This window comes from Kitasatospora sp. NBC_01560, assembly GCF_045208415.1.
Classification (GTDB): Bacteria; Actinomycetota; Actinomycetes; order Streptomycetales; family Streptomycetaceae; genus Kitasatospora.
In genome coordinates this window covers 7,985,980-8,098,668 of record NZ_CP109364.1, presented here as the reverse complement: position 1 = coordinate 8,098,668, position 112,689 = coordinate 7,985,980, and the positions used below count along the sequence as shown (strand labels likewise).

The window sequence follows — 112,689 nt, the reverse complement described above, 5'->3', positions numbered from 1 at the left end:
TCCGGCGCGCGCAGGACACGCGGGCGACACGCCGTGCCGCCCAGGTCACCCCGGTCGCAATGGCCTAGACCATTGACGCAGGCCCGGGGGGAGGTTTAGATGGCCGGACCGCCAGTGCAACAGGGGGCCGTACCGTCCGAATCCGGTACGACGCACTGGAGCAACAGAAGGCCTTCTGCCGGTCACTCTCCGCGAGCGACCGGAGGAGCCCCCGAAAGGCGGTGCCATCCGTGGACGCTGTGACTTCCGACCCGAGCCGCGCGCGAGGCCGTACCCCCCTCGCCACGCCACCGGACCGGGCCTGGCGGGCCGCCCCCCTGTGGATCGTCGAGATCCCCATGGCGGACGGCAGCGAAAACGGGCGCGAGCGCGGCCGGCAGATCTGCGCGGTCCGCGCCCCGTCGGAGCGGGAGGCCCTGCACGAGGCGCTGCGCCGGACCGGCGACCCCACCTCCGTCGCCCGCCGCCGCGGCGCCACCCTGGACCCGGTCCGGGCCACGGTGACCGCCTGGGACTGGCAGCAGACCCTGCTCTGAGCAGCCGCTCCGCCCCTCCCCGCACCCCCTCCCCCACGCGCCGCCGCCCGCAGAATCCACCCGGACGTGGTGTTCGCCCGCAATCCGGTTTGGGTACGTACCGCGGCGCGCCCGGGCAGTGACCCCGGGCGGCATCCCGGGAGGAGACCGAACACCCCATGAACCACCACCGCATTCCGGCCACCGTACGACAGACCTACGGTGCAGGTGATCCGGCCACGGCCGCCGGCTCGGCCGGCGGCTTCAGCAACTTCGGCGACTGGCACGGCATCGACGCCGCCCCGCCGAGCCCCGAGGACCGCATCCGCAGCCAGGAGCAGCTGTACCGGCGGGTGTTGGGCACCCTCCCGGGGCCGGCCGAGCGGCTGCGGCTGGCCGAGGTGGGCTGCGGGCTCGGCTCCGGCGCGGCGCTGGCGCTGCGGGAGTTCCGGTTCGCCGCGGTCACCGGGGTGGACATCCATCCGGACCAGGTCGAGCGCGCCCGGGCGGTCAACTCCCGGGCGCTGGCGACGTTCCCGGACCGGCTGGCCTACACCCTCGGCGCCGCCGACGAACTCCCCTTCCCGGACGGATCGTTGGACGGCGTGTTCTCGGTGGAGGCGGCCCAGCAGTTCCGCGGGCTGACGGGCTTCGCCCACGAGGCGGCCCGGGTCCTGAAGCCCGGCGGCCGGCTGGCGGTCGCCACCTTCCTCTCCGCGCCCGGCGCCGAGGTCGCCGAGCGGCTGAGCATCCTGCTCGCCGGCTTCGCCGACGGCCTGGACGTCGCCCACCCGCTCGACGCCTTCACCGCCGACCTCGCGGAGGCCGGCTTCGTCGACGTGGCCGCCGAGTCGATCGGCGCCGACGTCTGGCCCGGCCTGGACGGCTACCTGGCCGACACCCTCCCGCCCGGCCACTGGCGGCGCAACTTCCACGCCGCCTGGACGAGCGGCCTGCTCGACTACCACCTCGTCACCGCCGACCGCCCCTGACGGCCGGCCCCCGGCGGCGGACGGACCGGGCGGCGGACGGGCTCCGGCCGGGCCGCCCGCCCCCGCCCCGCCGACACCGCGGCCAGACACCCCGACCCGACACCGCGGCCCGGCACCCCGCCCGACGTCCCGACCCGACACCGCGGCCGCTCGGGCTACGGCCGCGCGGCTACGGCCCGGTGGTCCAGGTGCCCCGGGCGGGGCTCCAGTGAATGGTGGCGTTCTGGAAGTGCTGCACCCGCCCGCCCGGTTCGTCCACTTCCTCCGAAGTCGGATAGCCCAGCACGCTCTCGTGACCACCCGCGTGGAACGCGTCGTAGATCGCGTCGTGCACCACGTGCGCACCCGTCCGCGCCGACCAGAGGAACAACCCCCGCTCGAAGAACTGGTACCGCCCCCGCGTCCCGTCCGGAGCCCGCGAGGCATCCGCCTCGTCCATCGTCGGGAACCCCCACCGCCGCTCCGCGTCCGACCCCCAGAACGCCGTCAGGATGTCCCCGTACACCGCGTACGCCACATCCGGGTGCCACAGCACGATCCCGTTCCGGAAGAGCTGGAACCGACCGCCCAGCGAGGCCGCCTCCTCCGCCCGCACGGGCTCGCCGAGGGGGCCGCCGGGCCCGCCCAGGGCGTCGTACTTGGCCCCGATCGTGCCGTAGGGCCGGAACGCCTCGCCCCGGAGGTCCTGCGCGGTGCCCTCCGCCTGGTCGTACCGCTCCGGGTAGGCCGACCGCTGGACGGCCTGCGCGAGCACGCCGGCGCTGCTCCCGACGTGGTCGGGCTCCATCTGCAGGGCCACCTCGAAGAACCGGCTCGCCGCGTAGTCGACGTCGAGGCACTGGACGGGCGTACACCACCCCATCGAGGGGCGCTGCTGGAACACGCCGAGGGAGTCCCGGTCGCCGCAGTCCAGGTTGTTCATCCGGGATTCGACCCAGCCGGTCTCGAAGCCGGCCAGCATGACCTTGTCGGACACGTTCATCCGCTGCCCGACCTCGTAGACCTTGCGGGTCACCGCGATGTCCCGGTCCGGCGGGATGTCGCAGTACAGGGTGGCGGGGGCGGCGTGGCCCAGCGGGCCGGGGACGACGGGCCGCGACTCCTGCGCGCGGGCCGGGCCGCCCAGGGCGGTCGCCGCCGCGGCGAGCAGCAGGGCCGCGAGGGTGGCGCTCGCGCGGCGTACGGGGGTGCCGGTCATCGTGCTCCTTCCTGGTCAGGATCGGGTCCGGATCGGGTCCGGATCGGGCGCCGGATCGGGCGCCGGCCCGGGCCCGGATCGGGTCCGGATCGGGGGCCGGCCCGGGATCGGCCGGAGGTCGGCCCGGGCGCCGCACGGAGCGGCGGCCCGGGCCCGGGTACTGGCCACTACGGGTTGATGCCGTCGAACTGCCGGACCCAGTAAGGCGGCTGGTGCAGCCCGCCGGGCCACTGCGAGACGATCAGGGTGAGCGAGGCCGGGCTCGCGCTGCCGGGGTGGATGTAGCCGCCGTACAGGTTCGGCACCTGCGGCCGGCCCCAGTGGTTCGGCGGCCAGGTGTTGTTGCCGACCACCTGCGGCTTCGGCGCGCTCCAGACGGCGTCCGGCCGCGACGCGGTGCGGGTGCTGATCGAGTAGTCGGTCACGTCGAAGTAGCTCATGCAGTACGTGCCGCCGATGCGCTTGACCGAGAACTCGCCGATGTTGTTGCCCTGGAGGATGACCGAGGGCGGGGCGGCGCTGGTCCACTGCCAGGAGCCGTTGGTGTAGGCCCAGTTCTGCTGGGCACCGAAGTTCCCGGCCCGGAAGTCGTCCGGCCGGATCCGGAACAGCTGGATCGCCCCGCCGTCGGCCGTGTTGATGTGGCTGCCGTTCCAGCGCTTGGAGAAGATGTAGAGCCAGCCGTCCGGGTCGATGCCCGCGAAGGACCACATCCCGTACATGGACTGGTTCGCGCCCTGGTGGTCGCCGGCCCAGTGGTAGGGGTAGTCGTGCCAGGTCACGCCGAAGTCGTCGGAGTAGGCGACGCCGGACATCAGCGAGCCGTCGTGGCCGGGCTCCAGCACCGGGTCGTCCGGGCCGCCCCAGGTGTACACGGAGGTGTACTGGAGGTAGGTGCGGCCGCCGAACTCGATGCAGTCGTTGGGGATCCGGCTGATCTCGAAGCCGTGCCCGTTGTCCGCCCGCGTGCGGTAGTCGAACAACTGCCCGGCCTGCCCGCCGGTGGGCATCGCCCAGGTGAACGAGATCGGCGTCGCGCCGGAGGCGTCGAAGTTGCCCTGGGCCAGCATCACCGGCGAGCCGAGGTAGTCGCCGTACTGCTGCATCCCGGACCACGTGTCACCGAAGACGTAGCCCCAGGTGCCGTCGTGCTCCCGGTAGTAGGGGATGCCCAGGTCGCTGGAGCCGAGGCCCTGGGCGGCGGCGGAGTCCCCGGCCTGGTCGCAGAGCGGAGTGCCCTGCTGGGACGCGAGGGCGGCGGCGCGCGGTGCCGCGGCGGCGGGCTGCGCCGCCGCGCCGGCGGCGACCCCGGCCAGCCCGGCCCCGAGGGCGAGGCCGCCGCCCGCCCTGAGGACGGTACGGCGGGTGGGCTCGGGGCGGTCCGGGTGTGTCGGGACGGACATCGGCGATCCTCCGGAAGGGATGGTGAGGGTGTGAAGTACTGCACAGGCCGGATGGCGGGAAAGCCGCGCCCCGCCGCAGCCGGCCGGGTTGGATGGTTGTCATGGCGCGAGCGAGCAAGCCCGGTGCGGCCGGGTCCGTGCCCGGCCCGCCCTGACGTGACGGTCCGTCAACGGCGTGTGACGGAGTCCATCAAACCGGTCGCGCGGCGTCCCGTCACGACGCGCCGACCTCGTCGGACAATTCCCGGACAACCACCGGACAACGCCGGCCCCCGCCTCGGACGAAGCCGGCCGGACAGGCCCCGGACAGGCCCCGACCATCCCCGGACAGAGAGGAACGCGCGGTGGGACGGCAGGAACAACCCCTTGATCCCGAGCAGGGCCCCGTGCCCCGGTTCGCCCACGGACTGCGGGAGCTGCGACGCCGGGCGGGCAGCCCGTCCTACCGTCAGCTCGCGGCCCGCACCCACTACTCGGCGTCCACCCTGGCCGCGGCCGCCGACGGGCGCCGGCTGCCCAGCGCCGCCGTGCTGGCCGCCTTCGTGACGGCCTGCGGCGGCGATCCGGACGCCTGGGAGCAGCGCCGGCTCCTCGCCCACGACCTGAGCACCAGCCCTCCGCCGGCCACCGGGGCCACCGACCCCGGCCCCGGGACCGCTCCGCCTACCCGGCCACCCGCCGAACCCTGCGCCGAACCCCACGGCACGGAGCCCGAAGTGGAGCCCGGCACGGCGCCCGCGCAACCCCCGCAACCCCCGCAACCCGACGGGCCGCCCGCACCCCGCCGGAGGCGCCCCTTCCGCCGCCACCGCACCACCGGCCCGGGCGCCCGGCCCGCGCTGCGCCGCCGGGCCGGCCTGGTCGCCGCGGCCGCCGCCGTGGTGATGGCCTTCGGCGCGTTCGTCCCCGGCGACTCGATGGCACCCGTCGGCCTCCAGGACGACGCCCGCTGGCTGCGCACCGACGCCGGCATCCCGCCGCGCTACCGGCACCTGATCGTCCAGGCCGGCACCACCTGCGACTTCCCGGGGGTCTCACCGGCCCTGGTCGCCGCCATGCTCCAGGCCGAGAGCGGCTTCGACCCGATGCTCAGCGACCCGGCGAACGACGAGTTCGGGATCGCCCGCTGGACCCCTCGGGTGCTCCGGCACTACCTGCCGCCCGAGCGCCAGAACACCGTGCCCACGCCGCCGTTCAGCCCCGAGGACTCCATCCCGGCCCTGGGGCGGATGCTCTGCGCCATCGCCCCCGACCTGGAGGGCGTTCCCGGCGACCCGGCGGTCAACCTCGCCGCCGCCTACCGCACCGCCACCTGGATCGTGCAGCGGCAGGACGAGGCCCTCCAGCGCATCCGGCCGTACCTGGACGAGGTCCGCGCCGAGCTGGCGGCATACCGGCCGGCGCCGGGCCGGACCCCCGGCAGCCCCTGACCGACCGTCCCCGACGGCGCCGGCACCGGCGGGCGGAGGCGGGGCGGCAACCCGGCGCCGAGGCTCGACGCGACCGGGGCGGTGCGCCACACTCTTGTGCCAGGTACACCAGGCACACCAGGCGGCACCCGCGCTCCCACCGCACCTCCCGCCCCGCCCGGCCGTCCGGCACGCCCTGCGTCAGGCACCCTGCACCACGCCGCCACGCAGCGCGCCGCCACGCACCGGGCCCAGAACCGCACATCGGAGAGGCACACGGTGACCACGAGTCAGCAGCTGGAGATCACCCTCGCATCCGGCCGGTCGGGTACCGGTCCGGCCACTTGGGGCCAACAGGCCGTCTGGGACGCCGTCGCCCGGCTGTCGCCCGCCGACGCGCCGCGCTACAACATCACGACGGCCGCCCCGCTGGACCCGGGCCTGCCGGTGCCGGTGGTCCTCGGCGCGCTGACCGACCTGCTCCACCTGCACGACTCGCTGCACACCAGGCTCCACCCGGACGGCGAGGGCGGCCTGCGACAGACCGTCGACCCGGCCGGCCGGCTGCCCGTGCACACCCGGCACTGCGCCGACGAGCCGGCCGAGCTCGCCGGGGCGGGCGCGGCGCTGCACGACGAACTCGCCGCGCTGCCGTTCGACGCGGCCACCGAGTGGCCCATCCGGGTCGGCCTGGTGGAGGCGGGCGGCCGCGTCCGGCACATCTCGCTCGTCCTCGCGCACACGGCGGTGGACGGCGCGGGCATGGCCCGGCTGGTCATGGACCTCACCGAACTCTCGCTGGGCGGGACGGCCGAGGAGATCCGGGCCCGCCGGCCCGCCCAGCAGCCGCTGGAGGAGGCGGCGTTCCAGACCTCCGGGCGCGGCCTGCGGCGCGATGCCAACGCCCGGGCGCACGCCCTGCGCAAGCTGCGTTCGGGCCCGGCGAGGATCTTTCCCCCCGCGGACGCGGCCGGGCCGGCGCAGCCGTTCCCCCACGCGGTGCTGAACTCCCCGGCCCTGCTGCGGGCGGTGGACGTCGTCGCGGAGGGGCACCGGGTGAGCAGTTCCTCGGTGCTGCTCGCGGCGGCCGCGGTGATGACGGCCCGGCTGGCCGGCTCCTCGGAGGCCCTGCTGCAGGTCATCGTGAACAACCGCTTCCTGCCGGGGCTGACGGCCGCGGTGAGCGTGGTGGCCGGCGACGGGCTGCTCCACCTGACGGACGCCGGCGACGAGTTCGGCACCGTCGTGCGCCGGACCCACTCCGCGTCGATCGCCACCTACCGGCACGCGTACTTCAACAAGCGCCTGCTGGACGCGGAGATCGCGCGGTTGACGGCCGAGACCGGTCCGCCGGCGGACCGGTCGTGCATCTTCAACGACACCCGCGACCTGCTTCCGCCCGTCGGCGCCACGGCCGGCCCGGGCTCCGACACCGACACCGGCACCGGCACCGGCACCGGCACGCTCGACCCGGCCCGCACCACCCTCAGCTGGCCGAAGGAGTTCGAGCCGCGCCCCGGCCTCTCCTACGCCCTGGACGCCCTTCAGACCACAGACGCGCTCCAGCTCGCGATGACGGCCGACGGGTCGGTGCTCCCCCGCCCCAAGATGGAGCGCTTCCTGCGCGGCATCGAGGAGTTGATCCTCTCCGAGGCCCACGGCCTGGCCGGCACCGCTCCCGCCACCGGCTCCTGAGCCCCGCCCCGGGCCTGCGCCCGGGCCGTGGCGTCGGCGCCACGGCGTGGCCCGGCCTCCCGCACCCCGCGGAAGGCCGGGCCACCCCCGGAGCGGGCCCGGATCGCACTCGGCCCGCGCCACGCCCGGGGCCGTCCGTCAGTGCGCCTGCCCGTTGTCGTGCACCGAGTTGGTCTCCTGGATCTTCTTCCAGGACTTCGGCTCCTGCGGCCCGGCCTTGGCGCCCGGGGCGAGCCCGGCCACTCCTGCGGGCGCCGCGGCGGCCGGCACGCCCGCCGAGTTCAGCGGCGGCTTGGAGGCCGTGAACAGCCAGGTGTTGAACAGCTCCGCGAGGGGCTTCCCGGAGATCTTCTCGGCGTAGGCCTGGAACTGCTGGATGGCGGCGTTGCCGAACTTCCGCTCGGTCGGCCAGCCCTTCAGGATCCGGAAGAACGCCTCGTCCCCGACGGTGTTGCGCAGCGCCTGGACGGCCACCGCACCGCGGTCGTAGACGGCGCCGGAGAACTGGTGGTCCGCCCCCGGGTCACCCGGCTCGACCGTCCAGAAGGCGTTGTCGGCCGGGTAGGAGGCGTAGACGTAGTCGGCCAGCTCCTGCGCGGTCCCCTCGTCCTCGTGCTCGGACCAGAGCCACTGCGAGTAGCGGGCGAAGCCCTCGTTGAGCCAGATGTCGCTCCAGCGCTGGACGGAGACGCTGTCGCCGTACCACTGGTGGGCCAGCTCGTGCACCACGGTGGAGGTGTTGGAGCCGCGGGAGAACTGCGCGGGGCTGTAGAAGATCTGGGTCTGCGTCTCCAGGGCGTAGCCGGTGGGGACGTTGGGCACGTACCCGCCGATCGAGTCGAACGGGTAGGGGCCGAAGTAGCCGCTCAGCCAGTCGACCAGTTCGCCGGTGCGCTCGACGCTGGCCCGGGCCGCGCCGTCGTTGTCGCCGAGGTCCTTGCTGTAGGCGGTGACGACCGGCAGCCCGCCGGGCGTGGTGTCGGTCCGGAGGTCGAACCTGCCGATCGCCAGGGTGGCCAGATAGGTCGCCTGCGGCTTGGTCTGGCGCCAGTTGTAGCGGGTCCAGCCGGCCTGGGAGCTCTGGCCGGTGAGGATGCCGTTGCTGATCGCCTGGGTGCCGTCGGGCACCAGCACGGAGACGTCGAAGGTGGCCTTGTCGGTGGGGTGGTCGTTGCTCGGGTACCACCAGGCGGCGCCCTCCGGCTCGTTGGCGGCGACGCCGCCGTCGGGGGTGCGCAGCCACGCGGAGTAGCCGCCGCGCTCGACCTTGCCGGGCTTGTCGGCGTAGCGGACGACGACCGTCACCGGGCTGCCCTTGGCGAGCGGCCGGGCGGGGGTGATCTCCAGTTCCGACTCCCCGGTGGCGGCGAACTTCGCCGTCCTGCCGTTGACCAGGACCTCCTTCACACTGAGCGCGAAGTCGAGGTTGAACCGGGAGAGGTCCTGGGTGGTGGTGGCCAGGATGGTGGCAGTGCCTTCCAGTTCGTCGGTGGCGGGCTGGTATTTGAGCCGGATGTCGTAGTGCGACACGTCGTAGCCACCGTTGCCGGCGGTGGGGTAGTACGGGTCCCCGATCCCGGCCGCGCCGGGTGCGAACGGTGCGGCGGAGGCGGGAACGGTCAGGAGCAGGGCGAGCGCGCCGGCGGCGGCAGAGACGATCAGCCTCTTGCGCACGGTGGTCCTCCAGGGTCACTGGGACGGTTGGGTCGCACAGACCCCTGTCCCGGCGGGCCCCGGCCCACTCCTGCGGAATGAAATGTTCATGAAAAGAAACAGGCCGACATGACGCCGCCGTGCCCGCTTCACGCGGTCCGGCGGCACCGCGCCGGGCGCCCGGGACCACCCTCGGGCGCCCGGCCGAGGCCCAGCGCCACCGGTGCCGCCGCGCCCGGCCTCAGCCGCCCAGGCCTCAGCCGCCCAGCGCCACCGGCGCCCGCACCAGCGAGCCGTACTCCGTCCACGAGCCGTCGTAGTTCTTCACGTGCGGGTACCCGAGCAGCTCGGTCAGCGCGAACCAGGTGTGGGCGGAGCGTTCGCCGATCCGGCAGTAGGCGATCACCTCACGCTCGGCCTCCACGCCCCGGGCTCCGTAGAGCGCCCGCAGCTCGTCCGCCGAGCGGAAGGTGCCGTCGTCGTTGGCCGCCTGCGACCAGGGGATGTTGACCGCCCCGGGGATGTGGCCGGGCACCTGCGCCTGCTCCTGCGGCAGGTGCGGCGGCGCCAGCGCCTCGCCCCGGTACTCGGCGGGCGAGCGGACGTCGACCAGCACGGCGTCGGAGCCGGGTTTGGCGAACACCTCCGCCTTGGCCAGGACCTCGTCGCGCAGCGCCCGGACCTCCGGGTGCTCGGCGCCGGCCAGCCGGTAGCCGCTGTGCTGGTAGTCCATGACCTCCTGGGTGAGCCCGCGCTCCTCCAGCTCCCACTTCTTCCGGCCGCCGTCGAGCAACCGGACCGGCCCGTAGCCGCGCAGCCGCAGCAGCCAGTAGGCGTAGGCGGCGAACCAGTTGTTGTTCCCGCCGTACAGCACCACGGTGGTGTCGTCCTCGACCCCGGCGGTGCGCAGCAGGCGCTGCATGCCGTCGCGGTCGGTGTAGTCGCGGCCCACCGGGCTGTGCAGGTCGGTGGTCCAGTTCCAGCCGACCGCGCCGGGGATGTGGCCCTGCTCGTAGGCGGTGGTGTCCTCGTCGACCTCGACGACCCGGATCGTGCCGTCGTCCAGGTGGCCGGCCAGCCACTCGGTGGGCACCAGCGCCTCGGGGTGTGCGTAGCCGTTCCCGGTCATCGCCGCCCTCCTTCGCTCGGACTCCTTCGAACCTACGTCCGACCGCCCGCCCGGGCCACCCGCACCGGCCTGCCGTACTGCCGTACTGCCCGGCTACGCCGCGGCGCGGTCCTTGCGCACGATGTAGTAGAGGTTCAGGACGTCCCCCTCCACCTGTGCGGTCTCCACCGCGCCGAAGCCGGCCTCGGCCAGCATCCGCCGGGCGGTCTGCTCGCCCCACACCGTGCCCAGCCCGGCCCCGCCCTCGCCGAGCGAGACCGTCATGCAGTAGAAGGTCGAGAGGGTGTAGAGCGCCGGCCCGAGCGGGTGGCCGATGTTCTCCTCCAGCCGGCTGCTGGCGGCGATGTCGCCCATCAGGAAGACGCCGTCCGGCCGCAGCACGCCGGCCACGGCGGCCAGCGTCTCGGCCGGGCGGGCCAGGTCGTGGATCACGTCGAAGGCGGTGACCAGGTCGTAGCTGCCGGTCAGCCCGGCCGAGTCGGCGAGCTCGAAGTGGGCGTTGGCCAGGCCGAGCGCGGCGGCCTCGGCCCGGGCGGCGGCGATGCCGGTCTCGGAGATGTCGACCCCGGTGAACCGCGACGCCGGGAAGGCCCGGGCAAGCAGGTTGACGACGCGGCCCTGCCCGGTGCCGAGGTCGAGTGCGTCGATGCCCGCCCGGAGCCGCTCGGGCAGCCCGGGGGCGAGCGGGACGATCCCGTCGACCAGCGCCAGGTCGTAGACCCGCCCGGACTCCTCGGCCTGGAGCTCCTGGAACCGCGGGTAGGCGGAGTACGGCATCCCGCCGCCCTTGCGGAAGCACTCGACGAGCCCCTCCTCGACCTCGCCCATGAGCGCGAGGTACTGCATCATCCCGGCCAGGTTCTCCGGCCCGGCGGCCCTGGTCAGCGCGGCCGCGTGCTCCGGCGGCAGCCGGTAGGTGCCGGGCCCGGGGTCGTACTCGACGATCCCGCCGACCACCATCGCACCGAGCCACTCCCGGACGTAGCGTTCGTGCAGCCCGGCGGCACGGGCGAGGTCGGCACAGGTCGACGCCGCGAGGCCGGCCATGGTGTCGAAGAGTCCGGTCCGGTGGCCGATGCTGATCATGAATCCCAGGCAGGCGTCGTTCAGCACCTGCACCATCCGGCCCGCGAACTCCTCCTGCTCGGCCCGGTCCGGTTCCCGTGCGGACATCGTTGCTCCTCCCGCCGCGGGGGCTGCGCGTGCCCTCCCTTGTCACGCTACGCCGTTCCCCCGGGCGGCACCGGCCCACGGCCCGCCGCGCCCGATCACGCGGTGGACGCAGGGGCCGCCCGCCACGTGCCCCGGCGCGGAGAGGACGCTCAGCAGCGCTCGGGCCCGGGCGGACGGCCCGGCGATTCCTGTCGGCAGGGCCGCTCCCGGTGTCGATCCACCGGAACGGTCCCACCCGGTCGCCGGGCCGTCCCGCGGTTCGCCCGAATCGGCCCGGCTCAGGAGAACAGCACGGAGCGCAGCTTGAGCCGGTTGCCGAGCTTCTTGCCCGGGTTCATCACGTAGTAGACGTCACCGTCGCAGTTGAAGTCGAGGAACACCGTGGCGGTCGAGGTGGTGAAGTTCTCGGGCGCGAAGGCCGGATCCGCCTCGGTCGCCCCGAAGAGGTTGATGCATTCGCGGCTGTCCGGGTCGGCCAGCCCGGCCGGGACGCCGGGCCCTACCTTGTACAGGAAGTCGCCGGTGGCGGCACCTGCGGAGGTCGGCACGGCGAGGACGAGGGCGATCGCGCTGGCGGCGGCGAGCAGGGTGTTGCGGAGACGCATGGGGGTGGGCCCTTTCAGGGCGGTACTCAGTGGTACCTGGGGAATTGATGCGCTTTCACCCTAGAGGCCCCAAAATCGAAGAAACGGTTCTTCTAATCCACCCTTTCGGGTGGTTTAGCATGAAAAGCCGCTACCTTCTCACTCTCGCACCCGCCCTCCACTCACCCCGCCGGGGCGGTGAAGTAGTACCCGGAGTCGATCAGCACCGGCAGGTACGCCTTCAGCGCGGCCACCGTCTGCGAACGATCCCCGCCGCCGTCGTGGTTGAGCACGATCGCGCCCGGCCGGACGTCCTTCAGGATCCGCTCGGTGATCACCTCCGTCCCCGGCCGTGCCCAGTCCCGCGGGTCCACCGACCAGGCCATGTTCCGCATCCCGAGGTCGGCGGCGATCTTGAGCGACGGCGTCGACCAGTCACCGCCCGGCGCGCGGAACCAGGTCGGGGGCTTCCCGGTGGCCTTGTTCAGCAGGTCGGAGGTGCGCTCCAGCTCGTCGCGGATCTTCGCGTCGGACAGGCTCCGCAGGTCGGGGTGGGTCCAGGTGTGGTTGGCGATGTGGTGGCCGCGGGCGGCGATCTCCCGGACGAGGTCGGGGTGTTCGGCGGCGTTCTCGCCGATCAGGAAGAAGGTGGCCCGGATCCGGTACTGCTCCAGCAGGGCCAGCACGGTCGGGGTGTGCCGCGGGTCCGGGCCGTCGTCGATGGTGAGGGCCACCACCCGGCGCTCGGCGTCCAGCTCGTACACCGGCTTGCTCTCGGCCGCCGACAGCACCCGGGGCGCGGCCACCGGCGTGCCGGTGGCGACCCCGGGGAGGGCGGAGGCAGAGGCGGAGGCGGGGGAGGCGGCGGCCGGCGAGGACGCTCCGGCGGTGGGAGCCGCGGCGGGTGCCCCGGACGCCTCACCACCCGGCTCCGGGCCCGGGGCACCCTGGGCGCCCTGGGCACCGTCCGCCGGCTCCGTCGTGCCCCGGCAGCCGGCGACCCCGAGCAGCGACATCCCGGCTGCGACCAGCAGCAATCTACGCGAAGTAATATGACGATCAGACAGCATGATCGATGCATCCCCCGCGGACCCCGGCGCCTCCCACCGGCAACTCCGACGGCCCCCAGCATCACCCCGACGGCCCAAGCGGGCGCCCGTCGCGGCCCCGCTGTGCCCTCGCGCCCCGGGGGCCCCGCACGGCCGGGGACCGGCGCCCCGTACCCATGGCCGGAACGGGCCCGCTACGCTGACCCACAAAGTGTGATGATCTGCCTTCAGAGGACGTGGCCATGACGACAAGTCAGGACTTCTCCGACCAGCCCGAGCAGGACGAGGTCGAGCTGAGCCAGTGGGAGCGCTTCGGCGTCGACACCAGTGCCCCGCACTCCGCCCGCGTCTACGACTACTGGCTGGGCGGGAAGACCAACTTCCCGCCGGACCGCGCCATGGGCCAGGCCATCGAGGAGGCAGTCCCCAGCGTCAAGGCGATGGCCAAGGAGAACCGGGCGTTCCAGGGCCGCGCCGTCCGCTACCTGGCCGAACAGCAGGGCATCCGCCAGTTCCTCGACCTCGGCACCGGCATCCCCACCTCGCCGAACACCCACGAGATCGCCGAGGCGGTCAGCCCCGGCACCCGCGTGGTCTACGTCGACAACGACCCGATCGTGCTGGCCCACGCCCGGGCGCTGATGGTCTCCACCCCGGCCAGCCGCACCACCTACATCCACGCCGACCTGGGCAAGCCCGACGAGCTGCTCACCGACCCGGCGCTCACCTCCACGCTCGACCTCGGCCGGCCGGTCGGCCTGCTGATGATCGCCGTCCTGATGCTGGTCGCCGACGAGGACGACCCGTGGGGCAAGGTCGCCGCGCTGCGGGACGCGCTGCCCGCCGGCAGCTGCCTCGCCCTCACCCACCCCACCCAGGACTTCGACCCGGAGAGCGTGGCCAAGGTCGCCGAGGCCGCCCGGGCCGGCGGCATGACGCTCGTCCCGCGCACCCGCGAGGAGGTGGCCCGGTTCTTCGACGGCTGGGAGCTGATCGAGCCCGGGGTCGCCCCCGTGATGGCCTGGCGCCCGGACGGCGAGCCGCCGGCCGACCCGCACGCCGCGTACTACTGGGGCGGCGTCGCCCGCAAGCTGTAGCCCGAGCTTCGCGGTGGCGCGGCCGGACCCGCCGCGCCACCACCTCCCGCCGCACCGCACCGCCGCGGCGGCTACTTCAGCAGCCGCGACAGCCGGCGGTCGGCGAGCGGCCGCCCGCCGGTCTGGCAGGTCGGGCAGTACTGGAGCGAGGAGTCGGCGAACGACACCTCGCGCACGGTGTCCCCGCACACCGGGCAGGGCTGCCCGGTCCGGCCGTGCACCCGCAGGCCGAGCTTCTTCTCCGCCTTCAGCTCCCCCGCCGCCAGCCCGCGCGAGCGCTCCACCGCGTCCCGCAGCGTGCTGCCGAGCGCCTCGTACAGCCGGGCCGTCTCGTCCTCGGTCAGGCTCGACGCCACCTTGTACGGGGACATCCGCGCCGCGTGCAGCACCTCGTCCGAGTACGCGTTGCCCACGCCCGCCAGCACGGTCTGGTCGCGCAGCACGCCCTTCAGCCGGCGGTGCTCCCCGCGCAGCAGGCCGGCGAACGCGGCCTGGGTGAGGGCCGGGTCCAGCGGGTCCGGGCCCAGGCGGGCGATGCCGGGCACCTCGGCCGGCTCCCGCACCACGTACACGGCGAGGCCCTTCTTCGTCCCCGCCTCGGTGAGGTCGAAGCCGTCCCCGGCCTCCCCCGCCAGCCGCACCCGCAGGGCGAGCGGGTTCCGCCCGCCCGGCCGCGGGGGCTCGGCGGGCAGGCTCTCCTTCCAGCGCAGCCAGCCTGCCCGGGCCAGGTGCACCACCAGGTGCAGGCCGCCCGCCTCGATGTCCAGGAACTTGCCGCGCCTGGTCACCGGGCCGACCGTCAGCCCCTCCAGCGCCGTCACCGGCGGGTCGTAGGTCTTGAGCGCGCTGATCGCGACCGGCTGCACCCGGGCGATCACCCGCCCGGTCAGCCGTTCGGAGAGGAAGGCGCTGAGGGCCTCGACCTCGGGCAGCTCCGGCATGGGGCCAGTCTCGCGCAGCCCGCCGCCCTTTGCCCGTCCGGTGCCGGTGGGGCACCCGTTGCCCGTCCGGTGCCGGTGGGGGCAGTCTGGAGTTGCCCGCGCACCGCACAGCGGCTCCCGAGGAGGCCCGGCCCCGCCATGAGCACGCTTGAGGAACAGATCGACGTCGACGCCCCGGTGCCGGCGGCCTGGGAGCAGCTCCACCGGGTGCGCGACTACCCGCGGTTCGTCGGCGGCGTGCACAGCGCCCACCCGCACGGCCGCAACCTGGCGCGCCTCGGGGTGGAGATCGCCGGCACCGAGCTGGACGTGGACACCGAGATCACCGACCGCGGCCGGGGCCGGGTGATGGCCTGGCGGACGCTGGACGGGCCGGCGCTGCACGGCGCCGTCGCGCTGCTCCCGCTCGACCACGGCCGCACCCGGGTGCAGATCCGGGTCGAGTACGACCCGGAGGCGGTGCACGAGGCGTTCGGCGGTCCGCGCGGCTTCGCCCTGGCCGGGGCGGTCGAGCGTGCCGTCCGGGCCGACCTGGAGCTGTTCCGGGAGCTGGTGGAGGCCCGGCCGGCGGCCGCCGGGGAGCCCGCCGACGGCCCGGTAGGGGCGGCATAAGGCCAGGTCGGGGCCGGTGGTGAGGATCTTCACAGCAGGCCCTCGGGCCGGTCGTGCACGGTTCGACCTGTGGCAGACTCGGATGCCATGCAGATGCACACCGGCCCGGCCGGTCCGGTCTCCCGGACGATCCGCGCGGCGATCTTCGCCGCGCTGGTCGTGCTGCTCGCCGGGCTCGGCCAGGTGCTGGTCACCGGCCGTCCGCTGCCGCTCGGCACCCTGGCCGTGGCCGGAGCCGCCGTCTTCGCGGTGGCCTACGCCCTGGCCGGTTCCGAACGCCGCTACCCCGTGATCGCCGCGGCCTTCCTGCCGCTGGAGCTCGGGCTGAGCGCCCTGTTCGACCTCGCCCAGCGCACCTGCCCCACGCTGCCCCCGGGCTCGGCCCGCGGCTTCGAACCGCTGCTCTGCGGCGGCGGCTCGCTCGGCGGCCTGCTGCTGGGCCACGGCGTCCAGCAGTCCGCCGGCACGCTGCTGCTCCTGGCGCTGCACACCGCGCTCGCGCTGGCCGCCGCCTTCTGGCTGCGCCGCGCCGACGCCGCACTGGGCCGGGTCGCCCGGTCGCTCCGCGTCCTCGGCGACTTCGCGCGCCGCTCGCTCTCCGCGGCCGGCCGCGGGCTGTGGCTGCTGCTCACCGCGCCCGTCCCGGCCCGCCCGCCGGCCCGGACGCCCTTCCCGCGCGCCAGCCGGGTCCGCGTCCCCGCCGAGCCCGTCCTGCTCGGCCCCGCCGTCCGCCGCGGGCCGCCGGTGCCCGCCCCGGCCGGCTGAGCACGCCTCCACCACCGCTCCGCCCGTCGGTCCGCCGCGCGCCCGTGCGCGCCCGCCCCGCTCCCCTCCGCGAGCACCCGACCGAGAGCACAGGACGACACCCCGCCATGAGCAAGAAGCCCCCGCACGACCGGACCACCAGGAACGCCGCCCGCCGCGCCGCCACCGAGCGGATGCGCGAGGAGCGCGAGCGCGCCGAGCGGTCGGCGAAGATCCGCCGCCGCACCGTCGTCGGCGCCGCCTCCGCCGCCGTGCTCGCCCTGGCGGCGGGCGTGGCCTTCGCCGTCGGCGGCTCGTCCGGCGGCGGCACCGCCGCCACCGGACCGCTCGTCACCCCCGCCCACGCGAGCGGCCCCGACGGCACCGTGATCACCTACGGCAAGGCCGACGCCCCGCACACGCTGGAGATCTACGAGGACTTCCGCTGCCCGTACTGCGAGCAGCTGGAGACCACCAACGGCAAGACCGTCCAGCAGCTCGCCGACGCCGGCACCTACAAGATCGAGTACCACCTGGCGACCTTCCTGGACCAGGGCCTCGGCGGCAAGGGCTCGCGCACCGCACTGGCCGCCGCCGGCGCGGCGCTCAACGAGGGCGTCGACAAGTTCAAGCAGTTCCACGACGTGCTCTACGCCAACCAGCCGGACGAGCGCAACGACGGCTTCGCCGACGTGAACCGCCTGCTCGACCTCGCCGGGCAGGTCCCCGGCCTGAAGACGGACGGCTTCGTCAAGGCCGTCCAGGACGGCACCTACACGCCGTGGGCCGACCAGGTGAACAAGGCCTTCGACAGGAGCGGCGTCACCGGTACCCCGACGGTCCGGCTGGACGGCAAGAAGCTGGAGGTGTTCGCCAACGGCGCGCCCGTCCCGCCCGACCGCTTCACCGCCATGGTCAAGGAGGTGACCGGATGACCTCCGCCGCCCCCGCCCGCACGTACGGCGCGAGCCGGCCGTTCGCGCTGCTGCTGGTGATCGGCGGCGCGATCGGGCTGTTCGCCTCCGCCGTCCTCACGCTGGACAAGATCCGGCTGCTGAAGGACCCGTCCTACGTCCCCAACTGCAACATCAACCCGATCATCAGCTGCGGCTCGATCATGCGCAGCGACCAGGCCGAGGCCTTCGGCTTCCCGAACTCGCTGCTCGGCCTGGTCGGCTTCGCGGTCGTCCTCGCGGTCGGCGCCGGGCTGCTGGCCGGGGCCACGTACCGGCGCTGGTTCTGGCTCGGCCTCCAGGCCGGGACGGTGTTCGGCATCGGGTTCGTGACCTGGCTGATGTACCAGGCGCTGTACCGGATCGGCGCGCTCTGCCCGTACTGCATGGTGGTCTGGGCCACGATGATCCCGCTGTTCTGGTACACCACGCTGCAGAACCTGCGCTCCGGCGTGATCCCGGTCGGCCCCCGGCTGCGCCCGGCCGTCCGGGAGGCCGCCCGCTACCACTGGGTGGTGCCCGCCCTCTGGTACGCGGTGATCGCGCTGCTGGTCCTCAAGAGGTTCTGGTACTACTGGAGCACCCTGCTCTGACCCCGCCGCCCCCGGGCCCACCCGGCCCGGGGCGGCCGTCGTGTCGGCGGCGGTCAGGCGGTGGCGGTCAGGGCTCCGGCGGGCTCGAACGTGTAGGCGGCCACCTCGGCGAGCAGGGCCGCCCGGCGGTCCTCGTCGAGGAAGGACGCGCGGAAGGAGTTGGCGGCGAGCAGGCGCAGTTGCTCGCGGTCGAGCCGCAGTGCCTCCTCGACGGCGCGGAGGTTGTCGTCCACGTAGCCGCCGAAGTACGCGGGGTCGTCGGAGTTGACGGTGACCAGCAGGCCGGCCTCCAGCATGGCCGGCAGCGGGTGGTCGGCGAGGGTGTCGATGCAGCGCAGGCGCACGTTGGAGAGCGGGCAGAGGGTGAGCGGGATCTGCTCGCGGACGAGGCGCTCGACCAGCTCGGCGTCCTCCAGGCAGCGCAGGCCGTGGTCGATCCGCTCGACCCCGAGGACGTCGAGCGCCTCGGTGATGTAGGCGGCGGGGCCCTCCTCGCCCGCGTGGGCGACCCGGTGCAGCCCGGCCTCGGCGGCGAGCCGGTAGACCTCGCGGAACTTGGCGGGCGGGTGGCCGACCTCCGCCGAGTCGAGCCCGATGCCGGTAATCCGGCCGAAGTGCGGCCGGGCGGCCTCGAAGGTCTCCAGCGCGGACTCCGCGGACTCGTCCCGCAGGAAGCACATGATCAGCCGGGTGGAGATGCCGTACCGCTCCTCGCTGCGGTCAAGGGCCCGCCCGAGGCCCTCCACCACCACGTCCAGCGGCACCCCGCGCGCGGTGTGCGCCTGCGGGTCGAAGAAGATCTCGGCGTGGCGCACGCCCTGCCCGGCGGCCCGGGCCAGGTAGGCGTCGGCGAGGTCGGCGAAGTCCTGCTCGGTGCGGAGCACCGCCATCAGCGCGTAGTACAGGTCCAGGAAGGACTGCAGGTCGCTGAAGGAGTACGCGCGGCGCAGCTCCTCGGTGTCGGCGTACGGGAGGGCGACGCCGTTGCGGGCGGCGAGCGCGAAAGCGAGTTCGGGCTCCAGCGTTCCTTCGATATGAAGGTGGAGTTCGGCCTTGGGCAGCGGCATGAGGTGATCGGTCCGAGCTGTGGGAGGAGAAAGGAAGGATATCGAGACAGTCATCGTACGATCCGGTCGCCTCCCGGCGGGCCCGGGGCCGGATCGCGCACCGCCCGGACGGGTGTACCGGCGGCGGCGGGCGGGCACCGGGTAGGCGGGGGGCATCCCCGCCGAGGAGGTAGTGGACATGCGGCACCCCGACGCTCCGCACACCAGGCCCGAGGGCATCTCCCCGCACGCCCTGGGCAATGACACCCTGCTGCACGAGCTGGAGCAGCTGCACCGCACCCGGCACGAGACCTTCCTGTACGGGTCGGAGGACGCGCTGAAGCGGCACACCCTGCGGACCGGGCAGCTGGAGGCGGAGTACCTGCACCGGTTCCCGAACCGGCAGATCACCGCGGCCCGCACCCGGGCGGGTGCGCGGGCCCGGCAGGCGGCCGCCCGCGTGGAGTCCCTGCCGGACTGACCACCGGCCCCCGACGACCGGCCGAACGCCCCGGCCCCGCGCCCGGCCCGGTGGCCGGCCCTCCACCGCCCGGCGGGACACGCCGGGCGGTGGAGGCGGGCCCGGAGGCGGGGCGTCGGTCAGGGTGGAGACCCGACCCCGGACCGACCACACCCACGGACACCTGGGAGCCACCATGCCCATCGCCAGCGTCAACCCCGCGACCGGCGAGACCCTGGAGACCTTCGAACCGCTGGACGCGGCCGGCCTGGAGGAACGGCTGGCCCGCGCCGAGGCGGCGTTCCGCGCCTACCGCACCACCGCCTTCGCGCACCGCGCCGAGCTGCTCCGCCGCGCCGCCGACCTGCTGGACGAGGACCGCGAGGGCATCGCCCGCACGATGACGGAGGAGATGGGCAAGCCGCTCGCCGCCGCCCGCGCCGAGGCCGCCAAGTGCGCGAAGGCCATGCGCTGGTACGCGGAGAACGCCGAGGCGCTGCTCGCCGACGAGTACCCCGACACGGCCGACGTCGCCGACTCCGGTGCCTCCCGCGCCTACGTCCGCTACCGCCCGATCGGCGTGGTGCTCGCGGTGATGCCGTGGAACTTCCCCTTCTGGCAGGTGATCCGGTTCGCCGCGCCGGCCCTGATGGCGGGCAACGTGGGCCTGCTGAAGCACGCCTCGAACGTGCCGCGGACGGCGGTGGCACTGGAGGAGCTGTTCCGCCGGGCCGGCTTCCCGGAGGGCTGCTTCCAGACCCTGCTGATCGGCTCGGGCGCGGTGGAGGGCGTGATCCGCGACCCGCGGGTGGCCGCGGTGACGCTGACCGGCAGCGAGCCGGCCGGGCGGGCGGTGGCCGCGACGGCGGCCGACGAGGTGAAGAAGGCGGTGCTGGAGCTGGGCGGCAGCGACCCGTTCGTCGTCCTGCCCAGCGCCGATCTGGAGGCCGCCGTCGCCACCGCCGTCCGGGCCCGGGCGCAGAACAACGGGCAGTCCTGCATCGCCGCCAAGCGCTTCATCGTGCACACCGACGTGTACGAGGCGTTCACCGCCGGGTTCACCGCGGCGATGCGGGCGCTGACGGTCGGCGACCCGATGGACGAGGCGACCGAGGTCGGCCCGCTGGCCAGCCGCCAGGGGCGCGACGACCTGGAGGAGCTGGTCGAGGACGCGCGGGCGCACGGCGCCCGGGTGGAGTGCGGCGGCCGCCGCCCCGAGGGCCGGGACGCCGGCTGGTTCTACGAGCCGACCGTGCTGACCGGCATCACCCCGGCGATGCGGATCCACCTGGAGGAGACCTTCGGGCCGGTCGCCACCGTCTACCGGGTGGGCGGTCTGGACGAGGCGGTGGCGCTGGCCAACGACACGCCGTTCGGGCTCAGCTCCAACGTCTGGACCGACGACCCCGCCGAGCAGGAGCGCTTCGTCCGGGACATCCAGGCCGGCGGGGTGTTCTTCAACGGGATGACGGCCTCGCACCCGGCGCTGCCGTTCGGCGGGGTCAAGCGCTCGGGCTTCGGGCGGGAGCTGTCCGGGCACGGGATGCGGGAGTTCTGCAACATCACCACGGTCTGGGTGGCGTAGGGCCTGCGCGCGGGGGCCGGGCACCGGGATCCCGGTGCCCGGCCCCCGTCGGGTCCGGTGACGTTTGGGGGCCGGGCACGCGTCGGGGCCGGTCAGGCGGCCATCCGGTGCCGGCCCCGGCCGGGCGTCACCCAGCGGGCGATCATGCCGGCCAGGGCGATCACGGTGATCCCCCAGACGACGCTGAAGACGATCAGCCAGGGCAGTGAGGTCAGCTGGGCGCCGACGGCGCCGAGGCCGAGCGAGAGCGCGGTCAGGAGGACCACGGCCGTCGGGGTCAGGCTGAGCAGACCGTGCCAGGCCCGGTGGGCGAGGCTCGGGTGCTGGGGCGCGTCGGGGCCGGTGTCGAGTTCCTTGTAAGCGATCAGGTCCATCTGGGTTCGCCTCCGGGCGTCGTCGGGACTGCGGTGAGCAGCTCACGAGGCCTTGCGGGGAGCTGCGGACTTCCTGGTGGTGGTCTTGCCGGTGGCGGTCCGGCCCGCCGTGCCGGTGCTCCTGCCGGTGGCCGTGGCGGTCTTCGCCGCCGCCGGCTTCGCGGGTGCCTTCCCCGTCGCCGCCGTGCGCTTCGCGGCGGGCGCGCGCCGGCGGGGTGCCGATTTCGCCTCCTCCTCGTCGCCGGCCGACGCCACGGCCCCGGCCGGCTCCGGCCCGCCGTCCCGGCCGGCTGCGTCCTGGGCAGTGCGGTCCTCGGCGGCGTCCTCGGCAGCGGCGTCCTCGGCAGCGGGCGCCGCGGGGCGGCCGTGCCGTCCGCCCTTGGCCTCCTTGAGGCTGCTGCGCAGCGCCTCCATGAGGTCGATGACGTTGTCCGGGGCCTCCCCCGGTTCCTCCTCGTGGGGCACCGCGACGCCCTGCAGGCGTGCCTCGATGACCTGTTGCAGCGCCTGCTGGTAGTCGTCGTGGAGCTGGGAGAGGTCGAAGTCCTCGGAGAGGGTGTCCATCAGCGAGCGCGCCATCCGCAGCTCCTGCGGCCGCACGGTCACCTCCTCGTCGGGCGCGATCCCGGCGGCCGGGCGGACTTCGTCCGGCCAGATGCAGGTCTGCAGGACCAGCGTCCCGTCGTGCACCCGCAGCACCGCCGGGGACTCCCGGGTGCGCAGCGCGATCTTGGTGACGGCGATCCGGCCGGATTCGGTGAGCGCGTCGCGCAGCAGCGCGTAGGGCTTGGCGGCGGCCTTGTCGGCGACGCCGACGTAGTAGGCCTTGGAGAACATCAGCGGGTCGATCTCGGAGGCGTCCACGAAGGCGAGCACGTCGATGACCTTCTTGCTGGGCAGCGGCAGGTCCGCCAGGTCCTCGTCGCTCAGGGTGACGGTGCGGCCGTCGGGGGACTCGTAGCCCTTGGCGATCTCCGCGTACGGGACCTCCTTCTCCTCCCGTTCGCAATAGCGCTTCATCCGTACCCGGCCGCCGTCCTTGGCGTGCACCTGGTGCAGCGGCAGGTCGTGCTCCTGGGTGGCGGAGTACAGGTGAACGGGGATGCTGACCAGCCCGAAGCTGATCGTTCCCTTCCAGGTGGTCTGCATGGGGTCGCTCCTTCCCGGAGTTCCCCCTACCGGAGATTTCCCACTCTGCCCGGATTCACCCCGATCGGCCACACGGTGCCGCGGCGGGCGGCGGCGGGCGGTCGCGGCTGCCTGCCGGGCCCGGCCACGACCACCCGCCGCCGGCCGGACCGGCGGAGAATGGGCGGCGCGGGACGACAGCAGGGTACGGGCGGCGGAGAACGGACAGCGGAGCGAGGAGGTGGCGCCGTGCCGAGGACGGAGCCGCCCCCGCCACCGCCGGAGCGGACCACGTACGCCGTGGCGTACACCGTGGCCGGCGAGCCGGGGGTGCGGCGGGCGGAGGTCACGGTGGTGCCCGGGTACTCGCAGGAGAGCGACATCCCGCGGATCCTGGCCGCCCGGGGCACCGGGCCGGCGGAGGGCGCCCGGGTGGTCGTGCTGGAGCTGCGGCCGCTCTGAGCCACCCGGGCCCGGGCCGCGGAGCCGCACACCGGTGGGCGGCGGGCGCGGGACCGCCGAACGGAGGGACCGGGGCGTGTCACCCGCCGATCGGCCCGGTTCGCCCGGCTCCGCTCCCTAGCATCGGGGCTCCGCGCCCTGTCGCGCCGGGCCGCCCCGGCGCCGGCCGGCCCGACCGGGCCGCGTCCGATCCGGCCCCGCCCGACCCTGTGTGACAGAGCGTCATCTCCGGCCCCCAGGAGCGTTCATGCCCTCATCCCCGGGCGGCTCCGCCCGCATCCCCGCCCCGGCCCGGCCCCCGCAGCCGCCGAAACGCGGCGCGCTGCGCAGGCTCGGCGAGTGGTGCGCGCGCCACTCCGTCCTGGTGATCGTGCTCTGGCTGGTCGCCCTGGCCGGCGTCCAGGTGGCCAACCGCACCATCGGCGGAGCGTACTCGGACGACTTCTCGCTCTCGAACACCCAGGCGCAGGAGGGCGCGAGCCTCCTCCAGGCCCACGAGCCCGCGCTGGGCGGCACCAGCTCCACGATCGTGCTGCACGACACCCAGCCGCTCACCTCTTTCCAGAGCCAGGTCGACCAGGTCGTCGCCGCCCTGGGCCAGTTGCCGCACGTGCAGTCCGTGCAGAACCCGCTGCCGGCCGCCGGCCAGCCGGCCCCGCCCGGCGGACCGCTCGCGGCGGACGGCCTCACCGGCTACATCACCGTCCGCTTCGACAAGAGCCCCAGCACCCTCGGTGACGAGTACCTCGACGGCGTGGACACCGCCGTCGCCCCGCTGCGCAGCGCCGGGGTGGAGGTCGAGTACGGCGGGCCGCTCGGCGAGCTGGCCCGGCCGGCCCCGGACGACCGGGTGAGCGAGCTGATCGGCTTCGGCGTCGCGATCGTCGTGCTGCTGATCGGCTTCGGCAGCGTGCTCGCGGCCGGCCTGCCGCTGGTCACCGCCCTGATCGGCGCCATCGTCGGCCTCGGGCTGCTCGGCCTGCTGGCCGCGACCACCACCTTCGCCACCGTGGCTCCGACCCTGGCCACCATGATCGGCATCGGCGTCGGCATCGACTACGCGCTGTTCCTGCTCACCCGGCACCGGCAGGGCCTGATGGACGGCAAGGACCCGGTGGCCTCCGCCGGGCACGCGGTGGCCACCAGTGGGCGTGCGGTGCTGGTCTCCGGCTGCACGGTGGTCATCGCCCTGGCCGGCCTGGCGGTGTCCCGGATGAGCTTCATCGCCAAGCTCGGCGCGGCCGCCGGGGTGACGGTGATCTCCGCCGTCGCCGCCGCGCTCACCCTGCTCCCCGCGTTCATGGGCCTGATCGGCCGCCGGATGGACCGCTGGACGGTGCACCGGCCGATCGCCGAGACCGGCGCCGCGACCGGGGAGGAGATCACCGGCACCTGGCACCGCTACGCCCAGCGGGTCGAGCGCCGCCCGTGGTGGTTCCTGGCCGCGGGCGTGGTCGTCGTCGGCGTTCTGGCTGTTCCGCTCTTCTCCATCCAGCTCGGCCACATCGACGACGGCGCCGATCCGACCACCTTCACCGACCGGCGCGCCTTCGACCTGATGTCCGACGCCTTCGGTCCGGGCTCGAACGGCCCGATCACCGTGGTCGTCGACCAGAGCGGCGTCCCCACCGACGCCCGGCCCGCGCTGCAGAGCTCCCTGCAGCAGGCGCTGGCCGGCACGCCCGACACGGCCGGCGTCACCCCGCTCCAGACCAGCTCCGACGGCGCCGTGCTGTTCAACACCGTCACCCCGGCCCAGCGGCCGCAGGACAAGGCCACCACCGAGCTGGTCGGCCAGCTCTCCGGCACCGTCCTGCCGCAGGCCGTGGCCGGCACCGGCGCCCAGACCTACGTGACCGGGACGACGGCCGCCCAGGTCGAGTTCGCCGACCTCGTCTCCGCACGCCTGCTGCCGATCATCGCCGTGGTGGTCGGCCTGGCCTTCCTGATCATCCTGCTGGTCTTCCGCGGGCTGCTGGTCGCGGTGAAGGCCGCCGTGCTCAACCTGATCTCCATCGCCGCCTCGTACGGCGTGCTGGTGGCGGTCTTCCAGTGGGGGTGGGGCGGACCGGCCCTGGGGGTGGCCGGCAAGGTGCCGATCGAGAGCTACGTGCCGATGATGATGTTCGCCATCGTCTTCGGTCTCAGCATGGACTACGAGATCTTCCTGCTCTCCCGGGTGCACGAGGCCTGGCTGCGGACCGGCGACAGCCGCGCCAGTGTCGCCCACGCGCTGGAGATCACCGCCCGGGTTATCACCTGCGCGGCGCTCATCATGGTCAGCGTCTTCGCCGCCTTCATCGTGAGCGACAACATCGTGATCAAGATGATGGGCCTCGGGCTGGCCGTCAGCGTGCTGATCGACGCCACCGTGGTGCGGCTGCTCCTGGTGCCGGCCGTGATGACCCTGCTCGGGCCGGCCGCCTGGTGGATGCCCCCGTTCCTGGACCGGGTGCTGCCACACATCGACACCGAGGGCGAGGGCGAGCAGGCCTGAACCCGCCGCACCCCAGCCCCGGCCCGGCCCCGGCCCTCGGGCCCGGCTCTCAGGCGCGGCTCTCAGGCGCGGGGCGAGGCCAGCGTGACGACGGTGATGTCGGACGGCGCCCCGACCCGGACCGGCGGGCCCCAGGCGCCGGCCCCGCGGGTCACGTAGAGCTGGGTGTCGCCGTAGCGCTCCAGCCCCGCGACGGTGGGGTTGGCCAGCTCGGCGAGGTAGTTGCCGGGCCAGAGCTGGCCGCCGTGGGTGTGGCCGGAGAGCTGGAGGTCGACGCCGAACCGGACGGCGTCGTGGACGGTGACCGGCTGGTGCGAGAGCAGCACGGACGTCCGGGCGCGGTCCCGGTCGCCGAGCGCCTTGGCGAAGTCCGGGCCCTCCCCCTCGGAACGCCCGGCCAGGTCGTTGACCCCGGCCAGGTCGAAGCCGGGCAGCTCGACCCGCGCGTTCTGCAGCGGGTGGACGCCGAGCTCGCGGACGAACTCCACCCAGGGCGCGGCGCCGGAGAAGTACTCGTGGTTCCCGGTGACGAAGTACGCGCCGTCGCGCGCCCGGAGGTCGGCCAGCGGCTCGGCGGCCCGCCCCAGCTCGGCGACGGTGCCGTCCACGAGGTCGCCCACGATCACGATCAGGTCGGGCTGCGTGCCGTTGATCGTGTCGACGATCCGCCGGGTGTGGCCGCAGCCGAGGATCGGCCCGAGGTGGATGTCGCTGACCACGGCGATCCGGTAGCCGTGCGCCCCGGCGGGGAGCTTGGCCAGCGGCACGGTGACGTGCTTCACCCGCGGCCCGCGCAGCACGCCGTAGGCGCCGTTGCCGACCACGGCGACCGCGGTGGCGGAGGCGCCGATCGCGACCGCCCGGGCGACGAAGAGCCGGCGCCCGGGCGAGGGAGCGGCCCCGGCCACCGGGGTCGCGGGGGCTGCGGAGGGCTCGGGAGCCCCGCGGGATCCGGGGGCTCCGGGCCGCTCCGGAGCCTCCTCGGGAGCGACCTCGGCAGCCGCCGGGACCGCGGGGCCCGCGGGACGGGGGTGCGGCCGGCGCAGCAGCAGCGGCCGGACCACCTCGCCGACGGCCAGCGCCATCAGCAGGTAGAGCAGCACCGCCAGCCAGAGGAAGCCCGGCCAGGCGAACCACCGCTGGACGGCCATCGGGAGCCCGTTCCCGCCGACCAGGGCGCCGATCGCGAGCAGCGGCAGGACGACGGCCAGCACCGTCCCGGTCCGCCGCCACCACCCGCCGGGCGCCGACACGTCGCGCACGAGGCGCCGCCAGACGTACCAGTGCGCGAGGGCCAGGAGGGCGAGGACGGCGAGCAGGCCGAGCACCACGAGGACGATCATCACGCCGACAGTATGAACGGCGCGCCGGGTGGCCGGCGCACGGCCCCCGGGCCCGCGAACCGGCTGAGGCTGCATCAGATTTGAGCTTTCCGGACATCTGATTCACCCGCCCTGACCTGGTCTTTTGTGTCCGTTCAGCGGACATTTCCGAAGGCCTTGTTCCGATACTCGGAGGTAGAAGTTAGGTTGCACCGCATTGCGCGGGTCCGTCCCCCACCCTCCGGCGTACGAGCCGAGGGTCAGCCGCGCTGGAAAGGCACAGGGCACCCTCCATGAGTGCGGAAACCACCACCCCGGCCGGCTCGCCGCCGGCCGACGCCGGCACCCGGCAGCAGCCCCAGGGCTCGCCGGGCCACGGCGGCGACGGCCACCTGAAGGCCGGTCTCAAGAACCGCCACCTGTCGATGATCGCGATCGGCGGCGTGATCGGCGCCGGCCTGTTCGTCGGCTCCGGCGCGGGCATCGCCTCGACCGGCCCCGGCATCCTGCTCTCCTACACCCTGGCCGGCGTGCTGGTCGTGCTGGTGATGCGGATGCTCGGCGAGATGGCCGCGGCCGACCCGCAGAGCGGCTCGTTCTCCGCGTACGCGGACCGGGCGCTCGGCCGCTGGGCCGGCTTCACCATCGGCTGGCTGTACTGGTTCTTCTGGGTCGTGGTGCTGGCCGTCGAGGCCACCGCCGGCGCGAAGATCCTCAACAACTGGATGCCCGGCGTGCCGCAGTGGGCGTTCGCGCTGATCGTGATGGCCGTGCTCACCGCGACCAACCTCTTCTCGGTCGCCTCCTACGGCGAGTTCGAGTTCTGGTTCGCGGGCATCAAGGTGGTGGCGATCGCCGCCTTCCTGGTGATCGGCATCCTGGCCGCGTTCGGCCTGCTGCCGGGCACCCACGCGGTCGGCACGGAGAACCTGACCGGCCACGGCGGCTTCCTGCCGCACGGCGTCGGGGCGGTCTTCACCGGCATGCTCACCGTGGTCTTCGCCTTCATGGGCAGCGAGATCGTCACCCTGGCCGCCGGCGAGTCCGAGGACCCGGAGAAGGCGGTCAGCAAGGCCACCAACAGCGTGATCTGGCGGATCGGGATCTTCTACCTGGGCTCGATCCTGCTCGTGGTCACCCTGCTGCCGTGGGACTCCGCCGCGGTCAAGTCCAGCCCGTACGTGGCCGTCCTGGAGCACGTCGGCATCCCCGGCGCCGGCCAGGTGATGGACGTGATCGTGCTGACGGCCGTGCTCTCCTGCCTCAACTCCGGGATGTACACCGCCTCCCGGATGGCCTTCTCGCTCGGCCGGCGCGGCGACGCCCCCAAGGCCTTCGCCTCGGTGACGAAGCGCGGCGTGCCGCGGGTCGCGATCCTCTCCTCGGTGGTGTTCGGCTTCGTCGCCGTCTTCTTCAACTACACCTCCCCGGACACCGTCTTCTCCTTCCTGCTCAACTCCTCCGGCGCCGTGGCCCTCTTCGTCTGGCTGGTGATCTGCTTCTCCCAGCTCCGGATGCGACGGATCATCGAGCGCGAGATGCCCGAGCGCCTGACCGTCCGGATGTGGCTGTACCCCTACCTCACCTGGGCCGCGATCGGCATGATCGGGTTCGTGGTGGCGTACATGTTCACCGACGCCGACGGGCGGAAGCAGATGTACCTGTCGCTGGTCGCCGCAGCCCTGGTGCTGACGGCATCGGCCGTGGTGGGCCGCCGGCGACGGGCTGCGGCGGTGGCACCGGCCGCCTGATCCGGAGCACGCCACCCGCGAATGCCGGGCCCGGGAGCCGTTGCGGAGGCTCCCGGGCCCGGCGGCGTTCGCGGCCCCGGTGATCTGCGGGAGGCGGACCGGCCGGTACCGGCGCCGGAACCGGGGCCGGGCCAGGACGGAACGGACATGACCTGCCGACCTCCAGCCCCTACCCTTCCCCCTATGCGAGATCTTGTGGCGGGGACGGTTTATCTGGCCAAGGGCCAGAAGTGGGTGGGGCGGCACGGCCGCTGGTGGGGCTTCGGCATGATCCCCGCGCTGATCACCCTGGTCGGGTACGCGGTGGCGCTGGTCTTCCTCGGCGGCTGGTCGGAGGACCTCGCCGCCTGGGCGACCCCGTTCGCCGACAGCTGGGGCTCGCCCTGGCAGGGACTGCTGCGCGGCGCACTCGCCCTGATCGTCTTCGGCGGCGGCCTGCTGATCTCGCTGATCACCTTCACCGCCGTCACGCTGCTCGTCGGCCAGCCCTTCTACGAAGCCCTCTGCGCGAAGGTGGACGAGACCGAGGGCGGTGCGCCCACCCCGCCCGAGGTGCCGCTCTGGCGCGAGCTGCTGATCTCGGCGCGGGACAGCCTGCACGTGCTGCTCCGGGTGGCCGGGTTCGGCATCCTGCTGTTCGCCTGCGGCTTCATCCCGGTGGTCGGGCAGACGCTGGTGCCGGTGGCCGGGTTCCTGGTCTCCGGCTTCTTCCTCTCGGTCGAACTGACCTCGGTGGCCCTGCAGCGGCGCGGCGTGCCGCAGCGCGAGCGGATCCGGCTGCTGCGCGCCCGGCTCGGCCTCGCGCTGGGCTTCGGCGTACCGCTGATCCTGGCCTTCCTCGTCCCGCTGGTGACCGTCCTGGCGATGCCCGGCGCGGTGGCGGGCGCCACGCTGCTCGCGCGCGACCTCGTCCCGGTCGAGGACGAGGACGAGGACACCGAGGCCGGCGAGGACGCCGAAGCGGGCACCGACGCCGAGGCCCCGAGCGGCCCGGACGCCCGCAGCTTCCCCGGGTACGGCGGGTACGACGGGTACGGCGGGCAGACCGGGCAGCAGCCGGTGCCCGGCAATCCCTACGCGGGCGACCCGTACGCCGCGAACCCGTACGCGGGAGCTGCGCAGCCGGGCGGTCCGTACCCGGGCGGTCCGCACCCGGCCGGTCCGCACCCGGCGAACCCGTACGCGGGCACGCCGCCGCAGTCGGCCGCCGGGCCCCACCCGTACCGGAACGGCTGACCGGGCAGCCGGGTGACCGGGCGGTCACGCTCCGCCCACCTCAGGCCCCACCGGGTGTGAAGCCGCCCACACGACCTCCCCCGTCTACTGCCCTCCATAGTGGACGGCGCCCGGCGGGCCGCGCGTCCGCAGCCGGCGACGGGGTGGCAGGACCGGGCGGGCGGCGGCCGGGAACGGGCCGCGGGCCGGAAGAACGCAGGCGGCGGGGCCGTTCGGGCCGATCGTTCGCCAACGATTCGACCGCCCGGCCTGCCAATCGAATAAAACGGACAAATCAGACAGAAGCGCCCGGCTCCGGCCGGGCGCTTCGCCGTTCCCCCCGGTTCCGTCCACTACTGCGCGTAGTACCCGGCGGCTTTGCCGCCCGCGCCGCGCTCTGCCAAGAATGGCTCGTCGCCAGGCAGCGCGGACCGGCCCCCGGCCGCCGCGCATCCCGCCCGCCCCGCCGTCACCGCCGGGGTGCCATGGCCGTCCCGGACGGCATTGCGGACCCCGCTCACCCGAGCCCCGCCCGCGTGCCGGATGCCCCGTGCTCCCGACACGGCGCCGACACGGCCCCCGACGGAAAAGGACCCTCCGCTCCATGCAGCTCAGCCATGCCCGCCGCAACTCGCTGATCACCGGCATCACCACCCTCGTGGTGGCGAGCGCGGCCACCGCCGCCCTCGCCCTCCCGCAGAGCGGCGGCAACGTCGCCGAGGCCGCCGCCCCGGTGGCCGGTGCCGCCGGTGTCTCCGTGGACGGGCAGCCGGTCGCCGACGCGGCCGCGGCCCCGCAGGCGGACGCCGCCGCCGCGCAGGCCCAGTCCGACGCGGCTGCCGCGCAGGCCCAGGCCGCCGCCCAGGCGCAGGCCGAGGCCGAGGCGAAGGCCCAGGCGGAGGCCGAGGCGAAGGCCCAGGCGGAGGCCAAGGCGCAGGCGGAGACCAAGGCCAGGGCCGACGCGGAGGCCGCCTCCCGCTCGCAGGAGCGCCCCGCGCTCAACGCCAAGCCCACCTACTCCGGCAGCCCCCGCGAGATCGCCGCCCAGATCGTCCCGGCCGGCCAGCTCCAGTGCTTCAGCAACATCGTCTCCCGCGAGAGCACCTGGAACCCGCTCGCCGTCAACGCCTCCTCCGGCGCGTACGGCCTGGTCCAGGCGCTGCCGGGCTCGAAGATGGCCTCCGCCGGCGCCGACTGGCGCACCAACCCGGCCACCCAGATCAAGTGGGGCCTGGACTACATGAACAGCCGCTACGGCAGCCCCTGCGCCGCCTGGTCCTTCTGGCAGACCCACCACTGGTACTGAGCCGGCCACCGGTACCGGGCCGGCCGCCCCCACGGGGGCGCCGCACCGCCCGCAGCACACCGACGACCCCGCACGGAGCTCCTCCGCGCGGGGTCGTCGGCCGTTCCGCCACCGGGCGGCCGTTCCGCTACCGGGCAGCCCGCTGCGCAGCCGGGCGGGGGCGCAGCGCGTGCCGCAGCAGCGGGAGGTACGTCCGGGCGATTTCATCAGCGGGGAGCGAAGCGAGCGGTTCCAGGCGCAGCACGTGCCGGACCATGATCAGCCCGGCCAGCTGGGCGGCGAACTCGCAGGCCCGGCGGCGCGCGTCGGCGCCGCCGATCCGGGCGGCGATCCGGTCGGTCATCTCCCGTTGGAGCACCTCGCTGACCAGCACGCCGAGCGCTGGGTCCTGGGCCGCCCCGCCGAGCATCGCGCGCAGCGGAGCGGCACTCTCCGGCTCGGCCCAGACCGCCAGGACCTGGGAGAGGACCCGCTCGGGCAGGGTCTCCACGTCCCCTTCGAGGACGAGCGCGAGCTGCTCGGCGGGGTTGGTCGCCAGTGCGAGCGCGGCGCCGAACAGGCCCTTCTTGGAGCCGAAGAAGTAGCTGACCAGGGCGACGTCCACGCCCGCCTCGGCGGCGACCGAGCGCAGGGTGACGGCCTGGTACCCCTCGGCCAGGAACCGCCGGCGGGCGATGCCGAGGATCTCGGCGCGGGTGTCCGGGCTGCCGGTCCGCCGACCGCGGCCCGGCGATTTATTCATCACGGTTGAAATGCTAGCGGCCGCCCCTCCACGCTGGCCGCATCGAGCCGGTCCCGCCCCGCAGTTCCGGGGCCGGCGCCAGGACGCCAGGGAGAGAAGGACCGCCATGACCGCCACCGAGCCACGGGCCACCGCCGACCGTCCACCGGCCGCCGGCCCCGGCGCGCCGCCCGTCCGGCACGGACTCGTCCTGCTGGTCACCTGCCTCGCGCTGGCCACCGTCGTCGCCGCGATGGCCTCGCTCAACGTCGCGCTGCCCGAGCTCGCCCGGGAGACGCACGGCAGCCAGACCGAGCTGTCCTGGATCATCGACGCCTACAGCCTGGTCTTCGCCGCCCTGCTGCTGCCGGCCGGGGCGCTCGGCGACCGGTTCGGCCGGCGCCGCGCGCTGCTGACCGGCCTCGCCCTGTTCGGCGGCGGCTCCGGCCTCGCCGCGCTGACCACCGACCCGACCGTGCTGATCGGGCTGCGCGGCCTGCTCGGGGTGGGGGCGGCGCTGGTCATGCCGGCCACCCTCTCCACCATCACCGGCACCTTCCCCCGGGCCGAGCGGACCAGGGCCGTCAGCGTCTGGGCGGCCGTGGCCGGCGCGAGCGCGGTGGTCGGGCTGCTCGCCTCGGGCACGCTGCTGCAGTTCTGGTCCTGGCGCGCGGTGTTCCTGCTGAACCTGCTGCTCGCGCTGGTGGCGCTGGCCGGGACGCTGCTCTTCGTGCCCGAGTCGGCCGATCCGGGCGCGCCGCGGCTGGACGTCGGCGGGGCGCTGCTCGCGACGGTCGGCCTGGGCGTGCTGGTCTACGCGGTGATCGAGGCCCCCACCCACGGCTGGGGCGACCCGGTCACCCTGGGCGGGATCGCGGCCGGGCTGGCGGTGCTGGCCGGCTTCGTGGCCTGGGAGCTGCGGCGGCGCCACCCGCTGCTGGACCCGCGGCTGTTCCGCAACCGCCGGTTCGCGGCCGGATCGCTGTCGATCATGTGCCAGTTCTTCGCCTTCTTCGGCTACATCTTCGTGATCATGCAGTACCTCCAGCTGGTCCGCGGCGACAGCGCCCTGGTGGCCGCCGTGAGCCTGCTGCCGATGGCCGCCACGATGGTGCCGCTCTCCCGCCTCGCCCCGGTCCTGGCGGAGCGCTTCGGCACCCGCGGGCCGTGGGTGGCCGGGCTGGCGCTGATCGCCGGCGCGATGGCCGCGCTCGGCGGGCTCGGCGCCGACAGCCCGTACTGGCAGCTCGCCGCCGCCCTGCTGCTGCTCGGCGCCGGATCGGGGCTGGCGATGACCCCGGCGACCACCGCCATCACGGACGCGCTGCCGCCGTCCCTGCAGAACGTCGGCTCGGCGATGAACGACCTCTCGCGGGAGCTCGGCGGCGCCCTCGGCATCGCCGTCCTCGGCAGCCTCCTCGGCTCCGGCTACCGCAACGGCCTCGACGTCACCGGCCTGCCCCCGCAGCTCGCCGAGGCCGCCCGCTCCTCGCTGGCCGCCGCCGCCCGGATCGGCGGCCCGGTGGGCGAGCACGCCCGGACGGCGTTCGTGGACGGCATGCACCTCACCCTGCTCGCCGCGGCGGGCGTGACGGCACTGGCCGCCGCGGCGGTGGCGCTGCTGCTGCGCCGACCGGCGGCGGACGGGCACTGAGCCCGCGGCCGGACCTCCGGGGACGCGTCGCCGACCGGTGCGAGCAGTCGCGCGCCGGCCGGCGACGGAGGGTGATCAGGCCTGGCGACGGAGGGTGACCGGGCCTGGCCGCGGCGGGAGGGGCGACGAGCGCACCGGCCCCCGGCGGTCCACGAACGGCCCCCCGGCGGTCCACGAACGGTCCCGCTCCGGCCACTGACGTGGACGCGTCCGGGGCGACCGGTGAAGATCTGGCGCACGCCCGTACGATTTGACGGGTATTGATCAGAATGATGTGCCGTCAGCCCTTTGCCAGCTCCCGCGTCCGCTCCTACGCTCCGGCCTCATGCCCTCACCTCTGATCAGCGTCGTGCTCCCCGCCTACGACCAGCAGAAACAGCTCCCGGAGTGCCTGGACTCGCTGCTCGCCCAGTCCTTCCGCGACTTCGAGGTCGTCGTGGTCGCCGACCGCTCCCCCGACACCCCCGCCGGGACGGCCGACGCCTACGCGGCCCGGCACCCGCGGGTCTCGGTGCTGCACCTGGACGCCGCCGTCGGGGTGGGCGTCGCCCGCAACGCCGGAGCGGCCCGGGCCACCGGGGAGTACCTGCTGTTCCTGGACGCCGACCACCTGATGCCCCGGGACGGCCTCCAGGCGCTCGCCGACCGGCTGGACCGGACCGGGCCGCTGGACGTGCTGCTGTTCGGGCACACCCGGCGGCACGGCGGGCGGGACTGGCCCGGCGGCGCCGAGGCCGCCCTCGCCGAGGCCGGGCCGGAGGTGTTCGGGCCGCTGGAGCGCCCGGACGTGGTCGGGGCGCCCCCGCTGATCTGGGACCGGCTGGTCCGCCGCGAGCACTGGCGCGCCCAGGGCCTGGCCTTCCCCGACGGCCGGTACGAGGAGGTCCCGGTGGTGCACGCGGCGCTGCTGACCGCCCGCCGGATCGCCGCCCTGCCGCGCGCCTGCGTCCAGCTGCGCCGCCGGGAGACCGTCCACCCGACCGGCTCGCCCGGCAGCAGCGTGTTCGACGTCTTCGACCAGTACGAGCGGAGCTTCGCACTGCTGGACGGGCTGCCCGACGCGGACGCCGTCCGCGACGCGCTGTTCGTCCGGATGATCCGGCACTACCTGTTCGTCTTCGACCTGGCCGGCTGCGTGGCGCGGGCCGAACGCCCGCAGTTCTTCCACCGCGCCGCCGACCACCACCGCCGGTTCCAGCCGCCCGGCCACCGGCGGCCGGGCGGGCGCGAGGGCGTCAAGTTCTCGCTGCTGGCGGGCGGCGCCTACCCGGCGTTCGAGATGGCCAAGCTCTCGCACATCGCCAAGGGCACGCTGACCGGTTCGGCCCGCCGCCGGGCCGCGGTCTGACTCAGGCGTGCGCCGTGCCGCCGCCCGCCGCCATCGCGGCGGCGATCCGGCCGGCGGTCGCGGCCCGCACCTCGGCGGGCAGCGCCGGCAGGACGTCCATCCAGAGCGGCAGCGTCGAACCGCGCAGCTGCATCATGCCCGCGGGGCGGGCGATCAGCCACAGGTGCAGGTGTGCGGCGCCGTCGCCCCAACGGTTCACGTGGACGCGGCCGATGCCGCCCAGCGAGAGGACGGCGGCCTCGACCCGCTGGAGCATCGGGCCCAGCTCGACGGCACGCTCCGGCGGCAGGTCGAGCAGGTCGTGGTGGGCCCGCGGCTGGAGCAGGACGACGGCGGGCAGGCCCGACGGGGTGCCGGCCGAGCTCAACCGCCAGTGCTCGTCGGTCCAGAGGAAGTCCTCGTCCGGGCGGGCGCACTGATCGCAGTCCGCCGGCCCGCTCTCGCCCTGGCGGGGCGGCTCGGGCAGCTCCGGCGCGGCCAGCACCTTGACGCGCAGCTCGCCCTCGTAGGGGAAGATGTCCCAGGACGGGGCGCCGTCGACCGGGAGGGGCGAGCGCTCGCCGATCGGCAGGCCCGCCGACCAGGGGCCGCCGGCGGTCCCGTCGTGACCGTTCCCGTCGTGACCGTTCTCGCCGGCCGGCGCCGCATCAGTGACCATGGCAGCCGAGTCTGCCGCATGACGCACCGTCGGCCGCACGCCGGGGTGGCCACTACCGTGGGCGTCCGACGGCTGCGATGATCGGCCGCGGAATACCGGAACCCGCCCCGGGAGGACCACCGTGAGCCGACCGTCCACCGCCCCCGGGGCCGAACTCGCCCGGGAGCTGGCCGCCACCCTGCGCGGCGACGTCCGCTTCGGCGCCGCCGAACGCACCGTCTACAGCCACGACTCCTCCAACTACCGCCACCTGCCCCTCGGCGTGGTCAAGCCCGCCGACCTGGACGACGTCCGCACCGCGCTCGCGCTCTGCCGGCAGTACCGCGTGCCGGTGGTGCCGCGCGGCGCCGGGACGAGCATCGGCGGACAGGCGATCGGCCCCGGCGCCGTCGTGCTCGACTTCCGCCGCCACCTCGGCGCGGTGCTCGACGTCGACCCGGAGCGCCGCACCGCGCGGGTCGAGCCGGGCGCCGTGCTCGACGACCTCCAGCGGGCCGCCCGCCCGCACGGGCTGCGGTTCGGGCCCGACCCGTCCACGCACAGCCGGTGCACCCTCGGCGGCATGATCGGCAACGACTCCTGCGGTTCGCACTCGGTCGCCTGGGGGCGGACGGCCGACAACGTCGAATCCCTCGACCTGCTGCTCGCCGACGGCACCGAACTGACCGTCGGCGGCCCGCTCACGCCCACCGAACGGGCCGCGCTGCGCGAACTCCCCGGCCGGGCCGGGCAACTCCACCGCGAACTCCAGGAGTTCACCGACCGGAACCTCGCGCTGATCCGCCAGGGCATGCCCGACCTGCCGCGCCGCACCTCCGGCTACCCGCTGGACGCCCTGCTCCCGGAACGCGGCCACGACCTCGCCCGGGCGCTCACCGGCACCGAGGGCACCTGCGCACTGCTGCTCGGCGCGACCGTCCGGCTGGTCGAGGAACCCCCGGCCCGCGCCCTGGTGGTGGCCGGCTACCCCGACGAGACCGCCGCCGCCGACGCCGTCCCCGCGCTGCTCCCGCTGCGCCCGCTGACCGTCGAGGGGATGGCCGCCGACCTGATCGAGGCGCTGCTCGCCGCCGGACCGCGCCCGCCCGCGCTGGACCGGCTGCCCGCGGGCGCCTGCTGGCTCTTCATGGAAGTGGGCGGCACGACCCCCGCCGAGGCGCTCGACGCCGCCCGCCGGCTAGCCGACGAAGTACGGCGGGAACGCACCGCCACCGCCACCGTCGTCACCGACCCCGGCGAGCAGCGCCAGCTCTGGGGGGTGCGCGAGGCCGGCGCCGGGATCGTCACCCGGCTGCCCGGGGGCGGCGAGGCCTGGCCCGGCTGGGAGGACTCGGCCGTCCCGCCCGAGCGCCTCGGCGACTACCTGCGCGATCTGCGGGCCCTGCTGCACCGGCACGGCCTGCGCGGCGTCCCGTACGGGCACTTCGGCGAGGGCTGCGTGCACCTGCGGATCGACTTCGCGCTGACCGAGCCCCGCGGGGTGCTGGTGTTCCGGGAGTTCATGGAGCAGGCGGCCGACCTCGCGGTCTCGTACGGCGGTTCGCTGTCCGGCGAGCACGGCGACGGCCAGGCCCGGGCCGAGCTGCTGCCCCGCATGTACGGGCCCGGGATCATCGGCCTGTTCGGGGAGTTCAAGCGGATCTGGGACGGCGAGAACCTGCTCAACCCCGGCGCCCTGGTCGACCCGCGCCCGCTCGACGCGGACCTGCGGTTCGCCGGCCCGGTGCGCGAACTCCCGCTCCTCCTGCCGTACGAGCAGGACGACGGCAGCCTGGCCAAGGCCGTCCGCCGCTGCGTCGGCGTGGCCAAGTGCGTGGACCCGAACTCGGGCGTGATGTGCCCGAGTTACATGGCCACCGGCGAGGAGCGGCACTCCACCCGGGGCCGCGCCCGGCTGCTCGCGGAGATGATCCGCGGCGAGGCCGTCCCGGACGGCTGGCGCTCACCGGAAGTCCGGGAGGCGCTCGACCTCTGCCTCGGCTGCAAGGGCTGTTCCAGCGACTGCCCGGTCCACGTGGACATGGCCACCTACCGGACCGAGTTCCTGTACCAGCACTACCGGCACCGGCTCCGGCCCGCCGGCCACTACTCGATGGGCTGGCTGCCGCTCTGGCTGCGGGCCGCCATGCTCGCCCCCGGCGCGGCCAACCGGATCACCCGCTCGCCGGCCGCCGGGCCGATGAAACGCCTCGGCGGGATCGACCGGCGGCGGGTGCTCCCCGTGCTCCCGCCCGAGACCTTCACCCGCTGGTACCGCCGCCACCGCGCCGCCCACCCGGCCCCGGCCGGCGCCCGGCCCGTCCTGCTCTGGCCGGACACCTTCTCCGACCACCTCCAGCCGAACGTGCTGCGCGCCGCCGTCGACGTCCTGGAACACCTCGGCTTCGACGCCCGGCTGCCGAGCGGCCCGGTCTGCTGCGGCCTGACCTGGTACTCCACCGGCCAGCTCGGCACCGCCCGCAGGGTCATGCGCCGCAGCCTGCGCACGCTGGCCGCCGCCGGCCTCCCGGCCGACACCCCGGTGGTCGGCATGGACCCGAGCTGTACCGCCACCCTGCGCGAGGACCTCCCCCGCCTGCTCGGCGCCGACGGCCGCCCGCTCGCCGAACGCACCCGCACCTTCGCCGAGTTCATCGACGAGTACGCGCCGGACGCCCCGCTCCCCCAGCTCCCCGTCGACGCGATCACCCAGACCCACTGCCACCAGCACGCCGTGCTCGGCACCGCCGCCGACCGCCGGGTCGAGGCCCGGATCGGCCTGCGCAACCGCGTCCTCGACTCCGGCTGCTGCGGCCTGGCGGGCAACTTCGGCTTCGAGCAGGGCCACTTCGAGGTCTCCTCGGCCGTCGCCGAACGCGTCCTCCTCCCGGAGGTCCGGGCCGCGGACCAGGACACCGTGATCCTGGCCGACGGCTTCAGCTGTCGTACCCAGATCTCCCAACTCGGCGGGGGCCGCCCGGCCGTGCACCTGGCCGAGCTCGTCCAGCGGGCCCTGCGCGAGCAGCGCTGAGCCGGCGCCGCGCCCGCGCCCGAGGCAGGACGGGGCGGGCGCGGGGGCGGGGGTGGCTAGCGCTTGACCGCCACGCCGCCGTACATCGCGATGTCCTGGTCCCGCACCGGTGCGGCGTCCGCGTCCGGCCGCCAGTGGTGGACCAACGTCACACCCGGGTCGAGCAGTTCGTAACCGTCGAAGAAGGCCAGGGTCTCCTTCTTGTCGCGGATCTGCAGCGGGATCCCGCGCGCGTTGTACTCGCGGCCCACACCGCCCACCCCGACCGGGTCGGTGTCCCCGGTGAAGACGGTCAGGGCCAGGAAGCTGCCCGGGGCCAGCGCGTCCATGAAGCGCCGCACCAGGCCCTGCGGATCGTCCTGGTCGAGGACGAAGTGCACGATGGCGATCAGCGAGAGCGCCACCGGCTTGGACAGGTCCAGCACCTCGCGCAGCTCCGGCGCACCGAGGATGGCGTCCGGCTCCCGCAGGTCGGCGTCCACGTAACACGTCCGGCCCGCCGCGCTGCTGGCCATCAGGGCCCGCGCGTGGGTCAGCACGATCGGGTCGTTGTCCACGTAGGCGACCCTGGTCTCCGGTGCGACGGCCTGGGCTATCTCGTGCACGTTCGGCGAGGTCGGGATGCCGGTGCCGATGTCGAGGAACTGGCGCACCCCGTGCTCCTGCACCAGGTTGCGGACGACCCGCTGCATGAAGGTTCGGGTGGTCCGCATCGAGACCGGCAGGGCCGGCCAGGCCGCGACCGACGCGTCGGCCGCCGTCCGGTCCGCCTCGAAGTTGGTCTTGCCGCCGATGAGGTAGTCGTAGACCCGCGCCGAATGCGGCTTGTCCATCCGGAGGTCCACCGCCGGCCAGCGTCCCTCCTGCGCGTTCCGCGACACCCAGCCCATGTTCGCCATCCTCGCCCCTCCCGGTCACCCGTCGGCACACCCCGGCCGCCCTGATGGCACGCCATGGTGCGCATGGTAACGGTGACTTCCGGCGGGCGGTGAGCCGCTCCCCCGCCCGGTGCCCGAACAGGCCGAAGCCGCCCCCGTCCGGCCCGCACCGGGACCGGCCGGAAGCGCCACCGCCGTGGGCCCCCCGGCACCGAGCGGCTGCAAGGCTCCTAAGCACCCAGCGGCTGCTCCACCTCCGTCGACCTCGGGTCGTCCTCCGCGCAGACCGCCGAGACGAACTCCGCCAGCCGGGCCTGCGGCAGCCCGCGCGCGATGTCCGCCTCACTGATCATCCCGACGAGTTCGTGCTCCGGGTGGTTGATCACCGGGAGCCGCCGCACCCGGTGCTGCTCCATCATCCGCAGCACCTGCTCGGCGTCCTCGTCCGCCTCCACCGTCATCGGCCGCCCCTGGGCCAGTTCGCCCGCGGTGACCTCCATCGGGTCGCGGCCCTCCGCCACGCACTTCAGCACGATGTCGCGGTCGGTGAGGATGCCCAGCAGCTTCTGCCGTTCGCCGCAGATGGGCAGCGCCCCGACGCCACGCTCCTTCATGATCCGGGCTGCGGTGGCGAGCGTCTCGTGCTCGCGAATGCACTCGGCGCCCGAGTGCATGATGTCGCTGGCTCTGGTCATGATCGGCCTCCTGCCGTCGCTGCCACTGCCGCTCACTCCATCCTGGTCCGGCCCCGGAGCCACCGCCACCGGTGCCCCCGGCGGCGGCCGGACGCTGCCTGCGTGCTGCCGCTCCGGCACCGGCCGGGCGGCTACGAAGACGCGTCCGGGCCGCCACCGTTGGGCTGCGGAGCCGGCTGCGGCGTCGACTCCGGGGTCGGCTGCGGGGTCGGCTGCGGGCCGCCGCCGTTCGGCTGCGGGGCGGGCGGCGGATCCAACGGGGAGTGCTCCAGCAGCTCCTCCAACGGCGGCAGTTCGAGCTGGTCGACCGCCAGGGGCAGCGGGCCCGCCCCCGGACCGACCGCCGCCGCCGGTGCGCCGTCGGCCCCCGCGCCCGACCCGTCGCCCGGCGCCTCGCCCGGCGCCTCGCCCGCACCCTGGCGCACCGACTGCCGCTGCACCTCCGCCGCGCTGTCCAGGAACCGCAACAGCTCGACCGGGAACGGCAGCACCAGCGTCGAGTTCTTCTCCGCCGCCACCTCCACCACGGTCTGCAGCAGCCGCAGCTGGAGTGCCGCCGGCGTCGCGCTCATCACCGCCGCGGCCTCCGACAACCGCGCCGACGCCTGGAACTCGCCGTCCGCCGTGATGATCCGGGCCCGGCGCTCCCGCTCGGCCTCCGCCTGCCGGGACATCGAGCGCTTCATCGACTCCGGCAGGGCGACGTCCTTGATCTCCACCCGGTCGATCTCGACGCCCCAGCCGAGCGCCGGGCTGTCGATCATCAACTCCAGGCCCTGATTGATCGGTTCGCGGTTGGCCAGCAGGTCGTCCAGCTCGCTCTTGCCGATGATCGACCGCAGCGAGGTCTGCGCGACCTGCGAGATCGCGAAGTTGTAGTCCTGCACGTTGACGGTAGCCCGGACGGGGTCCTCCACCCGGAAGTAGACCACCGCGTCCACCCGCACGGTCACGTTGTCCCGGGTGATGCCCTCCTGGGCGGGGATCGGCATCGTCACGATCTGCACGTTCACCCGGCGCAGCCGGTCCACCATCGGCACCAGCAGCACCACGCCCGGATCCCGCACCTCCTCGCGCACCCGGCCGAACCGGAACACCACTCCGCGCTGGAACTGCTGGACCACCCGGACGCTCGCCGCGGCCCAGATCGCCCCCAGCCCGACGGCTGCCCCAATGATCCCCAGCACCACATCGACGATCATCGCGGCCTCCTCGCGCAGTCCTCGCGCAGCAGTCGACCCGGCGGTCGCCGTCCCGGCCGGGCCGGGGGCCGCCGGAGCAGCTGCTTCAACGCTACGCCTGCGAACGTCCGGCCGGAGGGCACCGGCCCGGGGCCTAAGCTCGTGCGCATGGCGCACCCCGTCGACCCCGGCCCGGCCACCGACCCCGCCACCGACCCCGGCGACCCGCTGCATCCGGCGGCGGCCGCCGCGCGGGCCGCGGGCCTCACCGCACTCGACCGCGCCGTCACCGGCTGCCGCGCCTGCCCGCGGCTCGTCGAGTGGCGCGAGGAGACCGCCCGTACCAAGCGCCGCGCCTACCTGGACTGGGACTACTGGGCCCGCCCCGTCCCCGGCTTCGGCCCGCCGGACGCCCCGCTCGTCCTGGTCGGCCTCGCCCCCGCCGCGCACGGCGCCAACCGCACCGGCCGGATCTTCACCGGCGACCCCTCCGGCGACCTCCTGTACGCCGCCCTCCACCGGCTCGGGCTGGCCAACCGCGCCGAGTCCGTCCGGCACGGCGACGGCCTGCGCCTGTACGGCGTCCGGATCACCGACCCGGTCCGCTGCGCACCGCCCGAGAACCGGCCGACGACCACCGAACGGGACACCTGCCGCCCGTGGATCGTCCGCGAGCTGGAGCTGATGCGGCCCACCGTCCGGAGCGTCGTCGCGCTCGGCGGCTTCGCCTGGCAGGCGCTGCTGCCCGCGCTCGGGGCGGCCGGCTGGCAGGTGCCCCGCCCCCGGCCGGCCTTCGGCCACGGCGCCCGTGCCACCCTGCCGGCCGCCGACGGCGGGCCCCCGCTGGAGCTGTACGGGTGCTACCACGTCAGCCCGCGCAACACGAACACCGGCCGGCTGACCACTCCGATGCTGCGCGCCGTGCTCCGCACCGCCGCCCGCTCGGCCGGCCTCGATCCGCACGACGACTGACCGGCCGGGCGCAGCCCGGTGCGACGCAGGCCGGTGCGACGCAGGCCGGCGTGGGTCGAGCAGGCCAAGCGGGCCGAGCGGGCCGACGCCGGTCAGCCGAAGCGCACCGGGCCGCCCTTGGCCGCCCGCCGCCAGACCGCCGGCAGCCGCTCCCGCGCCGCCGCACCGGCCGCCAGCTCCTGCCCGTACAGCACGCCGTACCCGAAGGGCTCGCCCGTGCCGTCCGCCTGCGCACCCAGCGCGGCGGCCGCCACCACCGCGTCCTGGTGCTCGCCGAGCACGTCCTGCACGGCCTTCAGCCGCTCGACGTAGCGCTCCGCCGCCGCTCCGCCCACCGGCAGCGCCGTCTCTCCTGCGTAGCGGGCGCGCTTGGCCGCCTTCCGCGCCTCGTGCAGGGCCTCGTCCTGGCCGGGCCCGCCGGCCAGGGCCCGCCGCACCCGCCGCGCCGTCCGCCGCCGCTCCCGCTCCGCCACCCGGGCCAGCTCCGGAGCGGCCGCCCGGCCGGCCCGGCCGCGCAGCGGCGGATCGGCGAGCAGCACGGCCAGGCCCTCCGCGAGGGCGCGTCGCCGCGGGCCGTCCAGCGCCGCGACCACCTCCGGCCGGACGCGGCGGTACTCGGCCCGCGCCCACTGGTCCAGCTCCGCAGCGACCCGCTCGGGGCCGCACACCGCCGGCAGCTTCCGGGCCCGTGCCACCAGCCGCTCGCCCAGCACCTCGCGGTCCCGCGCGCGCCCCAGTGCCGACCCCAGCCACCGCAGCTCGGCCACCAGCTCGTCGGTCGCCCCGGGGGCGAAGAGTCTTCGGTACGTCCGCAGCGCACTGCGCAGCCGCCGGGAGGCCACCCGCATCCGGTGCACCGCGTCCGGCTCGTCCGCCCGCACCGCGTCGTCCAGCTCGGTCAGGACGGCGGCCTGCGCCCCGATCCGTTCGAGCAGCACAGCTCCGACCGTGCTCCTGCCGGTACCCATCCGCACACACCCCTTCGCCGGGGCCTCCGAACGCCTCCCAGGGTAGGGTCCGTCCGCGAACCCGCGCCTGCCGGGCGGGCCCGGGCCTCACCGCCAGTCGGAGGGCCAGGGGGGTCGGGCGTCGGGGTCAGCCCTGCCCGGTCATCCGCAGGGCGACGGCGATGTGGCTGAATCCGGGGATGGGCGACCCGACGGCCTTCTCGTAGCGCACGGCGTCGGCGATCCCGATCTTCTCCCCGCCGGGGAGGGTGCGGTTCGCCGTCCAGAGGAGCGTCCGCAGGTCCGCGTTCTCGACGGCGAGGATCGCGGCCGCGGTCTCCGGCGGCGCGCCGGTACCGGCCCGCCAGTCGGCCACGGCGGTCCAGAAGCCGGCCACGGTGTCCCAGCAGACCGCGCTCCGGGGCCCGAGCAGCGGTCGTACCTCGTCGGCGGAGCGGAACGCGTCGAGGCCGTGGGAGACGAGGTTCTGGAGGTTCTCCAGGAGGGTGACGGCGAACTCGTACGCGGTCCCGTCCGCCAGCAGTTCCTCGACGACCGCCAGGACCTCGGCGGTCGCGCCGTCACGCCGGGCCGCCCGGAAGGCGACCTGCCGGCAGACCGCCGGATCGTCGGCCTCGTCCACCGCCCCGGGCTCGATCCCGACGAGGTCGAGGAGCCGCCGGGACGGCCCGGCGGGCCGTCGTCGCCATGGCATGCGCATCGTGATCCTCTTCCGCCACCGGTCCGTGGCGACCGGGCCGCCCGAGGCCGCTCAGCATGGCACGGCGTTCCGGGCGGACCGCTCCCGGGGCCGGGTCACTGGGGCCGGGTCACTGGGGCCGCAGTTGGAAGGCCAGCGACATGGTGTAGCCGACGAGTGCGGCGAAGGCGCAGACGGCCACGGTGCAGCGCGGGGTGAAGGGCAGCCCCGAGAGCGCCGGGAAGAGCAGCACGGCGACGCCCGCGGCCACTTCGGCGACGTAGAGGCCGCCGGGCGGGACCACGCCGGTGGTGCGCGCCGCCCAGCCGGTGGCGACCAGGAAGCCGGTGAGCAGGATGAAGCCGGACAGCAGCCCGGAGCCGATGGCCGAGAGCGCGGGGTGCGGCTCCGGCGGCTCCTCCCCCTCGGGGAGGGCGGGGCGCATGCGGTGGGCGACGGCGAGCGCGGTGACGGCCAGCGCCATGGCCGAGGCGGCGCTGAGCAGGGGGCCGGGGTTCATCGGCGGCTCCTGAGGGTCGGGCGGTGGTGGCCGAGGGCCGCGGCGACGGCGGCCGGCAGCAGGACGGTGAGGATCACGACGGCGGCCCAGACGGCCGGTTCCAGCACGGGCGGCGCGGGCCCGCCGGCCGCCGGGGGCGGGGGCGGCGGGGCGGCGACGAGCGCGGTGGTCGCGGCGGGGGTGCGGGTGGGGGGTGGCGGGGCAGGGGCGGCCTGAGCCGGCCGGGGCTGCTCGGCCGCGGACGGGGACGCGGCGGTCCGGGCCGGGACCGGCGCCGGGAACTGTGTCCGGGCCGGCGACGGGGGCGGGAGCGGCGCCGGGTGGGCGGACGACGGGCTCTGCTCGGTGGCCGACGGTCCCGGCGCGGGCGGCAGGGCGGGGGCCGAAACCACCGTCGGGGACGGGGACGGGACGAACGTCGGTGCCGGCGAGGGCACCGGGCAGTCCGTCGGCGGGTGCGATGGATGCGGTGGAAGCGGTGGAAGCGGTGGATGCGGTAGGTGGGGTGGATGGGGCAGATGGGGCGGGTGCGGCTCCGGCGGCAGCGGCAGCGGCAGCTCCGGCGGCAGCGACAGCGACAGCGACAGCGACAGCGGATCCGGCACCGACTGCGGGTGCGCGGCGGGCGGGTGCGGTACCCCGGGCGGCCGCGGGTGCGCCGGGCCGGTGGCATGGTCCATCGCCCGATTGTCGGATCACTCCGCCGCCGCCGGCAGCCCCTGACGCCGCATCACCCCGCCGCCGCGTCCGCAAACCCATCGCCGCGGTGAACTCTCCGCCCCCGAACCACGAACGGACGGCCGCCGACGGGCAATCTGTTCGCTCCCGGCCGGCCCGGCCCCGACGCACCCTCGTGCCGGGTGTAAGCGTCGTGACATACTCCGGGGCATGACGACCTCCACCCCCGCGACGAGGGCCCTGCGGGCCGCGGTGTTCACCGCGCTCGCCGTGCCGTTGTCCGCGCTGGGCCAGGTCGTCATCACCGGTCGCCCGCTCCCGCTGACCCTGGTGGCCGCGGCGACCGTGGTGGTCTTCCTCGTCGCGGCCGCGCTGGCCGGCGGGGAACGCCGGCTGCTGCACATCGCGGCCGTGTTCGTCCCGGTGGAGCTGCTGCTCAACACGACGTTCAACCTGGGCCAGGCCGGCTGTGGCCCGGTCCTCGGGGCCGGCCACATGCCCGCGCGCGGCATGAACCTGCTGGTGTGCGGCGGCGGTTCGGTGGACGGGTCGTTGTTCTCGGGGCAGTTGGGGCACTCCGGGCCGGTCGCGCCGGCGGTGACCCAACTGCTGGTCCTGCTGGTGCACCTGCTGGTCGCACTGGCCGCCGCGGTCTGGCTGCGGCTGGGCGACGCCGCCCTGACAGGTCTGGCCCGGGCGCTGCGCGCGCTGCGCACGTCGCTGGCGGCCCCGCTGCGCGCCGTGCTCCTGCTGCTGGCCCCGGTGCCGGTCCGGCCGGTGCGGCGGGTGCCCCGTCCGGTCTCGGACCGCCCGCGGCCGCGCCGCGAGGGCGTCGTCCTCAGCCCGGCACCCCGGCGCGGTCCGCCGGTTCTCGCGCCTGCCTGCTGACGCCCGGTCCGTCCGGCCGCCCCGTTCCGCGGTGGCCGACGCCCGTCCGCGCAGGTAGCGCGCCCGACTCCCGCGTTCACCGACCGCGCCCCCTCGTCCCCGCGCACGCGCCGGCGCCCCGCGCCGCCACCGCGCCGAGGCGGGCATCCCCGCGCGCACCCGCGCGCCGCCCGACGGAGTTGACCCACCATGGCCCAGCCCAACACCCCCGACCGGTCCGCCCGCCCGACCGGCACCGAGCAGCCCGCCGACGCCAAGCAGCCCGGCCGCAAGCAGGCCGAGCGGATCAGCGCCCGCCAGCGGATCCTGGAGGCGCAGCGCATCGAGCAGGCCGCGGCCAAGCGCCGGCAGCGGATCGTGGTCACCGTCGCGGTGGCCGCCGTCCTCGCCCTGGCGGGCGGTACGACGCTGGCGATCACCGCCGCGGCCGACGACAAGTCCGCCGCCACGGCCGCCGCAGCCGAGCCGACCGCCCTGGTCGTGCCGGCCAACGCCGGCGGCCAGGACAACACGGTGATCACCTACGGCAAGGCCGACGCCGCGCACACCCTCCAGGTGTACGAGGACTTCCGCTGCCCGGTCTGCAAGACCTTCGAGGCGACCAACGGCGACAGCGTCCGGAAGCTGGTGGACGACGGCACGGTCAAGGTCGAGTACCACCTGGCCGCGTTCCTGGACAAGAACCTCGGCGGCAAGGGCTCGCGCACCGCGCTGGCCGCCGCCGGTGCCGCGCTCAACGAGGGCGTGGACAAGTTCAAGCAGTTCCACGACGTGCTCTACGCCAACCAGCCGGACGAGCGCGAGGACGGCTTCGGCGACGTCGACCAACTGCTGGCGCTGGCCGACAAGGTGCCGGGGCTGAAGACGGACGCCTTCGTCAAGGCCGTCCAGGACCGCACCTACGCGCCGTGGGCGGCGAAGGTCGCGGCCGCGTTCAACGACAGCGACGTCACCGGCACGCCGACGGTGAAGCTGGACGGCAAGCCGCTGACGCTGTTCAGCGGCAACCGCGCAGTGACGCCGGAGCAGTTCACCGCACAGGTCAAGCAGGCCGCGGGCTTGCAGTGAGCACCACCGGCCCGGCCGAGACACCGGCCGGGCCGGCCCTTCTCACCCACCGGAGTGCTCTGCCGTGACCGCCCCGACCGCCGTGCCCCGCTCCCGCCCCGTGACCGCCGACGCCGCCCCGCCCGGCGGCACGCCGGTCGGCGCGGGCCGAATGTTCTCGTTGTTCGTCCTCCTCGCCGCGCTGATCGGGCTGGCCGCCTCGGCCGTCCTGACCTTCGACAAGCTGCGCATCCTGGAGGACCCTTCGTACATCCCCAGCTGCAACCTCAATCCGGTGATCAGCTGCGGCTCGGTGATGCGTACCGAGCAGGCGGAGGTCTTCGGCTTCCCGAACCCGCTGATCGGGCTGGCCGCGTTCGGCGCGCTGGCGGCGGTCGGGGCCGGGCTGCTGGCCGGAGCCGCGTACCGCCGCTGGTTCTGGCTCGGCCTCCAGGCGGGCACCGTGCTCGGCGTGGTCTTCGTGCACTGGCTGATCGACCAGGCGCTGTACGACATCGGTGCGCTCTGCCCGTACTGCATGCTGGTCTGGGCCTCGGTGGTGCTGCTGTTCTGGTACACGACGCTGCACAACCTGCGCACCGGGGTGATCCCGGCCGGGCCGCGGCTGCGGGTGGTGGCCCGGGAGGCCGCCCGCTACCACTGGGCGCTGCCGGTGCTGTGGGCCGCGGTGATCGCCCTGCTGGTCCTCAACCGGTTCTGGTACTACTGGAGCACGCTGCTCTGATCGCCGCGGGGCCCCGCCCGGCGGGCCCGCGGCCGCCCTTCGCACGGCCTTCGCGCCACCGGCCGGCGCCCCGTTCCGACGGGCTGTCCGCGGCTCGTCAAGGTGACCGTCCGGTGACCGTGCTGCGCCCGTCCGCGGCCTGTTCCCGGCCTGTACCCGAAGTGTTCGCGAGGCCTGGAGTACACGCTTCCTCCGTTGCTAGAGATGGACCGTTCCCGGTCGGTGCACGGCACTTCGCCCCCTGGGCGCGGTCCGGGCACCGACCGGGCGGCATGTCCGGCGAACCAGGCGAGAGGAGGTGACCAGAATGAAGAAGATCGCCATCCGCAAGGCGGGCTCCGTCCGCCTCACGAGCGCTGCGGCGCTCTACGGCGGTGCCCCCTGTGGGCCGACGTGGCCCCCGATCACGCTCCCCGCGTAGGCGCGAGCGGTTCGGCCCGGTGGTGGGCCCGGGATCCGTCCGGACCCACCACCGTTGGCAGGCACCCCCGTCGGGCTCCGCCCCGCCGCTGCCCCGGCCCCGGATCCGGGCCCGCGCCCGGATCCGCGCCCGGCCACCGAGCCGACCCCGCAGCCAGGCTGTGTCACCGCGGCCCCGGCCATCCGCGTCACCCCGGTCGTCCGTTTTGGAGGAGCGATGCCCGAAAGGCCGGCCGCCACCGAGCCCGGCGTGGGCCAACCGCCGCACACCGAGCGCCCACTGGCCTTCCACACCCTCGTCTTCCAGCCCGACGGCGACGAGGTGACGGTGGGCCGGCTCGACGAGGGCACCTTCGTCGTCCTGCCCGCCGACGGGGCCGCGCTGCTGCGCCGGCTGGTCGACGGCGAGAGCCGGGCCGACGCGGCGCGGTGGTACGCGCAGACCTACGGCGAGCCGGTCGACGTCGACGACTTCGTCTCCGACCTGGACGAGCTGGGCTTCCTCCGGCAGCCCGGCGAGCAGGCGCCCCCGCCACCCGCGCCGGTGCGCTGGCAGCGGCTGGGCCGCGCGGTGTTCTCCCCGGCCGGCGGCGTGCTCTACCTCGTCCTGCTGGCCGGCTGGCTGACCGCGATGGTCCGCTCCCCCGACCTGGTGCCGAGCTACCGGCACCTGTTCTTCACCCCGTACATGTCGGTGCTGGTCGCCGTGATGTTCCTGGCGCAGGCGCCGCTGATCCTGCTGCACGAGGCCGCGCACGCGCTGGCGGGGCGCCGGCTGGGCCTGCCGTCGAGGCTCTCGATCGGGCGGCGGCTCTACTTCGTGGTCTTCCAGACCGCGCTGGACGGCCTGGTCGCGGTGGAGCGCCGCAAGCGCGTGCTGCCGATGATCGCCGGGATGCTCACCGACGTGGGCGTACTCGCCGTACTGACCCTGTTCGCCGCCGCCACCCGCACGGCCGACGGCGAACTCTCCCTGCTCGGCGGGGTCGCCCTGGGGCTCGGCTACTCCACCGTGCTCCGGCTGCTCTGGCAGTGCTTCTTCTTCCTCCGCACCGACGTGTACTACCTCGTCGTGACGGTGCTCGGCTGCGTCGACCTCCAGACCACCGCCAAGCAGCTGCTGGCCGACCGCTGGGCCCGGCTGCTCCGCCGCCCGCCGCCGTACGACCCGGAGGACTGGCACCCGCGTGACCGGGCGGTGGCCCGCTGGTACTCCGTCCTGATGGCCGTCGGCTACAGCGTCGCCCTGGTGACGATGGCCGTCAACCTGCCGCCGATCGTCGCCCGTGCGTACCGGACGGTGCTGGAGCAGCTCTCCGGCGACCCGCTCCACCGCCTGGCCGGGCTCGCCGACAGCGTCCTCTTCCTGCTGATGACGGTCGGCGAACTCGCCCTCGCCACCGTGCTGTTCCTGCGCGAACGGCGGGCCCGGCGCACCGCCGCCGCGCGCTGACCGGCCGAACCGCCGAACCAATTGATCGACCGTCAGTTCACCGATGCTCCCTGGAGGTCCCCGATGTCCACCTCGTCCGCCGGCACCGGGCGGCACCTCCTCGTGACCGGGCCGCTGCGCCGGGACCGGGCCGCCGCGCGCGCCGGGCTCGGCCTCCCGGCACCTTTGCTGCCGGAGCTCTCCGCCCACCGGCGGCTCCGCGGCCCGTACACGGCCGCCGGCACGCTCGTCCGCGCACTGGCGCCGGCCGCGGCCCAGCAGTGGCCGGAGCTGATCGCCGCGCACCAGGTGGAACTGCTCACCGTCGCACCGGAGTTGCGCGATGTCGTCCCAGCCGCGACGGAGACCCTCACCGCGCTGGCCGTACCCCAGGAGCGGACGAGGTTCTACTCCCGCTGGCGCACCCTGCGGATCGCGCACGGGCTCCAGGAGTTCGTCGCCGAGGTGCTCACCCGCAGCGGGACACCCGGCCGCTCGCTGGTGGTCGAGGACGTCGACCACGCGGACGCCACCGACCTGGAGTTCCTCGCCGTCCTGCTGCGCCGCACCGACCCGGCCCTGCTCACCGTCGTGGTCGGCGGGACGGCGGCCCTGCTCGACCCGTGGCCGGCCGATCCGGGCGTCGAGCCCGGCACCCCGCCCGGCGAGGTCCTGCCCGAGGTGCTGGCCCGCCACTGCACGCGGATCGACGCCCCGGCCGACGCCCCGGAGCCCGTGCCTGCTGCCGGACCGGAGGCCGGAGCAGAGACCCGGGGCACCGTGGACTCCCTTGCCCTGGCCGCCCGTTACGTCGAGGGCGACGCCACCGACGACGACCCGGCCGCCCTCGCCGCCTACCTCGCCCTGCCGCTCGCCGACCGGCAGGCGCTGCACGACCGGCGGGCCGACGCCCTGGAGGCCACGGCCGAGCCCTCGCTCGCCCTCGGCGCCCTCCCCCACCACCGCGAGCACGGCAGTGACGTCTACGGCACCGGCCTGCCCGCACTGGCGCGGGCGATGGACGCCTGCATGCTGCTGGGCTTCTACCACGCCACCCTGGACTTCTGCCGCCGCGGCCGGGCCCTTCTCGACCCCGCCCGGCACCCGGAGGCCTGGTGGCACTTCACCGGCAAGATGCCGACCTCGCTCTCCGCCCTCGGCCGGGCCGACGAGGCCGAGGCCGTCTGCGACGAGGCCCGCGCCCGCTCCACCGCCCCGGCCGTCCACCTGCAGTGCGCCTACGCGACGGCGATGCTGTTCACCCGGCACCGCACCCCCGGCCGCCGGGACCACGACCGTGCCTTGGCCTGGATCAACGAGGCCGTCGCGCTGGCCTCGCTGCTCCCCGACCGCCGGCAACGCGCCTTCAACACCGTCTTCCACAACAACGGGCTCGCCCTGATCGAGGCCCATCTCGGCCACCCGGAGCGGGCGTTGGAGCTGGTCACCGCCGGCCTCGCCGAGCTCGACCGGGACCTCGGCGCCGACGAGCACGGGCTGCACCGCTCGGTCCTGCGGCACAACCGGGCGACGGTGCTGGCCGGGCTGGGCCTGCTGGACGAGGCCCTGACGGACCTCCGGTCGGTGATCGCCGCCGACCCGTACTACCCGGAGTACCACTTCGACCTGGGCAACCTGCTGCGGCAGTCCGGCGACGACGAGGCGGCGCTGGCCGCGTACGAGGCGGCGCTGCGGCTCGGCCCGCCGTTCCCCGAGGTCTACTACAACCGGGGTGACGTGCGGAACGCGCTCGGCGACGTCGAGGGCGCCCTCGCCGACTTCGGCCATGTGCTCGTCCTGGACCCGCGCTTCCTCGACGCCCTCGTCAACCGGGCCGGGCTGCTGCTGGACCTCGGCGACACCGTGGGCGCCGAGCGGGACGCCACCGCCGGCCTCGCCCTCGATCCGGAGAACCCGCACCTGCTGGCCGCGCTGGGTGCGGTGCATGCCGAGCACGACCGGCCGGAGGAGGCCCGGGCCGCGTTCGGCCGCGCACTGCTCGCCGACCCGGACCTGCTGCCCGCCCTCTGCGGCCGGGCCACCGCCGCCTACCGCGCGGGCGACGTGGAGGCCGCCCTGGCCGACCTCCGGCACGCGGTCGGCGTCGCGCCGGAGGACCCGGTGGTCCGCTACAACCGCGCCTTCGTCCTGCTGCGCGCGGACCGCTGGGACGCCGCGCTGGCCGATCTCGACATCGCCGCGGCGCTCCTGCCGGAGGACGAGGACATCCTCGCCGCCCGGGCCGAGTGCCTGGCCCGCCGCACCGCCGTGACCGGCTGAGCCCGGACCGGACCGGTGCGGACCGGCCGCGCGGATACCGCCGGCCGGTCCCCACGGCCCGGTCCGGCGGCGGGTCAGCCCATCCAGCGGCTGACGACGGTACGGGTGCGGCTCAGCACGGCGACCGCCAGCCGCGCCACGGCATCCGTGACCGACGCGTCGTCCGCCGCCCCGGCCTCGGCGGCCCGGGGCTCCGTGGCCCGGGCCTCCGCGCTCCCGGGCACCGGCCCGGTCAGCAGGCTCGCACCGGGGGCGGCGGTCATCCGCCGGGCGCGGTCGGCCATCGCGCGGCGGCGCAGCACCCGGAGCGAGCCGGGCGGCAGACCGAAGCACTCCTCGTACGAGCCGACCAGCGCCTCGGAGGGAATGCGCCGGCCCATTTCTATGTCGGAGAACATGCTGTGCGCGCTGTAGCCGAGCTGCTGGGCGAGTGCCCGCATGGAAAGCCCGCGCTCCAGCCGTAACCGTCGCAGCGTCATTCCGAAATCGCGCTCGGACAATTCCGTGGCCGGCTCCGGCGGCAACGGATCCGGGGCGTACGGCCGGGGCTCCCGCGGTCTCGCTGGGAGGTCGCTCGACGGGTTCTGCACCACCATGCAATCACCATGTCCCTGGTAAAGGTCGGTGCCGTGGAAAGCCCGATCCGAGCGCCCGACCGGCCCGGCTCCCGGGCAGGGTGACGCCGCTGACCGGGGGCGATGCACCCGGCGACGAGAGGCGGGCCGCCGCCCGCCCGGCCGGTGCGCAGAAACCCCCCAGAAATCTGGGGGGCGCACCGGCCCTTTTCACACGCCCTCCCCCGGACACCGGATAAATCCACCGCACAGTTGTCCGTTACAGCTCCGTAACAGGAATCAGCATGCCGCCCGCCGCCGCGCGCGTCAATGCCGGATACGACCCCCGCAGGAGTCCCCAGAATTACCGCCCATCACGTTCTCCCCCACCGACCCCGGGAAACTCAGCAGCACACCGGGGCGGCCGCCGGTCAGCCGAAGACCGCCCGGCGGAAGGCGTTGCGCAGGTCGGTGAGCGGCTGGAAGTCACGGTCGTAGTGGACCTTGTTGGTGAGCAGCACCGCCCAGCGGCCGAGCCGGCGGGAGATCCAGATGCCCGTCCCGGTGAAGCCGTAGTGGACGAAGGTGCCCTCGGCCGGGTCGGTGCCGGCGGCGCAGAGCCAGGAGAGGCCACGCGCGGGGGCGAGACCACCGGTCTGTTCGCGCAGCGACTCGGCGATCCAGCCCTCCCCCCAGGCCAGGCCGGCCGGCGGGTCGAGCAGCGCGGTGAGGAACAGGCCGAGGTCGTGGGCGGTGGAGAAGGCGCCGGCGTTGCCGGAGACGCCGCCGAGCAGCCGGGCGGACGGGTCGTGGACGACGCCGCACAGGGCCGCGCCGGCCTCCGCCCCATTCTCGGGGGGCGCGGCCTCGGTGGGGGCGGTACGGGCCGCCCCGGCCGGGCCGAGCGGGCCGTAGCGCGTCGCGGCCATGCCGAGCGGCTGCCAGACCTGGCGTTCGGCGAGCACGTCGAGCGGGGCCCCGGCCAGCTCCTCCACGAGGTGCCCGAGCAGGACGGCGGCCCGGTCGGTGTACTCGACGGCGGTGCCGGGCGGGCGGTGCAGCGGGGCGGCCAGCACCCCGGCCAGGATCGCGGCGCGGCCGCGCCCGTAGAGCTCGGCGAACCGGGTGCGCAGCGGCATACCGGCCGTGTGGGTGAGTAGTTGACGGGCCGTCACCACACCGGTCGGCTGCCCGGCGGCGGCCGGCCAGTAGTCGCCGACCGGGGTGTCGAGCGGGAGCCGGCCGGCCCGGTGGAGTGCTCCGGCGCAGGGCCAGAGGGCGATCACCTTGGTGATGCTGGCCAGGTCGAAGAGGGTGTCCGGGCCCATCGCCGACCGCCCGTACGGGCCTCGGCCGAGCGCGCCCGTGCTGCCACCGCCCCGGTGGCCGCCGGCGTCGCCGACGGCCCAGACCGCGCCGGAGCCGACCGCGGGCAGCCGGGTGGCGATCAGCCGCTCCAACTCCCCGCCGGGAGCGGCCAGGACGGCCGGCGGGGCGGGTGCGGCGGCTGCTCGCGTCGGCTCGTCCATGCCCTGCTCCCGCCCCCGCGGCCGCCGGCCGGCCGGTCCGCCGGGAGCCTACCCAGCGGGCGCCCGGTCAGACGGCGGGCGCGCCGCCGAACTCCTTGCCGAGGCAGATGCTCTGCGGGTGCTCGCGGTAGATGCCGAACTTCCGGATCGGCAGGTAGCCCTCGGAGGTGTAGAGCGCGACGGCCTCGGGCTGCTCGGTGCCGGTCTCCAGGATGAACCTGGTCCGCCCGGCCGCGGCGGCGGTGGCCTCCAGCCGGGCCAGCACGGACCGGGCGAGGCCCCGGCCGCGGGCGGCGGGGACGACGAACATCCGCTTCAGCTCCGCGTCGCCGTCCCGCAGGCCGTCCGGGCCGGCCTGCTTGGCGCGCCAGCCTCCGCAGGCCACCGGCTCGCCGGCCAGGTAGGCGATCAGGAAGAGACCGGCCGGCGGCTCGAAGTCGTCCGGGTGCAGCACGGTGAGGTCGCCGTCGCCGTAGCGGCGGACGTACTCCTGCTGCACCTCGGCCGACAGGTGCTGCGCGTCGGGGTGGCCGTAGCCGGTGACGCGGATCTCGATGCTGTCGCCCTTGCGGTCCTGCAGGACGACCGTCCCCGTGGTGCTCTCCGTGGTGCTCTCCATGACGAAAGAGCCTACGTGCCCCGGTCAGCGGTCCTCGAACCGGGCGACCAGGTCGTCCTTGCCGAACATCCGGGCGGTGTCGAGGGCGGAGGGGGTGCCGGCCTGCGGGTCGGCGCCGCCCTCCAGCAGCACGGTGAGCACGTCCTCGGCGCCCTTGAAGACGGCCCCGGCCAGCGGGGTCTGGCCGCGGTCGTTGGCCCGGTCCGGGTCGGCGCCGCGGGCGAGCAGGGCGGCCACGGTGGCGGCGTGCCCGTGGTAGGCGGCGAGCATCAGCAGGGTGTCACCGCGGTCGTTGCCGAGGTTGGCGGGCGCACCGGCGTCGACGTAGGCGGCGAGGGTGTCGGTGTCACCGGCGCGGGCGGCGTCGAAGAGCTTCCCGGCGAGCGCGATCACCTCGGCGTCGGGGGCGTCGGCCTCGGGGGCGTCGGCGGGCTGCGGGCTGGCGGCGTCGGTCATGGCGGGCCTTTCTGCTGCGGTCGGGAGTCCTGCGGTGGGTCGCGCCCGTCGCACCGTAGCGGCCGGGCCCGGCGCGATCCAGCCGATGCCCGGATTCCGGACGCGACTCGGACGGCTGCACTCCGGGCGGGGCACCGACGGGCACCCGACGGGCTCCGAGGGCGGCGCACCGGGAGGCCCGGCGGCCGCGGCGCTCCCCGTACGACCCGCACAGCGGAAGGTTGCGCAGCCGTTCGGGCGAACTTCCCGCCACCCCCGGAAGGCTTCCACTCCCGCCCCGGGAATGCCTGGCCACCCCGGTAGGAAGCCTCCGACACCCCGCTCCGCGGGCGGTTCGCATACCTCCCCCCGGTCCCCGGAGCAGTATTCGCCGGGAGAACCACCCATTTGCACCGTTCCATCATCTATTACTTTTTGTCACGATTAGGGCACTTTCCGTGACACTGTCCCTGTCCCCCTCCCCGAGGAGCAGAACGTGATCCTCTCGATTTCCGGCATCGTCCTGTTCGGCACCATCGCCTTTCTCTTCTTCCGCCGGGACGGACTAAAGGTCTCCCACGCGATCGTCTGCGCCCTCCTCGGCTTCTACATCGCCGGGTCGTCCATCGCCCCCAGCATCACGGCGGGCGGCGCGAGCCTGGCCAGCCTGCTCGGCGGCCTGAAGTTCTAGGGCCGTCACTCCCCTCCCCACGTACGGGCCCGGGCGCGGATCCCACCGCCCCCGGGCCCCGTCGTACCGCCCGACCCCACCCCCTGAACCCGACCGTCCCACTCGCCCGGGGAGTCAAGGAATGCCGCTCAACCGCCACTTCAGCAGGGGCCGCGACCTGGCCCGCACGGCCGGCGACCACGCCTCCGACATGTTCGCGCCGCTCACCGTGATCGGGCGCGGCATGCGCCACCACGTCGCCTGGACCAAGGGCCGCTGGCAGGCCACCCCCAAGGAGCGGCGCGGCCCGACGGTCTTCCTGGTCGCCGCCATGCTGCTGGGCATCTACCTGCTGCCGCACGGCCTGCTCTTCGCCCTGGTGGCCCTGATGGCCAGCGCCGCCTGGGTCGGCCGCACCCCCAAGGCCCCGTCCGCCCCGCCGGAGCCGGACGTCGCCCACGTCAAGCTGACCGCCCTGTACGCGGCGCTGACCCCGTACCTCGGCGGGCCGGAGGAGCTCAGCCCGCTCTACCACCACGAGGGCAGCTACAAGGACGCCTTCCGCGCCTGGGAGTTCGACGGCGAGGGGCGGCTCGCCCGGCTGGAGCTGGACTACCCCGCGTACTTCACCGACACCGAGCCCGTCGCCCGGGCCCGGATCGAGCAGGTCGTCCAGGGCAAGGCGGGCCGGGCCCGCGAGTACCGCTTCGACTGGGACGAGGAGTCCAACAAGCTGCGGATCGCCGCCCTCGCCCCGCTGCCCACCGACATCGCGGCGCAGCGGTTCGTCGCCGCCCCGGGCGAGGTCGTCCTCGGCTTCACCGACGAGGACGGCAGCGCCCGCACCATCCCGGTCGGCCAGGGCGGGGCGATCACCCAGCAGCCGCCGGTGGTCTGGCGCACCGGTCCGCGCTCGGCCGAGCCGCACCTGCTGGCGCTCGGGGTCACCGGCTACGGCACGTCCAGCCTGGTCCGGTCGATCGCACTCCAGGCGCTGCCCTTCGGCGACCTGGTGGTGATCGACGGCGCCGGCACCGGCGAGCACGCCTGCCTGGTGAACCGGCCCGGCGTGCACACGGTGGAGACCAGCCTGCACGGCGCGCTGGCGGCGCTGGAGTGGGCCGCCCAGGAGACCGAGCGCCGGCTGGCCGCCCTGAACACCGCCCGGCAGGCCGGCACGGCGCCGCCGGAGGACGTCACCCGCCCGCTCTGGCTGCTGCTCGACCACCCGACCGAGCTGAGCGAGCTGGCCCACGCCGAGGGCCGGCCGGACCCGCAGGACCTGCTGGAGCTGCCGCTGCGGCACGGCCGCGCCGCCCGGGTCACCGTGGTGATCGCCGACGACGTCGAGGCCCGCGACCGGATCACCGCGACCGTCCGGTCGACCACCCGGGCCCGGGTGCTGCTCGGCCCGACCGGCCCCGAGGAGGGCCACGCCGCGCTCGGCGCGCCGCTGGACATCGTGCCCGCCGCGCACGCCCCCGCCGGGCGCGGCTACGCCCGGATCGGCAACGGCACGCCGGTGCGCCTCCAGGTGCCCGCCACCGTCGACCCGCTGGACGAGGAGGCTCCCGCGCAGCTGCGCGAGGCGGTGATCGCCCTCCTGCCGCACCGGGACACCCGCACCGAGGCGGCCGCACCGGCCGACGCGCCGCCCCGCCCGGCCGGTCCGCCGGCGGTCCCGGCGGTCCCGGCAGACCGGGCCGACCTCGGCCCCGAGGCCCGTCCCGGCGTCGACCTGGGCAAGGAGCACGCCCCCCTGCGCTTCCGCCCGCTCACCTGACCGGGCGACCACGAACAGGGGCGGCGCACCGCTCCGGAGCTGTTCCCGGTAGGCTCGTCACGGAAAGGCCGACCCATCACCGGATGTGAAATAGGTGACACCTGGGGTGATATCAGCGGCCAGATGTGACAAATCGGGCGCTGGTGGGTACAAACAGGGGCGGCACAACAGACGACGCATGTCCCGGGACGGGAATCTTCGTCGGAAGCCGAGCGTTGACCGAACGACGAAGAACAGCGACCACTAGTCCTGTGGGCCATAAGCCCGGGAGGCACGATTCATGAGCGAGCGAGCTCTCCGCGGCACGCGACTCGGGGCCACTAGCTACGAGACCGACCGTGGTATCGATCTGGCTCCCCGCCAGACCGTCGAGTACGCATGTCAGAACGGACACCGTTTCGAGGTTCCTTTCTCGGTCGAGGCGGAGATCCCCTCGGCCTGGGAATGCCGCTTCTGCGGCCAGGAAGCGGTACTTCTCGACGGTGACGAGCCGGAGGAGAAGAAGACCAAGCCCACGCGCACCCATTGGGACATGCTGATGGAGCGCCGAACGCGCGAGGAGCTGGAGGAGGTGCTGGCCGAGAGGCTGGCCGTGCTCCGCTCCGGAGGGATGAACCTCGCGGTACACCCGCGGGACACCCGCAAGAGCGCCTGAGCCGTTCCCGCCGCCCGGCGGGAACGAGCGGAAAGGGACCCTGGTCACCAGGGTCCCTTTCGCTTTGCCCGGCTCCGGCCGGGCAGGCCGCCGCCTCCTCGCCGGGGCCGTCCGGCGTCCGGGACAGCCCGCAGCCCCCGACCGCGCGGTGCGGTCGGGGGCTGCGAGCTGTCCGGAGGGTCCCCTGAGGGTCTTCCCGGGGCCGCGGGGATCAGCTGTTGATCGGCGGACGGTAGGCGGTGTCCGGGCCCTGCGGGCCGACGCCCGGCTCGACCACCTCGCCCTGGATCACCTTGCCGTCCGGACGGTGGATCCGCAGCTGCTCCTGGAGCCGCATCGCGTCCGCGAAGGGGGCGGCCCCGGCCGCGGAGGTGCTGCGCAGCGCCTTGTCGGCGAAGCGCCGGCCGACCGCCCGCCAGAGCGCCCGGGTGGGCGGGAGGAGCAGGGTGAGGGCGAGGGCGTCCGAGAGGAAGCCCGGGACGATCAGCAGCAGGCCGGCCAGCACCGTCATGCTGGTGCCGGTCTGCGGCTGCTGCGACTTCGGGTCCCGGCTCTGGTCGATCGCCGCCGACAGCGCCTTGAGCCCGGCCCGCTTGATCAGCGAGCCGCCGATCACGGCTCCGGCGATCAGCAGCAGCAGTACGGCCGGGCCGCCCAGCAGCGATCCCACCTGGACCAGCAGCCAGATCTCCAGGACCAGCCAGGCGGTGACCACCAGCGGAAGCACCCGGCGGAGCTTTCCGCGCGGGGCCGGACGTGCGGGGGTAGCTTGCTGGGTCACGGTACGAATCCACTCCAAGCGATGCTCTGCGCGCCGCACGGGAGGTCCGGGCCGGCTACGGCACCACCTGCTCCAACGATCCTCGGCCGGCGGGTGTTCCGGAGCCGCCCCGGACGCAGGGGCCCGCCGGTGTTCCGGCCCGCAGCACGGTACGGCGCCCGCCGGTGTTCCGGCCCGGGAAACGGCGCAGCGCCCGCCGGTGGCGGGCGCTGCATACGAGCTCGGGGCTCCAAGGGCCCCCAGGGGCCCGGGAGGGCCGGTCAGGAGGGATCGGGGCCGAGCGGGCCGGTCCGCCGCCGGCGGACGCCCACCAGCACCGCGGCCCCGCAGGCCAGCAGGCCACCGACGGCCAGCGTCCACTCCGGCACGGCGCCCAGGTGGTCGGCGACGGTGGTGCCGTCGCGCAGCGGGACGACGGCGGACAGCTCGGCCGCGGTCAGCTCCTCGGTCCGCTGCATCACCGTGCCGTCGGGGGCGATCACGGCGCTGATGCCGCTGGTGGCGGCGATCAGCACGGCCCGGCCGTGCTCCACCGCGCGCAGCCGCGACATCGCGAGCTGCTGCTCGGGCTGGCCGGTCTTGGCGTAGGTGGCGTTGTTGGTCTGGACGACCAGCACCCGCGCACCCTGGTCGACGGTGTCGCGGACGATCTCGTCGTAGGCGACCTCGAAGCAGATGACGTCGCCGATCCGGGCCGGGCCGAGCTGCATCACGCCGTTGTGGTCACCCGGGTAGAAGTCGCGGGCGACCCGCTGGAGCCGGGTGATCACCTTCATCAGCTGGTCGCGGAACGGCACGTACTCGCCGAACGGCACCGGGTGCTGCTTGGTGTAGGAGGCGCCGGGGCCGGTCTTCGGGTCCCAGACGATGCCCTCGTTCTGGACGTGCTGCTCGTCCGGGCCGTCCACCAGGGTGCCGACCAGGGTGGGCACGCCGATCGCCTTCACGGCGTCGTCGATCCGCTCGTAGGCGAGCGGGTCGCTGAACGGGTCGAGGTCGGAGGAGTTCTCCGGCCAGATCACGATGTCCGGCTTCTCGGCCCGGCCCGCCCTGATGTCGGCGGCGAGCTTCTCGGTGGCGTTGGCGTGGTTGTTGAGGACCATCATCGGGCGGCCGAGGAAGTCCATGCCGGGGTTGGGCACGTTGCCCTGGATGACCGCGACCTTGACGGTGTCGGCCGCCGCGGTCGGCACCGGCACCAGGTAGCCGGCGAGCAGGGTGGCCACCGCGCCGAGGGCGGCCAGGGCGGCGGCCTTCGGCGCCCGGCCGGGCCCGCGCAGCCGCAGCGCCGCCCAGCCGAGCAGGGCGCCGGACAGGGCGACGGCGAAGGTCACCAGCGGGGCGCCGCCGAGCGCGGCCAGCGGCGTGAACGGGGTGGCGGTGTTGGCGAAGGCGAGCCGGCCCCAGGGGAACCCGCCCAGCGGCAGCCGGTCCCGGGCCCACTCCTGGGTCACCCAGAGGCAGGCCGCCCAGAGCGGCCAGGCGGGCAGCCGGGAGGTCAGCGCCAGCCCCGCGCCGAGGACGGCCAGGAACAGCGCCTCGACGACCGACAGCCCGACCGTGGCGTCCCAGCCGACCACCCGCAGCCAGCTCAGCAGCAGCAGGAAGAACGGCAGGCCGAAGGCGAAGCCGGTCCAGGCGGCCTGCCGGAGGGTGCGGCCGCGGGTCAGCAGGGAGAGCGCGGCGACGCCGGCCAGCGAGAGCGGCCAGAGGTCGAACGGCGGGAAGGCGAGCGCCAGCAGCAGCCCCGCCAGCACGGCCAGCCCGGTCCGGGGAAGGCCGGCCCGGACCTTGGCGAGGGCCCGCGCCCACCGGCCCGGCGCGGGCGCCTCCTCGGGGGTCTCGGGCGCGGTCCCGGACCGCTCCTGGGTGACGGGCATGGCCACCGGCGCACCATCTCTCTCGGTGCCGCCTCGTGGAGGTACGGGGACGGCTGTTCGGACGCTGTCCGAAGAAGGTACCCCGGAAATCCACCCGACCGTGAGGTCAGGGTCGTTCGGGGGCCGACGGGCGCGGGGCGTAGCGGATCTCGCCGAGCGGCCACTCCGCGGCGAGCCAGTCGGAGACCGTCCGGTACAGCACCGCGTCGAGCTCGGCCCGGTCGGCGCGGACCCAGGAACTGACCTTGGTGACCGAAGGGTCCGTGCGGTCCGGGTGGATGTAGACGCAGCCGACGACGGCGTCGCCCGGGCTCTCCAGGACGGTGTAGGCGAAGCTGCGACGCGCCTCGAAGTCGGCGGCGTGGCGGCGCAGGTCGGCGAGGTTCTGCTCCGGGCTCATCCCCTCGCCGGGCGGCCAGGTGCCGGTCCAGCCGGGGGTGGCGTGGATGTGGTCGATGCTCGACGTCCAGGCGAGGAGGTCGGAGGTGTTGTGCTGCTCGCCGAGGGGTTCCAGGCGGAACCCCTCGGCGGCGAGCGTGCGGGGGACGGTGAAGCCGGCGGGTACCAGGTCGGTCATGCGGATCAACCTAGGGCCTCCGCCCCGGCCGCGGGCTACCCCGCGAGGTGGACCGTCCGGCCGCGGACGACGGTGCGCAGGCAGGCCGGCAGCGGGCGGCCGGGGGTGAGGTCGGGCAGGCCGGGGGTGCCGGAGCGCGGGTCGGTGGACCAGCCCGCCACCCGGGAGTCCGGTGCCTGGACGACCAGTTCGTCGGCGGCCCAGACCGCGTAGCTGGCGATCGCGCCGGGCACGAGGACGCCGTCCTGGTCGCGGCCGATCGCGCGCCAGCCGCCCCGGGTGTGGGCGGTGAACGCGGCCCGCACCGAGATCCGGTGGTCGAGGGTCCGGTGGAAGGCGGCCGCGCGGACGGTGCCCCAGGGGTCGAGCGGGGTGACCGGCGCGTCCGAGCCGAAGGCCAGCGGGACGCCGGCCCGGAGCAGCGCGGCGAAGGGGTTCAGCGCGGCGGCGCGCTCGGCGCCGAGCCGCTGGACGTACATGCCGTCCGGGCCGCCCCAGGCGGCGTCGAAGGCGGGCTGGACGGAGGCGGTCAGGCCCAGCTCGGCGAAGGCCGCGACGGACTTGTCGTCCAGCGCCTCGGCGTGCTCGACCCGGTGCCGCAGCGCCTTCACCCGGCCGGCGCCGAGCCGCTCGCCGGCCGCCCGGACGCCGTCCAGGACGGCGGTGACCGCCGCGTCGCCGATCGCGTGGAAGCCCGCCTGGAGGCCCGCCTCGGTGCAGGCCACGACGTGCTCGGCGACCTGCTCGGCGCTCAGGTAGGAGGTGCCGGTGTGCTCGGCGTCCGCGTACGGGGTGTGCAGGCAGGCGGTGTGCGAGCCGAGTGCGCCGTCGACGAAGAGGTCACCGCCGGCGCCGACCGCGCCGAGCCGCCGGGCGGTCTCCACGCCGGTACGGCCGTCGCCGCCCAACTCGCCCCAGTAGGCGAAGACTTCGGGGCCCTCCTGCTCGGCCGCGAGGGCCAGCAGGGCGGTCACGTCGGCTTCGGAGGAGATCTCCGGGCCCGCGCACTCGTGCAGCGAGCCGATGCCGAGCTCGGCGGCCCGGGCCAGCGTGGCGCGCTGGGCGCGGCGGCGCTGCTCGGGCGTGAGGCGGGCCAGCGCGGCCTGCCGGACGGCGTGGTGGGCGTCGCGGGTGAGCGGGCCGTCGGCCGAGTGGCCGGGCCGCTCGGCGAGGCCGGCGGTGAGCGCGCGCAGCGCACTGGTGGCGAGCGCGGAGTGCACGTCGGTGCGGGAGAGGTAGACGGCGGCGCCCGCGGCGGCCGCGTCCAGCTCGGCGAGGGTCGGCGGGCGGCCCTCGGGCCAGGCCGTCTCGTCCCAGCCGTGGCCGATGAGCACGCCGCCCGGCGCGTCCTGGGCGGCGACGAAGGCGGTCACGGCGGCCAGGGCGGCGGCGAGCGAGGGGCTGCCGGTGAGGTCGAGGCCGGTGAGCGCCAGCCCGGTGGAGGTGGCGTGCACGTGCGCGTCGACGAAGGCCGGGGTGACCAGCGCGCCGTCCAGCTCGACGATCTCGTCCGCCACGCCCGCGTACGCCTCGGCGGCACCGTCGCTGCCGACCCAGGCGACGTGTTCGCCCTCGACGAGCATCGCGGTGGCGAAGGGGTCGGCGGGGCTGTACACGGCGCCGCCGCGCAGCAGGACGGTCCGTGGGCCCCTCCTGCCCGAGGGCGGGCCAGGAGGGAGGGTGCGTTCGGTCATGGCCCTTAGTCTGCACCCCGTCGGACGTGCCCGGAGCTTCGGGGGGCCGCGCCCCGGCGGGGCCGCTCAGAGCTTCGGGGGCCGTGCCTCGTACGGGGTCGAGAGGACGACGGTGGTGCGGGTCGAGACGCCGGCCGCGCTGCGGATCCGGGCCAGCAGGTCCTCCAGGTCGCCGGGGGCGCCGACCCGGACCTTGAGGATGTAGTTCTCGTCCCCGGCCACGCTGTGGCAGGCCTCGATCTCGGGCAGCCCGGCGAGCCGCTCGGGGGTGTCGTCCGGGGCGCTGGGGTCGAAGGGTTTGACCGAGATGAACGCGGTCAGCGCAAGATCGACGGAGTCCGGGTCGATGATCGCGGTGTAACCGCGGATCACGCCGCGCTGCTCCAGGCGGCGCACCCGCTGGTGCACCGCCGAGGTGGACAGGCCGGTGGCCTTGCCCAGGTCCGTGTAGCTCATCCGGCCGTCTTCCACCAGCAGCTGGACAATGCGTTGGTCGAGATCCTCCACAAGGCGCAAACCTACCCCCTCGGGGGGCGCGGCCGGTGCCACGGCCGGCGCACGCGGTGGCACGGGCGGCGCTGCGGGGTGCCGGGCGGGCATGTGCCGGGCGAATGTGGCGAAGGACACACCACGTGCATCACGGTGCACCGGGCCGCAGGGTTATGAGTCCGCGTCACAGGGAAGTGCTGGTTGTGGCCCCGGGCGACCACGCCGGGCCCGATCCGAGGGGGATCACCATGCGTGCACCTGACCCGCAGTCGCTGAGCGCCGACGACACCCACGATCTGGCCGACCGCGACGGCCTCGCGGTCCCGAGCGGCCCAGCACCGGGGACGGACCCGGGCGAGGCCGACACCTGGGAGATCTTCCGGGTGCACTGCCCCGAGTGCCACCGCCCGATCGCCCTGGTGGGCGACGAGGAGCGGCTGCCCCAGCACGCGGTGCTGCCCACCGCCTGGCACCCCTTCTCCCCCGCCCTCTGCCCGGGCTCGGGGATCCCGGCGGACGACCTGGCCGAGGTGGAGTCGGCCGAGGAGGCCGGGCCGGACGGCCTGGCCGCGCTGCTCGCGCTGCCGGCCGAACTCGACTGGCGCACCCAGCCGTTCTCGCACGCCGCGACGCACCGCCCGGTCTCCGCCGAGGTCGTCGCTCCGGCCATCCCGAAGCAGCGCAGCCGGCTCGTCCGGCGCTGACGGACCCGAACGGGCCGGCGCCGGCCGGCCGCAGACGTGCCGACGGGCGCCGCTCCGCACCCTGGAGCGACGCCCGTCGGCGGTTCGTGGGGGCCGCCCCGGCCCCGGTGGGCGGCCGCCGGCCCGCGGTGCGGCGGCCGTCAGTCCTTGGTGAGGTGGCGGCCGATCACCAGGCGCTGGATCTGGTTGGTGCCCTCGACGATCTGCAGCACCTTGGCCTCGCGCATGTAGCGCTCGGCGGGGAAGTCCTGTGTGTAGCCGTAGCCGCCGAGCACCTGGACGGCGTCGGTGGTCACCCGCATCGCGGCGTCGGTGCAGAACAGTTTCGCCATCGCCGCCTCCTTGGAGAACGGCCGGCCCGCGTCGCGCAGTCGCGCGGCGGCCAGGTAGAGCGCACGCCCGGCCTCTATCTGGGTGGCCATGTCGGCGAGCATGAAGGACAGGCCCTGGAAGTCGGCGATCGGCCGGCCGAACTGGCGGCGGGTGCGGGCGTAGTCGACCGCGAGGTCGAGCGCGGCCTGCGCGACGCCGACCGCACAGGCGGCGATGCCGAGGCGGCCGGAGTCCAGCGCGGCGAGCGCGATCTGGAAGCCCTGGCCCTCGGTGCCGACCAGCCGCTCGCGGGGGACGCGGACGCCGTCGAAGTGCAGCTGCGCGGTGGGCGAGGAGCGCATGCCCATCTTGTGCTCCGGCGGGGCGGCCGAGAGGCCGGCCGTCGCCCCCGGCACCAGCAGGCAGCTGATGCCGCGCGCGCCCGGCTCGCCGGTGCGCACCAGGGCGCTGTAGAAGTCGGCCTGCCCGCCGTGGGTGATCCACGCCTTGGTGCCGCTCACCACGTAGTCCTCGCCGTCGAGGTCGGCGCGGGTGCGCAGCGCGGCGGCGTCCGAGCCCGACTGCGGCTCGGAGAGGCAGTAGGCGCCCAGCTGCTCGCCGGAGAGCATCCCCGGCAGCCACTGCGCGCGCTGCTCGTCGGTGCCGAAGGTGGCCAGGGCGTGGCAGGACAGGGTGTGCACGCTGACCCCGAGGCCGACCGCCAGCCAGCCGGCCGCCAGCTCCTCCAGGACCTGCAGGTAGACCTCGTAGGGCTGGTCGCCACCGCCGTACTTCTCCTCGTACGGGAGGGAGAGCAGGCCCGCCTCGCCGAGGGTGCGGAAGACCTCGCGGGGGAACCGGCCGGCGGCCTCGTCCTCCGCCGCGCGCGGCTGTATCTCGCGCTGGACCAGCTCACGGGTGAGGCTCAGCAGCTCGCCGGCCTCCTCGGTCGGCAGCTGGCGGTCCACGGCTTTCGCAGGGGAGGGGGTCATGGCGGCTGGTCGCCTCCTCGTTCGGGCACCGGACCGCGCGGTGGCGGGTCCGACGCGGGTGTGGCAGGTCGGCCCGACCGGCACCGGATTGCGGTGAACGGCCGTTCACATGCGTGGCCAAGTGAGTATGCCCGATCCCGGCGCTGCCGTCACGACCTGCGGAGAAGCACTGTCCGGATCGGTGCAAGGGTCACCGTAGGGTGGCCGTTGTGGCTCCTTCCGAAACCTCCCGAACCCCTCCCGGCGCCGGGGCGGGCGTGCCCGCGGACGCCGCCGCTGCGGAGCTGAGCGCGTTCGCCGCCGGACTGCGCGCGCTGGCGCCGTCCTGCGGGCCGGTCCGGCTCGTCGCGGTGGACGGGCACGCCGGCTCCGGGAAGACCACCTTCGCGGCCCGGCTGGCCGCCGCTCTCGGGGGTGCGCCGGTGGTCCGCCTGGACGACCTCGCCACCCACGCCGAGCCGTTCGGCTGGACGGAGCCGCTGCGCCGCCAGGTGCTGGAGCCGCTGGCGGCCGGCCGGGACGCCGAGTACCGGGTGTACGACTGGACGCTGCGCCGGTTCGCCTCGACGGCGGTGGTGCCGCTCGCGCCGGTGGTCCTGGTCGAGGGGGTCGGTGCCGGCCGGCGCGCGGTGCGCCCCTGGCTGGCCCGGCTGGTCTGGATGGAGCTGGCGGCCGCGGACGCACGGCGGCGCGGCGAGGAGCGGGACGGGCCGGCGCTGGCGGAGTTCTGGGCCGGCTGGGCCCGGGCCGAAGCGGCACATTTCGCCGCCGACCCGAGCCGCCCGTACGCCGGGACGACGGTCGACGGGGTGACCGGGCGGATCACCCCGAGCACGGTCGGTGAACCTTCAACATGCCCTTGACCTGCGATGTCGCCAGGAATTAGGTTCTCCCCAGTTGCCGGTTCGAGGACCGCGCGACCACAGACACGGCACCCCCGGCTTGTTCCCCCGTGAGCCGGGGGTGCCGTCCCCCGCTCCCGGTCCGGGCACCGCCCGCGGGACGCCGGCCCCGGTTCGGACCCGTCCGGCCCGCGCGGGCCCCCAACTCCCGGACCACCGATCGGAGTCGACTCCGCGCGGCACCCTTCCGGATCAGCGCCGCGCCGGTACGATTTCTGACAGGCGCACAGGCGCCCCGGGGGCTATCGACCACCGGCCGGCTCTCCGCAGACCGACCCGCCGGCCGAGCCCCGAGGCACACCGCGGGGGGCGTGTAGTGACGACGGTGGACAGTTCAGACAGCGACAACACGGGCGGCCCGGCTCCGAACCGGCTCGCCGACCGCGCATGGCTCCGCGCCATGGACGCGTACACGGCGGGCGCGTACGCCCGGGCGGAGGAGGAGTTCCGCGCGGCCGTCCGGCTCGACCCGGGCATGGCCGACGCCTGGCTCGGCCTGCACGCCCTGCGCAGCGACACCTCGGGTGCGCTGCTCGCGATGTACCGCCACCGGAAGCGTTTCGGCGAGCAGCGCAGCCGCCACCGGCGGCCGCTCGGCTCCTGGTACTGGCTCGGCTGGTGGGTCCAGCCCGTCCTGGAGGACGCCCGCGACCTGGCCCTGGCGCACGCCTCGCACTGGCTGGACGGCCGGCGTCTCACCGAGCTGGAACAGGCCCTGGAACAGTGCCCGGCCCCCGCCGAGGACCCGTCGGCGCGCTTCCTGTACGCCTGCCGCTCCTACCTGCTCAAGGACTGGGAGCAGCTGATCCGGGACACCGACCGGCTGCTGGACGACCCGCTGCTCGGCATCGAGGCCGGCCTCTTCGCCGGGATGGCGCGAGTCCGGCTGGACATGTGCGCCCAGGCCCAGGCCCCGCTGGCCGCCTCGCTCGCCCGCTGCCGCTCCGAACAGCCGCAGCGCAAGGAGCTGCGGTACTGGCTGGCGCGGGCGTACGAGGGCGCCGGGCGCAGCGCCGCCGCGTTACCGCTGTACCGGGCGGTGCACCGGGCCGACCCGGCGTTCATGGACACCGCGGCCCGGCTGGCGGCGATATCGGCCGAGGACGGCCTGGTCGACGGCCTGCTGGACTCCCTGACCTCCGGTGGCGCCACCGGGGCCCGGTCGCCGGGCGACGAGGCCGACGACTGGGACGACGCGGGCCTCGAGGGCGCCGGGCTCGGTGACTCCGTGCTCGACGGCGCCGGTCTCGGCGGTCTCGGTGGCCCGGGTCTCGACGGCACCGAGCTCGACGACGCCGGGCTCGACAGCACCGGGCTCGACGACGCGGGCTTCAACGGCTCCGGGCCGGACGTGGACGGGCCGGCGGGCCCCGGCAGCGGCGGCGCGGGAACGCCGGCCACCGCCGGGCTGTGGAACGGCGGCGCGGGGACCGGAGCGAGCGCCGGGCCCGCCGGGGCGGGTACCGGAGCGGGCGGTTGGGCGGGAGCCGGGGCCGCGACCGGGGCCCACGGCGCCGGGGAGACGCCCGCCGAGGGCTCCTCCCCCCGGACCCCGGACGAGGCGCTGGAGAGCACCACCCCGTACGGCGCGGCCGAGGACGCCGGCTACCCGGACGAGAGCGGCGAGCCGGGCGGATCCGCCGGTCCGGCGGGGGCGGGCGACGGCCGGCAGGCCTGGCCGCCGCTGGTGGCCGGCGAACGCCCCGGCCCGGCCGTCCCGCCCGTGGCGCCCGCCCCCGCCGCCGGTCCGGCCGTGACCCGCGGCGCCGCACTGCCCCGGCTGGCGAACAGCTCGGCGCCCGCCGAACGTGAGGGCAGCACCCGGGAGTTGACCGAGGCGCTGGCCGAACTGGAACAGATGGTCGGCCTGGAGCCGGTCAAGCGGCAGGTCCGGGCGCTCTCGGCGCAGCTGCGGATGTCCCGGCTCCGGGCGGCCCAGGGCCTGCCCGTCCAGCCGCCCAAACGGCACTTCGTCTTCTCCGGCCCCTCCGGCACCGGCAAGACCACCGTGGCACGGATCCTCGGCCGGGTCTTCCACGCCCTCGGCCTGCTCTCCGGCGACCACCTCGTCGAGGCCCAACGAGCCGACCTCGTCGGCGAGTTCCTCGGCCAGACCGCGGTCAAGGCGAACGAGCTGATCGACTCCGCACTGGACGGCGTGCTCTTCATCGACGAGGCCTACAGCCTCTCCAACTCCGGCTACAGCAAGGGCGACGCGTACGGCGACGAGGCGCTGCAGGTGCTGCTGAAGCGGGCCGAGGACAACCGCGACCGGCTGGTGGTGATCCTCGCCGGCTACCCCGAGGGCATGGCCCGGCTGCTCGCCACCAACCCCGGCCTCAACTCCCGCTTCACCACCCGGGTCGACTTCCCCAGCTACCGCCCCGGTGAACTCACCGCGATCGGCGCGGCACTCGCCGACCGGGACGGTGACGGCTGGGACGAGGACGCCGCGGAGGAGCTCGCCAGCATCTGCACCCACGTGATCCGCGAGGGCTGGATCGACGAGCTCGGCAACGGCCGCTTCATCCGCACCCTGTACGAGAAGTCCTGCGCCTACCGGGACTTGCGGCTCTCGCTGCTGCGCGAGCCGCCGGGCCGCGAGGACCTGGCGACCCTGCGGCTGCCGGACGTCGTACAGGCCTACGGCGAGCTGATCGACGGCCGGGGCTGAGCGGCGGCCGGGCGGGGTTGCGGTGCCCGGAGGGACCCCCGGGCACCGCCGCTCAGCCGGGCACCGCCGCTCAGCCGGCCAGGACCGCGGCCTCCCGCGCCGGGTCCAGCCCGACCACCGGCCGGTCCGGCCGCTGCGGGGCCGTACCGCCGATCGACTGCAGCCAGGCCCAGGTGTCGGCGACCGTCTCCGCCACCGGCCGGCAGCGCAGCCCCGCCGCCACCGCCTTGGCCACGTCCGAGCCGTGCATGCAGTCGTGCAGCTCGCCCGGCGGGATCCAGACCGGCAGGTCGCTCCACGGCTCGATGCCGGCCGCCAGGATCGGGCCGGGCTCGGTCCAGCGCAGCTCGGCGTCCGAGCCGGTCACCCGCACGCAGGCCTCCAGCAGCGCGCCCATGGTGGCGTGCCCCCGCGGGCTCACCAGGTCGTACGCGCCGCCGAGACCGGCCGCCAGGGCGTCCAGCGTCCAGCACGCGAGGTCCCGGGCGTCGATGTACTGCACGGGCAGGTCGTGCGGGCCGGGGGCCAGCACGGGGCCGCCGCGGGCCATCCGGCCCAGCCACCAGGGCAGGCGGCCGATGTTCTCGTACGGGCCGAGGATCAGCCCGGCACGGGCCAGCAGCGCGCGGTCGCCGAACGCGTCCAGCACGGCGAGCTCGCCGCCGCGCTTGGCCTCCGGGTACGCCACCTCACCGGCGTCCGGCGAGCCCCCGACCACCGCCGCGCTCTCGTCCGCCCCGGCCGGGCTCGGGTACGCGTACACCGACCGGCTGGACACGTACGCGTAGCGGCCCGCCCGGCCGGCCAGCAGCCGGGCGCTGTCGCGCACCACCGCCGGCGCACCGGACCAGGTGTCCACGACGGCGTCCCACTCCCCCTCCGCGAGCGCGGCCAGGCCGCCCTCGGCCCTGCGGTCCCCGTGCAGCGCCCGCGCTCCCTTCGGGGGCTCGTGCGTCCCCCGGTGGAAGACCGTCACCTCCCAGCCCCGCGCCAGCGCCTCCTCGGTGACAGCGCGGCCGACGAACTCCGTCCCACCCAGCAGTAGAAGCCTCATGCCGACCACCCTGCACACAGGGTGGCCGGCAGGGGAACAGCCGAACGCTCAGAGCGGAATCGCCCACAGCGGAACGCCCCGGGGCGGCCGCGGCGCGAACGGGGCAGCGGGCCTAGGCGGCGGAGCGGTGGTCCGGGTCGTGCACCTCGCCGACCAGCTCCTCCACCACGTCCTCCAGCGTCACCATGCCGAGCGTGCGCCCGTCCTGGTCGATGACGGCGGCCAGGTGGCAGGCGGCCCGGCGCATCGCGCCGAGCGCGTCGTCCAGCGGGAGCGTGCCGCGCAGCACCGTGACCGGGCGCCAGAAGCGGGCCGGGACGGGGGCCGAGCGGTCCTCCACCTCCAGGATGTCCTTGAGGTGGAGGTAGCCCAGGTACCCGTGGCCCGCCGGATCGCCGTCGGTCACCGGGAAGCGCGAGAAGCCCGTCCGCAGGGCCAGCGCCTCGACCTCCTCGGCGGTCGCCCCGGTGTCCACGGTGACCAGTTGCCCGGGCTCCAGCAGCACCTCGGTGACCGGGCGGCGGCCCAGCTCCAGGGCGTCCTCCAGGCGCTCCTGGCGCTCCTCGTCGAGCAGGCCCGCGTCCCGGGAGTCGACCAGCAGGTACATCAGCTGCTCGGTGGTGAAGACCGACTCCACCTCGTCCTTGGACTCGACCTTGAACAGCCGCAGCACGCCGTTGGCGAAGGCGTTCAGGAACCGGATCACCGGCGTCAGCCAGCGGGCCAGCCGGTCCAGCGGCGGGCCCAGCCAGAGTGCGGCCCGCTCCGGGCCGGCCAGGGCCAGGTTCTTGGGCACCATCTCGCCCATCACCATGTGCAGGAAGACCACCACGGCCAGCGAGATCCCGTACGACAGCGGGTGCATCAGGCCGGACGGAACGCCGAACGCGTGGAACGGGCCCTCCAGCAGGTGCGCGATGGTCGGCTCGGCGAGCGCACCGAGGCCCAGCGAGCAGACGGTGATGCCGAGCTGGGCGGCGGCGAGCATCGCGGAGACGTTGGAGAGCGCGTGCAGCACGGTGCGGGCGCGCCGGTTGCCCGCCTCGGCGAGCGGTTCGATCTGGCTGCGCCGAACGGAGATGACGGCGAACTCGGCGCCGACGAAGAAGGCGTTCCCGAGCAGCAGGATCAGGGCGACGGCCAGTTGGAGCGCGGTCATCGGGCCCTGTCCTCGGCCTCGGTGCCGCCGGACTGCTGCCGCGGACCGGTGCGTTCCACCCGCACCCGGCCGGTGCGGTGGCGGTCCACCGTCTCGACGGTGAACCGCCAGCCGGGCAGCGCCGCCTGCTCGCCCGGCACCGGCAGCCTGCCGAGGAGGTCCGACACCAGGCCGGCCAGCGTCTCGTACGGGCCGTCCGGGGCGTGCAGGCCGATGGCCTCCAGCTGGTCGATCCGGGCCCGGCCGTCGGCGGCCCAGACCGGCCGGCCGTCCACCGGCGGCAGCGGGAGCAGCTCGGGGGTGTCGGCCGGGTCGTGCTCGTCCTGCACCTCGCCGACGATCTCCTCCACGAGGTCCTCGACGGTGACCACACCGGCGGTGCCGCCGTACTCGTCCACCACGATGGCCATCGGCTGGAGCCGGCGCAGCCGGTCGAGCAGCCGCTCGGCCGGGAGCGACTCGGGCACCAGCAGCGGCGGCACGGCCAGGCTGCCGACCCGGACGGAGCCGCGCCGGGCGGCCGGGACGGCCAGGGCGTCCTTGAGCGTGACGGTGCCGGTGACCTCGTCCAGGCTCTCCGCGTAGACCGGGAAGCGGGAGAGGCCGGTGGCCCGGGTGAGGTTGAGCACGTCGGCGGCGCTGGCGTCGGCCTGGAGGGCGACGACGTCCACCCGCGGGGTCATCACGGACTCCGCGGTCAGCTCGCCGAGGCCGAGGGTGCGCACGAACAGGGTGGCCGCCTCCTCGTCCAGTGCGCCGGCCCGGGCCGAGTGCCGGGCCAGCGAGACCAGCTCGGCCGGGGTGCGGGCGTGGCCCAGCTCCTCCTGCGGCTCGACCCCGAAGGCCCGGACGGTGCGGTCCGCCGAGCCGTTCAGGAAGCTGATCAGCGGGCGGCAGACGGTGGAGAACGCCATGTGCGGGGCGGCCACCGAGCGGGCCACCTGGAGCGGCCGGGAGATCGCCCAGTTCTTCGGGACGAGCTCACCGATCACCATCTGCACCACGGTGGCGCCGAGCATGCCGATGACCACGGCGGCGGCGCGGGCCGCGCCGTCCGACAGGCCGATGCCGGTGAACACTGGCCTGAGCAGGACGGAGAGGGCCGGCTCGGCGAGCATGCCGACCACCAACGAGGTGACGGTGATGCCGAGCTGGGCCCCGGAGAGCTCGAAGGAGAGGTGGCGCAGCGCCCTGGCGACCCGGCCGGCCTTCGCGTCGCCGGCCGCGGCGGCACGCTCGACGGCCCCGCGCTCGACGGTCACGAAGGCGAACTCGGCGGCCACGAAGAGGCCGTTGGCGAGGATGAGCAGAAGTGCCGCGAACAGCAGCAGCCAGGCGGTGATCACAGTGCCGCCTGCCTTCCGAGGATCGGAAGTGGGGCGGCGCAGGTACTACCGGACGGATCGTCCATGGACGGGGGGAGTCACTCCTCAGGTCGTTTCCGGCAGGGCCCGGGCCGGCCGGCGGGTCCGTCGGCGGGCACGGTTTGCCCTGCTTTTCACCAGCGTAGACGATACCTGTGCGACGGTCGGATCCGTGTTCGGCCAGGCCTGTTCCGGCCTCGGCGCCCGGCCCGGGCGAGGTGCGGGGGCCCGGGGCGGGACGGGTGCGGTGCGGGACGGGTGCGGGGCGGGTGTCGGGTGGCTCGTGGGGCGTGCCGCTGCGACGCGCGCCTCATCGCGCGGGCGCGCCTCATCGCGCGGGGTGAGTACCCGGGGGGCGCGGGCTGCGGGACTGCGGGTGGCCGGTCAGTTGGCGTGCTGCGCGACCAGGTCCCGCAGGGCGCGCGCGTCCGCGATCGCCTGGGCCTTGCCCATGCCGGACTGGATGCCGACCACCGCCAGCGAGCTGCCGTCCGCGAGGTCGAGCGTCGCCCACGGGTCGCCCTGGCGGAAGTTGACCCGGACGATCTCGGCCCAGGCCAGCCGGCGGCGGCGGACGAAGTTCACCACGGTGATGCCCGTGGCGTCGGCGCTCACCCGCGGGCGGGCCAGCATCAGGCCCGCCGCCGCGAAGAACACACCGCTGAGCACCATCATGGCCCGGTCGTTGAACTGCCAGCTGGACGGCAGCGCGACCGCGATCACGGCGAACAGCACGACCAGCAGCGCGCAGACCGGCAGCAGCACGGCCCGGGTGCGGCGCGGCGCCCAGGTGACGGGGAACTCGGCGGGGGTGGACACGTGGGAACTCCGGGTGCTTCCAGGGGAAAGGGCGGGGGCGCCGCACGGCGCCCCCGCCCCCATTGAACCGGAGCTTAACTCCGCGCCGGTCACCGCCTACGGGATCAGAGGCGGCAGGCGTGGATGTTGGTCACCAGGATCGCCCGGGCGCCGATGCTCCACAGGTCGTCCATGATCCGCTGGGCCTCCTTGCGGAGCACCATCGAGCGGACCGCCACCCAGCCCTCGGTGTGCAGCGGGGAGACGGTCGGCGACTCCAGGCCCGGGGTCAGCGCGACGGCCGCACCGACCTGCTCGGCCCGGATGTCGTAGTCCATCAGCACGTAGCGGCGGGCCACCAGGACGCCCTGCAGGCGCCGCAGGAACTGGTCCACGCGGGCGTCCTCGCCCGCGCCCTTGGGCCGGATCACCACGGCGTCGGAGACGAGGATCGGCTCGCCGAACACCTCCAGGCCGGCGTTGCGCAGGCTGGTGCCGGTCTCGACGACGTCGGCGATCACGTCGGCGACGCCCAGCTGCACCGCGGTCTCCACCGCGCCGTCCAGCTTGGTCACGGTCGCCTTCACGCCGTGGTCGGCGAGGTGCTGCTCGACCAGGCCGGTGTAGGAGGTGGCGATCCGCAGCCCCTCCAGGCCCTGCACGTCCTTGACGTCCACGCCCTCCGGGCGGGCGAAACGGAAGGTGGAGCCGCCGAAGCCGAGCGCCAGCACCTCCTCCGCGTTGGAGTGCGAGTCCAGCAGCAGGTCGCGGCCGGTGATGCCGACGTCCAGCCGGCCCGAGCCGACGTACACCGCGATGTCGCGCGGGCGCAGGAAGAAGAACTCGACCTCGTTGTTCGGGTCGACGAGGACGAGCTCCTTGGGATCCTTGCGCTGGCGGTAGCCGGCCTCATGGAGCATCTCCGCCGCGGGACCCGAGAGCGAACCCTTGTTGGGGACGGCGATGCGCAGCATGGAGGTCGGTTCCTTACCTGGTTCGGAGTGGAGTGGCACGTCGGCCGGTTTCAGAGGTACTTGTAAACGTCTTCGAGCGTCAGCCCGCGGGCGACCATCATCACCTGAAGGTGGTAGAGGAGCTGCGAGATCTCCTCGGCGGTCTGCTCGTCCGACTGGAACTCGGCGGCCATCCAGACCTCGGCGGCCTCCTCGACGACCTTCTTGCCGATGGCATGGACGCCCTGCTGGACGAGCTGCGCGGTACGGGAGGACGAGGGGTCGCCGTTGGCGGCCTTCTGCTGGAGCTCGGTGAAGAGCTCCTCGAATGTCTTCAGAGCCATGATGGACTCACCTTACGGCGTGCGGGCTTACGGGCGGTAAACAGTCCCGGACCGTGGACAGTCCAATGGACATCCACGGTCCGGATCCTTGTGCAGTCGTCGTACTGGCGTACCCGGTCGTCCCGGCTCGCGCCGCGGCGGGCGGAGGATCACCGGCCCGCGGTCGCGGGATCACCGGCCGGGCATCGGGGGATCACCGGCCGGCGGTCGCGGCTCAGGCGAGCCGGCGGAGCACCGCGGCGGTGGCGACGGCCGCGGTGACGGCCTCGTGGCCCTTGTCCTCGGCCGATCCCGGCAGGCCTGCGCGGTCGAGCGCCTGCTGCTCGTTGTCGCAGGTCAGAACGCCGAACCCGACCGGGACGCCGGTGTCGACGCTGACCTGGGTGAGCCCGACCGTGGCGGCCTGGCAGACGTAGTCGAAGTGCGGCGTGCCGCCGCGGATGACCACGCCGAGGGCGATCACGGCGTCGTAGCCGCGCTCGGCGAGGCGCTTGGCGGCGACCGGCAACTCGAAGGTGCCGGGGACGCGCAGCACCGTCGAGTCGGTCACGCCGAGCTCCTTCAGCGCCCGGTCGGCGCCGTCCAGCAGGCCGTTCATCACCTGCTCGTGCCACTGGGCGGCGATCACGGCGACCTTGAGGTCGGCGGCGTTGTCGATGGTCAGCTCGGGGGCGCCGTGGCCGCTCATGTGCTGGTCCTCTTTCGGGGTGGTCGGTCGGGAGGCGGGAGGGGTGTGGTTCGGGAGACGGGGCTCGGGGCTCGGGGCTCAGGAGCCGAGGCCGGGCAGGTCGTGGCCCATCCGGTCGCGCTTGGTCTGCAGGTAGCGCAGGTTGTGCTCGCCGGCCGGCGTCTCGACCGGCGCGCGGCCCTTGACCTTCAGACCGTGCTCGGTGAGGGCGGCGAGCTTCTCCGGGTTGTTGGTGAGCAGCGTGAGCGACCGCACCCCGAGGTCGCCGAGCATCTGCGCGCCGATGCTGTAGTCCCGGGCGTCGGCCGGCAGCCCGAGGTCCAGGTTGGCGTCGACGGTGTCGCGGCCCTGCTCCTGGAGCTCGTAGGCGCGCAGCTTGTGGGCAAGGCCGATGCCCCGGCCCTCGTGGCCGCGCAGGTAGAGCACGACACCGCGGCCGGCCTCGGCGACCTTCGCCAGCGAGGCCTGGAGCTGCGGGCCGCAGTCGCAGCGCAGCGAGCCGAACACGTCACCGGTCAGGCACTCGGAGTGCACCCGGACGAGGACGTCCTCGCCGTCGGGAAGCCGCCCGTCGGCGCCCAGGCCGCCCGCGACCAGCGCCAGGTGCTCGACGCCGTCGATGGTGCCGCGGTAGCCGACCGCCGTGAACTCCCCGTACGCGGTCGGCAGCGCGGTGACGGCCGCCCGGTCGACGTGCAGCTCCGTCCGGCGGCGGTAGGCGATGAGGTCCTCGATCGAGATGATCGCCAGGCCGTGCTTGCGGGCGAAGGCGACCAGCTCGGGCAGCCGGGCCATGCTGCCGTCGTCGTTGACCACCTCGGCGATGGCGCCGGCCGCCGGCAGCCCGGCGAGACGGGCCAGGTCGACCGCGGCCTCGGTGTGACCGGGGCGGACGAGCACGCCGCCCTCGACCGCCCGCAGCGGGAAGACGTGCCCGGGGCGGGTGAGGTCGCCGGGCTCGGTGCCCGCCGAGGAGAGCAGCCGGACGGTGCGGGCGCGGTCGGCGGCCGAGATGCCGGTGTCGACCCCTTCGCGGGCGTCGACCGAGACGGCGTAGGCCGTGCCCTTGCGGTCCTCGTTGACCTGGGTCATCGGGGGCAGCTTGAGCCGGTCCAGCTCGTCGCCGGTCATCGGCGCGCAGATCACGCCGGAGCTGTAGCGGATGGTGAAGGCCATCAGTTCGGGGGTGGCCGCGGAGGCGGCGAAGACGATGTCGCCCTCGTTCTCGCGGTCCTCGTCGTCCACCACGATCACCGCGCGGCCCAGCGCGATGTCGGCGACGGCCCGCTCGACGGGGTCGAGCACGAGGTCCTCGGCGGCAGGGGCCTCGGCGGTGGGGTCTTCGGCGGCGGGGTCGGTGCTCATGCGGAGGCTCCCTGGAGGACGGTGGCGGACTTGCTGCGGGGCTCACGGGTGCTCAGCCACCAGGACCGCAGGCCGAGCAGCACGAGGACGAAGTAGATCGAGTAGGTCAGGCCGGAGAAGGAGTAGCCGCTGTTGAAGGCCAGCGGCACGCCGACCACGTCGACGGCGATCCAGGCGAACCAGAACTCCACCCAGCCGCGGGCCTGGGCGACCATCGCCGCCAGCGTGCCGACGAAGATGTAGGCGTCCGACCAGGGGCTCCAGGAGCCGAGGCCCGGGAAGGACAGGAAGATCCAGGCGAGCGCGCCGGTGCCGACAGCGGTACCGGCCACCAGGGCGGCCCGTTCGGTCCAGCTCGCGAACCGGACCGAGATCCGGCCGTCGTCACGGCGGCCGCGCCGCCACTGCGTCCAGCCCCAGGCGGCGGTGACGACCACGATCAGCTGCTTGCCGATCAGGCCCGGCGCATGCCCGTTCAGGTACGCGGTGATCAGCACGACGCCGGACAGCAGCTGGACCGGCCAGCTCCAGACCGAGCGGCGCCAGCCGAGCGCGAGGGCGGACAGGCCGAGCAGGTTGCCGGCCATGTCGGCCCGCTTCACGTGCTCGCCGAAGAGGGTGAAGGCTTCGCCGCTGAGCCAGCTCACTGGGACTCTCCGGTGGTCTCGGACGCGATCGTCGGGGGGAGGGTACGGGCGTCGAGCAGGCGCTCCACGTACTTGGCGAGGACGTCGACCTCCAGGTTGACGCTCTCGCCGACGCTCTTGGCGCCGAGCGTGGTCAGCGCGAGGGTCGCGGGGATCAGGCTGACGGTGAAGCTGTCCCGGGCCGCCTCGACCACGGTCAGGCTGACGCCGTCCACGGTGATCGAGCCCTTCTCCACCAGGTAGCGGGAAATGCTGTCGGGCAGCGAGAAGCGGAGCACCTCCCAGCGGAGGTTGCCGGCCGCGTCGAGCTGACCGGGCTCACGGCTCAACAGGGCGCCGGTGGCGTCGACATGACCCTGCACCAGATGTCCGCCCAGGCGGGCGCCGAGCGCCATCGCGCGCTCCAGGTTGACCCGGGAGCCCGGCTTCAACTCGCCGAGGCTGGACCGGTGCAGCGTCTCCGCCATCACGTCGGCACTGAACTCGGTGGTGTCGGCGGCCAGTTGCTCGGGGCTGTCGACGACGGTCAGGCAGACGCCGTTGACCGCGATGGAGTCGCCGTGGTGCGCGCCCTGACAGACCACCGGGCCGCGCAGGCGGATTCGCGAGGAGTCGCCGATCTCCTCGATCGACACGACCTCGCCGAGCTCTTCGATGATGCCGGTGAACACCCGGGTTCTCCTCGCGCTTGGGGCGCGGACTCCGGGGCGGGCATGGGAGGGGACACGGACGGGCACGGGTGCACGGGCCCTGTGGCACGACCCGTTGCCGGGGCGCCCAAGAACCGCCGGGAGAGGACTCTCCCGTCGCACACCTCCCCGCGGTCCACCAGGGGACCACGAGTACTGCTCTTCGTCCGCCGCGCACGCCTCCCATCCGGACTTTAACCGTCGGTCCAGGAATTTCACCTGGTCAACCGGCCGCTGGCTGCGGACGGGTCGCGGACTGTAACCGCCGGTTCGGATTTTCACCGACCCCGGAGTGCGCTGAACGTCACTGCTACTTCTGACGTCATTCTGCCATGATCCGCGCGAACCGAGGGAGAGGCTTCCGCTGTGGCCTGTTTCACGTGCGGGGCGGGAATGCGCGGGGCGCGCGCGAGCACCGCCGCCGACCGCCCCGCGCACGGTGAACCGGCGGCGGGGCGGGGCGGAACGACGGTGGGGCGTTGGCGGGGTGGCGGCGGGGCCTTGGCAGGGTGGCGGCGGGGTGGTCAGGGCACCAGCAGGGTGACCTCCGCGCGGTGCCGGCGCTGCTGTTCGGCGTCCCAGTCCCCCGTGCAGTAGACGGAGACGGCGGCGACGGTGCCGCCCCGGACGTCGGCACGCAGCAACTCCCGGCAGTACCAGCCGGCGCCGTCCTGCTCCCAGCGCTCCTCCACCTCCAGGACGAATCCGCTGCCGGTCCGGTCGAGGCGGTGCCGCGCCACCGTGCCGGGCGCCGGGTGGCTGTTCCTGCGCAGCGCGACGAGACCGTCTACGCCGCGTGACTGGAGCCGCCAGGAGGGGAGCGTGAGGTCGCAGAACACCTCGGGGTGGAACAGGCCGGCGGGTGGGGTGCCGGTCTCCAGGAAGGTGATCAGCAGGGCGGCGAGGCGGTCGGGGGAGTCGGTGGGGGTGTTGGGGGCGATGGGGACGGTGGGGGCGGTGGGTGCGGTGGGGGCGGTGGGGGCGGTGAGGGCGGTGGGGGCGGTGGTGGTCATGGTGCGGCCCTCCCGGTCAGGCACCGGCGGGCGCGGCTTCGGCACCGGCCTGTGCGGCGGCCAGGTTGCGGCCGACCACGGCCATAGTGCGTTCCAGCGCCTCGGTCGGGCTGAACTCGATCAGCTCCGTCCCGGCGAAGACCAGCGGGAGGTGGCCGGGCGTGCCGTAGTAGGCATCGCCGGCGCGGTAGACCTCGTCGTGGTCGACGTAGCGGAACACCAGCTTGCCGCGCACCACGACGCCCCAGTGCGGGCTCTGGCAACGGTCCTGCGGGAGCCCGGCGAAGAGCGGGGCGGGGTCGAGGTCGGCCTTGTGGGTCTCGAAGCCGACGGTGAACCCGTCGAGTTCGGCGTAACGGCCCTCGATGACCGGCTCGTCCAGGGTGAGCGGGGCCTCGGCCTTGGAGATGCGGGGCATGGCGTCCTCCTCGGGTGCCGGGCGGTCCGGCCGCTTCCGCTGCCGGCCGCCTCTGCGGTGGTTGCCTCCGACAGGTGGGCGTGAGGTCCGGCCGCACGATGTGAGGCGGGGCGTGGGGCGCACCCGGGGTGGGGACGACGGGACGCGGACGGGGTCGCGGTGCGGGCGGGGGCGGGTCGACCTCAGGTCTGCCAGCGGACGGGCTGCTCCGGCTCGTACACGCAGAGCGTGCCGGTGTGGACGGCGTTCGCGAGGTGACGCCCGAGGGCGGGGTGAACCCGCTCGACGCGGTCGACGGCAGCGCGGATCCGGGCCGTCACGGTGGTCCGGGCCCGTTCGGCGGCCGAGCCGGTGCGGCGGGGCCGGCGTCCCAGGCCGTAGGCGGCGGTGAGCTGACCGACCAGCGCGTCCCGCTCGACGGCGATCCGGGCGGAGCGCTCGGCATCCCCCGCGGCGTCCGCGTCGGCGGACTCCTCCTCCAGCTCGCCGAGCCGGCGGCGGTAGGCCGTGCGCGCCGCCGCATCGATCAACTCACCCGTGTCGGCCGGGCGGTGGAGATCCACGGCCGCTGCGAGCGTGCCGGCGGCAGGCCTTCCGGTGGCAGGCCCTCCGGCAGCGGGCGGGGGCGCCGGGCCGGTGGCCAGGTCGAGGGCCGGGACGGGCGTGCCCGGGCGGGCCAGCAGGGCGGCCAGATCACGCAGGCCCTTGCTGTCCGGGAGCCGGACTTCCGCACCGGCGTACCGGAGCTGCCAGAACTCTCCCTGCCGAAGGAAGAGTTGACGCTCATCGGGCACCGTCGGCGGTGCCGCCCCGGCCTCCGGGGCGGTCCGGTCGGCCAGGCCGGGTGCACCGAGCTCCCGCGCGGTGGCGAGCGCCCGGGTGACGTGCTCGCGGGCGGTGGCGGGCTCCCCCAGGACGGTGGCGAGCAGGCCGAGGTGCCGGTGCACCGGGCCTCGGACGGCAGCGCCGATGCCCTCGACCACGAGCAGTCCGCGGTACGGGTGGAGCGCTTCGTAGAGCTCGCGGGCGAGGCGGTGCAGAGCCCGGTCCTCGGCCGGGCGGTCGACGAGCGCGAGCGCCTCGGCCGCCTGGGCCATCATCGGCAGCCACTCGCTGTCCACCGGGGCGGAGGCCAACAGCGGTGCCACGGCGGCGAGTCGGCGGTGGGCGTCGGTCCGGTCGCCGAGCTGGGCGGCGATCAGCGCGCGCGTCACCCGGGGCCAGAGACCCGGCAGACTGTCCAACGGGGGCGGCCCGGCGATCAGCTCTCGCAACTCGTCCAGCTCACCCGAGTCCACGCACAGGCACCAGCGCTGGGTGGCCGCGAGCACGGCGGCATTGCCGCTCCCGGCCCGCCCGCCCAGCTCCGCCGTCTCCGCGAGCGCGGCCCGGCAGTCCGCGTACCGGCCCTCCAACAGCGCGCGCATGCCGCGCCAGAGCGGCACGTACCAGCCGTAGAGCGGTCGGCGCAGCACCCGGGACACCGCCTCGTACGCCCGGATCTCGGCGTCCACCCCGGCCATCTCGCCGCGCTCCAGCAGGGCGACCAGCCGCAGTCGGCGGCCGAGCAGCTCCAACTCCCGGTCCGGCTCGGCGAACCCCCGCGCGAGCTCCACGATCTCCCCTGCCCAGCGCAGCCGTTCACCGCAGTGGTCGGGCCCCGAGCGGGCGTCGCAGAGCGCGGAGAGCGCGTACGCCAGGACGGCTCCGTCCCCGCCCTCCCGCGCCGTCCGGACGGCCTCCTCGGCCAGCGCGAGGCGGTCCTGCTCCGGTTCGACCAGCGCTCCGGCGACGGAGAGCCGGGCGGTCACGGCCGCGAGGAGCGCGGCGTGGCGGGGCGGGCCGGGGGCGGGAGCGGCGGCGGCAGTGGTGGAGGTGGGCTGCGGTGGGGCGAGGAGGCGGGCCCGCGCCTCGCCGAGGAGGTCGATCTGCGGGCGGTCCAGGAGGTCCACTTCGAACCCGACCGGACCGGAGCCGAGGCCGAGGGCCGCCCCGGCGAGCAGGTCGGGGCGGTCGGCGCGGCGGGCGCAGGCGGCTGCCGCGAGGAAGGCCTCCCTGCTCCCCTCCCGCCGGCCGGCACCGAGACGGGCCGTGCCGAGGCCGAGCAGCAGGACGGCACGGCGGGCGTCGTCCGACCGTCCGGCGGGGTGCGCGGGTCGGGTGGGGTGGGCCGCCACTTCGGCGGGGTGGGCTGCTTCGGCGGGCGCCGCCCCGGCGGGTGCGACGGCCGCCGTGCCCAGCGCCGTCAGGGCCTGTTCGTACCACTGCGCCGCGTCCTCGAAGGCCAGCAGGCCTGCCGCGCGGTCCGCCGCCCGGCCCGCGAACGCGGCGGCCGCCGAGGCCTGTTCGGGACCGGCGAGGAGCAGGTGGCGAGCGACCTCGGCCGGCCCGGTGTCGCGTCCGCGATCGGCGAGCCCGGCCAGTACGGCGCCCGCCCGACCGTGCAGCGCCGCCCGCTCGGCCGGGTCGAGGGCATCGCGGACGGCCTCCCGCATCAGCACGTGGCGGAACTCGCCAGCGCCCGGTTCGACCAGCGCGAGCAGCCCCTCCCCGGTCGCGGCGGCGAGCACCGAACGCAGCGACTCCATTGGCACGGCGGCGAGTTCGGCGAGCACGTCCAGCTCGAAACGGGTGCCGAGCACCGCCGCTGCGCCCAGCACCCGCCCGCACTCCCCCGGCAGCCCGTCCACCCGCGCCGCCACCGCCGCGCGGACCGTCACGGGCAGCGGAGCCGGCAGACCCGGGAGCGGACCCCGGGGCAGACCCGGGCGGTCGGCGCCGCCGTGGCGGAGCAGTTCGGTGACGAAGAAGGCATCGCCGCCGGTCCGCTCCAGCAGCGCCCGGACGGTCGCCGGGTCGGTGCGCCCGCCCGTCGCGGCGGCGAGCAGGGCCCGGACCTCCGGTTCGCCGAGCGGGCCGACCGGCAGCGTCCGCCCGGCCCGGAGCAGCGCCGCCCGGGCCGCGGTACGGCCGCGCCAGGCCTCGCCGTCCTCGCGGGCGGTGGCCAGCAGCAGGGCGGGCGCGGTGCGGAGCGCGGCGGCGAGTTCGGTGAGCAGGTGGAGGGAGGTCGCGTCCGCCTCGTGGACGTCGTCGAGGACGAGCAGCAGCGGGCGGGCGGCGGCGCCGGTGCGGAGCAGTTCGGCGAGGTCGCCGAGGAGTCGCTGCCGGGCCGCCCCCGGGTCGGCGGCGGGGTGGCGGCGTTCCGTGGCGGTGCGGCCGCCCGTGGTGGCCGGTCTCCCGGCGAGCAGGGCGCGCAGGCCCGGCGAGGCCCGGACCAGACGGCCGCAGGCGGCATCGGCCGCGGCGAGTTCACGGACGGCCTGCGACCACGGGTACAGCGCCGCCGCGCCGGCGCGGCCGCCGCCCTGGGGCGGGCACCACAGCCAGCTCACCCGGCACCCGGCCGCCCGGCGGACGGCCTCCTCCGCCACACGGGTCTTGCCCGCACCGGCCACGCCGGTCAACAGCGTCAGGCCGCCCCGCCCACCGCGCGCATCGGCGACCGCCGCGGCCAGTTCGGCCAGCAGGTCGGCGCGGCCGACGAAGGGAAGCACGGGCATCGGGCCGTCCTCTCACCCGGGAGCACCGGCGGCCCCTCCGACGTCCCGTGAGCGGGCTCGGGGCCGGGCCGGAGCCACCTGCTTCGAGCGTAGGCCGCCGGGCCGACGGCCTGCCCGGCGGCGACGCGCTGCCCGCCCCGGCAGCGCTTCCGCTTCCGTGCTGACGGTGGCCCGGTGCGGTCCGGTGGCAGCCCGGGTGACGGTGCGGGTGGCAGTCCGGTGGCGGTCCGGGGTGCGCCGGGCGCACGCTGGTGGTAATGGCCGACACCGGCCGGCCGGGGACTCCTGGAGGTGCGAGGGCGATGGCCAAGTTCATGGACGTCCACCACGGCATGGCGGGCATCACCGCAGAGCAGCTCCGCATGGCCCACAACGCCGATCTGGCGGTCGAGGCCAATGAGGGCGTGCACTTCGAGCAGGCGTGGGCCGACCCGGAGTCCGGCACGGTCTACTGCCTCTCCGAGGCACCGTCCAAGGAGGCCGTGCAGCGCGTCCACGAGCGCACCGGCCACCCCGCGGACGAGATCCACCCGGTACCGCTGATGGTCTGACGGCCGGCCTCGCCGACCGGGCCTCCGCCCGGCAGGCGGCCACGGGGCGGACGGACGGACGGGGCGGACGGGGCGGACGGGGCGGACGGGCGAAGTGGCTCAGGCCGTCCCGGTGGCCGGCACCACCGTGAAGTGGCTGACCTCGGGCGGATGCACCAGGTAGCGCAGCTCGCCCTCCGACCAGACCGGCCGGATCCGCCACATCGGCCCCGCGTACCCGCGCAGGGCCTCCTCGTCACGCCACCGGCTCACCACCAGCACCCGGCGGTCGTCCTCGGTCACCGAGCGCAGCAGCTCCCCGCCCAGGCAGCCGTCCGTCCGCCCGAGCTGGGGGATCACCTGGGAGATCAGCAGAGCGCAGAACTCTTCGACGTGTCCGGCCATGACCTGTCCGGCCCAGATCCTGATGATCACGGCCATCACCTCTCACGGAAACCCACGAAGGCCACGAAGCCCACGAAGCACGACGTCACGACGTCACAAGGCCCACGAGGTGACGAAGCCCTCGGCCCCATTATCGGCGCAGAACCGCTGGTCGGGGCCGTCCGGCCGGGCTTTCCCGAACGGTCCCCACCCGACCGGCGCGGGCCGTCGCATAGATTGCCGGTATGACCAGCACACCGGAAACCGTCGCTCCGTCAACAACCGAACCGGGCAGGCCGAGCACGCCGGATGCACCGGGAGGCCTGTTCGCGGCACTCCGCGCCACTGCGGTGACCGACGCGGCCGGGCTGCGCGAGATCTACGAGCAGCCCGGCGACCACGCGCGGCGCAAGCAGGTCGACCGGATCCACGAGGTGGCGCGCCGACTGATCGAGTGCTCCTCACTGGTCTTCGTGGCCAGCAGCGACGCGTCCGGGCGCTGTGACGTGTCGCCGCGCGGCGGGCCGGCCGGGCTGGTGTCGGTGCTGGACGACCGGACGCTGGCGATCCCCGACGCCACCGGCAACAAGCGGCTGGACACCCTGCACAACATCGTCGAGACCGGGCAGGTCGGGCTGATCTTCGTGGTGCCCGGCCGCGAGACCACCCTGCGGGTGAACGGACGGGCCTGCGTCTCGACCGACCCGCAGCTGCTGGAGCAGCTCACCGCCGTCGGCAAGCCGCCCCGCAGCGCCATCGTGGTGGCGGTCGAGGAGGTCTACGCCCACTGCCCGAAGGCCCTTCTGCGCAGCTCGGCCTGGAAGCCCGAGAACTGGCTCGCCGAGGACGCGCAGCCCAGCTCCGCCGCAGTCACCCTCTCCCACCTGCGGGACGCCTCCCTGACCATCGAGATGATCGAACAGACGGAGCGGGAGTCCTTGCTCTACCGCTACGAGTGAGGGTGAGCGGGATGCTGTCGGCGCACGGGATGCTGTCGACGCTACGCATCCGTTCGGCGCTCGGAGTTCGTTCGGCGCTCGGGGTCCGTTCGACGATCGGGGTCCGTTCGGCGCTCCAGAATCTTTCGGCGCCACGGGGGCTTGCAGCGCCAGAAGCTGTCGCAGCGCTACCGCGCCTCGTACGGCCCGGGAGCAGCACCACGCCCGGCCGGCCCCGGCGCTCCCGCTCGCTCAGCCGCCGCGAAGGCCCCAGTCGTCGAGGCCGGAATAGACGACGGCGCTGACGTATCCGGGCCTGGCGAAGGCTTCGGCCTCGCCGGTGTGGACGGCGATCAGCGAGTCCGGGCCACGCCACCACTGATCGGCCAACCCCGCCACCTCGGGCACCGGTTCGTGGCGCCCGAGGTCGAGGGCGGCGACGTCCGGGCCGGTGACCTTGGTGATCTGCTGCGCCCGCAAGGCCGCGTGCCGGGCCGGCGCGACCGACTCGACCCACCCTTCGACGCTCGCGTGCAACGGCACCCAGTGGTGGCCGAAGATGCCGAACTCGCCACCGGGGCCGACCTGGAAGGAGAAGGCGACCGACGTCCGCTGGTCCCCGGCCTCGAACCACCACCCTCCGGACGGGGCCTCCTCCAGCATGTCCGGGCCGAACATCCGCGGGCCGCCTTCGTAGACCGGCGCGGGAGGCAGCACCAGGCCGCCCCACCGGTCGTCGAAGGCGCCGGCCCTCTCGATCTCCGCGTCCGGGACGCCGCGTTCCTGCCAGTGACGCCGGTGCCGCGCGAATCCCGGGCTCGCCGCCCGGAAACCGTGGACCCGCACGAACCTGTCGGCCCGCCGGGAGAGTTCGCCGGGTCCGTCGTCGCTGTCTCGATTCACCCGGGAACGCTACCGAACCCGAACCCGGACCCGTGAGGTCGGTGTCGGTCCCTCCGCAGAGCTGCCCCTTCCCGGGGCCTGCCGGCCCGGCCGGCCCCGCGGCGGCGTGGCGGCGTGGCGGCGTGGCGGCGTGGCGGCGTGGCCGGTTGGAACACCGACAGAAATGTGCGGTGACATCTGGCGAAGATCAACATCACCGGGTCGGGCCGGGCGCACCGAGGATGTGGGCAGGGCCCGTCCGAAGCGGACCCCGGGACATCGCCCGGTCAGTGCCCAGGTCAGTGCCCAGTTCAGTACCCCGGTCAATGCCCAGGCCGGCGTACGAGGGGCACGTCCGGCTCGGGCATCGCCGCCGCCGGCAAGGCCACCGCCCGCCGCCGCGGCGCACCACGGCCGCACCCGCGCCCGAATCAGCGCCCGCACCCGCACCCGAAGGACACCCCGAGTGAGTCTCCGCGAGATCAAGCCCGGCAACCGCGGCTACCTCTACGTCAACAGCCACCCGACCGGCTGCCGGGCGGAGGTCGACCGCCTGTGGCAGCGGACGCCGGCCCCCGTCGGCGACCGGCCCGGCCCGGTCGCCCTCGTCATCGGCTCCAGCGCCGGCTACGGACTGGCCGCGACCCTGGCCGGCCTGCGCACCCACCGGATGCGCGGCCTCGGCATCGCCTTCGAGGCCGCCGCGACCGAGCGCCGCACCGCGAGCGCGGGCTGGTACCGCACCGCGCGGACCGCCGAACTCGCCGCCGAGGCGGGCACGGACTTCACCTTCCTGAACGGCGACGCCTTCTCCGACGCCGTCAAGGACGAGGCCGCCGCCCGGATCGCCGCCCGCTTCGGCACGATCGACCTGCTCATCTACAGCGTCGCGGCCCCGCGCCGCACGGACCCGCTGACCGGTGCCGTCCACCACTCCGTCATCAAGCCGCTCGGCGCGGACTACCGCGCCAAGACCCTCGTGTTCGAGGACGGCACCCCGCGGCTCGGCGAGCTGCACCTGCCGGCCGCGGACGAGGCCGAGCGTGACGCGACCGTGCAGGTCATGGGCGGCGCGGACTGGCAACTGTGGATCGACGCCCTGCTGTCCAAGGGCCTGCTCGCGGACGGCTTCCGGACGGTCGCCCTCTCGTACGTCGGCTCCGACATCACCGCTCCCGTCTACCGGGCCGGCACCATCGGGGCCGCCAAGCAGCACCTGGAGGACACCGCCCGGGCCATCGACACCCGGCTCGGGGGCGCGGGCCGTGCCGGCACCGTCGTCGCGGGCGCGGCCGTCACCCAGGCCTCCACCGCCATCCCGAGCATCGCGCTCTACACCAGCATCCTGCACCGCGTCACCGGTACCGGCTGGCGGACCACCGTCGACCAGGCGGCGGACCTGTGGGGCCGGCTCACCGGTGACGGCGAACCCGACACGGACGACCTGGGCCGGATCCGGCTCGACGCCTGGGAGATGGCCCCGGAGGTGCAGGCCGCCGTCCGCACCTCGTGGGAGCAGGTCGACGCCGACACGGTGGCCACCGCCGCGGACACCGGCTGGTTCCACGACCAGGTCGGCCGGCTCTACGGCTGGAACGTTCCCGGCGTCGACTACGCGGCCGCGGCGGAGACCGACGTCCCCTGGCCCGCTCCCCCGTCCGCCGGCATCTGAGACCGGGCCCGGCCTGCGGGGCGCGGCGTCGCCGGGGTGAGGTCCGGGGTCAGCCGGTGGGGGCCTCGCCCCGGGTGTCGTGCAGGCCGCACAGCCACGCACCGAGGGCGTCGTAGTCCGGGCCGGTGAGGCCCCGGCGCGGGTCGACGCGGTGGAGCAGCGCCGGGGCCGGGTGGTGTGCGGCGACCCAGGCCCGGTCGGTCTCGGTGAGCTCGTCGTCGACCCAGGCGAACGGGCGGCCGGCCGCCCAGCCGACGAGGGGGCGGGTCTTCCAGTGCAGTCCGGCCCGCTCGGCCCGCTCGTCCTCGGCGGAGGGCTCCGGCCAGGCCACCACGGGCAGCTGCGGCAGGCCGATCCGTGGGGCGATGCACACGTTCGCGTCGGTCGTCCAGGTGGTGGCCCAGACCAGCTCGCAGGGCAGCGCCGCCAGCCGTGGGCCGTGCGCGGGGTCGATCCTGGCCAGCAGCGGATGCGCGTCGGGCCCCGTCGGCCCGGGGCCCGCCGGGTCCGTCGGGTACGTCGGGTACGTCGGGTACGTCGGGTACGTCGGGTACGTCGGGTACGTCGGGTGCCCGTCCGGACACTCCTCGGGCGGCGTGCCGAACGGGATGAGCGGACCGTCGACGTCGAGGAAGAGCAGCGGGCGTTGGGCAGCGGTACCGGACATGGCTGCACGATAGCCGCCGGCGGCGCGGGCCGACCGTGGCACCGGCGGCGGGCGCCACGGTCCGGACCCTCACGGCAGGTACGTGACCTCGGGGAAGGCCGCGGACGGGCCGGGGGCCTGCCGCGCGCCGCATCCACGGGCCGATGCGGCGCGCGGCACCGCGGAAGCGCCCGGCACCGCGGAAGGGCCCGGACGGGTGAAGCGGGGCGGAGCGGGGCCGGCCGGGGTGCCGCGGCTGCGCCCGGTCGCTTGAATGGACGGATGGACTGCGTCTTCTGTGCGGTGGTCGCGGGCGAGGAGCCCGCGCACCGGGTGCTGGACGACGCGGCGGCGGTGGCCTTCCTCGACCGCCGGCCGCTCTTCCCCGGTCACGTGCTGGTCGTGCCGCCGGCCCATCACCGCACGCTGGCGGACCTGCCGGCGGCCGAGGTGGGCCCGTTCTTCCTCCAGGTGCAGCGGGTGGCCGCCGCCGTCGAGCGCGGGCTCGGGGCGGCCGGCAGCTTCGTCGCGGCGAACAACCGGATCAGCCAGTCCGTCCCGCACCTGCACGTCCACGTGGTGCCGCGCAACCCGAAGGACGGGCTGCGCGGCTTCTTCTGGCCGCGCGGGAAGTACCCGGACGAGGCGGGCGCGGCGGAGGTCGCCGAGCGGCTGCGCGCGGCGCTCGCCGCGTCCGGGTGACCCCTGCCGGGGAGGTCGGCCGAGCCGGACGTTGTCGAGCACCCGGTACCGGTCGAAGGCGGGGGCTCCGGCGGGGGCGGGCGGGACGGCTGCGCGGGCGGGCGGCCACGAGGCCCCGCCGGGCGGCTCAGCCGGCTTCGAGGCGGGTGGTGAAGCTGAACCGGTCGCCGCGGTACAGCGAGCGCACCCGCTCCAGCGGCACGCCCGCCGCGTCCCGGGTGAGCCGGTGCAGCAGCAGCATCGGCAGCGCGGGCGGCGTCCCGATCAGCAGCGCCTCCCGCGGTGAGGCGAGCACCGTCTCGATCCGCTCGTCCGCCGCGCCGAAGGTGATGCCCGCCTGCTCCGAGAGGAACGCGTAGAACGACGATCCGGGGTCGAACTCCCGGTCCAGCGAGGGGACCCTCGCCACGGCCAGGTAGGTGCTCTCCAGGCCGACCCGCTCGCCGTCCGCGAGCAGCACCCGCTCCAGGTGCCAGACCGGCTCCCCCACCGTGATGTCCAACTGCCCCGCGAGCAGCGGGTCGGCGGCGAAGCGCTCCAGCCCGATCAGGCTGCGGCCGGGGACGCGCCCCTGACGGCGGACGCCCTCGGTGTAGCTGGCCAGCGACAGCGGCTGCTCCAGCTTGGGCCCGGCCACCACGGTGCTGCGCCCGCGGCGCCGCACCCGCCCCTGGATCAGCAGGTCCCGCAGCGCCTGGCGGAGGGTCTCCCGGGCCACCTCGAAGCGGGCCGCGAGGTCGCGCTCGGTCGGGAGCACGCCACCCTCGCCGAGCTCGTCGAGCAGCGCCTCCAACTGACCCTTGACCGCGTAGTACTTGGGCACCCGACCGTGCTCGGGGATGCCCGACCGGATCGGTGCGCCGAGACCGGGCAGGGGCGCGGCGGGCCCGGGGGTTTCGTCCATCCGGCCATCCTCGCAGACTCCGCCGGAGGGTCGTTTCCGGCCGAATCCGCAGTCCGACCCCCCGCACCCCTTGACAGGTATAGACCATTCCGCTTGAGTCTCGGTCAGCCCCGTGCCGACCCGCACCCCGGTCGGCGCGTCCCCCACGACGTGCCCCCACCACTCGCCACGGGGCCGGCTCCCCGCCCGACTCCGGGCCCTCCCTGCCCCCACCTACCCGCCTCCACGACCGTGCGGCCCCCACCGCACAAGGGGTGATCAAGTGTCAACGAAACGTCTGCTCGCGCTGCTCTCCGCCGTGATCACGGCGCTCGGCCTCGCGCTGCTGCTCCCCGCCGCCTCCGCCAACGCCGCCGCCTGCGCGGCGCCCTGGAACGCGGCGACCGCGTACACCGGCGGCGCCGCCGTCTCCTACGGCAGCCACAACTGGTCCGCCAAGTGGTGGACGCAGAACGAGGCCCCGAGCACCGCCGGCTCCGGCGTCTGGAGCGACCAGGGCGCCTGCGGCGGGTCGACCGACCCGACGTCCACGCCGACCGCCGGCAGCTGCGTCTACCCGGACTGGGCCGCCGGCCGCACGTACACCACCGGGACCGTCGTCCGCTACACCAACGGCGGGCTCTACCGGGCGACCCACGACAATCCCGGGTACGACCCGGTGATCAGCACCTGGTACTGGGAGCCGTACACCTGCGGCCCGACGCCGACCGGCTCCCCCTCGCCGACCACGACCCCGAACCCCGGCGGGTTCCCGGTCAGCCAGGCGCAGTTCAACCAGATGTTCCCGAACCGGAACTCCTTCTACACCTACCAGGGCCTGCTCGACGCGCTCGGCGCCTACCCCGGCTTCGCCAACACCGGCAGCGACACCGTCCGCAAGCAGGAGGCCGCCGCCTTCCTGGCCAACGTCAACCACGAGACCGGCGGCCTGGTCTACGTGGTCGAGCAGAACACCGCCAACTACCCGCACTACTGCGACACCTCGCAGCCGTACGGGTGCCCGGCCGGGCAGTCCGCGTACTACGGCCGCGGCCCGATCCAGCTGAGCTGGAACTTCAACTACAAGGCCGCCGGCGACGCCCTCGGCATCGATCTGCTGCACAACCCCAACCTGGTGCAGACCGACCCGGCCGTGGCCTGGAAGACCGCGCTCTGGTACTGGAACACCCAGAACGGCCCGGGCACGATGACCCCGCACAACGCGATGGTCAACGGGTACGGCTTCGGCGAGACCATCCGCAGCATCAACGGCAGCCTGGAGTGCAACGGCGGCAACCCCGCACAGGTGCAGAGCCGGATCAACGCCTACCAGAGCTTCACCCAGATCCTCGGCACCGTCCCGGGCTCCAACCTGAGCTGCTGACGACCCGTCGGGGCGGCCGGCCCGCGCCCGCACACCGCGCGCCGTGAGCGCCGGCCGCTCCCCGCCGGACGCTGTGCGCGCCCGCTCCGTACGCCCCGGCTGCTCCCCGATACCTCACGGGGAGCAGCCGGGGCGTACTCCTGGTGGCGGACCGGCGGGGTGCGGAATCATCGCCGCGGCGGACGACGGGGCCGGCGACCGGTCCTAGGCTCACTGTCATGAACGAGCTTGGCAGCCTTGTGCAGCAGACCGCCGATCGGCTGGCCGGCCAACAGGTCGGCGTGGTCGTGGCCGGGTTGGCCGGGGGCGCGGTGGAGATCCGCGGCGCCGGTCGCACGCACGCCGCGCCCGGCGGCGGCGTGCCCGACGCCCACACCCTGTTCGAAATCGGCTCGGTCACCAAGGTGTTCACCTCCCTCGCGCTGGCGCGGCTGGTGCTCGCCGGCTCGGTCTCGCTCGACGAGCCCCTGGCCGACGTCCTGGCCGACGCGCTGGCCGACGCGCTGCCGCCCGGTGCGACCGTCCCCGCCAAGCGCGGCACGCCGATCACCCTGCAACACCTGGCCACCCACTCCTCCGGCCTGCCGCGGCTGCCCGCGGGGATGCTGCTGCCGGCCCTGCTCACCCCCAACAAGCCGGACCCGTACCGCCGCTGCACCAGCGCCGCGCTGCTCGCGGGGCTCGCCCGCACCAGGCTGCACTCCGAGCCCGGGCGCGGCTTCCGCTACTCCAACCTCGGCGCCGGACTGCTCGGCCTGGCGCTCGCCCACCGGGCCGGCACCGGCTACGAGGAGCTGATCACCCGGGAGATCTGCGAGCCGCTCGGGCTCGCCGACACCGTGATCACCGTCGACGGCGAGCGGTCCGCCCGGCTCGCCCAGGGTCACACCTCCGGACGCCGCGCCGTCCCCGGATGGAACCTCGCCGACCTCGCCGGCGCCGGCGGGCTCCGCTCGACCGCCGCCGACCTCGCGATACTCCTGCGGGCCCAGCTGGCGTCCGCCGACGACGCACCGCTGGCGCCCGCGATCGCGCTCACCCGGGAGGTCGAGCACCGGGTCAACCCGTTCGCCTGGATGCACCTCGGGTGGCTCGCCCACCGCCTGCACGCCCAGCAGGGCGGCCACCTCCAGATCTGGCACAACGGCGAGACGGGCGGGTTCCGCTCACTCGTCGCCTTCGACCCCGAGAAGCAGGTGGGCGTCATCGTCCTGGCCAACACCCGCCGCTCGGTGGACCCGGCGGGGGTGGCCCTGCTGCGCACGCTGCAGAACGGCGGCGGGGCGGGCGTCGGGACGGCCGGCGGAGCGGGCGACGGAACCCCCGACGGAACGGGCCGCGACGGCCGGAAGGGGAGGCCGAGCGAGCGGGGGTAGGCCGGTGCGGGTCGGCCCGCTCCCTGATAGTTGGATTTCCAAACCCGCCAGGTCTATGGTGAGTTTGCTTTTCCAACGACCCTCAGAGGAAGGCCGCCGCCATGCGTGACGCCGTGATCGTCGAAGCCGTGCGCACTCCCATCGGCAAGGGCAAGCCGGGAGGCGCACTCTCCGCCGTCCATCCGGTGGAGCTGCTCGCCCACACCCTCCGGGCCCTCGTCACCCGCAGCGGCATCGACCCGGCCCTGGTCGACGACGTGATCGGCGGCTGCGTCGACCAGGTCGGCGAGCAGGCCATGAACACCACCCGCTACGCCTGGCTCGCGGCCGGCCTGCCGGAGTCCGTCCCCGCCACCACGGTCGACCGGCAGTGCGGCTCCTCCCAGCAGGCCGTCCACTTCGCCGCCCAGGGCGTGATCGCGGGCGCGTACGACCTGGTGGTGGCCTGCGGGATCGAGTCGATGAGCCGGGTGCCGATGTGGTCCAACGTGCCGCCGGGCGCGGATCCGTTCAGCGCCGCCATCGCCGCCCGCTATCCCGGCGGGCCGGTCCCCCAGGGCATCAGCGCCGAGCTCATCGCCGCCGCGTGGTCGGTCAGCCGCGAGGCGATGGACGCGTTCGCCTGCGACTCGCACGCCAAGGCCGCACAGGCCCGGGCCGCCGGACTCTTCGAGGCGGAGCTCGCACCGGTGGCCACGCCCGCCGGGATCGTCACCGCCGACGAGTCGGTGCGCCCGGGCACCACCCCGGAGATCCTGGCCGGCCTGCGCCCGGCCTTCACCGACCCCGGCCAGGCCGAGCGGTTCCCGCAGATCGACTGGTCGGTCACCGCCGGCAACAGCAGCCCGATCAACGACGGCGCCTCGGCCGTCCTGATCACCAGCAGCGGGACGGCGGCACGGCTCGGCCTCCGCCCGCTGGCCCGGCTGCACTCCTTCGCGGTGACCGGCTCCGACCCGCTGCTCATGCTCACCGGCGTCATACCCGCGACCGAGAAGGTGCTGCGGCGGGCCGGGCTGTCCCTGGCCGAGATCGACCTCTTCGAAGTGAACGAGGCGTTCGCGAGCGTGGTGCTGGCCTGGCAGCAGGAGACCGGCGCCGACCCGGCGAAGGTCAACGTGCACGGCGGCGCGATCGCCCTCGGCCACCCCCTGGGCGCGAGCGGCACCCGGCTGATGACCACCCTCGTCCACGCGATGCGCGAGCGCGGCGCCCGGTACGCACTGCAGACCATGTGCGAGGCGGGCGGGCTGGCCAACGCCACCGTCCTGGAGGCGCTGGACTGATCGGTGCCCGTCGCGGGGCGTGCGGCGGGCGGCGGCTTCGGCGGGCGGCAGGCCGCGGTTTCGGCGGGCCCCGCCGCCCCTACCGCGCCTCCGCCGCCGATCCCACCGGCACGAGGAGGCGGTGGGGGCGGGCCAGCCCGCGCGAGACCGCGTCCGGGCGGACGTCCGCCGACGCGCCCGGGCCGGGCCGCATCGTCACGTCGCCCGGCGGGACGGCCGGGCCGCCGCAGTGCGGGCAGGCACCCGCGAGGTCGAGGTCGGTGCCGCAGGCGGCGTGCGAGAAGACCCGCCCGGGGCCCTCCGGCGCGGCATGCCGGCCGCCCCACCGGGCCAGGGCGTAGACCGGGGTCCAGAGTTCGAGGCCGACGTCGGTGAGCAGGTAGCCGTGGCGCAGCGGCGCCTGCTGGTACGGCTCCTTGCGCAGCACCCCGGCCGCCACCAGGGCGTTCAGTCGCGAGGTGAGGACGGCGCGTGGAATGCCCAGGTGCACGAGGAAGTCGTTGAAGCGCTGCACGCCGTAGAAGGCGTCACGGACGATCAGCAGGCTCCAGCGTTCGCCGACCACCTCCAGGGCGCGGGCGAGGGAGCAGTCCTGGTGTTCGTAGTCGGTTCCGAGCGCCATGGGCCCAGCGTAGTCCACGGCGGATTGTGGGTTCAATGAACAGACCGATGGTGGTAGCGTGCGACCAGGCTTGAAGGTTCGTTCACCAGACCAACAGTCTGCGACTCGGAGGCAACAGCCATGTCCCCCGCACCATCGGGCGCCGCACGGCAGAGCTCCGTCCGGCCGGCACCGGCGTCCGGAGCAGCCGGCGCTCCACCAGGCGCCGGCCCGGCCCGCCCGGGCGCCACCCTGCTCGTCGTCGGCTCGGCAACCGCCCTGGTCACCGTCGCCTACACCGCCCCCACCCCCGTGCTCGCCGCCACCGCCGAGGCCCTCCACCTCGGAACCTCCGGCCGGACGTGGATCCTCACGGGCACCCTGGTCGGGCTCGCCGCGCTGCTGCTCACCGCCGGGAGCGCGGCCGACGACCACGGCCGCAAGCGCGTCTTCACCCTCGGCGTCCTGCTCTTCGCGGTCGCGGCCGCAGTCGCCGCACTCGCCCCCGGCGGCGCCGTCTTCCTCGCCGCACGAGTGCTCCAGGGCGCCGCCTCCGCGGCGATCCTGGCCCCCGCCCTCGGGCTGATCAGCCACGCGCACCCGCCCGGGCCGGGCCGGGTCCGGGCACTCGGCGCGTGGGGCGCGGCGGTCGGGCTCGGCATCGCGCTGGGCCCGGTCTACGGGGCCGTGGTCGAGCAGGCGGTCGGACTGCGCGCGGTCTACGGCGGCCTCGCGCTGGCCGCTGCCGCACTGGCGGTGCTCGCGGCCACCGTGCTGACCGAGTCGCGCGCCGACCACCCGCGCGCCCTCGACCCCTACGGCGTGCTCACGCTCGCCGCCGGCACCACCTGCCTGATCGCCGGCCTCGCGGAGGGCCGCACCGGCTGGGCACGGCCGCCGGTCCTCGTCCTGCTCGCCCTCGGGGTGCTGCTGCTCGCGGCGTTCGTCCTGGTCGAGGCGGTGGTCGCGGAGCCGATGCTCGACCTCGCGCTGTTCCGCGACCCCGGCTTCGTGGCCGCCACCGGCGGGGCCCTCGCCACCGGGCTGGCGGTCGTCGGCTTCATGAGCTGCCTGCCGGCGCTCCTGCAGAGCGTGCTCGGTCTCTCCGGCCCCGCCACGGCCGGAGTCCTCGCGGTCTGGTCCGGGGTGTCCGTACTCTCCGCCCTCCAGGCCCGCCGCCTGGCCGACCGCATGCCGTCCACCACCCAGCTCGCCGCCGGTCTCCTGCTCTGCGCCGCCGGCCAGGCCGGCCTGTACGGCCTCGCGCCGGACACCCCCTGGGCCCGACTGGTGCCGGGCCTGGTCGTCGCGGGCATCGGCAGCGGCATCCTGAACGCCGCCCTGGCCCGGCTCGCCGTCAGCAGCGTCCCGCCCCACCGCGCCGCGATGGGATCGGGCGCCAACAACACCGCCCGCTACCTCGGCTCGGCCCTCGGCGTCGCCGTGACCGTCGCTCTCGCCACCCCCGCCCACCCCGGCACCGGCGCCGACCACGCCGTCCTCGCCTCCGTCGCCTTCTGCCTCCTCGGCGCCGCCCTCCCCCTCGCCGCCCGGGCACGCCGGCGTCCCCGGTGACCACCCCGGCACCACCCCGGCACCACCCGGTCGCCCCGACCCGGCGCGAGAAGTCGACCCCGCCGACTTCCGGCGCACGCGCCCCCGCCGCCCGCCGGCGCCCACCTGCACGACCCCACACCCGAGCGCGGCGGGTGGTGTCACCGGCCCCCAGCGGCGGGCTGCCAGGTGCGGGCGGGCAGCCCGCCCCACCCGTCTGCCGGCGGCCGGAGCTGTACGGCCCTGCCGGCGCCCTGAGCCGCACCCGTTCGGCCATCCGGCCGGCGGGCGTGCCCCGACCCGCAGGACGCCGGGGGCTGTGGGAGTACCGGGAGCGGCGGGGGCTGTGGGTGCGTGGGAAGATGGCAGAGCTGGTGGAAACGATCTCCGGGCGGTTCTCTGGCCATGGTGAACGAGCAGCGGGATGCCGGCGGTCCGCAGGGGCCGGACCGGGGACAGCCGGGGGGTGCCGAGGCACGCCAGGAGGCCCTGCTGATGGTGCCGATCGCGACTGCGCTGATCGAGGCGGACGGGCGGATCCTGCACTGGAGCAGCGACGCCGAGGCACTGCTCGGTTACACGACCGAGGAGGCGATCGGCGCCCGGGCCGCCCAGTTGCTGGCCTCGGACGACCAGCGGCCGGACGTGCTGGAGCTGTTCCAGGAAATCCTGGACGGCCGCGGCTGGTCCGGGGTGTTCCCGGTCCGCCACCGGGACGGGCACCACGTCAATCTGGAGTTCCGCACCCACCCGATCTCCGGTCCGGGGGGCAGCCCGCTGGTGCTGGCCGTGGCGTCGGACGTGACCACGCTGCGCCGGATCCAGGCGGACCTGGCGGTCCTCGACGGGTTCTTCTCGCAGTCGCCGGTCGGCATGGGCGTCTTCGACACCCGGCTCGCCTTCGTCCGGCTGAACGACGCGCTGGCCCGGGTCAACGGCCTGTCCGTGGAGGACCACGTGGGGCACCGGCTCACCGAGTTGCTGCCGGAGATCAACGGCCCGGAGAGCGAAGCGGTGATGCGACAGGTGCTGGAGAGCGGCGAGCCCGTGCTCGACGCACGCTCGCACGGCCGTACGCCGGGCGATCCGGAGCACGACCACGCCTGGTCGGCCTCGTACTTCCGGCTGGAGGATCCGGCCGGGGAGGTGCTCGGGGTGAGTTCGACCGTCATCGACATCACCGAGCGGTTCCGCGCCGACGCCCGGGCGGCCCGCGCGCAGGAGCGGCTGTCGCTGCTGGTCGACGCGACGGCGTCCATCGGCACCACCCTCGACCTGCGGCAGACCGCCCGTGAGCTGGCCGACGCGATGGTGCCGAGGGTCGCCGACATCAGCGGGGTGTTCGCGCTGGAGGCGCTGGTCGCCGGGCGCCACGTCGAACCGCTGGACCCGGCCGTCCCGCACCTGGTGCGCCGGCTCGCCCTCGCCACGGACGATCCGCTGTACCCGGCCGAGGCGCTGCCGGTCGACAGCGTCTACGAGCTGGCGCCCGGCTCTCCGTACGCGCGGGCACTGCGCACCGGCCGGACGGTGGTGGTGCCGTCCTGGGAGCTGCCGATGCTCAGCGAGGGGATCTCCGAGAGCCGCCGGCAGGCGTACCTCGGCGACCGGCCGCGCTCGGTGCGGATCACCCCGCTGGTCGCGCGCGGCACCACGCTCGGCATGGTGGTGTACTCGCGGCGCGGCGAGCGGGAGTCGTTCGCCGAGGCGGACATCACCCTCGGTGACGAGCTGGCCTCGCGCGCCGCCGTGGCGATCGACAACGCCCGGCTCTACCTGCGCCAGCACCAGACGGTGCTGGCCCGGCAGCAGGCGCTGCGCGAGGCGAAGGCCGCGCAGGAGCGGCTGGCCCTGGTCAACTCGGCGTCGGCGCGGATCGGCACCACGCTCGATCTCGCCCAGACCGCCAAGGAGTTGGCGGAGGTGGCGACGCCGCGGCTGGCCGACACGGTGGTGGTGGAGGTGTTGGACGACCTGGTGCGCGGCGAGCGCGAGGCCCGGCCGATGGCGGACGGCTCGGCGGTGCTGCGCCGGATGGCCTTCCACTCCGCGCACGGCTCGACGCTGGAGCCGATCGACCGGCTGGGCGGGGTGCAGCGGTTCCGGCCGGGGTCGCCGTACGCGTGGAGTCTGGCGAACCGCAAGCCGGTGCTCGTGCCGCGGATGGACGCGGCCGGGATGGCCTGGTTCGCGGACGACCCGGTGCGCACGGCCGCGGTGCGGACGCAGAACGTCCGCTCGTTCATGGTGGTGCCGCTGATCGCCCGGGGCAATCCGGTCGGCGTGGCCGGCTTCTACCGCACGGTGGTGGAGCGCCCCTACGAGGACGACGACCTGGCGCTGGCCGGGGAGTTGGCGGTGCGGGCGGCGGTGTCGATCGACAACGCGCTGCTGTTCACCCGGGAGCGCGACGCGGCGGCCGCCCGCCAGCGCGCCCTGGACGAGGCGTGGGCGGCGCAGCAGCGGCTGTCGCTGCTCAACGAGGCCAGCAACCGGATCGGCACCACGCTCGATCTCCACCGCACCGCCGAGGAGTTGGTGGAGGTGGTGATCCCGCGCTTCGCCGACTTCGTCACCGTCGACCTGCGTGACACGATGCTCAGCGGTGACGATCCGAGCCCCGTCCCGGACGACGGTTCGGTGCTGATGCGGGCGGTCGCCGTGGGTGAGGCGAACGCGGACGGGGTGATGTCCGCCGCGGCCGATCAGGTAGGCGCGACCTCGCAGTCCGCGCAGGTGTACGCGGAGAGCCTGCGGACGGGCCGCTCGATCCTGGTGTCGGAGGTGGACAAGGAGGCCCTGCGCCGGATCGTGGCCTCGCCGGACCGGGTCCAGCCGGGCCTGGACGCCGGAGTGCACTCGTACCTGATGGTGCCGCTGGTGGCGCGCGGCATGGTGCTGGGCGGCGCCGAGTTCATCCGGATCCGCAACCCGGTGCCGTTCGGTCAGGCCGACCGCGCGCTGGCCGAGGAGCTGGCCGCGCGGACCGCCCTGGCGATGGACAACGGGCGGCTCTACCGGCGCGAGCGGGACACCGCGCTCACCCTGCAGCGCAGCCTGCTGCCGCAGGAGATCCACCGCACGCTCGGGCTGGAGATCGCCTACCGCTACCTGCCGAGCAGCGTGGTCAGCGAGGTCGGCGGCGACTGGTTCGACGTCGTGCCGCTCTCCTCCGGGCGGGTCGCACTGGTGGTCGGCGACGTGATGGGGCACGGCATCCGGGCCGCCGCCACGATGGGCCAACTCCGGACGGTCGCACGGACGTTGATCACGCTGGAGCTGGATCCTGCCCGGGTGCTGCAGCGGCTGGACGAGGCCACCACCGCGATCGGCGAAGGCCAGTTCGCGACCTGCGTCTGTGTGGTCTACGACCCGGTGGACCGGCACTGCAGCGCCGCCTGCGCGGGCCACCTGCCGCCGGTGGTGGCCGACAAACAGGGGCACGCCCGGCTGCTCGAACTCCCGCCCGGCGTCCCGCTCGGCGTCGGCGGGATCGCCTTCGAGAGCGTCGAGTTCACCCTCCCCGAGGAGGGCATCCTCGCCCTGTACACCGACGGGCTGGTCGAACGCCGCGGCCGCGACCTGGACGAGGGCCTGGACCAGCTCTGCCGGACGATCGCCGACCGGCGGCGCTCGCTGGAGCAGACCTGCGACGCCGTCCTGGCCGAACTCACCGGCCGCACCAGCGAGGACGACATCGCGATCATCCTGGCGCAGGTCCGGCCGGCCGGCGCCGACCGGATCGCCACCCTGCCGCTCACCGACGACCACGCGATGGTGGCGCACTCGCGGCGGTTCACCCGCAGGACGCTGGCCTCCTGGGGGCTCACCCCGCTCGCCGACTGGGCCGAGCTGCTCACCAGCGAGCTGATCACCAACGCCCTGGTGCATGCCGGATCCCCCACCCAGCTCAGGCTGTTCTACAACCGGCTGCTCACCGTGGAGGTCGCCGACCGGGACACCGGGGCGCCCCGGATGCGGCGCGCCCAGGAGGAGGACGAGGGCGGGCGGGGCATGCACCTGGTCAACGAGCTGGCGCACCGCTGGGGCAGCCGGCGCACCCGGGACGGCAAGGTGGTCTGGTTCGAGCTGGAGCTGCCGCCGGGGACGCCGTCCCGCTGACCGGGCCCGCCTGTTCCTCCTCCGGGGTGGCCCGCACTTCGGACGGTCCGCGGCACGCCGACCACGGAGGACAACCGGTGGTTGTCGCGGCTCGCGGACGGTTGTTCGCCCGCAGGCACCCCGAGCGGCTTGGCTCGGTCCTGCCAGAGCGACCCACCGGAACCGCAGGGAGCAGACCATGGACCAGCCCGACCCCCGTACGGTCGTGGAGCGTTACGTCACCGCCATCGCCGACGGCGACCTCCCCACCGCCGTGGCCTGCTTCGCCGAGCACGCCACCTGGTCGTACCCCGGCAACCTCCCGCTGTCGGGGGTGTGGGACGGCCGCGCCACCATCGTCGACGACTTCCTCGGCCAGGTGGGCACGCTGTTCGCAGCCGGCAGCGCCCTGAAGGTGACGCTCACCGGGCTGCTGGCCGACGGCCCGCAGGTGGTCGCGGAGTGGACCGCCGAGGGAACGGCCGCCAACGGCGCCGCCTACCAGAACCAGTGCCTGGGCATCTTCACCGTCGAGGACGGCCTGATCACCTCGGTCCGCGAGTACCTGGACACCCACCACGCGGCGCTCACCCTGTTCGCACCCGCCGCCGGCTGAGCGCGGCCGGGGCGAGCCCGGCAAGGAACCTCATCAACTCCCGGCGGGGAGAAGAAGGTTGACGTCACCGAACTCGTGCCAGAGGTAGCGGTGCCGGACGGCCTCGGCGTAGCACCGCTCCAGCAGCGGACGGCCCGCCACGGCCGCGAGCATCAGCAGGTGCGAGGCACGGGGTTCGTGCCAGCCGGTGAGCAGGCCGTCCACCGCCCGGACGCCGCGTTCCGGGGTGATCACCAACTCGGTCCAGCCGTCGGCCCGGTGGACGGTGCCGTCCGGGTCGGCCGCCGACTCCAGGGCCCGGACGACGGTGGTGCCGACGGCGATCACCCGCCCGCCGCCGGCCCGGACGTGGCCGACCAACCGGGCGGTGGTGTCCGGCACGTGGAACCACTCGGCGTACGGGGCCTCGTGCGCCTCCGGGGAGGCGACGCCGGTGTGCAGGGTGACGGGTGCCACCAGCACGCCACGACCGGCCAGCCGGGCCACCACCTCCGCGGTGAACGGCCGGGCCGCGCTGGGCATTTCGCTGCTGCCCGGGACGGTCGCGAAGACGGTCCGGTAGGCCTCGATCGGCCAGTCCCGGTCCACGTAGCCGTACCGGATGGCCTTGCCGTGGTGGTCCAGGTACGCCGGCAGCGGTGCGGGCAGGTCGAGCCGGGCGTACCAGAGACGCGCGGTGAACGGCGCCACCAGCTCGGCCGCGGCACCGGCCGGCAGCTCCACCCGCAGGCCCGGACGCGCCGGGGATGCCTCCGGCGCGTAGGGTGCGGCGGCCGCGCCCGGGATCACCCGGCGCAGCTCCACCAGGAAGGCGCCGCGCCGGTCCGGCCGGGCCGACGAGAGGTGCAGCGCGACCGGGGTGCCGTCCGGCAGCCGTCCGGCCAGGGCGGCGGGCAGCGTGGCCGAGTTGTTGACCACCAGGAGGTCCCCGGGGCGCAGCACCTCGGGCAGGTCGGTGAAGCGCCGGTGCTCGACCGTGCCGCCGGCCCGGTGTCCCACCAGCATCCGGACCCCGTCACGGGTGGTGCCGCCGCGGGCCTCCGCGGGCTCCCGGGCGGAGAGTTCGGGCGGGACGGCGACATCCAGGCCGAGGGCGCCGGGGCTCGTGCCACCTGGGCCTGTGCCACCACTGCCGGTGCCGTCGGGGCCTGTGCCACCGGGGCCGAGGGTACCGGGGCCGGGTTCGGCGAGCGCGGTCATCGCGCGCCCCTGGCGGGGGCCGGCAGGTCGTCGGCGCGGTAGCGGCCGGAGGCGGGCCGGCCGCGGACCAGTCCCAGCAGGGCGCGCGCCACGGTTTCGGGCGCCGCCTCGCCGGAGATGTCCTCGCCGGGGCAGGCCTGCTGGTACATCGCGGTCCGCATGGTGCCGGGGTCGACCGCCCAGACCCGCACCGCCGGCTCCTCCTTCGCCAGGACGGCGGTGGCCTGGTCGAGCGCGGCCTTGCTGGCGCCGTAGCCGCCCCAGCCCTCATAGGCGGCGACGGCGGCGTCGGAGCTGATGTTGAGCAGCGAGCCGGCGTGCGAACGCAGCTGCGGGAGCAGGAGTTGGGTGAGGGCGATCGGCGCGAGCGCGTTGACCTCGAAGGTCTCCAACAGGTCCGGCAGGGGGAAGTCGGCCAGTCGGGGCAGCGGGTCACCGGCGCCGCTCGAACCGTTCAGCGTACCGGCGTTGTTGACCAGCAGGCTCGCCCCGCCGAGCCCGGCGGCGGCCTCGGCCAGTCGCTCGCGGTGGCCGTCGTCCACCACCGATCCGGCGAGTGCGACCACCTTGGTGGCGGCGGCCAGTTCGGCCCCGGCTGCGGAGAGTCCGGCGGCGTCGCGGGCGGTGACCACCAGCTGCCAGCCCTCGGCGGCCAGCCCCCGGGCCAGCGCCAGGCCGAGTCCGCGCGAGGCGCCGGTGATCAGGGCGACGGGCGGGGTGTCGTGCTGCGATGCGTTCGTCATGGCACCACGATCACCCCGGAGGCCCGCACCCCGGATCGGCCACCGGACCCGGGACGGGTTCGTCCCTTCGGCGTAGGCCCCGCGCGGCCCGGCGCAGGCCCGGTGCGGCGCCGCCACGGCACCGCCGCACCTGGCGCGTGACGCCGGGCCCGGCCCAGTGCCCGTGACGCCGGGCCCGGCGCAGTGCCCGTGACGCCGGGCCCGGCGTAATGCGGGTGACCGCGGCCTCCTGGCGCGCTACCGTGGGCGGCATGAACGTCAGGGGCCGACACACCACCGCGACCGCGCGAGCGACCAGCTCCCCGGTTGCCGCCGCCTGACGTACTCCCACCTCCCCGGCGACCGGAAACGGCCTGCCGGTGGTTCCCTGGCGTTCCCGCCCCGGTTCCGATGATCGTGCGGACCGTTGTCCGGTGCCTCCCCGCTGTGTACATGCGAAGGAGCACCCCGTGCACACCGACCGAATCGTCCGCACGTTCGTCGAGTACTTCGAGGAGCGCGGCCACCGCCGGATCGCCGGCTCGACCCTGCTGCCGCCGCCCGGGGACCCGGTGCTGTTCACCACCTCGGGCATGCACCCGCTCACCCCGTACCTGGAGGGCCGCCCGCACCCGCTGGGCAGGCGGCTGGTCAACGTGCAGCGCTGCCTGCGCACCACGGACCTCGACGAGGTCGGCGACGCCACCCACCTGACCGTCTTCGAGATGCTCGGCACCTGGTCGCTGGGCGACTACGAGGGCCGGCCGAGCCTCGACTGGGGGTACGGCCTGCTCACCGAGGGGTTCGGCGTCGACCCGGGGCTGCTGCACGCCACGGTCTTCGGCGGCGACGACCGGACCGGCCCCGACACCGCCTCCCTGGAGCTGTGGCAGGAGCGCGGGGTGCCGGTGGAGCTCACCGTCGAGGACAACTGGTGGTCCAACGGACCGACCGGTCCGTGCGGCCCCGACTCGGAGATCTTCCTCTGGACCGGTGACACCCCGCCGGAGTCCACGCCGACCCGCGACGACCGGTGGGTGGAGGTGTGGAACCACGTGATGATGCGCCACCGCCGGCTCCCCGACGGCTCGCTCGTCCCGCTCCCCCAGCGCAACGTCGACACCGGGCTCGGCCTGGAGCGGCTGGCCTCGCTGCTGCAGGGCCGCCGATCGGTCTTCGAGTGCGACCTGTTCGACCCCTGGCGCCGGACGGTGCCGGCCCTGTGGCAGCTGGACGAACCCTCGCTGCGGGTGGTCTGCGACCACCTGCGCTCGGCCGTCGTGGTGATCGGCGACGGCGTGCGCCCGGCCAACACCGGCCGCGGCTACGTCCTGCGCCGGCTCGTCCGGCGGGTGCTCACCGTGCTGCGGCGGGACGATCCGCGGCGCGGCCTCGGGGACTTCCCGGACGAGCTGATCCGGCACACCCTGGACCACTTCCGCCAGGACGGTGATCCGGACGGCGTGCGCCGGGTGCTGCTCGACGAGGAGCGCCGGTTCGACCGGCTCCTGGAGGGCGGCCGGCGGGTGCTGGCCCGCCCCCGGTTCCGCGGCCCGCTGAGCGAGGAGGACTTCGGGTACCTGCACGACACCCACGGCCTGCCGCGGGACCTCGTCCTCACCCTGCGGTCCGGGTGACGGCCCACGGCACGGCGACCGGGCCGGCGTCCGGGCCGGCGTCCGAGGTGACGCCGGCCCGGGTGCCGGTCAGGCCAGGCCCACGCCCGGCCAGACCAGGTCCACGCCCGGTCAGACCAGGTCCACGCCCGGGTAGAGCGGGAAGCCGCTGAGCAGGTCGGCGGCGCGCTTGGCCACGCTCTCGGCCACCGCGGCGTCCAGGCTGTACTGGGCCTTCGACGGAGCACCGGCGGAGGTGGCGGTGGGGGTCGTGCCACGCAGGACGGTGTCGATCAGGGCGGCGATCTCGTCCATCTCGGCGGCGCCGAGGCCGCGCGTGGTGAGCGCGGGCGTGCCGAGGCGGACGCCCGAGGTGTACCAGGCGCCGTTCGGGTCCCGCGGGACGGAGTTGCGGTTGGTGACGATGCCGGAGTCCAGCAGTGCGGCCTCGGCCTGACGGCCCGTCAGGCCGTAGCCGGAGACGTCGGCGAGGACGAGGTGGTTGTCGGTGCCGCCGGTGACCAGCGTGCCACCGCGGCGCAGCAGCCCCTCGGCGAGCGCCCGGGCGTTGTCGACGACCTGGCGGGCGTACACCTGGAACTCGGGGCGGCGGGCCTCCGCGAAGGCGACCGCCTTGGCGGCCATCACGTGCGAGAGCGGGCCGCCGAGCACCAGCGGGCAGCCGCGGTCGACGTGCTCGGCCAGCTCGGAGGTGCAGAGCACCATGCCGCCGCGCGGACCGCGCAGCGACTTGTGGGTGGTGGTGGTGACGATGTGGGCGTGCTGCACCGGGTCGTGGTCGCCGGTGAGCACCTTGCCGGCGACCAGGCCGGCGAAGTGCGCCATGTCGACCATCAGGGTCGCGCCGACCTCGTCCGCGATCTCGCGCATCCGGCGGAAGTCGACCAGCCGCGGGTAGGCGGAGTAGCCGGCGACCAGGATGAGCGGGCGGAACTCCTTGGCGGTGGCGCGCAGCGCGTCGTAGTCGATCAGGCCGCTGACCGGGTCGGTGCCGTAGCTGCGCTGCTCGAACATCTTGCCGGAGATGTTGGGTCGGAAGCCGTGCGTGAGGTGGCCGCCGGTGTCCAGGGACATGCCGAGCATCCGCTGGTTGCCGAGCTCCTGGCGCAGCTCGGCCCAGTCCTGCTCGGTGAGGTCGTTGACGTTGCGGACGCCGGCGCGGCGCAGCGCCGGGCTCTCGACGCGCTGGGAGAGGACGGCCCAGAAGGCGGTCAGGTTGGCGTCGATGCCGGAGTGCGGCTGGACGTAGGCGTGGTCGGCGCCGAAGAGGGCGCGGGCGTGCTCGGCGGCGATCGTCTCGACGGTGTCGACGTTGCGGCAGCCGGCGTAGAAGCGGCGGCCGGAGGTGCCCTCGGCGTACTTGTCGCTGAGCCAGTTGCCCATGGCGAGCAGGACGGCCGGGGAGGCGTAGTTCTCGCTGGCGATGAGCTTGAGCGAGGCGCGCTGGTCCTCGATCTCCTGGCCGATGGCGGCGGCGATCCGCGGTTCGACCTCGCGGACGGTATCCAGCGCGCTGCGGAAGGCGGCGTTGGCGGTGGGGCTCGCGGTGGTGTGCGGGGGCAGGGCCATGGCGTTCTCCTCGAAGGGATGCTGATGGGCCCAGGCGCTCGGCAACTGCGACGTGAGGATTCACGGAGCCGCTTCCCGATGGTTGATTCCATCCCTGCGCGCCAGTCGCGGCTCGTCCGGATCGTATCAACAGCGGACGGACTGTGGCGGAGATCTCAGAATGCGGGACAGGGCGGCCTGTTTGCGGTCTTATGTCCGTTTTACTGCAACGCCAGTATTGCAGCGGAATGAAGCCGTCATACGTGCCGAAACAATGCACCCGCAAACCCCTCCGAATGATTTGCGGAACTCCTGCCGCATCCGGTCTGATGGCGCTCGGCCGACACCGGGAAACCCCCGCTGACCGGCCCGGAAATGCACACCAGCGCACCCTCACCCACGGGGCGGCGGAGAATTCGGGGAGTACGTCTCTCATGGCAGTGGTCGAAGCAGTAGCAGTGTCCGCCCCCACGCCCGCCCCGCCGGGCCTGCTCCGCCGGATCCGCCGCGACCGGGTCGGCGCCGCCGCACTCGCCGTCGTCCTGCTGTTCCTCGTCCTCGCCCTCGCCGCCCCGCTGATCGCCGCCCTCTACGGCCGCAACCCCGTCGAGCACTACGGCCAGAACACGCCCGGCCTGCTCAGCGACGGCGGGCTGCCGGTGGCGCCGAACGGCGGGATCTCCGGCGATTTCTGGTTCGGCCTGGAGCCGGGGCTCGGCCGGGACGTCCTCACCCAGCTGCTCTACGGCATCCGGACGTCGCTGCTGATCGCCTTCGCCGCCGCGGCCGTCACCACCACGCTCGGTGTGCTGGTCGGCGTCGCCGTGGGCCACCTCGGCGGAATCACCGACCGGCTCTTCGGCTTCCTCTCCCATGTCCTGCTGGCCTTTCCGACGCTGCTCCTGCTGCTCGCCCTCAGCCCGGTCATCCAGTCCCGGCTGGTCGATCCGGGCGCCGCGGAGCCGGAGTGGATGCAGTTCCTGGTGCTGATCCTGGTGTTCTCCGCGTTCGGCTGGATTCCGCTCGCACTTTCCCTCCGGGCCTCCGTCCGGTCACTTCGGGAAAGGGATTTCGTGCAGTCCGCCCGGGCGATGGGCGCGAGCGGATTCCACATCGTGTTCCGTGAACTCCTGCCGAATGTCCGGGCGCAGCTGTTGGTGCACGCCACGATGGCGGTGCCGGCCTTCGTCGCCACCGAGGCCGTGCTCTCCTTCCTCGGCGTCGGCATCAACGAACCGGTGCCGGACTGGGGCCGGATGATCGCCCGCGGCTCCGAGGTCTTCCAGGCCGACCCGACGTACATGTTCTTCCCGGGCGTGGCACTGCTGCTGTTCGTGCTCGCCTTCAACCTGCTCGGCGACGCCGTCCGGGACGCGCTGGACCCGCGCGCCGGGCGCTGACCGCCGACCGCTCGCCGTCGCTCCCGCGGCCCCGGCCCACCTCGGCCCCGGCCCCGGCCCTGACTCCGGCTCCGACGTCCTCGTTGCCGCCTGCCCGCTCCCTTGTTCTCGCTCCCCCTTCACCCAACCGCCCCGCACCCCCGGGGCAAGGAGAGATTCGCCATGCGCTGGATCAAACCGTCCCTCGCCGTCGTAGCCACCGCGCTGCTGGCGACCTCCTGCTCGGCCGGCGCGGGTGCCGGTTCCGGCACGAGCAGCGCCCCCGCCAAGGACTCCTCGCCGCTGACCGCCGCGCTCGGCACCGAGAAGGAGAGCGCCGGCCCCGCCCCCGCCGTCCCCGGTGCCCGTGCGGGCGGCACCGTGAACGTCTACAACACCGTCGATTTCCGCCACCTCGACCCGCAGAAGGTCTACGCGGGCGCCGCGTACAACACCTCGCTGCTCTGGGGCCGCCAGCTGACCCAGTACCAGGTGGTGGACGGCAAGGCCAAGCTGGTCGGCGACCTCGCCACCGACACCGGCACCCCCGCCGACGGTGGCCGCACCTGGACGTACCGGCTGAAGGAGGGGGTGGCCTGGGAGGACGGCCAGCCGATCACCTCCCAGCAGGTCAAGTACGGCATCGAGCGCACCTTCGGCAAGGGCTACGAGGTCGGTCCGCCGTACTGGCCGCAGTGGCTCACCGGCGAGGCCGGCTACGACGACGCCCGCAAGAAGTACGGCGGCCCGCAGGACGGCGACCTCGCCGCGATCGAGACGCCCGACGACCGCACCCTGGTCTTCCACTTCCCCCAGCCGCAGGCCGACGTGCCGTACATGGCCGCACAGTCCTCCTCCTCGCCGGTGCGCAAGGACAAGGACACCGGCACGGACTACGACCGGCTGCCGTTCTCCAGCGGCCCCTACCGGATCGCCGAGCACGTCCAGAACACCCGGATGGTGCTCGAACGCAACCCGCACTGGAAGCCGGAGACCGACCCGATCCGCAACCAGTACCCGGAGAAGTTCGTCTTCAGCTTCGGCAAGGAGGCGCTCAACATCAACCAGGAGATCCTCTCCGGCCGGGACGGCGGCGCCGATGCCACCACCGTCGCCACTCAGCTCTCCCCCGAGCTGTACCAGACCGTGGACACCGACCCGAAGGCCAAGGACCTGGTCGTCTCCGGCCGGCAGGGCGCCTTCGTCACCCAGCTCGTGATCAACAACGAGCGGGTGCCGGACGTCGAGGTCCGCAAGGCCCTGCACCTGGCCTACCCGCGCCAGCAGGCCCGGCAGGTCCAGGGCGGCACCCGGGCCGGCGAACTCGCCACCACGCTCAGCTCGCCGGCGCTGGTCGACTGGCAGAAGTACGACCTCTACCCGGCCAAGCCCGAGGGCGACCCGGAGGCCGCCAAGGCCGCTCTCGCCCGGGCCAAGCAGGCACCCGCCTCCCTCACCTACGCCTACGCCAACACCCCCACCGGGCAGCGGGTCGCCCAGGTGCTGGTGGAGGGCTTCGCCAAGGCCGGCATCACCATCGTGCCGAAGCCGGTCGACGCCAAGGCGCTGCTGGACGAGGCGCACCGCGCCGACTCGCCGTACGACCTGTTCGAGGAGACCTCCTCCGTCGACTGGCCGACCCCGTCCACGCTGATCCCGTTCTCCTTCGACGGCCGCGCCAACAGTGACCTCAACTCGGCCCGCTACCGCAACAGTGCGGTGGACCAGGAGATCGACCGGATCAACGGGATCGGCGAGCCCCGCGCCAAGGCCAAGGAGCTCTACGCGCTGGAGCAGACCGTGATGAAGGACGTCCCGGTGCTGCCCTTCGCCTACCCGACCATGAACCAGCTGCGCGGCAGCAACGTCGGCGGCGCGTTCGTCCACCCGATCTACGGGTCGGTCAGCCCGGCCTGGCTGTACCTGAAGTCCTGACCCTCCCCCGGCGGCCCCGCCCCTCCGTCCCTCCGTCCCGCTTAGCGCTCCGCTCCCGTTTCCGCCCCTCCGCCACGGGGTGGGCAGGCGGGGGCGGGCAGGCGGCCGGGCGGGCGGGGCCGCCCCGACGCCCCCGATTCGGACCGGCCATGCTCACCTTCGCCCTGCGGCGGATCCTCCAGGCCCTTGCCGTCCTGGTCGCGGTCTCCGCCGCCGCCTTCGTCCTCTTCTACGCCGCGCCCGCCGACCCGGCCCGCGCCGCCTGCGGCCCGCGCTGCGACTCCGGCCAGGTGGCGTCGGTCCGCCAGAGCATGGGCCTGGACCAGCCGCTGCTCTCCCAGTACACCGACTACCTCACCGGCGTGGTCGCCGGGCGGGACATCAGCGACGTCGACGGCTCGGTCATCCACTGCGACGCACCCTGCCTCGGCTACTCCTACCGGCTGCACCAGCCCGTCACCGAGGCGCTGGTCGACCACCTGCCGGTCACCTTCTCGCTGACCGCCGGCGCGCTCGCCGTCCTCGTCCTGCTCGGCCTGGGCACCGGCTTCGTCTCGGCACTGCGGCACGGCACCCGGACGGACCGGCTGCTCTCCGGATTCACCCTGGTCGGCGCCAGTGTGCAGATCTACTTCCTCGGCTACGTCGCTCAGTGGGCTCTGGTCTACACCACCGGCCTGCTGCCGCTGCCCTCCTACACCCCGCCGGCCGAGGACCTGGCCGCCTGGGCGGGCGGCATGCTGCTGCCCTGGCTCGTCCTCGGATTCGTCAACTCGGCAGTCTTCGCCCGCCTTTCGCGCTCCCAGCTGCTGGAAACGATGGACGAGGAGTACGTCCGCACCGCCCGCGGCAAGGGCCTCGGCCGACTGCGCGCCCACCTCAAGTACACCTCGCGCGGCGCCGCCGGACCGCTGGTGCAGCTGCTGGGCCTGGAGGCCGGCGCGCTGCTCGGCGGCGCGGTGATCACCGAGACCGTGTTCGGACTGAACGGGGTCGGACGGTTCGCCGCCGACGCCGTCGAAGGGCAGGACCTGCCGGCCGTGGTCGGCGCGGTGCTGCTGGCCGCCTGCTTCGTGGTGCTCCTCGTCGCCCTGGCCGACCTCGTGACCGCCTGGCTCGACCCGCGCATCCGCCTCAGCTGACCCCGCCTGGAGCTCCCCATGACACCCCTCACGCCCCGCACGCCCCAGACGCCGCTGACATCGGCGATACCCAGGACGCCTGTGGCGCCTGTGGCTCCTGCGATGCCCGTGGCTCCTGTGCTCAGCGTCCGCGATCTCGCCGTGACCTTCACCGACCCACGCGGCGGCGCACCCGTGCACGCCGTCCGCAACCTCTCCTTCGACCTCGCCCGGGGCGAAGTCCTGGGCCTGGTGGGCGAATCCGGCTCCGGCAAGTCCGCGACCGGGCTCGCCGTGCTGGGACTGCACGATCCGCGCACCACCACCGTCACCGGCTCGATCCGCCTCGCCGGGGCGGCGAAGGGTGGGGCCTCGTTGGGTGGGGCCTCGTTGGGTGGGGCCTCGTTGGGTGGGGCCTCGTTGGGTGGGACTGCGGGCGGCGATGCGGGCCGGGCTGCGGGTGGGGCTGCGGGTGGGGCTGAAGCTGGGGGTGCGTCGCAGGCCGCGGGCCGGCCGGACGGTGGGCTGGAGCTGGTCGGGGCAGGCGAAGCCGTGCTGCGACGGGTGCGTGGCGGCCGGATCGCCCTGGTGTTCCAGGACGCGCTCACCTCACTCAGCCCGTTCCACGGCGTGGGTGCCCAACTCGCCGAGATGTACCGGCTGCACCACCCCGGCGCCGGCCGCGCCGAGGGCCGGCGGCGGGCTGCCGCGATGCTCGACCGGGTCGGCATCCCGGCCACCCGGGTACGCGACTACCCGCACCAGTTCTCGGGGGGCATGCGCCAGCGGGTGATGATCGCGATGGCGCTGATGAACGACCCGGACGTGCTGATCGCCGACGAGCCGACCACCGCGCTCGACGCCCGCGTCCAGCGGCAAGTCCTCAACCTGCTCGCCGAGTTGCAGCGCGAACACGGGACGGCCGTGCTGCTGGTCAGCCACGACCTGGGCGTGGTCGCCGGGACCACCGACCGGACGCTGGTGCTGCGCGACGGCGAACAGGTCGAGGCCGCGCCTACCGCAGCGCTGCTGGCCGCACCCCAACAGCCCTACACCCGGGCCCTGGTGGGCGCCGCCCTCACCCTGGAGACCGTGCCGGGCACACCCCTGCCGACCGTCGACGACCCGTCTCCGTCGCTCACGTTCCCGGTACGAACCGGCCCGGCCCGGACGGACTCGGTACGGCCGGACTCGGTACGGCCGGACTCGGTACGGCCGGAGCCGGCGCGGACCGGCCCGGTGGGGAGCGGCCCGGTGGGGAGCGGCCCGGTGGGGAGCGGCCCGGTGCCGACCGCCCCTGCAAACGGCCGCTGGCTGGTCGAACTGGAGGACCTCGCCGTCCACTTCCCCGGCCGGCGGCGGTTCCCCGGGCGGCCCGCCGAACCCGTCCGCGCCGTCGAAGGCGTCAGCCTGCGGATCGCCCCAGGCGAGACCCTGGGCCTGGTCGGCGAGTCCGGCTCCGGGAAGTCCACCACCTCCCGGGTGCTGGCGGGCCTCCAGAGCGCGACCGCCGGCCGGATCCGGTACGACGGCGTGGACGTCACCAACCCCGGCCGGGACTTGCGGCGGAGGCTCAGCAAGGAGATCCAGCTGGTCTTCCAGGACCCGTACGCCTCACTCAACCCGCGCCGCACCGTCGCCCAGACCCTCGACACTCCGCTACGCCTGCACACCGCGCTGTCCGCGGCCGAGCGGCGCGAGCGGTCCGCCGAACTCCTGGCGCAGGTCGGCCTGCCCGCCGCCCACCTGGACCGCTACCCGCACGAGTTCTCCGGCGGCCAGCGCCAGCGGATCGGCATCGCCCGGGCGCTCGCGCCGTCGCCCCGTCTGATCATCGCGGACGAGCCCGTGTCGGCCCTCGACGTCTCGGTGCAGGCGCAGGTGCTCAACCTGCTGATGGAGCTGCGCGAACGCCTCGGCGTCGCCTTCCTCTTCGTCTCGCACGACCTCGCGGTCGTCCGGCACTTCTGCGACCGGGTGGCCGTCATGCACCGCGGGCGGCTGGTCGAGTCCACCGACCGGGACCAGCTGTTCGCCGCCCCGCACACCGACTACACCAGGGACTTGCTGGCCGCCGCGCACTGACCGGGCGGCGGGGGAAGGGCCTGTCCGTCACCAAGGCCCGAGGGACCAGCGCCGTGGAACACCCCGGCGGCCGCGCCGTCGTGTCGCCGGGGTGTTCCACGACGGACGGCCCGCCACGACGGCGCGGGACAAGCCCGTGCGCCAAAAGCCCGTGCGGCCCGAGGGCCGGGGCGCGTCATCCGCCGGCGGCGCCCTCGGCCTCCCAGCGCAGCAGGTCGCCCGGCTGGCAGTCGAGCACCTCGCAGAGCGCCGCGAGCGTCGCGAAGCGCACCGCCTTGGCGCGGCCGTTCTTGAGTACCGCCAGGTTGGCGGGGGTGATCCCGACGCGCTCCGCGAGCTCGCCCACGGACATCTTCCGCCGGGCGAGCATCACGTCGATGTCGACGGTGATCGGCATCAGATCACCTCGTCCAGCTCGGCCTGCATCTGCGTGGCCTCGACGTCGCGTGCAACGGCCTGGACGAGCAGCATCCGCAGGACGAGCACGATGAGCGCGACCCCGAGGACGGCCAGGCCGATCCCGGCCATGATCACGCTGACGCCCG

General features: G+C 74.8%; 100 protein-coding genes and 2 riboswitches (1 of these 102 only partly in view). Of the genes, 46 read left to right on the top strand and 54 right to left on the bottom strand.

Annotated features, from left to right (window positions below):
• The first annotated feature begins 230 nt into the window (after window positions 1-230).
• Together OH807_RS35085 and OH807_RS35080 are read left to right on the top strand one after the other, a co-directional pair.
• A complete protein-coding gene (locus OH807_RS35085) occupies window positions 231-536 on the top strand; it encodes a hypothetical protein (protein WP_406207539.1) in 306 nt (101 codons plus the stop codon).
• Between the two features lie 158 nt (window positions 537-694).
• The gene (locus OH807_RS35080; protein ID WP_406207537.1) at window positions 695-1,507 is read left to right on the top strand and encodes a class I SAM-dependent methyltransferase; all 813 of its coding nucleotides are present in this window, start codon (window positions 695-697) and stop codon (window positions 1,505-1,507) included.
• A 169-nt stretch (window positions 1,508-1,676) separates the two neighbouring features.
• On the opposite strand, the gene OH807_RS35075 is transcribed toward OH807_RS35080, so the two are convergent.
• Window positions 1,677-2,705, bottom strand: a complete 1,029-nt coding sequence (locus OH807_RS35075) for an LGFP repeat-containing protein (protein WP_406207534.1) — start codon at window positions 2,703-2,705, stop codon at window positions 1,677-1,679.
• 167 nt (window positions 2,706-2,872) lie between these two features.
• Window positions 2,873-4,108 (bottom strand): DUF4185 domain-containing protein, encoded by a 1,236-nt coding sequence (locus tag OH807_RS35070; RefSeq protein WP_406207532.1) that lies wholly within the window; start codon window positions 4,106-4,108, stop codon window positions 2,873-2,875.
• 344 nt (window positions 4,109-4,452) lie between these two features.
• Between OH807_RS35070 and OH807_RS35065 the strand changes: the two genes are divergently transcribed.
• On the top strand, window positions 4,453-5,538 hold the full coding sequence (locus tag OH807_RS35065) for a helix-turn-helix domain-containing protein (RefSeq protein ID WP_406207530.1): 1,086 nt from the start codon (window positions 4,453-4,455) through the stop codon (window positions 5,536-5,538).
• A 258-nt stretch (window positions 5,539-5,796) separates the two neighbouring features.
• A complete protein-coding gene (locus OH807_RS35060) occupies window positions 5,797-7,212 on the top strand; it encodes a condensation domain-containing protein (protein WP_406207527.1) in 1,416 nt (471 codons plus the stop codon).
• A gap of 138 nt (window positions 7,213-7,350) precedes the next feature.
• Here OH807_RS35060 and OH807_RS35055 read toward each other — a convergent pair whose 3' ends face one another.
• The 5 genes from OH807_RS35055 to OH807_RS35035 all read right to left on the bottom strand — a co-directional run bounded on the left by OH807_RS35055 (window position 7,351) and on the right by OH807_RS35035 (window position 12,788).
• Entirely contained in the window at window positions 7,351-8,886 is a 1,536-nt protein-coding gene (locus tag OH807_RS35055; protein WP_406207524.1) for a M1 family metallopeptidase, read from the bottom strand.
• Between the two features lie 235 nt (window positions 8,887-9,121).
• A complete protein-coding gene (locus tag OH807_RS35050) occupies window positions 9,122-9,994 on the bottom strand; it encodes a sulfurtransferase (protein WP_406207521.1) in 873 nt (290 codons plus the stop codon).
• Between the two features lie 93 nt (window positions 9,995-10,087).
• The gene (locus OH807_RS35045) at window positions 10,088-11,167 is read right to left on the bottom strand and encodes a class I SAM-dependent methyltransferase (protein ID WP_406207519.1); all 1,080 of its coding nucleotides are present in this window, start codon (window positions 11,165-11,167) and stop codon (window positions 10,088-10,090) included.
• A gap of 278 nt (window positions 11,168-11,445) precedes the next feature.
• Window positions 11,446-11,772, bottom strand: coding sequence for a hypothetical protein (locus OH807_RS35040; protein ID WP_406207516.1), 327 nt, complete (start codon window positions 11,770-11,772; stop codon window positions 11,446-11,448).
• A gap of 161 nt (window positions 11,773-11,933) precedes the next feature.
• Window positions 11,934-12,788, bottom strand: a complete 855-nt coding sequence (locus OH807_RS35035; protein WP_406207514.1) for a polysaccharide deacetylase family protein — start codon at window positions 12,786-12,788, stop codon at window positions 11,934-11,936.
• A 254-nt stretch (window positions 12,789-13,042) separates the two neighbouring features.
• Between OH807_RS35035 and OH807_RS35030 the strand changes: the two genes are divergently transcribed.
• Window positions 13,043-13,897, top strand: a complete 855-nt coding sequence (locus tag OH807_RS35030; RefSeq protein ID WP_406207511.1) for an SAM-dependent methyltransferase — start codon at window positions 13,043-13,045, stop codon at window positions 13,895-13,897.
• 71 nt (window positions 13,898-13,968) lie between these two features.
• Here the strand turns inward: OH807_RS35030 and OH807_RS35025 are convergent, their stop codons facing one another.
• Window positions 13,969-14,838, bottom strand: a complete 870-nt coding sequence (locus tag OH807_RS35025) for an Fpg/Nei family DNA glycosylase (protein WP_406207508.1) — start codon at window positions 14,836-14,838, stop codon at window positions 13,969-13,971.
• Window positions 14,839-14,976: 138 nt separating this feature from the next.
• Here OH807_RS35025 and OH807_RS35020 point away from each other — a divergent pair, with 138 nt between their 5' ends.
• From OH807_RS35020 to OH807_RS35005, 4 genes are all read left to right on the top strand, one after another.
• Window positions 14,977-15,450 (top strand): SRPBCC family protein, encoded by a 474-nt coding sequence (locus OH807_RS35020; protein WP_406207505.1) that lies wholly within the window; start codon window positions 14,977-14,979, stop codon window positions 15,448-15,450.
• 87 nt (window positions 15,451-15,537) lie between these two features.
• Window positions 15,538-16,215, top strand: coding sequence for a hypothetical protein (locus OH807_RS35015; protein ID WP_406207503.1), 678 nt, complete (start codon window positions 15,538-15,540; stop codon window positions 16,213-16,215).
• Between the two features lie 107 nt (window positions 16,216-16,322).
• Complete coding sequence (locus OH807_RS35010; RefSeq protein ID WP_406207500.1) at window positions 16,323-17,129, top strand: DsbA family protein; 807 nt, start codon at window positions 16,323-16,325, stop codon at window positions 17,127-17,129.
• Window positions 17,126-17,740, top strand: a complete 615-nt coding sequence (locus OH807_RS35005; RefSeq protein ID WP_406207497.1) for a vitamin K epoxide reductase family protein — start codon at window positions 17,126-17,128, stop codon at window positions 17,738-17,740. Before OH807_RS35010 ends, OH807_RS35005 begins: the two co-directional genes overlap by 4 nt.
• A 53-nt stretch (window positions 17,741-17,793) precedes the next feature.
• Here OH807_RS35005 and OH807_RS35000 read toward each other — a convergent pair whose 3' ends face one another.
• Entirely contained in the window at window positions 17,794-18,807 is a 1,014-nt protein-coding gene (locus tag OH807_RS35000; RefSeq protein WP_406207494.1) for an adenosine deaminase, read from the bottom strand.
• A 178-nt stretch (window positions 18,808-18,985) separates the two neighbouring features.
• Here OH807_RS35000 and OH807_RS34995 point away from each other — a divergent pair, with 178 nt between their 5' ends.
• Window positions 18,986-19,267: a DUF6158 family protein gene (locus tag OH807_RS34995; RefSeq protein WP_406207492.1), complete on the top strand. Its 282-nt coding sequence runs from the start codon at window positions 18,986-18,988 to the stop codon at window positions 19,265-19,267.
• Between the two features lie 175 nt (window positions 19,268-19,442).
• Entirely contained in the window at window positions 19,443-20,831 is a 1,389-nt protein-coding gene (locus OH807_RS34990; RefSeq protein WP_406207489.1) for an NADP-dependent succinic semialdehyde dehydrogenase, read from the top strand.
• 92 nt (window positions 20,832-20,923) lie between these two features.
• Here OH807_RS34990 and OH807_RS34985 read toward each other — a convergent pair whose 3' ends face one another.
• Entirely contained in the window at window positions 20,924-21,205 is a 282-nt protein-coding gene (locus tag OH807_RS34985) for a hypothetical protein (protein WP_406207487.1), read from the bottom strand.
• A 42-nt stretch (window positions 21,206-21,247) separates the two neighbouring features.
• Window positions 21,248-22,354 (bottom strand): Ku protein, encoded by a 1,107-nt coding sequence (locus tag OH807_RS34980; RefSeq protein WP_406207484.1) that lies wholly within the window; start codon window positions 22,352-22,354, stop codon window positions 21,248-21,250.
• Between the two features lie 228 nt (window positions 22,355-22,582).
• Between OH807_RS34980 and OH807_RS34975 the strand changes: the two genes are divergently transcribed.
• The gene (locus tag OH807_RS34975) at window positions 22,583-22,795 is read left to right on the top strand and encodes a hypothetical protein (protein WP_406207481.1); all 213 of its coding nucleotides are present in this window, start codon (window positions 22,583-22,585) and stop codon (window positions 22,793-22,795) included.
• Window positions 22,796-23,042: 247 nt separating this feature from the next.
• Window positions 23,043-25,292, top strand: coding sequence for an MMPL family transporter (locus tag OH807_RS34970; RefSeq protein ID WP_406207479.1), 2,250 nt, complete (start codon window positions 23,043-23,045; stop codon window positions 25,290-25,292).
• A 62-nt stretch (window positions 25,293-25,354) separates the two neighbouring features.
• Here OH807_RS34970 and OH807_RS34965 read toward each other — a convergent pair whose 3' ends face one another.
• A complete protein-coding gene (locus tag OH807_RS34965) occupies window positions 25,355-26,635 on the bottom strand; it encodes a metallophosphoesterase (RefSeq protein ID WP_406211352.1) in 1,281 nt (426 codons plus the stop codon).
• A 272-nt stretch (window positions 26,636-26,907) separates the two neighbouring features.
• On the opposite strand from OH807_RS34965, the gene OH807_RS34960 reads away from it, so the two are divergent.
• The 3 genes from OH807_RS34960 to OH807_RS34950 all read left to right on the top strand — a co-directional run bounded on the left by OH807_RS34960 (window position 26,908) and on the right by OH807_RS34950 (window position 30,886).
• Window positions 26,908-28,365: an amino acid permease gene (locus OH807_RS34960; protein ID WP_406207476.1), complete on the top strand. Its 1,458-nt coding sequence runs from the start codon at window positions 26,908-26,910 to the stop codon at window positions 28,363-28,365.
• A 183-nt stretch (window positions 28,366-28,548) separates the two neighbouring features.
• Entirely contained in the window at window positions 28,549-29,601 is a 1,053-nt protein-coding gene (locus OH807_RS34955; RefSeq protein WP_406207473.1) for an EI24 domain-containing protein, read from the top strand.
• Window positions 29,602-30,184: 583 nt separating this feature from the next.
• Window positions 30,185-30,886: a transglycosylase SLT domain-containing protein gene (locus OH807_RS34950; RefSeq protein ID WP_406207470.1), complete on the top strand. Its 702-nt coding sequence runs from the start codon at window positions 30,185-30,187 to the stop codon at window positions 30,884-30,886.
• 127 nt (window positions 30,887-31,013) lie between these two features.
• Here the strand turns inward: OH807_RS34950 and OH807_RS34945 are convergent, their stop codons facing one another.
• Window positions 31,014-31,628, bottom strand: a complete 615-nt coding sequence (locus OH807_RS34945; protein ID WP_406211351.1) for a TetR family transcriptional regulator — start codon at window positions 31,626-31,628, stop codon at window positions 31,014-31,016.
• A 106-nt stretch (window positions 31,629-31,734) separates the two neighbouring features.
• Between OH807_RS34945 and OH807_RS34940 the strand changes: the two genes are divergently transcribed.
• Both OH807_RS34940 and OH807_RS34935 read left to right on the top strand, forming a co-directional pair.
• The gene (locus OH807_RS34940; protein ID WP_406207467.1) at window positions 31,735-33,261 is read left to right on the top strand and encodes an MFS transporter; all 1,527 of its coding nucleotides are present in this window, start codon (window positions 31,735-31,737) and stop codon (window positions 33,259-33,261) included.
• A gap of 325 nt (window positions 33,262-33,586) precedes the next feature.
• Window positions 33,587-34,609, top strand: a complete 1,023-nt coding sequence (locus OH807_RS34935; protein WP_406207464.1) for a glycosyltransferase family 2 protein — start codon at window positions 33,587-33,589, stop codon at window positions 34,607-34,609.
• A 1-nt stretch (window position 34,610) separates the two neighbouring features.
• On the opposite strand, the gene OH807_RS34930 is transcribed toward OH807_RS34935, so the two are convergent.
• Complete coding sequence (locus OH807_RS34930; RefSeq protein WP_406207461.1) at window positions 34,611-35,267, bottom strand: hypothetical protein; 657 nt, start codon at window positions 35,265-35,267, stop codon at window positions 34,611-34,613.
• Between the two features lie 121 nt (window positions 35,268-35,388).
• Here OH807_RS34930 and OH807_RS34925 point away from each other — a divergent pair, with 121 nt between their 5' ends.
• A complete protein-coding gene (locus OH807_RS34925; protein WP_406207458.1) occupies window positions 35,389-38,277 on the top strand; it encodes an FAD-binding and (Fe-S)-binding domain-containing protein in 2,889 nt (962 codons plus the stop codon).
• A 56-nt stretch (window positions 38,278-38,333) separates the two neighbouring features.
• Here OH807_RS34925 and OH807_RS34920 read toward each other — a convergent pair whose 3' ends face one another.
• From OH807_RS34920 to OH807_RS34910, 3 genes are all read right to left on the bottom strand, one after another.
• On the bottom strand, window positions 38,334-39,176 hold the full coding sequence (locus OH807_RS34920) for an SAM-dependent methyltransferase (protein WP_406207455.1): 843 nt from the start codon (window positions 39,174-39,176) through the stop codon (window positions 38,334-38,336).
• 209 nt (window positions 39,177-39,385) lie between these two features.
• Window positions 39,386-39,850, bottom strand: coding sequence for a CBS domain-containing protein (locus OH807_RS34915; protein ID WP_406207452.1), 465 nt, complete (start codon window positions 39,848-39,850; stop codon window positions 39,386-39,388).
• 131 nt (window positions 39,851-39,981) lie between these two features.
• On the bottom strand, window positions 39,982-41,052 hold the full coding sequence (locus tag OH807_RS34910) for a slipin family protein (protein WP_406207449.1): 1,071 nt from the start codon (window positions 41,050-41,052) through the stop codon (window positions 39,982-39,984).
• Between the two features lie 147 nt (window positions 41,053-41,199).
• Here OH807_RS34910 and OH807_RS34905 point away from each other — a divergent pair, with 147 nt between their 5' ends.
• Window positions 41,200-42,003: a uracil-DNA glycosylase gene (locus OH807_RS34905; protein ID WP_406207446.1), complete on the top strand. Its 804-nt coding sequence runs from the start codon at window positions 41,200-41,202 to the stop codon at window positions 42,001-42,003.
• Between the two features lie 92 nt (window positions 42,004-42,095).
• Here the strand turns inward: OH807_RS34905 and OH807_RS34900 are convergent, their stop codons facing one another.
• The 4 genes from OH807_RS34900 to OH807_RS34885 form a co-directional block, all read right to left on the bottom strand.
• The gene (locus OH807_RS34900) at window positions 42,096-42,971 is read right to left on the bottom strand and encodes a CHAD domain-containing protein (RefSeq protein ID WP_406207443.1); all 876 of its coding nucleotides are present in this window, start codon (window positions 42,969-42,971) and stop codon (window positions 42,096-42,098) included.
• A gap of 127 nt (window positions 42,972-43,098) precedes the next feature.
• The gene (locus OH807_RS34895) at window positions 43,099-43,665 is read right to left on the bottom strand and encodes a hypothetical protein (protein WP_406207441.1); all 567 of its coding nucleotides are present in this window, start codon (window positions 43,663-43,665) and stop codon (window positions 43,099-43,101) included.
• A gap of 115 nt (window positions 43,666-43,780) precedes the next feature.
• Entirely contained in the window at window positions 43,781-44,170 is a 390-nt protein-coding gene (locus tag OH807_RS34890) for a hypothetical protein (RefSeq protein ID WP_406207439.1), read from the bottom strand.
• A complete protein-coding gene (locus tag OH807_RS34885; protein WP_406207437.1) occupies window positions 44,167-44,562 on the bottom strand; it encodes a hypothetical protein in 396 nt (131 codons plus the stop codon). The genes OH807_RS34890 and OH807_RS34885 overlap by 4 nt, the downstream gene beginning before the upstream one ends.
• Before the next feature lie 496 nt (window positions 44,563-45,058).
• Here OH807_RS34885 and OH807_RS34880 point away from each other — a divergent pair, with 496 nt between their 5' ends.
• From OH807_RS34880 to OH807_RS34860, 5 genes are all read left to right on the top strand, one after another.
• Window positions 45,059-45,736, top strand: coding sequence for a hypothetical protein (locus tag OH807_RS34880; RefSeq protein ID WP_406207434.1), 678 nt, complete (start codon window positions 45,059-45,061; stop codon window positions 45,734-45,736).
• Between the two features lie 189 nt (window positions 45,737-45,925).
• On the top strand, window positions 45,926-46,804 hold the full coding sequence (locus OH807_RS34875; protein ID WP_406207431.1) for a DsbA family protein: 879 nt from the start codon (window positions 45,926-45,928) through the stop codon (window positions 46,802-46,804).
• A 64-nt stretch (window positions 46,805-46,868) separates the two neighbouring features.
• Window positions 46,869-47,528: a vitamin K epoxide reductase family protein gene (locus OH807_RS34870; protein ID WP_406207429.1), complete on the top strand. Its 660-nt coding sequence runs from the start codon at window positions 46,869-46,871 to the stop codon at window positions 47,526-47,528.
• Between the two features lie 637 nt (window positions 47,529-48,165).
• Window positions 48,166-49,401, top strand: a complete 1,236-nt coding sequence (locus OH807_RS34865) for a hypothetical protein (RefSeq protein WP_406207426.1) — start codon at window positions 48,166-48,168, stop codon at window positions 49,399-49,401.
• 63 nt (window positions 49,402-49,464) lie between these two features.
• Window positions 49,465-51,660 (top strand): tetratricopeptide repeat protein, encoded by a 2,196-nt coding sequence (locus OH807_RS34860; RefSeq protein WP_406207423.1) that lies wholly within the window; start codon window positions 49,465-49,467, stop codon window positions 51,658-51,660.
• Between the two features lie 74 nt (window positions 51,661-51,734).
• On the opposite strand, the gene OH807_RS34855 is transcribed toward OH807_RS34860, so the two are convergent.
• From OH807_RS34855 to OH807_RS34840, 4 genes are all read right to left on the bottom strand, one after another.
• Window positions 51,735-52,139: a helix-turn-helix domain-containing protein gene (locus OH807_RS34855; RefSeq protein ID WP_406207420.1), complete on the bottom strand. Its 405-nt coding sequence runs from the start codon at window positions 52,137-52,139 to the stop codon at window positions 51,735-51,737.
• 506 nt (window positions 52,140-52,645) lie between these two features.
• On the bottom strand, window positions 52,646-53,743 hold the full coding sequence (locus OH807_RS34850) for a serine hydrolase domain-containing protein (RefSeq protein ID WP_406207418.1): 1,098 nt from the start codon (window positions 53,741-53,743) through the stop codon (window positions 52,646-52,648).
• 67 nt (window positions 53,744-53,810) lie between these two features.
• Window positions 53,811-54,299 carry a GNAT family N-acetyltransferase gene (locus tag OH807_RS34845; protein WP_406211349.1) on the bottom strand — a complete coding sequence of 163 codons (489 nt, stop codon included), beginning with the start codon at window positions 54,297-54,299 and terminating at the stop codon, window positions 53,811-53,813.
• A gap of 87 nt (window positions 54,300-54,386) precedes the next feature.
• Complete coding sequence (locus OH807_RS34840) at window positions 54,387-54,818, bottom strand: ankyrin repeat domain-containing protein (protein WP_406207415.1); 432 nt, start codon at window positions 54,816-54,818, stop codon at window positions 54,387-54,389.
• A 475-nt stretch (window positions 54,819-55,293) separates the two neighbouring features.
• Between OH807_RS34840 and OH807_RS34835 the strand changes: the two genes are divergently transcribed.
• The 3 genes from OH807_RS34835 to OH807_RS34825 all read left to right on the top strand — a co-directional run bounded on the left by OH807_RS34835 (window position 55,294) and on the right by OH807_RS34825 (window position 57,905).
• Window positions 55,294-55,488, top strand: coding sequence for a hypothetical protein (locus OH807_RS34835; RefSeq protein WP_327674940.1), 195 nt, complete (start codon window positions 55,294-55,296; stop codon window positions 55,486-55,488).
• Window positions 55,489-55,609: 121 nt separating this feature from the next.
• A complete protein-coding gene (locus OH807_RS34830) occupies window positions 55,610-57,250 on the top strand; it encodes a hypothetical protein (RefSeq protein WP_406207412.1) in 1,641 nt (546 codons plus the stop codon).
• Between the two features lie 280 nt (window positions 57,251-57,530).
• The gene (locus tag OH807_RS34825) at window positions 57,531-57,905 is read left to right on the top strand and encodes an RNA polymerase-binding protein RbpA (protein WP_030396357.1); all 375 of its coding nucleotides are present in this window, start codon (window positions 57,531-57,533) and stop codon (window positions 57,903-57,905) included.
• Between the two features lie 211 nt (window positions 57,906-58,116).
• On the opposite strand, the gene fxsA is transcribed toward OH807_RS34825, so the two are convergent.
• From fxsA to OH807_RS34800, 5 genes are all read right to left on the bottom strand, one after another.
• On the bottom strand, window positions 58,117-58,686 hold the full coding sequence (gene fxsA, locus OH807_RS34820; RefSeq protein WP_406207409.1) for an FxsA family membrane protein: 570 nt from the start codon (window positions 58,684-58,686) through the stop codon (window positions 58,117-58,119).
• A 260-nt stretch (window positions 58,687-58,946) separates the two neighbouring features.
• Window positions 58,947-60,566, bottom strand: coding sequence for an apolipoprotein N-acyltransferase (lnt, locus tag OH807_RS34815; RefSeq protein ID WP_406207407.1), 1,620 nt, complete (start codon window positions 60,564-60,566; stop codon window positions 58,947-58,949).
• 106 nt (window positions 60,567-60,672) lie between these two features.
• Window positions 60,673-61,143 carry an N-acetyltransferase gene (locus tag OH807_RS34810; RefSeq protein ID WP_406207404.1) on the bottom strand — a complete coding sequence of 157 codons (471 nt, stop codon included), beginning with the start codon at window positions 61,141-61,143 and terminating at the stop codon, window positions 60,673-60,675.
• Between the two features lie 35 nt (window positions 61,144-61,178).
• Window positions 61,179-62,837 carry an amidohydrolase gene (locus OH807_RS34805; RefSeq protein WP_406207400.1) on the bottom strand — a complete coding sequence of 553 codons (1,659 nt, stop codon included), beginning with the start codon at window positions 62,835-62,837 and terminating at the stop codon, window positions 61,179-61,181.
• A 66-nt stretch (window positions 62,838-62,903) separates the two neighbouring features.
• Window positions 62,904-63,344, bottom strand: a complete 441-nt coding sequence (locus OH807_RS34800) for an Lrp/AsnC family transcriptional regulator (RefSeq protein WP_406207397.1) — start codon at window positions 63,342-63,344, stop codon at window positions 62,904-62,906.
• 230 nt (window positions 63,345-63,574) lie between these two features.
• On the opposite strand from OH807_RS34800, the gene OH807_RS34795 reads away from it, so the two are divergent.
• On the top strand, window positions 63,575-64,030 hold the full coding sequence (locus OH807_RS34795) for a hypothetical protein (protein WP_406207394.1): 456 nt from the start codon (window positions 63,575-63,577) through the stop codon (window positions 64,028-64,030).
• A gap of 140 nt (window positions 64,031-64,170) precedes the next feature.
• Here OH807_RS34795 and OH807_RS34790 read toward each other — a convergent pair whose 3' ends face one another.
• Window positions 64,171-65,334 carry an acyl-CoA dehydrogenase family protein gene (locus tag OH807_RS34790; protein ID WP_406207391.1) on the bottom strand — a complete coding sequence of 388 codons (1,164 nt, stop codon included), beginning with the start codon at window positions 65,332-65,334 and terminating at the stop codon, window positions 64,171-64,173.
• Window positions 65,335-65,591: 257 nt separating this feature from the next.
• On the opposite strand from OH807_RS34790, the gene OH807_RS34785 reads away from it, so the two are divergent.
• Together OH807_RS34785 and OH807_RS34780 are read left to right on the top strand one after the other, a co-directional pair.
• Window positions 65,592-66,197, top strand: coding sequence for a hypothetical protein (locus OH807_RS34785; RefSeq protein WP_406211347.1), 606 nt, complete (start codon window positions 65,592-65,594; stop codon window positions 66,195-66,197).
• Window positions 66,198-66,636: 439 nt separating this feature from the next.
• On the top strand, window positions 66,637-68,910 hold the full coding sequence (locus OH807_RS34780) for an AAA family ATPase (protein WP_406211345.1): 2,274 nt from the start codon (window positions 66,637-66,639) through the stop codon (window positions 68,908-68,910).
• A gap of 70 nt (window positions 68,911-68,980) precedes the next feature.
• Here the strand turns inward: OH807_RS34780 and OH807_RS34775 are convergent, their stop codons facing one another.
• The 13 genes from OH807_RS34775 to OH807_RS34715 all read right to left on the bottom strand — a co-directional run bounded on the left by OH807_RS34775 (window position 68,981) and on the right by OH807_RS34715 (window position 82,962).
• On the bottom strand, window positions 68,981-69,964 hold the full coding sequence (locus OH807_RS34775; protein WP_406207390.1) for an NAD-dependent epimerase/dehydratase family protein: 984 nt from the start codon (window positions 69,962-69,964) through the stop codon (window positions 68,981-68,983).
• 112 nt (window positions 69,965-70,076) lie between these two features.
• A complete protein-coding gene (locus tag OH807_RS34770) occupies window positions 70,077-71,123 on the bottom strand; it encodes a hemolysin family protein (RefSeq protein ID WP_406207388.1) in 1,047 nt (348 codons plus the stop codon).
• Window positions 71,120-72,469, bottom strand: coding sequence for a hemolysin family protein (locus OH807_RS34765; protein WP_406207385.1), 1,350 nt, complete (start codon window positions 72,467-72,469; stop codon window positions 71,120-71,122). Before OH807_RS34765 ends, OH807_RS34770 begins: the two co-directional genes overlap by 4 nt.
• A 402-nt stretch (window positions 72,470-72,871) precedes the next feature.
• A complete protein-coding gene (locus OH807_RS34760; RefSeq protein WP_406207383.1) occupies window positions 72,872-73,306 on the bottom strand; it encodes a PH domain-containing protein in 435 nt (144 codons plus the stop codon).
• Between the two features lie 104 nt (window positions 73,307-73,410).
• Window positions 73,411-74,259: an ATP phosphoribosyltransferase gene (hisG, locus tag OH807_RS34755; RefSeq protein ID WP_406207381.1), complete on the bottom strand. Its 849-nt coding sequence runs from the start codon at window positions 74,257-74,259 to the stop codon at window positions 73,411-73,413.
• A 50-nt stretch (window positions 74,260-74,309) separates the two neighbouring features.
• A complete protein-coding gene (locus OH807_RS34750) occupies window positions 74,310-74,582 on the bottom strand; it encodes a phosphoribosyl-ATP diphosphatase (RefSeq protein ID WP_406207378.1) in 273 nt (90 codons plus the stop codon).
• 214 nt (window positions 74,583-74,796) lie between these two features.
• Window positions 74,797-75,270 (bottom strand): 6,7-dimethyl-8-ribityllumazine synthase, encoded by a 474-nt coding sequence (gene ribH, locus OH807_RS34745; protein ID WP_406207375.1) that lies wholly within the window; start codon window positions 75,268-75,270, stop codon window positions 74,797-74,799.
• A 78-nt stretch (window positions 75,271-75,348) separates the two neighbouring features.
• The gene (locus OH807_RS34740; RefSeq protein WP_406207373.1) at window positions 75,349-76,635 is read right to left on the bottom strand and encodes a bifunctional 3,4-dihydroxy-2-butanone-4-phosphate synthase/GTP cyclohydrolase II; all 1,287 of its coding nucleotides are present in this window, start codon (window positions 76,633-76,635) and stop codon (window positions 75,349-75,351) included.
• A complete protein-coding gene (locus OH807_RS34735; protein ID WP_406207370.1) occupies window positions 76,632-77,282 on the bottom strand; it encodes a nicotinamide riboside transporter PnuC in 651 nt (216 codons plus the stop codon). The genes OH807_RS34740 and OH807_RS34735 overlap by 4 nt, the downstream gene beginning before the upstream one ends.
• The gene (locus OH807_RS34730; RefSeq protein ID WP_406207367.1) at window positions 77,279-77,953 is read right to left on the bottom strand and encodes a riboflavin synthase; all 675 of its coding nucleotides are present in this window, start codon (window positions 77,951-77,953) and stop codon (window positions 77,279-77,281) included. The genes OH807_RS34735 and OH807_RS34730 overlap by 4 nt, the downstream gene beginning before the upstream one ends.
• Window positions 77,954-78,142: 189 nt before the next feature.
• Window positions 78,143-78,270: riboswitch (FMN riboswitch) on the bottom strand.
• A gap of 225 nt (window positions 78,271-78,495) precedes the next feature.
• The gene (locus OH807_RS34725; RefSeq protein WP_406207365.1) at window positions 78,496-78,984 is read right to left on the bottom strand and encodes a hypothetical protein; all 489 of its coding nucleotides are present in this window, start codon (window positions 78,982-78,984) and stop codon (window positions 78,496-78,498) included.
• 16 nt (window positions 78,985-79,000) lie between these two features.
• Complete coding sequence (locus tag OH807_RS34720) at window positions 79,001-79,402, bottom strand: hypothetical protein (RefSeq protein ID WP_406207362.1); 402 nt, start codon at window positions 79,400-79,402, stop codon at window positions 79,001-79,003.
• Window positions 79,403-79,584: 182 nt separating this feature from the next.
• Window positions 79,585-82,962 carry an ATP-binding protein gene (locus OH807_RS34715; protein ID WP_406207359.1) on the bottom strand — a complete coding sequence of 1,126 codons (3,378 nt, stop codon included), beginning with the start codon at window positions 82,960-82,962 and terminating at the stop codon, window positions 79,585-79,587.
• Between the two features lie 302 nt (window positions 82,963-83,264).
• Between OH807_RS34715 and OH807_RS34710 the strand changes: the two genes are divergently transcribed.
• The gene (locus tag OH807_RS34710) at window positions 83,265-83,513 is read left to right on the top strand and encodes an SCO4226 family nickel-binding protein (RefSeq protein WP_406207356.1); all 249 of its coding nucleotides are present in this window, start codon (window positions 83,265-83,267) and stop codon (window positions 83,511-83,513) included.
• Window positions 83,514-83,612: 99 nt separating this feature from the next.
• Here OH807_RS34710 and OH807_RS34705 read toward each other — a convergent pair whose 3' ends face one another.
• Window positions 83,613-83,927: an antibiotic biosynthesis monooxygenase family protein gene (locus tag OH807_RS34705; RefSeq protein ID WP_406207353.1), complete on the bottom strand. Its 315-nt coding sequence runs from the start codon at window positions 83,925-83,927 to the stop codon at window positions 83,613-83,615.
• A gap of 194 nt (window positions 83,928-84,121) precedes the next feature.
• Between OH807_RS34705 and OH807_RS34700 the strand changes: the two genes are divergently transcribed.
• Window positions 84,122-84,835, top strand: coding sequence for an MSMEG_1061 family FMN-dependent PPOX-type flavoprotein (locus OH807_RS34700; protein ID WP_406207350.1), 714 nt, complete (start codon window positions 84,122-84,124; stop codon window positions 84,833-84,835).
• A 231-nt stretch (window positions 84,836-85,066) separates the two neighbouring features.
• Here OH807_RS34700 and OH807_RS34695 read toward each other — a convergent pair whose 3' ends face one another.
• The gene (locus OH807_RS34695; protein WP_406207347.1) at window positions 85,067-85,717 is read right to left on the bottom strand and encodes a hypothetical protein; all 651 of its coding nucleotides are present in this window, start codon (window positions 85,715-85,717) and stop codon (window positions 85,067-85,069) included.
• 445 nt (window positions 85,718-86,162) lie between these two features.
• Between OH807_RS34695 and OH807_RS34690 the strand changes: the two genes are divergently transcribed.
• Window positions 86,163-87,368: an enoyl-[acyl-carrier-protein] reductase FabV gene (locus OH807_RS34690; RefSeq protein WP_406207345.1), complete on the top strand. Its 1,206-nt coding sequence runs from the start codon at window positions 86,163-86,165 to the stop codon at window positions 87,366-87,368.
• Window positions 87,369-87,417: 49 nt separating this feature from the next.
• Here OH807_RS34690 and OH807_RS34685 read toward each other — a convergent pair whose 3' ends face one another.
• Window positions 87,418-88,035 carry a hypothetical protein gene (locus OH807_RS34685; RefSeq protein WP_406207342.1) on the bottom strand — a complete coding sequence of 206 codons (618 nt, stop codon included), beginning with the start codon at window positions 88,033-88,035 and terminating at the stop codon, window positions 87,418-87,420.
• Between the two features lie 261 nt (window positions 88,036-88,296).
• Between OH807_RS34685 and OH807_RS34680 the strand changes: the two genes are divergently transcribed.
• The gene (locus tag OH807_RS34680) at window positions 88,297-88,716 is read left to right on the top strand and encodes an HIT family protein (RefSeq protein WP_406207340.1); all 420 of its coding nucleotides are present in this window, start codon (window positions 88,297-88,299) and stop codon (window positions 88,714-88,716) included.
• 127 nt (window positions 88,717-88,843) lie between these two features.
• Here OH807_RS34680 and OH807_RS34675 read toward each other — a convergent pair whose 3' ends face one another.
• Window positions 88,844-89,620 carry a GntR family transcriptional regulator gene (locus OH807_RS34675; RefSeq protein ID WP_406207337.1) on the bottom strand — a complete coding sequence of 259 codons (777 nt, stop codon included), beginning with the start codon at window positions 89,618-89,620 and terminating at the stop codon, window positions 88,844-88,846.
• A 262-nt stretch (window positions 89,621-89,882) separates the two neighbouring features.
• Between OH807_RS34675 and OH807_RS34670 the strand changes: the two genes are divergently transcribed.
• The 3 genes from OH807_RS34670 (at window position 89,883) to OH807_RS34660 (ending at window position 93,645) form a co-directional block, all read left to right on the top strand.
• Window positions 89,883-90,983, top strand: coding sequence for a glycoside hydrolase family 19 protein (locus OH807_RS34670; RefSeq protein ID WP_406207334.1), 1,101 nt, complete (start codon window positions 89,883-89,885; stop codon window positions 90,981-90,983).
• Window positions 90,984-91,201: 218 nt separating this feature from the next.
• Window positions 91,202-92,359, top strand: coding sequence for a serine hydrolase domain-containing protein (locus OH807_RS34665; protein WP_406207331.1), 1,158 nt, complete (start codon window positions 91,202-91,204; stop codon window positions 92,357-92,359).
• Between the two features lie 101 nt (window positions 92,360-92,460).
• On the top strand, window positions 92,461-93,645 hold the full coding sequence (locus OH807_RS34660) for a thiolase family protein (RefSeq protein ID WP_406207329.1): 1,185 nt from the start codon (window positions 92,461-92,463) through the stop codon (window positions 93,643-93,645).
• A 79-nt stretch (window positions 93,646-93,724) separates the two neighbouring features.
• Here the strand turns inward: OH807_RS34660 and OH807_RS34655 are convergent, their stop codons facing one another.
• Window positions 93,725-94,267: a winged helix-turn-helix transcriptional regulator gene (locus OH807_RS34655; RefSeq protein WP_406207326.1), complete on the bottom strand. Its 543-nt coding sequence runs from the start codon at window positions 94,265-94,267 to the stop codon at window positions 93,725-93,727.
• A gap of 120 nt (window positions 94,268-94,387) precedes the next feature.
• Here OH807_RS34655 and OH807_RS34650 point away from each other — a divergent pair, with 120 nt between their 5' ends.
• The 3 genes from OH807_RS34650 to OH807_RS34640 all read left to right on the top strand — a co-directional run bounded on the left by OH807_RS34650 (window position 94,388) and on the right by OH807_RS34640 (window position 100,517).
• Window positions 94,388-95,821: an MFS transporter gene (locus OH807_RS34650; RefSeq protein ID WP_406207324.1), complete on the top strand. Its 1,434-nt coding sequence runs from the start codon at window positions 94,388-94,390 to the stop codon at window positions 95,819-95,821.
• A gap of 474 nt (window positions 95,822-96,295) precedes the next feature.
• A complete protein-coding gene (locus OH807_RS34645) occupies window positions 96,296-99,922 on the top strand; it encodes a SpoIIE family protein phosphatase (RefSeq protein WP_406207321.1) in 3,627 nt (1,208 codons plus the stop codon).
• Window positions 99,923-100,100: 178 nt separating this feature from the next.
• The gene (locus OH807_RS34640; RefSeq protein WP_406207318.1) at window positions 100,101-100,517 is read left to right on the top strand and encodes a nuclear transport factor 2 family protein; all 417 of its coding nucleotides are present in this window, start codon (window positions 100,101-100,103) and stop codon (window positions 100,515-100,517) included.
• Between the two features lie 33 nt (window positions 100,518-100,550).
• Here the strand turns inward: OH807_RS34640 and OH807_RS34635 are convergent, their stop codons facing one another.
• Together OH807_RS34635 and OH807_RS34630 are read right to left on the bottom strand one after the other, a co-directional pair.
• Window positions 100,551-101,717, bottom strand: coding sequence for an S-adenosylmethionine:tRNA ribosyltransferase-isomerase (locus tag OH807_RS34635; protein ID WP_406207315.1), 1,167 nt, complete (start codon window positions 101,715-101,717; stop codon window positions 100,551-100,553).
• Entirely contained in the window at window positions 101,714-102,460 is a 747-nt protein-coding gene (locus OH807_RS34630; protein WP_406207313.1) for an SDR family NAD(P)-dependent oxidoreductase, read from the bottom strand. Before OH807_RS34630 ends, OH807_RS34635 begins: the two co-directional genes overlap by 4 nt.
• Before the next feature lie 449 nt (window positions 102,461-102,909).
• Between OH807_RS34630 and OH807_RS34625 the strand changes: the two genes are divergently transcribed.
• Window positions 102,910-104,076 (top strand): alanine--tRNA ligase-related protein, encoded by a 1,167-nt coding sequence (locus OH807_RS34625; protein ID WP_406207310.1) that lies wholly within the window; start codon window positions 102,910-102,912, stop codon window positions 104,074-104,076.
• Between the two features lie 111 nt (window positions 104,077-104,187).
• On the opposite strand, the gene OH807_RS34620 is transcribed toward OH807_RS34625, so the two are convergent.
• Window positions 104,188-105,645 (bottom strand): glycine hydroxymethyltransferase, encoded by a 1,458-nt coding sequence (locus OH807_RS34620; protein WP_406207307.1) that lies wholly within the window; start codon window positions 105,643-105,645, stop codon window positions 104,188-104,190.
• Window positions 105,646-105,666: 21 nt separating this feature from the next.
• Window positions 105,667-105,764, bottom strand: a riboswitch (ZMP/ZTP riboswitch).
• A gap of 294 nt (window positions 105,765-106,058) precedes the next feature.
• On the opposite strand from OH807_RS34620, the gene OH807_RS34615 reads away from it, so the two are divergent.
• From OH807_RS34615 to OH807_RS34600, 4 genes are all read left to right on the top strand, one after another.
• Entirely contained in the window at window positions 106,059-107,024 is a 966-nt protein-coding gene (locus tag OH807_RS34615) for an ABC transporter permease (RefSeq protein ID WP_406207304.1), read from the top strand.
• 162 nt (window positions 107,025-107,186) lie between these two features.
• Entirely contained in the window at window positions 107,187-108,938 is a 1,752-nt protein-coding gene (locus tag OH807_RS34610; protein WP_406207302.1) for an ABC transporter substrate-binding protein, read from the top strand.
• Window positions 108,939-109,087: 149 nt separating this feature from the next.
• Window positions 109,088-110,080, top strand: coding sequence for an ABC transporter permease (locus OH807_RS34605; protein WP_406207299.1), 993 nt, complete (start codon window positions 109,088-109,090; stop codon window positions 110,078-110,080).
• A gap of 102 nt (window positions 110,081-110,182) precedes the next feature.
• A complete protein-coding gene (locus OH807_RS34600) occupies window positions 110,183-112,144 on the top strand; it encodes a dipeptide ABC transporter ATP-binding protein (protein WP_406207297.1) in 1,962 nt (653 codons plus the stop codon).
• Between the two features lie 175 nt (window positions 112,145-112,319).
• Here OH807_RS34600 and OH807_RS34595 read toward each other — a convergent pair whose 3' ends face one another.
• Complete coding sequence (locus tag OH807_RS34595; RefSeq protein WP_406207294.1) at window positions 112,320-112,541, bottom strand: helix-turn-helix domain-containing protein; 222 nt, start codon at window positions 112,539-112,541, stop codon at window positions 112,320-112,322.
• On the bottom strand, window positions 112,541-112,689 hold the final stretch of the coding sequence (locus OH807_RS34590) for a DUF2975 domain-containing protein (RefSeq protein WP_406207291.1). The gene runs 337 nt beyond the window's last position; only the last 149 of its 486 coding nucleotides appear in the window; its start codon lies off the right edge, out of view — the gene reads right to left on this strand; it ends in the stop codon at window positions 112,541-112,543. The genes OH807_RS34595 and OH807_RS34590 overlap by 1 nt, the downstream gene beginning before the upstream one ends.

Coding starts and splice junctions, on each gene's coding strand:
- hisG (WP_406207381.1), bottom strand. CDS start 74,259: ATGCTGCGCATCGCCGTCCCCAACAAGGGTTCGCTCTCGGGTCCCGCG.
- OH807_RS34700 (WP_406207350.1), top strand. CDS start 84,122: ATGACCAGCACACCGGAAACCGTCGCTCCGTCAACAACCGAACCGGGC.
- OH807_RS34920 (WP_406207455.1), bottom strand. CDS start 39,176: ATGGCGAACATGGGCTGGGTGTCGCGGAACGCGCAGGAGGGACGCTGG.
- OH807_RS34810 (WP_406207404.1), bottom strand. CDS start 61,143: ATGACCGACCTGGTACCCGCCGGCTTCACCGTCCCCCGCACGCTCGCC.
- OH807_RS34595 (WP_406207294.1), bottom strand. CDS start 112,541: ATGCCGATCACCGTCGACATCGACGTGATGCTCGCCCGGCGGAAGATG.
- OH807_RS34685 (WP_406207342.1), bottom strand. CDS start 88,035: ATGTCCGGTACCGCTGCCCAACGCCCGCTGCTCTTCCTCGACGTCGAC.
- OH807_RS34910 (WP_406207449.1), bottom strand. CDS start 41,052: ATGATCGTCGATGTGGTGCTGGGGATCATTGGGGCAGCCGTCGGGCTG.
- OH807_RS34660 (WP_406207329.1), top strand. CDS start 92,461: ATGCGTGACGCCGTGATCGTCGAAGCCGTGCGCACTCCCATCGGCAAG.
- OH807_RS34950 (WP_406207470.1), top strand. CDS start 30,185: ATGCAGCTCAGCCATGCCCGCCGCAACTCGCTGATCACCGGCATCACC.
- OH807_RS34675 (WP_406207337.1), bottom strand. CDS start 89,620: ATGGACGAAACCCCCGGGCCCGCCGCGCCCCTGCCCGGTCTCGGCGCA.
- OH807_RS34940 (WP_406207467.1), top strand. CDS start 31,735: ATGACCGCCACCGAGCCACGGGCCACCGCCGACCGTCCACCGGCCGCC.
- OH807_RS34655 (WP_406207326.1), bottom strand. CDS start 94,267: ATGGCGCTCGGAACCGACTACGAACACCAGGACTGCTCCCTCGCCCGC.
- OH807_RS34770 (WP_406207388.1), bottom strand. CDS start 71,123: ATGACCGCGCTCCAACTGGCCGTCGCCCTGATCCTGCTGCTCGGGAAC.
- OH807_RS34805 (WP_406207400.1), bottom strand. CDS start 62,837: ATGACCGAACGCACCCTCCCTCCTGGCCCGCCCTCGGGCAGGAGGGGC.
- OH807_RS34740 (WP_406207373.1), bottom strand. CDS start 76,635: ATGAGCACCGACCCCGCCGCCGAAGACCCCACCGCCGAGGCCCCTGCC.
- OH807_RS34775 (WP_406207390.1), bottom strand. CDS start 69,964: ATGAGGCTTCTACTGCTGGGTGGGACGGAGTTCGTCGGCCGCGCTGTC.
- OH807_RS34635 (WP_406207315.1), bottom strand. CDS start 101,717: ATGACCGCGCTCGCCGAACCCGGCCCCGGTACCCTCGGCCCCGGTGGC.
- OH807_RS35080 (WP_406207537.1), top strand. CDS start 695: ATGAACCACCACCGCATTCCGGCCACCGTACGACAGACCTACGGTGCA.
- OH807_RS35050 (WP_406207521.1), bottom strand. CDS start 9,994: ATGACCGGGAACGGCTACGCACACCCCGAGGCGCTGGTGCCCACCGAG.
- OH807_RS34665 (WP_406207331.1), top strand. CDS start 91,202: ATGAACGAGCTTGGCAGCCTTGTGCAGCAGACCGCCGATCGGCTGGCC.
- OH807_RS35040 (WP_406207516.1), bottom strand. CDS start 11,772: ATGCGTCTCCGCAACACCCTGCTCGCCGCCGCCAGCGCGATCGCCCTC.
- OH807_RS34980 (WP_406207484.1), bottom strand. CDS start 22,354: ATGCAGACCACCTGGAAGGGAACGATCAGCTTCGGGCTGGTCAGCATC.
- OH807_RS34830 (WP_406207412.1), top strand. CDS start 55,610: ATGCCGCTCAACCGCCACTTCAGCAGGGGCCGCGACCTGGCCCGCACG.
- OH807_RS34615 (WP_406207304.1), top strand. CDS start 106,059: ATGGCAGTGGTCGAAGCAGTAGCAGTGTCCGCCCCCACGCCCGCCCCG.
- OH807_RS34995 (WP_406207492.1), top strand. CDS start 18,986: ATGCGGCACCCCGACGCTCCGCACACCAGGCCCGAGGGCATCTCCCCG.
- ribH (WP_406207375.1), bottom strand. CDS start 75,270: ATGAGCGGCCACGGCGCCCCCGAGCTGACCATCGACAACGCCGCCGAC.
- OH807_RS34610 (WP_406207302.1), top strand. CDS start 107,187: ATGCGCTGGATCAAACCGTCCCTCGCCGTCGTAGCCACCGCGCTGCTG.
- OH807_RS34905 (WP_406207446.1), top strand. CDS start 41,200: ATGGCGCACCCCGTCGACCCCGGCCCGGCCACCGACCCCGCCACCGAC.
- OH807_RS35010 (WP_406207500.1), top strand. CDS start 16,323: ATGAGCAAGAAGCCCCCGCACGACCGGACCACCAGGAACGCCGCCCGC.
- OH807_RS34855 (WP_406207420.1), bottom strand. CDS start 52,139: ATGACGCTGCGACGGTTACGGCTGGAGCGCGGGCTTTCCATGCGGGCA.
- OH807_RS34990 (WP_406207489.1), top strand. CDS start 19,443: ATGCCCATCGCCAGCGTCAACCCCGCGACCGGCGAGACCCTGGAGACC.
- OH807_RS34715 (WP_406207359.1), bottom strand. CDS start 82,962: ATGCCCGTGCTTCCCTTCGTCGGCCGCGCCGACCTGCTGGCCGAACTG.
- OH807_RS34825 (WP_030396357.1), top strand. CDS start 57,531: ATGAGCGAGCGAGCTCTCCGCGGCACGCGACTCGGGGCCACTAGCTAC.
- OH807_RS34650 (WP_406207324.1), top strand. CDS start 94,388: ATGTCCCCCGCACCATCGGGCGCCGCACGGCAGAGCTCCGTCCGGCCG.
- lnt (WP_406207407.1), bottom strand. CDS start 60,566: ATGCCCGTCACCCAGGAGCGGTCCGGGACCGCGCCCGAGACCCCCGAG.
- OH807_RS34860 (WP_406207423.1), top strand. CDS start 49,465: ATGTCCACCTCGTCCGCCGGCACCGGGCGGCACCTCCTCGTGACCGGG.
- OH807_RS34605 (WP_406207299.1), top strand. CDS start 109,088: ATGCTCACCTTCGCCCTGCGGCGGATCCTCCAGGCCCTTGCCGTCCTG.
- OH807_RS34985 (WP_406207487.1), bottom strand. CDS start 21,205: ATGGACCTGATCGCTTACAAGGAACTCGACACCGGCCCCGACGCGCCC.
- OH807_RS34965 (WP_406211352.1), bottom strand. CDS start 26,635: ATGATCGTCCTCGTGGTGCTCGGCCTGCTCGCCGTCCTCGCCCTCCTG.
- OH807_RS34840 (WP_406207415.1), bottom strand. CDS start 54,818: ATGACCGACGCCGCCAGCCCGCAGCCCGCCGACGCCCCCGAGGCCGAC.
- OH807_RS35030 (WP_406207511.1), top strand. CDS start 13,043: ATGACGACAAGTCAGGACTTCTCCGACCAGCCCGAGCAGGACGAGGTC.
- OH807_RS35025 (WP_406207508.1), bottom strand. CDS start 14,838: ATGCCGGAGCTGCCCGAGGTCGAGGCCCTCAGCGCCTTCCTCTCCGAA.
- OH807_RS34890 (WP_406207439.1), bottom strand. CDS start 44,170: ATGAACCCCGGCCCCCTGCTCAGCGCCGCCTCGGCCATGGCGCTGGCC.
- OH807_RS34875 (WP_406207431.1), top strand. CDS start 45,926: ATGGCCCAGCCCAACACCCCCGACCGGTCCGCCCGCCCGACCGGCACC.
- OH807_RS34680 (WP_406207340.1), top strand. CDS start 88,297: ATGGACTGCGTCTTCTGTGCGGTGGTCGCGGGCGAGGAGCCCGCGCAC.
- OH807_RS34895 (WP_406207441.1), bottom strand. CDS start 43,665: ATGCCATGGCGACGACGGCCCGCCGGGCCGTCCCGGCGGCTCCTCGAC.
- OH807_RS34880 (WP_406207434.1), top strand. CDS start 45,059: ATGACGACCTCCACCCCCGCGACGAGGGCCCTGCGGGCCGCGGTGTTC.
- OH807_RS34955 (WP_406207473.1), top strand. CDS start 28,549: ATGCGAGATCTTGTGGCGGGGACGGTTTATCTGGCCAAGGGCCAGAAG.
- OH807_RS34600 (WP_406207297.1), top strand. CDS start 110,183: ATGCCCGTGGCTCCTGTGCTCAGCGTCCGCGATCTCGCCGTGACCTTC.
- OH807_RS34865 (WP_406207426.1), top strand. CDS start 48,166: ATGCCCGAAAGGCCGGCCGCCACCGAGCCCGGCGTGGGCCAACCGCCG.
- OH807_RS34725 (WP_406207365.1), bottom strand. CDS start 78,984: ATGACCACCACCGCCCCCACCGCCCTCACCGCCCCCACCGCCCCCACC.
- OH807_RS34945 (WP_406211351.1), bottom strand. CDS start 31,628: ATGAATAAATCGCCGGGCCGCGGTCGGCGGACCGGCAGCCCGGACACC.
- OH807_RS35005 (WP_406207497.1), top strand. CDS start 17,126: ATGACCTCCGCCGCCCCCGCCCGCACGTACGGCGCGAGCCGGCCGTTC.
- OH807_RS35070 (WP_406207532.1), bottom strand. CDS start 4,108: ATGTCCGTCCCGACACACCCGGACCGCCCCGAGCCCACCCGCCGTACC.
- OH807_RS34750 (WP_406207378.1), bottom strand. CDS start 74,582: ATGGCTCTGAAGACATTCGAGGAGCTCTTCACCGAGCTCCAGCAGAAG.
- OH807_RS34720 (WP_406207362.1), bottom strand. CDS start 79,402: ATGCCCCGCATCTCCAAGGCCGAGGCCCCGCTCACCCTGGACGAGCCG.
- OH807_RS35000 (WP_406207494.1), bottom strand. CDS start 18,807: ATGCCGCTGCCCAAGGCCGAACTCCACCTTCATATCGAAGGAACGCTG.
- OH807_RS34620 (WP_406207307.1), bottom strand. CDS start 105,645: ATGGCCCTGCCCCCGCACACCACCGCGAGCCCCACCGCCAACGCCGCC.
- OH807_RS34780 (WP_406211345.1), top strand. CDS start 66,637: ATGGACGCGTACACGGCGGGCGCGTACGCCCGGGCGGAGGAGGAGTTC.
- OH807_RS34960 (WP_406207476.1), top strand. CDS start 26,908: ATGAGTGCGGAAACCACCACCCCGGCCGGCTCGCCGCCGGCCGACGCC.
- OH807_RS34710 (WP_406207356.1), top strand. CDS start 83,265: ATGGCCAAGTTCATGGACGTCCACCACGGCATGGCGGGCATCACCGCA.
- OH807_RS34850 (WP_406207418.1), bottom strand. CDS start 53,743: ATGGACGAGCCGACGCGAGCAGCCGCCGCACCCGCCCCGCCGGCCGTC.
- OH807_RS34935 (WP_406207464.1), top strand. CDS start 33,587: ATGCCCTCACCTCTGATCAGCGTCGTGCTCCCCGCCTACGACCAGCAG.
- OH807_RS34900 (WP_406207443.1), bottom strand. CDS start 42,971: ATGGGTACCGGCAGGAGCACGGTCGGAGCTGTGCTGCTCGAACGGATC.
- OH807_RS34645 (WP_406207321.1), top strand. CDS start 96,296: ATGGTGCCGATCGCGACTGCGCTGATCGAGGCGGACGGGCGGATCCTG.
- OH807_RS34630 (WP_406207313.1), bottom strand. CDS start 102,460: ATGACGAACGCATCGCAGCACGACACCCCGCCCGTCGCCCTGATCACC.
- OH807_RS34795 (WP_406207394.1), top strand. CDS start 63,575: ATGCGTGCACCTGACCCGCAGTCGCTGAGCGCCGACGACACCCACGAT.
- OH807_RS34970 (WP_406207479.1), top strand. CDS start 23,043: ATGCCCTCATCCCCGGGCGGCTCCGCCCGCATCCCCGCCCCGGCCCGG.
- OH807_RS35075 (WP_406207534.1), bottom strand. CDS start 2,705: ATGACCGGCACCCCCGTACGCCGCGCGAGCGCCACCCTCGCGGCCCTG.
- OH807_RS34915 (WP_406207452.1), bottom strand. CDS start 39,850: ATGACCAGAGCCAGCGACATCATGCACTCGGGCGCCGAGTGCATTCGC.
- OH807_RS35020 (WP_406207505.1), top strand. CDS start 14,977: ATGAGCACGCTTGAGGAACAGATCGACGTCGACGCCCCGGTGCCGGCG.
- OH807_RS35045 (WP_406207519.1), bottom strand. CDS start 11,167: ATGTCCGCACGGGAACCGGACCGGGCCGAGCAGGAGGAGTTCGCGGGC.
- OH807_RS34930 (WP_406207461.1), bottom strand. CDS start 35,267: ATGGTCACTGATGCGGCGCCGGCCGGCGAGAACGGTCACGACGGGAAC.
- OH807_RS35015 (WP_406207503.1), top strand. CDS start 15,538: ATGCAGATGCACACCGGCCCGGCCGGTCCGGTCTCCCGGACGATCCGC.
- OH807_RS34790 (WP_406207391.1), bottom strand. CDS start 65,334: ATGACCCCCTCCCCTGCGAAAGCCGTGGACCGCCAGCTGCCGACCGAG.
- OH807_RS34640 (WP_406207318.1), top strand. CDS start 100,101: ATGGACCAGCCCGACCCCCGTACGGTCGTGGAGCGTTACGTCACCGCC.